We start from the raw sequence: 82,837 nt of genomic DNA, 5'->3' as shown, positions 1-82,837 counted from the left end.
GACCTCTTAGTCGTTCGGTGTGTGTGGTAACCACCAACCTAAGAGGTCTTCACCCTTTCACCGTGCAACCAACGTCCTGGCCGAGTACACCTAGCCTGCGTGGTCCTGGAGTTCGGGAACGCGGGTGCCCGCCTGAAGGAGAGGCGCGAAAAACGCACCGAGCTCAGCGGTCGCCGTCAGCGGCAGGACATTGGCCACGTACTGGTCAGGGCGCACCACCACCACCACGCCGCTGCGGTTGAGGCCGCGCAGTTCGAAGATGTCCGCGGCCGGATCGGTGGCGTAGACCTTCTCGTAATCGGTGAGCTGGAAGGGCCCCACCTGCGGCTTGAACGCGGGAGGCACCGCGCCGATGTCGACGCTTGTATGCTCCTGCTGGTAAATGACCTTTACGTCGAACCACGCGTCCCGGTCGGCACCTTCGGGGGTGGCAGCGAGGGGCGAGTCCGGCGCGTTCGCGATCCAGTCGGCGAACGCGGCAACGGGCGACGCACCCCCCCGCTCGGCCGCTTGAGGCGCAGCGGCGTCGGCGAAGACGTAGATGCGCCACCGGCCGTCCGCCGTTGCGTGGTGGCCCAGGTGCATCGGGTTGGTGTCGCAGACCCGCACCACGGATGCGGACTTGAAACGCTTGCCGATGGGGAAGCCGGCGGCGAGGTCTTGATGTACGGGCGCGGCGATGAGCATGGAGGGTGAGTACTGGGTCATGAAACCGGCGGGGAACTCTGCCGTGCTCACGTAAAAGTCCTCAAGCTCCGAGGGACTCTTGAACTCCTCCGGCTTTTTCGCCATGAGGGTGGACCACTCCTTGTCGAAGTCGATAAGGTTCTTCGCGATGACCTGGCGCTCCGCAGAGTAGGTGGAGAGCAGGCTTTCCGGGCTGCGGCCCTCCAGCACGTGCCCGAGTTTCCAGCCCAGATTGAAGCCATCCTGCATGGAGACGTTCATGCCCTGGCCTGCTTTGGCGCTATGCGTGTGGCACGCGTCGCCGGTAATGAACACCCGCGGCGTCCGGGTGCCGCGCTGGTCCGGAAGGACGTCGTCGAACCGGTCGGTGAGGCGGTGTCCCACCTCGTAGACGCTGTGCCAGGCCACGTTGCGCACGTCGAGGGTGTACGGGTGAAGGATCTCGTTCGCCTGGGCGATGATCTGCTCAATGGTGGTGCTGCGCACGGCTCCGTTGTCGTTGGGATCAACTTCCCCGAGGTCGACGTACATGCGGAACAGGTAGCCGCCCTCGCGCGGAATCAGGAGGATGCTGCCGCCGGTGCCGGACTGGATGGCGCACTTCGTCCGGATGTCCGGGAAATCCGTGACGGCGAGGACATCCATGACACCCCAGGCGTGGTTGGCCTGATCGCCTGCGAGGGTGCAACCGATCGCATCCCGCACCCGGCTCCTGGCACCGTCCGCACCGATAACGTATTTGGCCCGGACGGTGCGCTCCTGACCGAGTTCGGGGCCGGCCGTGTGGACGAGGGTGACGGTGACGGGGTACTCCCCCTCGTCGGCGACGGTCAGGCTCCGGAACTCATAGCCGTAGTCAGCGCTCATGCGGGTGGGAGCGTTCGCCATGAATTCGCTGAAGTAGTCGAGCACGCGGGCCTGGTTGACGATCAGGTGTGGGAACTCGCTGATGCCGGTCGTGTCATCCTTGGCCCGGGCGGACCGGACGATCCGGGACGGATCGGCGGGGTCCGGCTTCCAGAACGCCATTTCGGTGATGCGGTATGCCTCGGAAATGATCCGTTCGGCGAAGCCGAAGGCCTGGAAGGTCTCGACGCTGCGGGCCTGGATGCCGTCGGCCTGGCCGATGGGGAGCCGCCCGCCGCGGCGCTCGACAATCCGGGTGGTGATGCCCGGGAACTGCGACAGCTGAGCCGCTGCGACCGCCCCCGCAGGACCGGAACCGACGATGAGCACGTCGACCTCGTCCGGAAGTTGCGTGGGCCGATCGATCCCGACGCCGGCGGCCGGCTGGATACGCGGGTCACCGGATACGTAACCGTGATGGTGGAACTGCACGGGCTTTCCTCACTTCGTTGTGTGGCGGACCGACGCCGTCGCTTCGCTCGAACCTGGATCCACTGCGTGTTCGATAATGGAACGCAACGTTCAATTATAGAACTTCCTGTCCCAGCAGAACTGTACGCAGTTATGACTTGGGTTACAAGAGCGGCCATCAATGCAGCCTTCGCAGGGGTTGACGATCGCCCCTTCCCGGGTGATAGTTTTCGTATACGATTTCGTACTCGATGAGGAGTAATTCTTGGAACAGGTCACCGACCGCATCCTGGCCGCGGCCCGCAAAGTCATCGCGGTCCACATCAACTACCCCAGCCGGGCAGCCCAGCGAGGCCGCACCCCGGTGCAGCCGTCGTACTTCCTGAAGCCATCTTCCTCCCTGGCTTTGAGCGGTTCAACGGTGGAGCGTCCGCTGGGCTGTGAGCTCCTCGGTTTCGAGGGCGAGATCGCCTTGATCATCGGCAAACCGGCCCGCCGCGTCAGCGTGGAGGACGCCTGGAGCCACGTCGAGTGGGTCACGGCCAGCAACGATCTCGGTGTCTACGATCTCCGCTACGCCGACAAGGGCTCCAACCTCCGGTCCAAGGGCGGCGACGGCTTCACCCCGGTCGGCCCGGGACTGATCGCCGCGGACGCTGTGGAACCCAACAACCTGCGGATCCGCACCTGGCACAACGGCGCCCTGATCCAGGACGACACCACCGCGGACCTGCTATTCCCGTTCGCCCGGCTGGTCGCCGACCTTTCGCAGCTGTTGACCCTCGAAGAGGGCGACATCATCCTGACCGGAACCCCCGCCGGGGCAACGGTGGCCACGCCGGGCGACGAAGTCGAGGTGGAAGTCAGCACCCAGGGCGCCGACGGCCCGGCGGCGGGAAGCACAACAATTCCCGCGCTCTCCACGGGCCGTCTGATCACCCGGGTGGCGGAAGGCACGACGCCGTTCGCGGACTTTGGCGCGCAGCCTAAAACCGACGACCTCCAGCGGGAGGAAGCGTACGGCTCGCGGGAAGCCGCCGGGCTCCCCGCCACCGGCGCCGACGCGGAACCCGGCGTGTTGGCCGCCGCCGTCGGACCTGTCCTGAGCCCGGAGTTGAAGGCAAAACTGGAAAGCGTCTGCACCGCCACCCTGTCCTCCCAGCTGCGCAAGCGGGGCCTGAACAACGTCAGCATCGACGGCCTCACTTCCACCCGCCCGGAGAAGCGCATCGTGGGCCTGGCCCGGACCCTGCGCTACGTGCCCAACCGCGAAGACCTCTTCAAAACCCACGGCGGCGGCTTCAATGCCCAGAAAAAGGCAATCGACTCCGTCAATAAGGGCGAGATCCTCGTCATGGAAGCCCGCGGCGAAAAGGGCACCGGAACCATCGGCGACATCCTGGCGCTCCGCGCCCAGGTCCGCGGCGCCGCCGCCGTCATCACCGACGGCGGTGTCCGCGACTTTTCCGCGGTGGCTGCCCTGGACATGCCAACCTACTACGCCAACCCGCACCCGGCAGTCCTCGGCCGCCGGCATATTCCGTGGGACACCGACATCACCATTGCCTGCGGCGGAGCCACAGTGCAGCCCGGGGACATCATCGTGGCGGACGCAGACGGCATCCTGGTGATCCCGCCGGCACTGGCCGAAGAACTTGCCGACGATTCCCTCGCCCAGGAACGCGAGGAGACCTTCATCGCCGAAATGGTGCAGCAAGGCCACAGCGTGGACGGCCTCTACCCCCTGAACACCCAATGGCGGACCCGCTATGACAAGTGGGAAGCCGGCACAGCCCATGACTGACACACTCAGCGCCGCGGGCACATCCGCCGGGAGCAAGTCCGAGCAGGCCTACGCGGCGGTCAAGGCGCGGATCGTGGACGGCACCTACTCCCCGGGATACCGGCTGGTGCTCGCCAAGATCGCCGAGGACCTGGGCGTCAGCGTGGTGCCGGTCCGGGAAGCCATCCGGCGGCTTGAGGCCGAGGGCCTGGTGACCTTCGAGCGGAACGTCGGGGCCACCGTCTCCGGGATCGACCCCACCGAATACCTCTACACGATGCAGACCCTCAGCATCGTTGAAGGCGCCGCGACGGCGCTGTCCGCTCCGTTGATCGGGGAGGCCGACGCGGCCCGGGCCCGGGCCGTGAACACCGAGATGCGCGAGTGCCTCACGCATTTCGACCCCGTCAGGTTCACAAAGCTGAACCAGGACTTCCACAGCATCCTGTTCGAGCACTGCCCCAATCCGCACATCCTGGACCTGGTCCACCGGGGCTGGAACCGGCTGGCCTCTCTCCGGTCCTCCACGTTCCGCTTCGTTCCCCGCCGCGCCCATGAATCGGTGGACGAACACGAGGCGCTGCTGCAGCTCATCGAATCCGGTGCCAGCGCCGACCACATCGAAAAGGCCGCCCGCCTCCACCGCTCCGCCACCCTGGACGCCTACCTCGCCCAAAGCAATTCGTTGCAAGACCGATAAGGAAAAACAATGACGTTCACCGCCGAAGAAGCCACCGCCCATCATGTTCCGCAGGACCTGACCACCCATATCCAGCACTACATCAACGGCGCATTCGTTGACTCCGTCGGCGGCGAGACCTTCGATGTCCTGGATCCGGTGTCCAACACCACGTACGCCACGGCCGCCGCCGGGCAGAAGGAGGACATCGACCTCGCCGTCGCCGCTGCCCGGGAAGCGTTCGTCAACGGCCCGTGGCCGAAGATGAAGCCGCGCGAGCGGGCCCGCGTCCTGAACAGGATCGCCGATGCCGTCGAAGCCCAGGAGGCCCGGCTCGCCGAGCTGGAAACGTTCGACACCGGCCTGCCCATCACCCAGGCCAAGGGCCAGGCGCTGCGCGCCGCGGAGAACTTCCGTTTCTTCGCGGACCTGATCGTGGCGCAGTTCGACGACGCCATGAAGGTCCCCGGCGCCCAGATCAACTACGTCAACCGCAAGCCAATCGGCGTCGCCGGGCTCATCACCCCCTGGAACACGCCCTTCATGCTCGAGTCCTGGAAACTGGCGCCGGCGCTGGCCACCGGCAACACCGTGGTCCTGAAGCCGGCCGAATTCACGCCGCTGTCCGCCTCATTGTGGGCGCAGATCTTCAAGGACGCAGGGCTGCCCGACGGCGTGTTCAACCTGGTCAACGGCCTCGGCGAGGAAGCCGGCGACGCCCTGGTCAAGCACCCCGATGTCCCCTTGATCTCCTTCACCGGGGAAACCACCACCGGCCAGACCATCTTCCGCAACGCCGCGGAGAACCTCAAGGGCCTCTCCATGGAGCTCGGCGGCAAGTCCCCGTGCGTCGTGTTCGCGGACGCGGACCTGGACGCTGCAATTGATTCGGCCTTGTTCGGGGTCTTCTCGCTCAACGGCGAACGCTGCACGGCCGGCTCCCGGATCCTGGTGGAACGCGCGGTGTACGAGGAGTTCTGCGACAAATACGCGGCCCGAGCGAAGAACATCGTTGTCGGCGACCCGCACGACCCCAAAACCGAGGTCGGCGCCCTGGTCCACCCGGAGCATTATGCCAAGGTGGCCCGGTACGTGGAGATCGGCAAGTCCGAGGGCCGGCTGCTGGCCGGCGGCGGCCGCCCGGACCACCTCCCGGAAGGCAACTACATTGCGCCCACGGTGTTCGCCGACGTCGCCCCGGACGCACGGATCTTCCAGGAGGAGATCTTCGGCCCCGTCGTCGCCATCACCCCGTTCGATTCCGACGAGGAAGCCCTCGCCCTCGCGAACAACACCAGGTACGGTCTGGCGGCATACATCTGGACCCAGAACCTCACCCGGGCGCACAACTTCTCCCAGAACGTCGAAGCCGGAATGGTCTGGCTCAACAGCCACAACGTCCGCGACCTCCGCACGCCGTTCGGCGGGGTCAAAGCTTCCGGCCTCGGCCACGAGGGCGGCTACCGTTCCATCGACTTCTACACCGACCAGCAGACCGTCCACATCACCCTCGGTACCGTCCACACGCCCAAATTCGGCGCCTGACCCGCGCATCCGTCCTCAACGAAGAGAGCACACCATGACCAATCTTGTCCCCACCCCCACTGTCCCGGCCCCCGACATCGTCCGCTGCGCCTACATGGAGATCGTCGTCACCGACCTCGCGCAATCCCGCGCGTTCTACGTTGATCTCCTGGGCCTGCACGTCACCGAAGAGGATGAAAACAACATCTACCTGCGGTCCCTGGAAGAGTTCATCCACCACAACCTTGTGCTGCGCAAAGGCCCCATTGCCGCCGTTGCCGCCTTCGCCTACCGGGTGAAATCCCCCGCCGAAGTGGATGCCGCAGAGGCCTACTACAAGGAACTCGGCTGCCGCACCGAACGCCGCAAGGAGGGTTTCACCAAGGGCATCGGCGACTCTGTCCGGGTGGAGGATCCGCTGGGTTTCCCCTACGAATTTTTCTACGACGTGGAGCACGTCGAACGGCTCACCCAACGGTATGACCTCTACAGCGCCGGCGAACTGGTCCGGCTGGACCACTTCAACCAGGTCACCCCGGACGTGCCGCGCGGCCGCGCCTACCTGGAGGACCTCGGCTTCCGAGTCTCCGAGGACATCCAGGACTCCGACGGCGTCACCTACGCTGCCTGGATGCACCGCAAGCAGACCGTCCACGACACCGCCCTGACCGGCGGCAACGGCCCGCGCATGCACCACGTCGCCTTCGCAACGCACGAGAAGCACAACATCATCCAGATCTGCGACAAGATGGGCGCCCTGCGCATCAGCGACCGGATCGAACGCGGCCCCGGCCGGCACGGCGTGTCCAACGCCTTCTACCTCTACATCCTCGACCCGGACGGCCACCGCATCGAGATCTACACCCAGGACTACTACACCGGCGACCCGGACAACCCCACCATCACCTGGGACGTCCACGACAACCAGCGCCGCGACTGGTGGGGCAACGCTGTGGTGCCCAGCTGGTACACCGAGGCCTCCCTGGTCCTGGACCTGGACGGCAACCCGCAGCCGGTGATCGTCCGTGCGGAAAAGAGCGAGATGGCCGTAACGGTGGGCGCCGACGGCTTCTCCTACACCCGCAAGGACGAGGACGGCCATCGCGGGGAAAAGACCGGCTTCAAGCTCGGGGCGCAGCTGTAACCATGCTGGATACCAGGACAATTGAGGCGATCGCCGACGAGCTGCTGGAAGCCGGCCGCAGCCGCACCCCTATTCCCCGCCTGACCGCCCGCTACCCGGAGATGACGGTGGAGGACTCCTACGCCGTCCAGCAGCTGTGGCGCCGGCGCAACGAGGACGCCGGACGGACCCTGGTGGGCCGCAAGATCGGCCTGACCTCCCGGGCCATGCAGGCGGCCACCGGCATCACCGAACCGGATTACGGTGCCATCTTCGATGACATGGTGCTGGAAACGGGCTGCTCCGTGGAATGGGAAAAGTACACCCATCCCCGCGTGGAGGTGGAACTGGCGTTCGTGCTGAAGAAAGACCTCGCCGGGCCCGGCTGCACCATCTTCGATGTGCTGAACGCCACGGACTACGTCGTTCCGGCCTTGGAGATCCTGGATTCCCGGATCGAGATGGAAGGCCGGACCATCGTGGACACCATCTCGGACAATGCAGCCATGGGCGCGATGGTGATCGGCGGCAACCCCGTCCGTCCCGACGCCGTCGACCTGCGTTGGGTGTCAGCCATTCTGTACAAGAACCAGACGGTCGAGGAGACCGGGGTCGCGGCGGGGGTCCTGGACCATCCGGCGAATGGTGTGCACTGGCTGGCCAACAAGATCGCCCCCCATGGGGACAGTCTGAAGGCCGGAGACATCATCCTCGCCGGGTCCTTCACCCGCCCCCTCTGGGTCTACAAGGGCGACACCATCCATGCCGACTACGGACCGCTGGGAGTCGTCACATGCCGCTTCGACTAGACGCCACGTTCCGGGACGCCCTGCGCAACCAATCCGGCGCTGCCGGCCGCCCGCTGGCGGGCATGTGGGTGTGTTCCGGCAGCCCCCTGGTAGCCGAACTCTGCGCCGGCTCCGGCCTCGACTGGCTGCTGGTGGATGCCGAACACAGCCCCAACGGGCTGGAATCCATCCTGGCCCAACTGCAGGCCATCAACGGCTACCCGGTCCACACCCTGGTCCGCCCGCCCGTCAACGACACCGTGGTGATTAAGCAGTACCTCGATTTGGGCGTCCAGAACCTGCTGATCCCCATGGTGAATTCCGCCGCCGAGGCGGAGGCGGCCGTGGCAGCCACGCGGTACCCGCCCCACGGAGTGCGCGGTGTCGGGTCCGCACTGGCCCGGGCGGCCCGCTGGAACCGCGTTCCCGGCTATCTGGCCACGGCCAGTGAAACCATCAGCGTCACGGTGCAGATCGAATCGGGAACAGCCGTTGACTCGGTGGAGGACATCCTGCGGGTGGACGGCGTCGACGCGATCTTCCTGGGACCTTCCGACCTCGCCGCGTCCCTGGGTCTGCTGGGCCAGCAGGAACACCCCCGGGTGCGCGCCGCCGTCGAGCACTGCCTTGCTGCCGCCACGGCGGCCGGGAAACCGGCCGGGGTGAACGCGTTCGCCCCGGCCACTGCGCACGGCTACCTGGCCGCCGGCGCGTCGTTCGTGCTGGTCGGCGCGGACGTGGCGTTGCTGGCCCGCGGCTCGGAAGCTCTTGCCGCCGAATACATCCGGCCCGACGGCGGAGGCACGGCCAGCTACTGAGGAGCATGCACCGCCCTGAAACTCCTTGCGGGTTACCAGCAGCCTGCGCTACGGTCGGCGCATCGATTGCAGACTGCGTGCGGTTGAGGCCGGCCGTTCCGCGCGTCTCCTCCCGCGCCCGGCCACGAGCAAGGGAGCCCCATGTCACTCGTCCGCGTTCACAACTTCTCCGTCTCGGTCGACGGTTTCGGCACTGGTGAGGGACAGCAGCTGGACGCGCCCTTCGGGCACGCCGGGACTCGCCTGCTCGAATGGGCCCTGCCGACGCGCACCTTCGGGCAGTTAGGCTTCCATGGCGGGGAGGAGGGCTCCAACGGTATCGATGAAGTCTTTGCAAGCCGATGGGCCACCGGCATCGGCGTGGAGATCATGGGCCGCAACAAGTTCGGGCCTCAGCGCGGCCCATGGGCCGATGAGGAATGGCAGGGCTGGTGGGGCGACAACCCGCCCTTCCACACCCCCGTGGTCGTCCTGACCCACCACCCCCGCCCGGCGCTGACCATGAACGGCGGCACCACGTTCCACTTTGTGGACGCCGAACCCGCCGCGGCGCTTGAGCAGGCACGCGCCCTCGCCGGGGACCTCGACGTGCGAATCGGCGGCGGCGTCACCACTATCCGCCGGTTCCTCGAGGCCGACCTGATCGACGAGATGCACATTGTCCTTGTACCGCTCCTGCTCGGCCGGGGCGAACGGCTCTGGGACGGCCTCGAAGGACTCGAGCAACGCTTCGACATCGAGGCGGCGCCATCACCCAGCGGTGTCATCCACCTGACCTTCGCCCGGCGCGGCCCAACCGCCTAGGTCCTCAGGTGCGCGGCCGCCAGACGACCACGGCCTGGGAGCGGGCGCGGGGGCGCTTGCCGCGGACGAGGCTGACGACGTCTCCCGCCGTTCCGGCAGCGAAGATGCGGGAGTCCAGGGCGCGCGGGCGGCGTTCGATTTCCTCGCTCAGCTCGGCGACGCGCCGCTGAAGGGCCGCCACCTGGTTCTCCAACTGGAGGATCCGTTTGATGCCTTCAAGGGAGACGCCTTCCTGCGAGAGGCGCTGCACCTCGCGGAGCATATTGACGTCCCGCTGGGAATACCGGCGAGACTTGCCCGGGGCCCGGCTGGGCGAGACGATGCCCAGCCGGTCGTACTGCCGCAGCGTTTGGGGGTGCATGTCCGCCAGCTCCGCCGCGACGGAGATGACGAAGATCGGCTGCTCGTAGTCGATGGCCATGGCAGGCATCCGTCCCTAGAGCCGGGCCTTGGCTGCCAGCTCAGCGCGGACGTCCTCGCCGGTGGTCGCCGCGGCGAACGCCTTGACGGCCTCCTCGGCTTCCTTGTTCAGCTTCCGCGGGACGGCGACGTCGATGGTCACCAGGAGGTCCCCGGTGGCTTTGGCATGCTTCACGCCGCGGCCCTTGACCCGAAGGGTTCGGCCCGACGCCGTTCCGGCCGGAACGCGCACCCGGACTTTGTCACCGTCTATGGTCGGAACATCGATGTCCGAGCCCAGGGCTGCCTCCGGAAAGGTCACCGGAACGTGGATGCGCAGGTTGTCGCCGTCACGGACATAAAAGTCATGCGGCTTGACCGAGACGGTGACCATGAGGTCCCCGTACCCGGCCGGACCGTGCTGGCCCTTGCCGCGGACACGGACTTTCTGTCCGTCCTTGATGCCGGCCGGAACGCGGACGTCGATCACTTCGCCGTCCGGTTCACGCAGGCCGATGGTGGTGCCACGGATGGACCCGGCAAAGGAAATGGTGGTGGACGCGGTCCGGTCCGCACCTTTCTGGGGTGCGCGCTGGAAGGACTGGCCGCCGCCGAAGCCACCGCCGCCAAAGAGGTCGGCGAATTCGGGGGGAATACCGCCGGAGGTGTTGTATCCGCCGGGCTGGCGTCCCCCGCCGCCGCCGGTGAAGAGGCCGCCGAAGAGGTCCTCGAATCCGGCTCCGCCGGCAGTTCCACCGCCTCCGCCAGGGGCGAAGCGGGCGCCGCCGCCCATGGCCCGGATGGCGTCGTACTGCTGGCGCTCATCGGCATCGGACAGCACGGAGTAGGCCTCGGAGATGTCTTTGAACTTCTTCTCCGACGCGGCGTTCCCCGCGTTGGTGTCCGGATGGTGCTGCCGCGCGAGCTTCCGGTAAGCCTTCTTGATGTCGGCGTCGGAAGCGTCCTTGGCGATTCCAAGGATCTTGTAAAAGTCCTTGTCCACCCAGTCCTGGCTAGCCAATGGCGTTTCCTTTCAAATACAAAACAATTGAGGCGAGACTACCGGTGAGCGCCGACGCGGACGAAGGGGGTCCATTCACATGAGGCGAACAACGAGCCGGCGCGGAGGCCGGATAGGGGGCGGCGGTGTGCCTACCGCGCTGGGCCCACGGCTGCTCCCGACGCGAGCTTGCGAGCGTCGGGAGCAGCCGTGGACGGGCACCGCCCCCTATCCGGCGTCGCGCCGGAGGTAGCTACGCCGGGACAGCCACGATGACCTGGGCTGCCCGCAGAACCCGGTCCCCGCTCTTGTAGCCGGAACGCAGGACCTGGCTGACGGTGTCGATCTCGACGTCCGTGCCGGGCTGCTGGATGAGGGCCTCGTGGATTGTGGGGTCGAACTCCACGTTGGTCTCATCAATGCGCACCAGGCCGTACGTCTTCAGCGCGTTCTCCAGCTTGGCGGCGATCGCGGCGAACGGTCCGTCCGTGAGATCACCGTGCTGGCGGGCGGCGTCGACGTCGTCCAGTACCGGGAGCAGGGCGTTAAGGACGCCGATGACGGCCATTTCCCCTGCCACGGCACGGTCGCGTTCGACGCGCTTGCGGTAGTTGACGTACTCGGCCTGCAGGCGGCGCAGGTCATTCCTGAGCTCCTCCGCCTCCGCGCCGTCAGCGCCCTGGGCCACGGAATCCGCGGCCGGAACCTCCACGCTGTTGAGGATGTCCTCGGCCTGGGACAGCGCGTCCCCGGATTTAGACTCCCCCGCGGCGGGGTGCTCCTGGTCGGGGTGGCGGGCCTGGCCGGTCTCCGGGTCAACCTTGCGGTTGTCGTGGATGATCGGTTTCTGCGGCTCGTTCTCCCGCTGTTCAGCGTCGCGACGGCTCTCGGAAGAACCGTGCTCTTCTTCGTTACCGTGGTGCGGCATGATTACTTCTTCTCGTCTTCGTCAACGATCTCGGCGTCGACGATGTCCTCGTCAGCTCCCGCTGCGGACTCGCCGGCGGGGGCACCTGTGGAGCCGTCGGAGCCGGCGGCGCCGTCCGGGGAACCGGCCTGGGCGTAGATGGCCTCGCCGAGCTTGGTCTGGGAAGCCTGCAGCTTCTCAAACGCGGTCTTCACCGCGGCGTCGTCGGTGCCCTCAAGGGCTGCCTTCAGGGCGTCGACGTCGGCCTGGACCTCGGTCTTGACCTCGTCCGGCAGCTTGTCGGCGTTGTCGGCGATCAGCTTGTCCACGGAGTAGGCGAGCTGCTCGGCGGTGTTGCGGGTATCGGCTGCCTCGCGGCGGGCCTTGTCCTCCGCTGCGTGCTCCTCGGCATCCCTGACCATGCGGTCAATGTCTTCCTTGGAGAGGCTGGAACCGCCCGTGATGGTCATGGACTGTTCCTTGCCGGTGCCCTTGTCCTTGGCCGAAACGTGAACGATGCCGTTGGCATCGATGTCGAAGGTGACCTCGACCTGCGGGACGCCGCGCGGAGCCGGTGCGATCCCGGTCAGCTCGAACGTGCCCAGCGGCTTGTTGTCCCGGGTGAACTCGCGCTCACCCTGGAAGACCTGGATGGCCACGGACGGCTGGTTGTCATCAGCCGTGGTGAAGGTCTCGGAACGCTTGGTGGGGATGGCCGTGTTGCGCTCGATCAGGTGCGTCATGATGCCGCCCTTGGTCTCGATGCCGAGAGAAAGCGGAGTGACGTCGATCAGGAGAACGTCCTTACGCTCGCCCTTGAGGACACCAGCCTGGAGCGCGGCGCCGACAGCGACAACCTCATCGGGGTTGACGCCCTTGTTCGGTTCCTTGCCACCGGCGAGATCCTTGACCAGGTCGTAGACCGCGGGCATGCGGGTGGACCCGCCGACCAGAACGATGTGGTCGATCTGGGACAGCTGGATGCCGGCTTCCTTGATGACGTCGTGGAACGGCTTCTTGGTGCGCTCGAGCAGGTCCTTGGTGAGGTCCTGGAACTTGGCGCGGGTCAGCTGCTCGTCCAGGTGCACCGGACCGTCGGGGGTGACGGAGAGGTACTGGAGGGAGACGTTGGTGCTGGTGGAGGAGGACAGTTCCTTCTTGGCCTGCTCTGCTGCCTCACGGAGGCGCTGCAGGGCGATCTTGTCCTTGGACAGGTCGATGCCCTTGACCTTGAGCTGGTTCAGCAGGTAATCAACGACGCGCTGGTCCCAGTCGTCGCCGCCGAGGCGGTTGTCGCCTGCGGTGGAGCGGACCTGGATGGTGGAGAAGTTGTCTTCGTCCTTGCCGACCTCGAGGAGGGAGACGTCGAAGGTTCCGCCGCCGAGGTCGAAGACGAGGATGAGTTCGTCTTCCTTGCCCTTGTCCAGGCCGTAGGCCAGGGCGGCCGCGGTGGGCTCGTTGACGATGCGCAGGACCTTGAGGCCGGCGATTTCGCCGGCTTCCTTGGTGGCCTGGCGTTCGGCGTCGTTGAAGTACGCAGGAACGGTGATCACGGCGTCCGTAACCTTTTCACCCAGGTAGGACTCGGCGTCGTTCTTGAGCTTCATGAGAATACGGGCGGAGATTTCCTGCGCGGTGTACTTCTTGTCGTCAATGGCGACGCTCCAGTCGGTACCCATGTGGCGCTTGACGGAAGCGATGGTGCGGTCAATGTTGTTGACGGCCTGACGCTTGGCGATCTCGCCAACCAGAACTTCGCCGGACTTGGAGAATGCAACGACCGACGGCGTGGTGCGTCCACCCTCGGCGTTGGCAATGACGGTGGGCTCGCCACCTTCGAGAACGGAGACGACGGAGTTCGTTGTTCCGAGGTCAATACCTACTGCACGTGACATATGTTGCGTCCTTCTTTCCTTGGAAACTCGCCTGAGTGGCTGCGGACCGCAGGGGCCCGAGGGTTATTGAGCGATCTGCACTCAACTTTACTCGGACCCCGCGCTAAGTCAATTCAAAGTTGAGCGACCTACGCTCAACTTTGAATTGACGAGCCGATAGAACGATCCCTCAGGCGGCGGTCATCCCGGAATTCCGGGGTTAATTCTGGCCGCAACCGCACTGTTGCGCGGCATTTCGCTGTTGGCGAAGTCCGCCCGTCAACGGTCTCCGCGGTGAGCTTCGCGGTCTGACTCGTCCGCCGCCTCACGCCCCGCGGGTCCGCTGTCGGCAGCTCGGCCGGTCCGGGAGTCACCGGCTGCGCCGTAGTCCCCCTCGGGATAGTCGCCTTCTTCCGAACCGACGGCAGCGGCCGCGCTGTCGCCTGCCTTCCCGTAGTCGCCCTCGGGGTAGTCGCCCTCAGGCGCGCCGACGGCGGCCGGGCTGCTGACGCCCGCATCCCCGTAGTCACCGGTGGGGTACTCTCCTTCCTCGGCTCCGGCCGGGTTCTCCCCGGTGGCACCGGCCGCGCCGTAGTCGCCCGCGACGTACTGGCCCTCTGCTGCCTGCTCTTCTTCCGGTTCTGCTGCCGTGCGGTCAAACTCGGTGTTTTCAGACATGTTTGGATCCTTCCTGGAAGCCTCGGCGCGCCCAGGCAGGCGCAGTGGCAGTCTATCGAGCGCCGCGGGCAGACAACAGGGGCCGACGCCGAGGAGACCGCGCCAGGATCCCGAAGCACAGCGGGGCCGCCCCGGGCCCTGCCAAATGCTCCCGGCGAGGCGCAGAATGTCCTCGATGGTCCGGGTTCGGAATGATCGCGGGCAGTGGCGGCGCAGCCGTGTGATAACAACGAAAGTGAGACCGCCATGTCCCAGCCTGGATCCCCCGGGGCCCCTGCCTTGTTCATCGTCACCGGCGCCGGTCCCGTCGGCTGGACGGTGGCCGAACAGCTCGCTGCAGCGGGCCGCCGGGTCCGTGTGCTTACCCGGTCCGGCAGCGGGCCCGATGACCCGCTGATCGAAAAGAAAGCTGTGGATGTGTCCGACGCGGCGCAGCTCGCCGGGCTGTTCAGGGGCGCCCAAGCCGTCTTCCACTGCATCCACGGCTCGCAGTACCGCGCGAAAACGTGGGCGAAGGAACTTCCCGGTGCCGAGGTAACGGTACTTGCCGCGGCGGGCGAAGCCGGCGCCGTCGTCGTGTTTCCGGAAAGCTTGTACTCCTACAGCCAGCCACAACAACCGATGACCGAACAAGGCCCGCGGGAAGCTCGCGGCGGCAAGCGCGGAATCCGCACCGGACTGCTGAAAGCCCGCGCAGCGTCCACGACCGATTCTGCGACCGTCGTGGCGGGCGACTTCTTCGGTCCCAGGGTCCTCGGCGCGCATGCCGGCGAGCGCATGCTCAAGCCGGTGCTGGCGGGACAACCCCTGGTGGTGATTGGACGTGCCGATCAGCCGCATTCCTTTACGTACGTGCCGGACCTCGCGGCCGCCATGATCCGGGTTGCACAGGATTCCTCACTCTGGAACCGGGTGTGGCATGCTCCCACCGGACCGGGGCTGACCCAGAGCGAGATTGCGGGAGCATTCGCCAGGGCAGCCGGCGCCCGGACCCCGCGTGTCACTGCACTGCCCGGCTGGGCGCTCAACGCTCTGGGGTTGTTATCCGCGAACATGCGCGAACTCACCGAGACTCTCTACCAGTTTGATCGCCCGTTCGTTATGGATTCGGCCGCCAGCCAATCCGCCTTGGGGCTGGCACCGACCCCCCTCGATGAAGCGGCCGCCGCCACTGTGGCCTGGTGGAGGGACCAGAGACAATGACGGCGTCCGCTGGAGTGGCAGCGGTTACCGGATGCCTGCCTCCGCAGATTCCGGTTCCGTGGCGGCGTGGCGGCCCCGCGCGGGAGTGTTGGTCCCAACGCGGCCCAGCTTGCCCGGCCACCAGATCCGCGGGCCAATGTCATAAGCCAGGGCCGGGACCAGCAGAGAGCGGACCAGGACGGTATCCAGCAGCACCCCAAAGGCGACGATGAAAGCGAGCTGGACCAGGAACATGATGGGGATGACACCCAGTGCTGCGAAGGTGGCCGCGAGGACCACGCCGGCGGAGGTGATGACACCGCCGGTTACCACGAGTCCGCGCAGGATGCCCGCACGGGTGCCGTGCTTGAGTGATTCCTCCCGGACCCGGCTCATCAGGAAGATGTTGTAGTCCACGCCCAGGGCCACGAGGAAGACGAAACCGAAGAGTGGGACGGTGGCGTCGGCTCCCGGGAATCCAAAGATGTTATTGAAGACGAAGGCCGAGACGCCCATCGCCGCACCATAGGACAGGACCACCGAGGCGACCAGCAGGACCGGGGCCAGCACCGAACGCAGCAGCAGCATCAGGATGACCAGGATGACCGCGAGGACCACGGGGATGATCGTGACGAGGTCGCGCTGGGCTGTGGTGTTGGTGTCCAGTGCGGTTGCGGTCACACCACCGACGAGGGCGCCGCTGTCGATCTGCTTCAGGTCCTGCCGGAGGACCACCACCACGCCTTCGGCCTCATTGGAGTCGGCTGCGAAGTTCAGCGTCGCGTTGATCAGGACCCTGCCGTCCCGCACCGCGGGTTCCGTGGGCGGCGCCGGGGCGCCGGGAGCGGCCGGCGCACCGGTGATGGGCGCGCCGCCGTCGGCCATCAGGTAGGCGTCCCCGACGCCGGCGGTCGCCCTCGTCTTTTCCAGCACCTCCTGGGCCTTGGCCTGGTCCGCGACGATCACCGCGGGGCTGCCGGAGCCGGCGTCGAAGTGGCGGGCCAGGGATTCCTGGCCATCGACGGCATTGGAGGCTGTGAGGATGACGGCCGTCTGTGGAACGCCGTTGGCCTTGAGTTGCAGGACACCCGCGGAAGCCACCAGGAGCAGCAACACTGAGGTGACCCAGACGATCCGGGGGCGGCGGGAGACGAGGGAACCGGTGGCGTGCCAGAGGCCCTCCTGGCCTTCGAGCCCGGTCACGAGTTCGGGCTCGCGCTCGGTCTCGGGCAGCAGCTTGGGGCGGAAGGGCCAGAACGCGGCGCGGCCCAGCAGTGCCATCAACGCGGGCAGCAGGGTCAGCGCGGCGAAGAGCGAGCACAGGATGCCCGCCGCGGCCACGGGGCCAAGGGCTTTGTTCGAGTTGAGGTCGGAGAAGAGCAGGCACAGCAGGGCAATAATGACCGTGGCGCCGGACGCCAGAATCGGCTCCCAGGCCGCCTTCCACGCAGTGAGCGCAGCTGTTGTGCGGTTGGTGGTGTGGGTCAGCGCCTCGCGGAAGCGCGCCACATAGAGCAACGCGTAGTCCGTGGCGGCGCCGATTACCAGGATGGACAGGATGCCCTGGCTTTGCCCGTTGAGCTGGATCCAGCCGAGCTTGGCCATGCCAAAGACCAGCAGGATGGCCGCGCAAAGCGCAAAGACCGAGGTGAAGAGAACGGCGATGGGCAGCAGCAGCGAGCGGTAGACGATCAGCAGGATCACGAAGACGGCGCCGAGGGCCACAAGCAAGAGAATGCCGTCAATGCCGGCGAACGCGCTCACAAGGTCCGCCGTGAGCCCGGCCGGGCCGGTCACAAAGGTTCGCATTCCCGCCGGGGCGGAAGCCTGTACCTCGTCGCGGAGTTCCTTGACGACGTCCTTCACCTCGCTGGAGGAATCGATGGGAACCACAAACTGCACCGCTTTGGCATCCTCTGACGGGATGGGGCCGATGACAGTGCTGCCGGCCTGCAGGGCTTCAAATTTGCCCTTGAGGGCAGCGGCCTCGCCGAGTTGGGCAGGAGTGAACGCCGAGTCGCTCTCGATGACAATGACGGCGGGAATTTCGTTGGAGTCCCGGAACTTCGCCTGCCAGTCCTGGGCCGCCGTCGCCTCGGCTCCGGCAGGCAGGAAGGATGCCTGGTCATTCGAGGAGACCTCGCTGAGCCGGCCAAAGGTAGGTCCGCCGATCCCGGCAATGGCCAGCCAGGTAATGACAAGCAGGACCGGGATAAGCCAGCGCAACCAGAAGGGGACGCGGGCACTGCCGTGTGGTGTCGTTTTCATGGGTCCTTCTGGTGCATGCCGGGGAAGAGTAGAATTGAGTCCATAGTAGACTATCTCCACGATGGAGATAACCCGCCCGGTTGTATTCGTCTCAACATTTCGTTGGCAATGGCTGCCGCTGCTGCGCGTCCGCTGAAGTAAACTCCGGAGGGCGCCGTCGTCGGAGTACGGGCTGCCAGGCCGAAGCAGAAAGGAAGGTCCGTTGTGAGCGTTGATCTGCCGGAACGCCGCGGCCCTGCCGGCCCGCCGCCGCTGGTCATGCTGCTCCAGGAGTTCAGCCTCGAAGCCAACCGCTACGCTGATGCCGCCGGCAGCCGCAACGACATGCACCGGACAGACCTCAACGCGTTGTCCGTGATCATGCAGCACACCGCCCGGAACCAGATCGTCACCCCCGGCGTGCTCCGCAAGGAACTGCACCTGAGTTCCCCGGCCACCACAGCGCTGATCGACCGGCTGCACAACTCAGGCCACGTGGTCCGCGAACGGCAGGGCACGGACCGCCGCCAGGTCCAGCTCCGCATGACTCCCAAGGCTTACCGCGACGGCGGTGCCATGTTCCAGCCACTCGCACGCCATATGGCCGCCGCGCTGGCCGAATTCACGCCGGCGGAACTGGATCTCGCCACCCGGTTCATGACGTCTATGGTTGAGGCGACGGTCGAAGCCGGGCGCGAGGCGGCCGGGGAGCATGCGACGCCTTCGGCGGGCCCGCGTACATGACATGCCGGCCGGATCATGACGGGAAGCACATGGACTACCTCGCCACTGAATTCGGCCGCTTCAGCATGGCTGAAGAAGTGGCGGCCGGCGTCGATCTCTCCGGACGGTCAGCGGTCGTGACCGGAGGCGCGTCCGGAATCGGCGCTGAAACCGCGCGCGCGTTGGCCCAGACGGGGGCGGCTGTGACCCTTGCGGTGCGCAATATGGATGCCGGCCGCAAAGCCGCCGAACGTATTGCTTCAGTCACTGCCAACCCGCGGGTGCGGGCCGCCGAACTCGACCTTGCCGACATTGATTCCGTCGACGAGTTCGCCTCCCGCTGGAACGGGCCGCTGCATATCCTGGTCAATAACGCCGGGATCATGATGGCCCCGGAGTCCTATACGCCCCAGGGGTGGGAGTTGCAGTTCGCCACCAACCATCTGGGCCACTTTGCCCTCGCCTGCGGACTTCATCCTGCCCTGGCAGCGGACGAAGCCGCACGCATCGTCGTTGTCAGCTCCTCCGGACACGGCGACTCCCCCGTGATCTTCGACGATTTGTTCTTCAACCGCAGACCGTACGATGCCGGAGCCGCCTACGGGCAGTCCAAGACCGCCAACGTACTCTTTGCCGTCGAAGCCACCCGCCGGTGGGCGGCAGATGGCATTACCGCGAACGCGCTCATGCCCGGCGGCGTCTGGACGAATCTCCAACGCCACTGGGATCCCGCGGTCCTCGCTGCGACCAAAGCGCAGGTTCGGCAGGCGGGCTTGCCCGTCAAATCGGTGGAACAAGGCGCCGCCACCTCCGTACTCCTTGCCACTGCGGCCACGCTCGAAGGAATCGGCGGACGGTATTTCGAAGACTGCAATGAAGCCCAAACCGTCTCCCGGATAACCGACGGGCTCCACGGAGTCCTCGACTACGCCCTTGACCCGGAGACCGCTCACCGGCTGTGGGATGTCTCGGCGGAATTGCTGGAGGCAGCCCGGTCCCGAGGCTGAGCCACGCGATCCGGGCTTTGTCGGCGCTGAGCTTTGTCGGCGCTGAGCTTTGTCGGCGCTGAGCGGTAGCGTTTGCTTATGAGCGCCCAGCAGCCTGACGATGTTTATACCCACGGCCATCACGAGTCGGTGGTCCGCGCCCACGCCGCCCGCACGGCGGAGAACTCTGCGGCGTTCGTGGTCCCGCATCTGGTCCCCGGGGTCTCGGTGCTGGACGTCGGGTGTGGGCCGGGGAGCATCACTTGCGATTTCGCCGGGCTCGTCGCCCCCGGGCGAGTCACCGGGCTGGACCGCTCGCCCGAGGTGATCCGCCAGGCAGCCGCCCTGGCCGACGAGCGCGGCGTGACGAACGTGGAGTTCGTCGCCGGCAACATCTATGATCTCGACTTCGAGGATGAGACGTTCGACGTCGTGCACGCCCACCAGGTCCTGCAGCACCTCACGGACCCGGTTGCTGCCCTGCGGGAAATGCGCCGTGTCGCCAAACCCGGTGGCATCGTGGCGGTGCGTGACGCTGATTTCCACGGCATGAGCTGGTATCCGGCCCTGCCGGAACTGGAGGAGTGGATGGAGCTCTACCAGCGGATCGCGCGCCGCAACGGGGCCGAGCCCGACGCCGGCCGGCGACTGGTGTCATGGGCGCAGGCTGCCGGCTTCACCGACGTCGCACCGTCCAGCAGCAACTGGCTGTATGCAACCGGGCAGATGCGGCGCTGGCAGGCCAGGGTCTGGGGCGAGCGGGTGCTGCATTCGGCCTTCGCGGACCAGGCCCGTGAGTACGGCTTCGCCACGGCCGCCGACCTGGCCCGCCTGTCGGCAGGCTGGCACCGCTGGGGTTCCACCGACGACGGCTGGTTCCTGATCCCCAACGGCGAGGTAATCGCCCGGGCGTAAGCGACATCCTTTCCGGCACAGCATTCCCTCCCCGCCGCACAGCCGCTAGGGTGCACTGCAAACACCCTGCAACGAGGAGGACGCATGCGCAATGTGACGGCCGGTCTTTTCAGCTCCGTGGACGGCGTGGTGGAAGACCCGTTTCTATGGCAGTTCGACAGCTTTGACGAGGAGCTCGGGGCGGGGATGGGCGAGATGATGGGCCGGATCGACGCCGGACTGCTGGGCCGCGTGGGCTACCAACAGTGGGCGCAATACTGGCCGAACGCCGAAGCCGACGCCGACTTTGGCGGGTTCATCAACCCGCTGCCCAAATACGTTGCGTCCCGGACCCTGACGGGCGGCCTTCAGTGGCAGAACTCGCAGCTGATCGAGGGCCCGCTGGAGGGCTTCGTCGCCGACCTGAAGAACAGCGACGGCGGTGACATTGGAGTATTCAGCAGCATCTCCCTGGTCCGCCAGCTGCTCTTCGCCGGGCTGCTGGACAGTCTGATGCTGATCGTGCATCCTGTCGTGGCGGGCAGCGGCCGGCGGCTCTTCAACGATGGGGACCCTTTGACCCGGCTCGAGCTGCAGTCATCCCAGCAGACCAGCAAAGGCAATATGATTCTCAGCTACGGACGCCGCAAGGACTGACCAGTTGGCCGCGGCGGCCGCTGCGGAAACGTAAACTTGACAGGTGCAACCCTCCCTCTGGCTGGCCCTCGCCGGCGCCGGCGTCCTGATCAGCTTCACCCCCGGCGCAGGCGCCATCAACACCATGAGCAACTCCCTGAACTCCGGCTTCCGGCGCTCCATCTGGGGAATCCTCGGGCAGCAGGCGGCGCTGGTGGTACATATCCTCGTCGTGGCCCTGGGCGTGGGGGTACTGGTGGCGAGTTCACCGGTGGCCTTCAACGTCATCCGCTACGCGGGAGCCGCCTACCTCGTCTACCTGGGCATCCAGCAATTCCGGCATGAGCCCGACCTGGACCAAGAGAAGGCCGCGGCCCTGCGGAACGAGCCAGCCTTCTCCATGTTTCGCCGCGGCCTGTGGGTCAACCTGCTGAACCCCAAGGCGATCGTGTTCTTCCTGGCCTTCATGCCGCAGTTCATCCGCCCGGCGGATCCGTTGTTGCCGCAGTACCTTACGCTGACCGCCACTGTGGTGGTCATCGACATCCTGGTCATGTGGTTCTTCTTCGCCGCCGCGGCCAAGTCGTTCCAGCGCTTCACCCACGATGCCCGCGGGCAGCGGATCCTCAACCGGACCTTCGGCGTGCTGTTCATGGCCGTCGGCGTCCTGCTGGCCCTCATCCACTGACGGGGCGGGCGCCACACTCCCGTCCGCCGCGGCGCCGAGCCCGCTCGTGGCCATGACACCTCCGGAAACCGAATGTGACAAAAGCTGTAACATTGGCGGCCCGCCATCTAGCCAAGGAGACCGGCATGGCCCATGCTTGCCCTATGACCTCAACGCCGAGCCAGTTCCGGATCATCACGGTCTGCACGGGGAACATCTGCCGCTCGCCGATGGCTGAGCTGATGCTGACGGAAGCCCTCGCGGCCGCGGGACTGGCCGGCGCCGTCGTCGATTCAGCAGGAATCACGGGCTACGAGGTAGGCCGGCCCATCGACCCGCGCGCAGCCCGCAATCTCGCTGGCCACAACATCGCCTCGGACACTCACCTGGCACGCGAATGGCGGCCGGAGTGGTTCGCCTCCCGGGACCTCATTCTTGCCCTTGACGTGGACCATTTCGGCTGGCTGCAGGAGGCGGCGCCGGACCGTGCGGCGCTGGCGAGGATCCGGATGCTGCGCAGCTTCGATCCGGCTGTCGCGGGAAAGGACGGCCTGGACCAGGGCATTGAGGACCCCTGGTACGGCAGCCGCACGGACTTTGACCTCACCTGGGACCTGATCAACGCCTCGATTCCCGGAATCGTGGCCCACGTCGGGACCGAGCTGGCCCGGCGCCGGGGACCGGAAAGGCAACAGCCTGGCGCTGCCGGGCAGCAGGTACGCTCTATTCCATGAGTCCCGCACCCGTCATCATCGCCGTCGACGGACGATCCGGTGCGGGAAAGACCACTCTCACGATCGAACTGGCAGCGCGGCTGCGCGAACACCACAAAGTGTCCTTGTTCCATCTGGAGGACATCTACCCCGGCTGGAACGGGCTCGCGGCCGGTATCGAACGCTACGTCTCCACGGTCCTGGCCCCCCTGCACAGCGGCGAGACGGCCGAATGGGTCAGCTGGGACTGGACCGCGCATTATGACGGCGATGCCCGCACCACCCCGCCTGCCGAGATTGTGCTGGTGGAAGGCGTCGGGGCGGCAGCGGAATCCGCCCTCCCCTTTCTGGCCGCGGTGATCTGGGCTGATTGCCCCGACGAGGACCGGCGCAGCAGGGCCTTGGCCCGCGACGGCGGAAACTACGAACCCTTCTGGGATGAGTGGGCCGCCCAGGAGCAGGTGTGGCTGGCACAGGACGATGTTCCCGGCCGCGCCGACGTCCGGGTCCTCAACCGCGCCGACGGCGCCGCCCCGGCGGAGGTCCTGCAGGCCCTCCAGTACCTGCCGGCGCTCGCCCCGGTACTGGTCCCCGAAGCCGGCGCCCGCCGCGGCCTTCAGCTCCGTACCGAACGGATCGACGCCGTCCCGGACCCCTCCGTGTTGTTCGAGACCCTCTTCGGCCGCTCAGCCAACGCCGTCTGGCTCGATTCTTCGCTTCTGTCCGGTGCCTCCCCGGCGCCCGGTCCGGCGGCGGAACGCAGCCGGTTCAGCATTCTGGCGGACGACGGCGGGCCGTTCGGCCAGTCGGTCCGGCACAGTTCCGGAACCACCCGGGTAAAGGTGGGGAACACCAGCGTCACGGTCGCTGGCCCGTTTTTCCGCTGGCTTGACGCGGCCTGGGACTCCGGTGCCCTCCACGGCCCGGAGCACTATCCCTGCGAGTTCACCCTGGGCTGGCTCGGCTACCTCGGCTACGAACTCAAACGGGAGACCGGCGGCAGCGACGTCACCGCCGGAACCCCCGACGCCTGCCTGTTGTTTGCCGGCCGCGCCGTGGTGCTGGACCATGTGGAGCACACGGTCTGGCTGCTGGCGCTGGACACTGCGGCCGCCGGGGAATGGCTCGGAACGGCCCGCACCGCAACCGAAGCGGCGGTGCCCGGGCCGGCGTCGGGAGCCGGCGGCAGCAACGCCGTCGGACCCTCCTCCTCCGGCCACAGCGCGCCGGACTTCACGGCGCGGGACTCCGAGGCCGCGTATAAAACGAAGATTTCGCAGGCCCAGCACGAGATCGCCGAGGGCAACACCTACGAGGTGTGCCTGACCACCACGCTGACAGCCGAGCTTTCCTCCGCGGTCGATCCATGGCAGACCTACCTGGCCCTACGCCGGAAAAATCCGGCCCCGTTCGCAAGCTACCTGCGGTTCGGAGAGCTCGCCGTGGCGAGCACGTCCCCGGAACGGTTCCTCCGGATCGCTGCCGACGGTCACATGCGCGCCGAGCCGATCAAGGGAACCCGGCCCCGGGATGCCGACGCCGCCCGGGACTCAGCGCTGCGGCAGGACCTCCAGTCCTCACCGAAGGACCGCGCCGAGAACATCATGATCGTGGACCTGCTCCGCAACGATCTCAGCCATTTCGCCGTGCCCGGATCGGTGGCGGTCAGCCGGCTTTGCGCGATAGAAAGCTACGCCACGGTCCACCAGATGGTGAGTACCATCGACGCCCGGCTCCGGCCCGGCATGCCGCGGGCCGAGGCCGTCGCAGCATGCTTCCCCGCCGGGTCAATGACCGGCGCCCCCAAGGTCAGCACCATGGCCATCCTCGACCGGCTCGAGGGTGCACCCCGCGGCGTGTACTCAGGGGCAATCGGCTATTTCTCTCTCAACGGCGCCACCGACCTCGCCGTAGCGATCCGCACCCTTGTGGTAACCGGGCAGTCCGGGAACCGCACTGCGCTGAGCCTGGGCGTCGGCGGTGCGATCACCGCGGATTCCGACCCGCAGGAGGAATACGCGGAGATCAGGGCCAAAGCGTTCGGGGTCCTCTCCGCGCTCGGCGCGGAATTCCCGCCCGGCTAGGCTCCGCACCGGCCCGCCACCACGTCCGGGCAGCACGCCGCAGGCTATTGGAGCGTCGCCGTCAGCCGGGCGACGTTGTCCACGTATTTGACCCCCATGGGCCGCTTCATCCAGTCCTCAAGCACCAGCTCGCGGGAAACCCCGCGATAGGTGTCTTCCACGGCGCTGACCCGCCGGACGATGTCCTCACCCAGGAGCATCACGGAGACTTCCAGGTTCAGCGAGAAGGACCGCATATCCATGTTGCTTGAGCCCAGCACCGCGACCTCGTTATCGATCGTGAAGTGCTTGGCGTGCAGCACGAACGGGGCCTGGTACAGGTAAATCCGCACTCCGGCCTCCAGCAGCGCCTCGTAATAGGACTGCTGCGCGTGGTGGACCAGGAACTGGTCGCCCTTCTCTGAGACGAAAAGTTCGACGTCGACACCGCGCTGCGCCGCCGTCGTCACCGCGTACAGGAGCGAATCATCCGGCACAAAGTACGGGCTGCAGATCGAGATGTTGCGCTGCGCGGAGTAAATCAGGGTATTGAAGAGCCGCAGGTTGTTTTCGGTGATGAAGCCCGGCCCGCTGGGCACCACCTGGGCGGTGATGTTCCCGGCGTGCAGTTCCGGGCGGTGCGCCAGCTGCTGTTCGAGGTTTTCGTCCGTTTCGCTGAGCCAGTCGGTGGCGAAGACCACGTTGAGCGTGGTGACAATCGGTCCGCGCAGGCAGGCCATCAGCTCGACCCATTCGCGGCCCACCTTGCGGTGCCGGGGGTTGTTGTAAGAGGGCTCGATCAGGTTCTGCGACCCGGTGAACGCAACTTCGCCGTCAATGACCATGATTTTGCGGTGGTTGCGCAGGTCCGGGCGACGCCACTGCCCATGGACGGGCCGCAGCGGGAGCATGGGCCGCCAGCGGATCTTGCTGGCCTTGAGCCGGGCGATCAGCTTGCTGTAGCCCTTGACGCGCAGGGTCCCCAGGTGGTCGAACAAAAGGCGGACTTCCACACCGCGCTCGGCAGCTTCCTCCATCGCTGTCAGCAGGTCATCGGTGAAGTGGTCCGAACTCAGGATGTAGAACTCGGCGTTGACGAAGGACTCCGCTTCCCGGACGGCGGCCGCCATGGCCGTGAACGAATCCGGGTAGCCCGGGAGGAGGTCCACGTGGTTGCCGTCCACCATCGGCAGCGACCCCAGCGTCTTGTTCAGTTCCGCCGCGGACAGCACCCAGTCCGGGCCCTCATAGCCGCTCTCCAGCATCGCGAGCTCCGAGGCGCCGGCGCGGACCCGGGTGTTCACTGCGTCCTGCTGCGCCCGGCGTTTGCGGGAGAGCCGGAAGTTGCCGAAGAGCAGGAAGAGCACCAGGCCCACGGCCGGAACAAAGAAGATGATGAGGAGCCATGCCATGGCAGTGGTGGGCCGCCGGTTTCCGGGAATGATGCCAAGGGCCAGGACCCTGATGCCGAAATCAACCACGGCCAGAATCAGGATGACCCATGACGGAAGAGAATCCGCCAGCGAAAACGGCCACAGCACAGGCGAACCCCTCAAGCTCCAGGCCCGCGGAACAGTTCCGGAACGGGCAACCTTGAAATCCTATCCCGTCACCCGCCGCACTAAGCTGAAGGCATGACTTCTCCCGCAGCCGCTAAGGCTCCCACCCCGGTGCTGGTCTTCCTGGATCCCGCGTTCGACGGCGGCCGGCTGGCGGACGCCACCAAACCGCAGCTGATGGCGACCGACCAGGGAGCCACCCGAGGCGACGGCGTCTTTGAGTCGCTGCTGGTTGTGGGCGGACAGCCCCGCAAGCTCCAGGCGCATCTGAACCGGCTGGCCGGGTCCGCGCGGCTTTTGGAGCTGGGCATCCCGGCCGAGGGCGTGTGGCGCCGGGCCATTGCCACGGCGGTCAGCGAATACCGGCGCAGCCATCTGCCCGGCGGCGGTGCCACTGAGGACGACGAGCTGGTCGTGAAACTTCTGGTGACCCGCGGCGTCGAAGGCGCGGCGGGGCCCACGTGCTGGGTGCAGGCGTCGGTCCCCGGCGCCGCCGGACGGCGCCAGCGCGAAACCGGCATTGACGTCCTGCTGCTGGACCGCGGCTACGACAGCGAAGTCGGGGAACGCGCCCCCTGGCTGCTCATGGGCGCCAAGACCCTCTCCTACGCCGTTAACATGGCAGCGCTTCGCTACGCGCACGCGCACGGAGCCGATGACGTGATCTTCACCTCCGCGGACGGGCGGGTGCTGGAGGGTCCGACGTCCACCGTCCTGCTCGCACATCTGGACACGGACGGCGACGGCGCCGGCGGGGTGCGCACGGTCCGGCGGCTGATCACGCCGCAGCTCGACAGCGGAATCCTGCCCGGCACTTCGCAGGGGGCCTTGTTCACCGCGGCCAAGGCGGCCGGCTGGGAACTGGGCTACGGCCCGTTGGAGCCGCGTGACCTGTACGACGCCGACGCCGTCTGGCTGATCTCGAGCATCCGGCTGCTGGCTCCCGTCAACCGCATCGACGGCCGGGAAATCGGCACGCCGGAACTGCGCCAGCAGCTCACCGCGGAGCTCAACGCGCTGTACGCCACCATCGAATAAAGCTCCCGGGCCCGCCGGGGACGGTGCGGTTCAGCCCTTGGCGAGGGCTTCGTCGACGATCCGGGCCAGGTCCGCGGCTGCGTCCTCGGTGACTCCGGGGCCTGATGCCACCGCCGCGGCCGTCAGCGCACCGCTGAGACCCATGACGGTGACAGTGGTCTGGGTCTGCCCGGTCGGCAGGGTCTGGATGCCCATGGTCGAGAAGGACTTTTCCGCCGACGTCGCGATGTCCAGGACTTTCGTTTCGCTGGCGACTTTTTGGCCCTGGAGCTCCATGGTGAAGCTTGCGCATTTCTTGCTCCCAGCTACCGATTCGTCCAGCTTGGAGCGTTGCAGGTCCGGATCCTGGACAGCCACGACCGTGACGACGGTGACCACCTGGTCCGCGGCGGACTGGGACACGCCGCTGGCATAGCTGCTTCCCTCCGGGATCTGGCTGTTGCTGTCCACCACCGCCGCGCACTCGGGCGGGGTGATCGCGGCCGTGGCGATCAACTTCTTCGCCGTGGCGATGCCTTGCTCCAGCTGGTCGGCGGATACGGCGGTGAACCCGGCGCCGCGCTCGTCCGTGAGCCCGGCAATGATCTGCGCGAGATCCCCGGCCGCATAGGCCTTCACCGTCGCGGCCGGCGACGGCGCGGAGGACGGGCCCGCGGCCGGGGATGACGGGTCAGGTGTGGTCGGCGAAGCCGGGGCCGCGGCCGAGGACGGACCGCCCGGGGCTGAAGGCGCCGGAGTGCCGCCGCAGCCTGCGAGCGCCAAAGCGGTCGAGAGCAGCAACGCTGCCGGAGTGATGGTGCGCAGAATCATGGAGTTCCCCAATTTCACTGTAATGGTGTCATGCACCGCATCGGGCGCGGCAGTCGTGAGCTTACGATATCCGGTCCGTGAAAAACACGACCCCGCCTGCGGAGGTGTTGGAGGCCTCCTGAGAGCTTCACGTTAAGTCTGAGCCCTAACGATTGGCCCCAATAGCGGCTACCGCTCCGTTGCATTTCTTTTGTCGGTTCGTCACCTTTTCTCCGTTCCGGCCCGTTACTTAACATGACGGCGGCAACCGTGCGGGCCGGCGTCCCGGGTGTTAGGTTTCTGGTGAGTAATGAGAACCGGCGCCAAGCCCTGACTGGCCGGACGGCAACCCTCCCTTTCGCGGCGGGGTGCCTCAGGTGAGTACTCGGCATATCGACCAATCGAGCTGCAAGCGTGAAAGAAGGAGATCCGTCGTGCCTGACGCGTCCGCCCCCGCAGTACCCATACCGGCACCAGCCCCGACCCCGGCGATTGCCGGCACGAGCGGGAAGAAGCTGGCATACCGCCTGTTCACCGGCCCCGACGACCGTGCATTTTGCGAGCGCGTCTCGGCCGCCCTCGCCGCGGGCTACGTTTTGCACGGCAGCCCGGCCGCCACGTTCAACGGCAGCGACGTCGTCGTGGCCCAGGCTTTGGTGCTGCCGGCGGCGATCGCCAGCGCCGATGCCGCCGTCGCCAACGCCGTGGGCGGCCTTGGGTTCGCCGGAGAAATTGACGGAGACTTCGACGGAGAGGGCCACGCGTGAGCTACGCCGGAGACCTCAGCCCGCACGAGGCGTGGGCAAAGCTCGAAGACGGCGCCCTTCTCGTGGACGTCCGCACCGAGGGCGAATGGGCCCATACCGGCATCCCGGACACAACCGGGACACCGCACCCGCCGCTCTTCCTGCAGTGGAATCTGGCCGGCGGCATCCCCAACCCGCAATTCATCGCGCAACTGCAACAACTCGCTGCCGAGGCCGGCAACACCGAACTTCTCTTCCTGTGCCGCTCGGGCGTCCGGTCCATTGCCGCAGCGCACGCAGCCACCGACGCCGGGTTCACTTCCTACAACGTCCTCGAAGGCTTTGAGGGCGAACCCGACCGGCAGGGGGAACGGACCGTCAACGGCTGGCGGAACCGCGGCCTGCCCACGAGCGCGGAAAATCACTAAATGGCTTTCAATCCCGAGGCCGGGGGCTGGAGCGCCGGCACCCAGGCTGTCCGTGGCGGCCTGGACCGGACAGGTTTTCAGGAAACCGCCGAACCGATCTTCCTGAGCTCCGGATTCGTCTATGAATCCGCGGCCGCCGCCGAGCGCGCCTTCACCGGCGAGGACGAACGCTTCGTCTATTCCCGCTACGGCAACCCCACGGTGGCCACCTTCCAGGAACGGCTCCGGCTGCTCGAAGGCACCGAGGCCTGTTTTGCCACCGCCTCGGGCATGTCCGCGGTCTTCACCGCGCTTGGGGCCCTCCTGGCCGCCGGCGACCGGGTGGTAGCAGCCCGCTCGCTGTTCGGCTCGTGTTTCGTGATCCTCAGCGAGATCCTGCCCCGCTGGGGGGTGCAAACGGTCTTCGTCGACGGACCGGATCTGGAGCAGTGGCGCTCAGCGCTCTCAGAACCAACGACGGCGGTCTTCTTCGAGTCGCCGTCGAACCCGATGCAGGAAATCGTCGATATCGCCGCCGTGAGCGAGCTGGCGCATTCCGCCGGGGCGACGGTCGTCGTTGACAATGTCTTTGCCACTCCCCTGTTGCAGCGCTGCGGGGAACTCGGCGCGGATGTGATCGTCTATTCGGGAACCAAGCACATCGACGGCCAGGGCAGGGTGTTGGGCGGCGCGGTTCTGGGCACCAAGGAATTCATCGAGGGACCGGTCAAGCAGCTCATGCGCCACACCGGCCCGGCGCTCTCCGCCTTCAACGCGTGGGTGTTAACCAAGGGCCTGGAGACCATGGGCCTGCGGGTAACCCATTCCTCCGCTTCGGCCCTGCGGCTGGCCGAGTGGCTGGAGGAGCAACCCGGCGTCAGCTGGGTCCGGTACCCGTTGCTGCCTTCCCATCCGCAGCACGAATTAGCCGCCCGGCAGATGAAGGCCGGCGGCACCGTGCTGACTTTCGAGCTCTCCCCGTCCCCCGGCAGGTCAGCGAAGGAGGCCGCGTTCGCGCTGCTGGACGGGCTGCGGATCATCGATATCTCCAACAACCTGGGCGATTCGAAGTCCTTGATCACCCATCCCGCCACGACGACGCACCGCGCCATGGGGCCGGAGGGCCGGGCCGCGATCGGTCTGAGCGACGGCGTGGTGCGCCTCTCCGTGGGCCTTGAGGACCTCGAGGACCTGATCCGCGACCTCGGCCAGGGCCTCAAGCAGATCTAGTCGCGCCCGGCCGCCGCGAGCAGGCAGTTCGCGGCTATGTTTTCGGGCGGTACTGCCGCGAAATGCGGTCCCAGCGTCACGGGCTCAGGCGCGCCGGACGCTGCCCAGCGGGACGTCGTCCGGCGGCGTCCCGCTGTCCGTTCCCTGCGTGGTCACGTCGACGGCCCGGTCTACGACGGCGGGCAGCCCGCCGGTGGAGAACGGCTCCCGCTGCAGCTGGGATCCGGTGCCGTGCGCCAGGATTCGGCTGATACCGTGCCGCACCAGGTCCAGTTCGCCCTGCTCCTGAAGCACCGGGGCCACGAGGTCCACCAGCGCCCGGACCACTTCCCCCGCCGGAGCCGGGTTGAAGGTCCCGAAGTCCAGCAGGTGCCCGCGGAGTCCACAGTTGCTGGCCTGCCACGCAGCCATCCGCAGCAGCAGCGTCGGCACCGGGGCCGGATCCACTCCGTCATTCCATTCCCGCGACGCCGATTCGACCAGGGCACGCACCAGAACAGCGATCAGCGCTGCGTCCTCGGCCCGCAGGCACACATCGGCAACCCGGATCTCCAGCGTGGGGTGATGCCGGCACAGCCGCGAATCAAAATAGACCATCCCCTCGTCCATGAGGACGCCGGTTTCCACCAGCCGGGCCACAACCCGGCGGTAGGCCGGCAGACTGCCGAAGATCATGGTGGGACCCGATCCGGGCCAGCGGTTCCAGGCCTGGGTGCGGTAGCTTTCGAATCCTAACTCCACGCCGTTCCAGTACGGGGAGTTCGCGCTGAGGGCAATAAGCACGGCAAGCTTGTCCCGGATCCGGTCCATCACCGCCACGCCCTCCTCTGGGGAGTCCACCAGGACGTGGACATGCAGCCCGCACGTCAATTGGTTCCGGACAGTGAGCCCGAAGCGCTGCTGCATGGTCATATAGCGTTGCTTCGGCGTCAGGTGCGAGGCGGAACCGAGCGGAGAGGTCGCGAGGGCAGCGACGCGGCCCCCGTGCAACCGGGCAGCGCGGTCCGCGCGGGCCCGGCCGCACCGGAGCTGCCCAAGCAGTTCCAGGTAACCCAGGCACGGCCGCGTCTGGGTTTCGATCTGTTCGAGCTTGAGCTCGAAGCTGAAGTCGGGATCCGTGTGTTCCGCCTGCGGCAGCGGTCGGGCATCCTGCCCGGTACGGCCGGGGGCCGGCCCTGGCGGGAGCAGGCAGGGCAGCACCACGTCGGCGAGGGGCAGCGGCCTCCCGGTTCCGGGATCCACGATGAGCAGTTCTTCCTCCACGCCGAAGGTGCGCATGGTTCTATTGTGCGGCAGGATCCGCCGAAACCATCAGTCCTGGAAGTACTCGATCTTTGCTCCGATGGTGTTGAGCCGTTCGGCCAGGTCCTCGTAGCCGCGCTCGATCACGTAGATGTTGCGCAGTTCGGAGACTCCTCGGGCGGCGAGCATCGCCAGCAGCAGGCAGGCCGCGGGGCGGAGGGCAGGCGGGCAGCCGACCTCGGCCGCACGCCATTTGGTCGGCCCGTTGACGTAAATCCGGTGCGGGTCCAGCAGCTGCACCTGGGCGCCGAGCTTGTTCAGCTCGGTCAGGTAAATCGCCCGGTTGTCATAGACCCAGTCGTGGATCATCGTCTGGCCTTGGGCGTTTGCGGCGATTACAGCGAAGAAGGGCAGGTTGTCGATGTTCAGCCCGGGAAACGGCATGGGGTGGATCTTATCTTCCGGAGCGCGCAGTTCCGAGGGCCGGGTGGTGACGTCCACCAGCCTGGTGCGGCCGTTCCGGGCCACGTATTCCCCGGACACCTCCAGGTGCTGGCCCATTTGCGCCAGCGTGGCGAGCTCGATTTCCATGAATTCGATCGGCACGCGCCGGACCGTGACTTCCGAGTTCGTGACGATGCCGGCGGTGATGAGGCTCATCGCCTCGATCGGGTCCTCGGAAGGGAAGTATTCCACGTCCACGTCGACCGACGGACGGCCGGTGATCTTCAGCGTGGTGGTTCCCACTCCCTCGATCCCGATGCCCAGCATCTGCAGGTAGAAGCAGAGGTCCTGGACCATGTAGTTGGGGCTTGCGTTGCGGATGATCGTGGTGCCGCTGCGGTGGGCGGCGGCCATGATCGCGTTTTCGGTTACGGTATCACCGCGTTCGCTGAGCACGAAGGAACGGTCGTGCCCGTCCGACGGCGGAGCCTGCACGGCATAGAAGCCGGACTTCGCGTCGACGCTGAGCCCGAATTGGCGCAGGGCCTGCATGTGCGGCTGCACCGTGCGGGTGCCCAGGTCACAGCCGCCGGCGTACGGCAGCCGGTATTCCCCGGCTTCGTCCAGGAGCGGGCCCAGCAGCATGATGACGCTGCGGGTCCGGCGGGCCGCTTCGATGTCCATCGAGTCCAGATCCAGCGTGACGGGACGGCGGATCTGCAGGTCGTTGGCGTTCAGCCACGTGCAGTCGACGCCGATGCTCGTCAGGACCTCGACAATCCGGTTGACCTCCTCGATCCGCGCCAGGCGGCGCAGGATGGTGGTGCCGCGGTTGATCAGGCTGGCGCAGAGCAAGGCGACGCCGGCATTCTTGCTGCTGTTGACGTCCACGGAACCGGACAGGGTCCTGCCGCCCTCGACCCGGAGATGCGTCATCGCAGGCCGTCCCACCTTGACGATGCTCCGGCCGAAGATCGCTTCCAGCCGCTGGATCATCTTCAGGCTGAGGTTTTGCTTGCCCTGTTCCATGCGGGCGATGGCGCTCTGGCTGGTTCCCAGCTCGGACGCGAGCTGCCCCTGGGTCCACCCCTTTTGTCCGCGGGCTTCGCGGAGCAGGGCGCCAACATGTTCAGCAGTCTCTTGAGTCATTCCAAGAAAATATCATGCATGACGTATTGTCGCCGGGCATTCCCGCTGTTTTGCCGTGAATGTCACAGTGATACCCGCATTGTGCGATACCGACGTCAGTGCTGTGCGAGGAAGACCATGTTCCAGGTTCCTGCCGCCAGCGCAGTGGCGACGGCGGCACCAGCGATCAGCAGCCCGCCAAGAGCCACCCAGAGATCCAGGGCGCTGAAGGTGGACCGACGGGCCCAGGTGCGTTGCTCGCCGCCGAAGCCCCGGGCCTCCATGGTGACCGCGAGGCGGGAAGCCCGGCGGACGGCCTGGACCAGCAATCCGAAGCTCTGCCCGAGGGTGGCGCGGAGACGTTGCAGCGGATTCCCGTGGGAGCCCACGCCGCGGGCGCGGCGCGCCATCCCGATGGTCTGCCACTCCTCGGCCATCAGGCCGACGAGCCGCATCGCGGCCAGCGTCCCCAGGACGAAGCGGTGCGGCAGTCCCGCTCTCTGGGCGAGGGCGTCCGCCAGGTCCGTAGGATCTGTACAGCTCATCAGCAATATTGCCGGAAGCGCGATGGCCAGACCACGGATCAGAAAGCCGAGCCCGAGTTCGAGGGACCCTTCGCTGATCGACCAGATTCTGGCGTCGAGCAGGATGCTCCCGTGGTCCGGTGCCAGGATGGTGGTGCTCCAACCACCTAACGCCGCGGCCAGGATCAGCGGCCAGCCCCGCTGCCAGAGCCGGCCGGGTGTCAGCCCGGCCAGCGGAAGCAGCGCCAGCAGCAGGGCGAGCGCCACCGAGGCGGACACCCAGTCGATGGACAGCGCCAGCACGATCGTGATGAGCATGACCGCAGCGAATTTCGCCAGGGGGTTGGACCGGGTCAGCAGGGCGTGGTTTCCGCCCACCGTCAATTCCTGCCTCATGGCGTGGCAACCTTCCCGGGGGTCCCGTGTCCGGCGTCGCGCGGCTCAGGGCCGCCGGGTTCAGCCACCGGGAGCCGCAGTTCGGTGCCGCCAAGGACCTCGCTGAACTCGGCATCGTGCGTCACGGACACGACGGCGGTGCCGCCGTCGAGGAGTTCGGAGAGGAAGGAGGCCAGTTCGGCCCAGGTGTTGGCGTCCTGGCCGAAGGTGGGCTCGTCCAGGATCAGCACCCGGGGATGGGCTGCGAGGACGGTGGCGACGGACAGGCGCCGCTTCTCACCGCCGGAGAGCGTGTAGGGATTGGCGTCCACGAGCTCAGTCAGCCGGAGCCGCGCCAGCAGTTCGTCCACGCGGTCTTCGCCTCGGCCCAGGTGCCGGGGCCCGAACATCAGCTCATCGATCACCCGGCCGGTGACGAACTGGTGTTCGGGTTCCTGGAACACGGTGCCGATCCTCGCGATCAGTTGCTGCGCCTTCCACCGGTAGGGATCGATTCCGGCGCCTGCGCCTAGCTCCAGGGTGGCGGAGACCTTGCCCGCCACAGGCGCGAGCAGGCCGGCGAGGGTCAGGGCGAAGGTGGATTTCCCTGAACCGTTCGGTCCGGTGATGGTCAGCGCTTCTCCCGCGCGGACCTGGGCGGTGATCCCCTTTTGTACGGGCACCGGCGGAATCGGCCGGAAGCCGCCGCGGAATCCCGCTCGCCCTGGCCGTTCCCGGGAGACGGCCAGGTCCTCCGCTGCCAGCAGCAGATGGCCCGCGCCTTTGACGCCGGAACCCGGTTCAGCGGACAACGTCCGGCGCGCCCTGGCCGGCGGCACGTAACCGGGCACCCAGACGCCTGCGGCGGTGAGCAAATCCCGCGCCTGCGCCAGGACCCGGTCCGGTGGCCCGTCGATCAATACGGCGGACTCCGTGGCCGAACCGCGCTGCAGCACCACGATCCGGTCCACGAGGTCCTTCCAGACCGCGACGCGGTGTTCCACCACCACCAAAGTGGCGCCGGTCTTGTCCAGGCAGCGGCCGACGGCGTCGCGGACTTCCAGGACGCCGGCCGGGTCCAGGTTGGCGGTGGGTTCGTCCAGCAGGATCAGCCCGGGCCGCATAGCGAGGATCCCGGCGAGCGCCAGCCGCTGCTTCTGACCGCCGGACAGTGCCGACGTCGGGTGATTCAGCGGCAGCCCGCCCAGCCCGACGTCCTCGAGCGCTTCCGCCACGCGGGGCCAGATGTCCTCTGGCGCGACGGAGAGGTTTTCCGCGCCGAAGGCGACGTCATCGCCGAGCCGCGAGAGTACCACCTGGGTCTCCGGGTCCTGCTGCATTAAACCGGCCCGGCCGCGCGCTGCCCGGGGCGCGGCACCGTCGATCAGCAGGCTGCCTGACTCGTCCGCGTCGTTCCCGTCGTCCGCAGGATCGCTGCCGCGGCCGGCCTCCCCGGTGGAGCTGTCGCCGAGCACCCCGGCCAGGGCATGAAGCAACGTCGATTTGCCGGCACCTGAAGGGCCCAGCAACAGCACCCGCTCCCCCGGCTGGATGTCCAGGTCCAGGCCCCTGATGGCGGGCCGGGGCCTGCCGGCGTGCCGCCAGCCCCAGCCGCGGGCAGTGACCGCGGCTGGGCGGGCGGCGTGGTCTGCCGGCATCAGGAGAACACTGGTTCCGATGCCGCCTTCCGGGACGCGAAGGAAGCCAGCACCCCGGTCCTGGCCAGGCCGCGGGTGGCGAGCCAGGACAGTCCGCCGGCGATCACGGCCCCGGAAATGGCGCAGAAGATGATGTAGGCGAATTTGTCACCGGCTTCGTAGGCGACGTTCCAGCCCCACGGGAGGAAGGAGTCGTTCAAGCCGCAGAACAGGCCCGCACCCGCGCCGGCCAGCAGTGACACCGGCAGGTTGAACCTCTTGTAGAGGAACGCGGCGAAGATGAGTTCGGCGCCAAGGCCCTGCAGGAAGCCTGAGAACAGGACGGAGGCGCCGTACTGGGAGCCCATGATCAGCTCACCCGTGGCGGCCACGGTTTCACAGAACACCGCCGCGCCCGGCTTCCGGATAACCAGCATGCCCAGCACCGCCGGAATCATCCAGCCGCCGGAGTAGAGCCCGGTGAGCGGCGGGTAAAACGCATTGACGGGCGCGGAGATAAGATTTGCGCCCTGGGACCAAGCCCAGAAAATCACGCCGCCAGCCACGGCGATCAACGCCGCCAGCACAATGTCCACCACGCGCCAGGCGTGCGTCCGCCGGGCGGGGGTCGCGGCGGACCCGGGGGTGGTTGATTCCTGCTTGCCGAACTCGTGCTTTGCAGATGTGTCAGTCATTTCGTCCTCCTGAGGAACAGGAGGGGAGAGTGACCCGGTCCACGGCTTCCGCCGCCACCGGGAACACTCTGAGAACTCGACTCCCTTGCGCCGGTACTAACCGGATCAGGTTCGAGGGTCTGCGGCTGTCCGCACTCTCAGCGCCCACCTGTGGTGTCCCCGGATTTTTCCGGAAATGCCCGACGGCGGCGCTCCCCTGTCGTATCTAAATTGCCCTTGTGGGCGTGGCCCAGTTTACACCCGCGCGCCGTGGTTCATCCGGCGGCCCGCTCCGGGCGCCGGACCGCCGGCGGCGTCGACCGATCTCTGCCGCTTCATCCCGCCGCCGGCGTCGCCTCCGGTTAGGGTTATGGCATGACGTTGGGGAGCGGGGCGGCCGAGCCGCTGGTACACATTCAGGATTTTCGAATGGACTTCGGGGACACAACCGTCATCCGGGACCTCTCCTTCGATGTCCGGGCCGGGGAAACGTTCGGGTTCCTGGGCAGCAACGGCTCCGGGAAGACCACCACGCTGCGGGCTTTGCTGGGCATCTACCAGCCGACCGCCGGGACCCTGCACATCGGCGGCAAGCCCTTCGCCCCGCAGGACGGGGCGCGGCTCGGGTACCTGCCGGAGGAACGTGGCCTGTACAAGAAAGAGTCCGTGCTGGATGTGATGGTCTATTTCGGCCGGCTCAAAGGCCTGGACAAGACCCACGCGAAGTCCTGGTCCCGGGAGTACCTGGAACGGGTGGGCCTGCCGGACAAGGCGGGCATGCGGCTGGACAAGCTCTCCGGCGGGCAGCAGCAAAAAATCCAGCTCGGCGTGACCATCATGAACGATCCCGAACTGCTCATCCTGGACGAACCCACCAAAGGCTTCGACCCGGTCAACCGGCGCCTCCTGATGGACATTATTGAAGACCAAAAACGCGCCGGTGCCACCGTCATCATGGTCACCCACCAGATGGAAGAGGTCGAACGGCTCTGCGACCGGGTGATCCTGCTGAAAGACGGCACCTCCCGCGCCTACGGCACCGTTGCCGAAGTCCAGGAACAATTCGGTGGAACCGTCTACCGGCTCTCCTACGACGGCGTGCTGCCGGCCTCGGCCCTGTACGACATCGTCACCGCCGCCGGCGGTGACGCGGAGCTCTCCCCCCGCCCCGGCGGAGACCAGGCGACGGTCCTGCGGGAACTCATCAGCCAGGGCGTGGCCGTGCGGTCCTTCACCACCGCCAGGACCTCCCTGGACGAAGTCTTCATCAAGGTCTATGGCGACAACCATGAAATGGCGGAGGTCTGAAAACCGTGGCACACCAAACATCCACCCAGCGTCCGGCCCCGGTCCCGGCGCGGCCGACGCCGGTCCCGCCCAAGCGGCCCTTTGCCCGGCATAACCTTCGCACGGTGGTGGACTTCGAGTTCACCCGCACCATGAAAAAGCGCGCCTTCTGGATCGCCACCCTGTCGATCCCGGTGGTGATGGCTGTCGTGTTCGCGCTCATCTATTTGAGCAACTCCTCCACCGCGGCCAGCGCCGACGCCCAGAAGACCGCCGCCGTGGCCTTCACCTACACCGATAGTTCCGCCCTCGTCAGCGCGGACATCGCCGCGGCCATGGGTGGCAGACCGGCCGAGGACCCCGCCCGCGCCCTGGAGGACGTGAAAGCCGGGGTGACGGACGCGTACTTCGTCTACCCCGCCGAGCCCGCGGCGCAGCCGGTGAAGGTCTACGGAGCCGACAAAGGGATCTTCGAGAACGGCAAGTACGACGCCGTCGCCAAACAGCTGCTCGCCGCGTCGGCCCAGGCCCAGGTGGGCTCCCCGCAGTTGATTGCCGCGGCCAGCGGAAACGTCAAAACCGAAGCCGTCACCTTTAAGGACGGTCAGCCGACGGGCGGCTTCGGCTCAGCGATACCGCCGCTGATGTTCCTGCTGATCTTCTACGTCTCGATCATTCTGCTCTCCAACCAGATGCTCAACTCCACCCTGGAGGAAAAGGAGAACCGCGTCACCGAGATGATCCTGACCACTCTGAACCCCACCACCCTGATCATCGGCAAAGTCATTGCCCTCTTCATGGTCGGAGTCGTGCAGATCCTGGTCTTCCTGACGCCGATCGCCGTTGGGTTCCTTTACTTCCGGGACAAGCTGGCCATCCCCGATCTTGACCTGTCGAGCATCACTTTCGACCCGGGGACCATGATCGTCGGCGCGCTGCTGCTCATCGGAGGCTTCATGGTTTTCACCGGAGTCCTGGTCGCCATCGGTGCCATCATGCCGACCGCCAAAGACGGAGGCACCATCTTCGGGCCCCTGATGGCCCTGATCTTCGTGCCGTTCTATGCGATCAGCCTGATCATCTCCGATCCGCGCGCCCCCATCGTGCAGATCTTCACCTACTTCCCGCTTTCCGCCCCCGTCACGGGCCTGCTCCGGAACAGCTTCGGGACCCTCAGCCCGCTCGAGTCCACGATCATCATCGTCGAGCTGTTCCTGACCGGATTCCTCATCCTCCGCCTCGCCGTCCACCTCTTCCGGTACGGGTCCATCCAGTACTCGAGCAAACTCTCCATCGCCGGAACCTTCCGCAAACGCACCACCCCGGCCGGGAAATAGCCGCCGGAAGGGGCACCCCGGCGGGTTCCCGCACCGCGGACTGCCCTGTCTGGAGCGCGGGGCGGGGAACGCTAGGCTAGGGGAAGCCCTGTTTCCTCCCGCTAGGAGTTGCGAAGAATGAACATTTTTATCAAACTGCTCGGCACCGGCATCAGCCTGCTCGCCGGCTTTGTCGGCACCAAACTCGTTGACACGGTCTGGGAGAAGTCCACGGGCAACAAGCCGCCCAAGGGCCACGACGACGACGTTCCCACCACCCTGCGCTCCGCCCTGACCTTCGCCCTGATCTCCGCGTCTGTCAGCGCCATCATCCAGGTCCTCGCCAACCGCGGCACCCAGCGCGCGGTGACCCGCTTCGCCAAGACCCAGGAACTGGTTTAGGCGCCTGGTCCAGGGCGCATCATCCAGGGCGCCTGATCCAGGGCGCCTCATCCAGCCTTACCGCCCGGCGGCGGGCCCGCCGGCGTCGTCGGTGAAGCCGCGTTTGCCGGCCGCCTGCTGCACCACGGCCTCCAGTTCATCCGTGCTGAGCAGCTCAGGATGCAGGTGCTTTGTCCGGTAGCCGGCCCGGCCCACCATATGGGCCGATACCGGCACCGTGAGCAGCTGGAAGATCCAGGCCACCACCAGCACGGGCCACACCCACCAGGTGCGCATTTGCAGGCCCAGCGCGGACAGCAGCAGGAACAGTCCCAGCACCTGGGGCTTGGTGGCCGCGTGCATCCTGCTCATCAGGTCCGGAAAGCGGAGCAGGCCTACGGCCGCCGCGAGCGACATCAGGGCACCGACCAGCAGAAAGACTGCCGAAACGGCGTCTATGACGGTGTCACCGGAAAAAGGCTCAGGATTCACGCGTTTTCTCCCGCCGGTCGGCCACAAAGCGGGCAACTGTTACGGAGCCGACGAACCCGATGAGGGACACCGCCACCAGCAGCATGAGGTTGTTGAGGTGCCGGTTCACGGCCATGTCAATGCACAGGGCAGCGCCGACGATGGCCAGCAGCACGTCCGCGGCGAGCACCCGGTCCAGCAGCGACGGGCCCCGCGCGATCCGGATGATCGCTCCTCCGGCGGCCAGCGACAGCACCACCGCGGTCACGGCCAGGACGAGTTGCATCATGCGCCCACCTCCTGGTTCAGTGCCGACAGTTCTGCCTTGGTGCCCATGATTCTGATCAGCCCCGCTTCCGTGTCGCGGACGTCCTTGCGCAGCTGGGCGGCGTCGTCCGCGTTGCGCACGTTGATGCCGTGGATATAGAGCGTGGACGTGGACCGGTCCACCTCCACTACGAGCGAGCCGGGGATCAGCGCCGTGACGTGACCGGTGGCGGTGACCAGCAGGTCCGAGTGGCTGCGGAGGGGAACGGCGACGACGGCGCTGATGACTTTGGGTCCTTTGACCGCGGCCAGGTGGAGGACCTGGAAGCTCGCTGCCACCACTTTGAGCAGGAACATCAGGGCGAACGGAACAGCCCGGAGCACATTGAAGCGGCCTCCGAGTTCCACCGGCGGCAGGTAAAACAGCCGGGCCACAAGAACTGCTATCAGCGCACCGAAGAGCAGGTTACCAGGGCTGAAGTCCCGCCAGAGGGCGCCCCAGACCACCACAAGCCAGACGAGCAGGGGAAGTTCCTGCCGCAGGGATATCCGCTTCCGGTTCATCTCCCTCCCTCCCGCTGCTCGGGCTGGGAGATCGCCGGAACCGGCGCATCCCGACCGAGGACTGCATGGATGTACGGGGTCCGGTCCAGCATGTCGAAGGCCGACTGGTCTGCCACCTTGAACAAGGGACCCGCGAAGACTGTCAGTGCCACACCGAAGATCACCAGGCCCAGGGTGGACCCCACCATGGTCCGTGGCAGCAGGGTGACATTGGTTTTTCCTGCCCGGTCCCCGGTAGCGGAATCGGAGGCGGCGGCCAGCAGGACCGGATCGGGGTGTTCGGCGTCCTCGGGCTTGCGCCAGAACGCCCGGTTCCAGACCCTGGCGATGGCCAGCAGGGTCAGCAGGCTGGTGAGAACCCCGCCAATCACCAGGGCGTAGGCCAGCGGGGTTCCCAGCTGCACGCCGGCCTGCAGCAGCCCCAGCTTGCCCAGGAAGCCCGAGAACGGCGGGATCCCGGCCAGGTTCATGGCCGGGAGGAAGAAGAGTACGGCCAGCAGCGGGGACAGCTTGGCGAGCCCGGCGACCCGGTCCACCGAGGAGCTGCCGCCACGGCGTTCAATCAGGCCAGTCACCAGGAAGAGGCTGGTCTGGATGGTGATGTGGTGGGCGACGTAGAAGACCGCCGCACCCAGTCCGGCCACAGAGGACATCGCAAGGCCGAACACCATGTACCCGATATGGCTGACCAGGGTGAAGGACAACAATCGTTTGATATCACTTTGGGCCAGTGCTCCGAGGATTCCCACGATCATGGTCAACAAGGCGGCGACCATCAGCGGCCCGTTGAAAGTGTCGCCGGGAAAGAGCAAGGTTTCCGTGCGGACAATGGCGTAGACACCCACCTTGGTGAGCAGGCCGGCGAACACCGCAGTGACCGGGGCCGGTGCTGTCGGGTAGGAGTCCGGGAGCCAGAAGGACAGCGGGAACACGGCCGCCTTGATGCCGAAGGCGACCAGCAGCATCACGTGCAGCAGGTTCTGCGTGCCCTGGTCCAGGTCCGCGAGCTTAATGGCGAGATCGGCCATGTTGATGGTGCCGGTGGCTCCGTAGATCATCGCAATCGCCATCAGGAACAGCACCGAGGACACCACGGAAACCACGAGGTAGGTCACGCCGGCACGGACCCGCGGTCCCGTTCCGCCGAGGGTCATCAGCACGTAACTGGCTGTCAGGAGGATTTCGAACCCGACGTACAGGTTGAACAGGTCGCCGGAGAGGAAGGCGTTGGACACCCCGGCCACCAGGATCAGGTAGGTGGGGTGGAAGATCGAGACGGGCGCGTCCCGGTCGCCGTCTGCCATGCCCTGCCCGGTGGCGTAGATCAGCACCGCGAGGCTGACGGCGGAGGACACCACCAGCATCAGCGAGGAGAACTGGTCCACCACCATCACGATGCCCCAGGGCGGAAGCCAGCCGCCGAGGGTGACAGCCGCCGTTCCGCCGTCCCAGACGGCGGCCAGCAGCCAGCATTCAAGCAGCAGCGTCATGGACAGGAGTGCGATGCTTACGGTCCGTTGCGCCCGTGAGTGCCGGATCAACAGGAAGGTCAGGGCGGCACCGAGGATGGGAAGAAGGACGGCGAGCGGGGCGAAGCTGGCAATGTTCACTGTCCGCCTCCTTCCTTGTTTGGGGGTATGACGTTCAAGGATCCCGGCTGTTCCTCCGCGGCGGCCGCATGGGCGTCCAGTGTGCGGTCAGCGACCTCAACGATGGCCGACGCCCCGGCGGGAATATCGGAGACCGCCTGGCCGTCCGTACCGATCATGGTCAGCGGGAACTCGGAGGTCTCCACCGGGACCACGGAATCGTCCTCGATGTCGAAGCTGGGGGTCCGCGCCACACGGCGGTCCTCGGCATCGTCCTGGATCTCATCCTCGCGGGCCAGGACCCAGGTCCGGTAAATGATGCCCAGCATGAACGCTGTAACCGCGAAGGAGATGACAATCGAGGTGAGGATCAGGGCCTGCGGCAGGGGATCGTTGTACGCTGCGGCCGGGGTGTCCTTGCTGAACATGGGCGCGAGGCCGGCGTAGCCCCCGGTGGTCAAAATCAGCAGGTTGGTGGCGTTCGTCAGAAGCATCAGGCCCAGCAGCACCCGGGTGAGGCTGCGTTCGAGCAGGAGGTAGATGCCGCACGCGTACAGGGCCCCCATAACCATGAGCAGGGTCAGGTTGACGCTCATGCTTTCCCCTTGACGGTGATCTCGGCCGGAACTCCGGCGGGCTCGTGGTCGCCGGGGTGTTCCCCGGCCTCTTCCTCGAAGTGTTCGTCGATTTCGGCTCCGAGGCTGCGCAGCACATCCAGCACCAGGCCGACGACCACCGTGTACACCCCGATGTCGAAGATTGTGGAGGTGACAAACTTGACGTCACCGAAGACCGGAAGCCAGAACTCGATGATGGCGGTCTGGAACACCTGGCCACCCAGCAGCAGAGGCACCAGGCCGGACACCGCTGCGGTGGCCAGCCCGACGCCCAGCAGGGTGCCGGCGCTGATCGGCGAGGCTTCCCGCAACTCGAAACGCCCGCCCGCGAGGTATCGGACGGTGAGCGCCAGTCCGGCCGTCAGGCCCCCGGCGAAGCCGCCGCCGGGGAAGTTGTGCCCGGCGAGCAACAGGTAGATGGAGAAAACGATGATCGAGTGGAAGACCAGCCGTGTGACGACTTCAAAGATGATCGAGCGGCGCTCCGGCGCCAGGGTCCGTCCGGCCACCAGCCAGGCGTCACGGCCGGAGGCGGCGAAACGGCGGCTCATGGCCAGCGCGGCGTCGTCGCGGGTGTTTCCGCGTCCGGCGCCGGGGTTGCGGCGGCCCACGGAACCCTCGGCAACAGTGGAGGAGGCACGGATTCCTTCGCCGCGGCTCTTGACGAAGATCAGGCTGGCCACACCGGTGGCCGCGAGGGCCAACACCGCGATCTCCCCAAACGTGTCCCACGCGCGGATGTCCACCAGTGTCACGTTGACGATGTTCAGGCCGCCGCCGCCTTCGTACGCCAGCTTCGGGAACTCCAGCGATACCGGCGGGGCCACCCTCGCGCCAAGGGCGTAGATGGCGACGAACACCATGGTGACTCCGAAGGCGGCGCCAATGATCACTCGGACCACCCGGTATTTCCCGCCGGTCCGGTCGCGCAGTTCCGCCGGGAGGCTGCGCATGGCCAGGACGAAGGCCACCAGGATGATGGATTCCACGAGCATCTGGGTCAGGGCGAGGTCCGGAGCGCCCTGCAGGGCGAACATCAGGGCGATGCCGTAGCCGGTGACGGACACCATCAGGACGGCCAGGAACCGCTTGTTTGCGCGCACCGCGGCCAGCGCCCCGATGATGATTCCTGCGCCCACCACGATCTGCAGCGGGGAGTGGGGGTCGATGAAGTAGAGGTCCTCCGGCAGCGGCTTATTGGCCAGTACCAGCGCCGTGAGCGGAAGGACGAACGCCACGGTCAGGATGACGGACAGGTAGAAGTACAGCGAGCCGCGCTGGGTCCGGCCGGTAATCCAGACCGCGGCGTCATCCAGCGCGCCGATGGTCAACTGGTAGCCGCGGTCGCCGTCAATCCAGCCGGGAACCCGGGCCTGAAGGCGGCCGACGGCGTTACGGCCGTAGTACATGGCCAGGCCGAGGGCGAAGGTGATGGCGGTCAGGCCCAGCGCCGGGGTCACGCCGTGCCAGAGGGCCAGGTGGCCGGCGGCGGCGGCCGGGTCTTCGCCGTCGGGCACAAACAGTGCCGCGTACGGCTGGATCCAGCCGTCCACCGGAGCCGGCCACAGCCCGTACACGATCGTCAGCACGCTCAGAAGGGCCGGGGCTGCGAGGAACGCCGGCTTGATCGGTTTGAAGGGTGTCGTCCCGACGCCGGATTTAACGGCGAAGGCGCCCCACATGAACCGGGCGCTGTAAGCGAATGTCAGGATGGAGCCAAGGACCAGGCCGACGAGGACCACCATCCCCCACGGTCCGGCGCCGGAGCCGTGGTGGACGAAAGCTTCGAAGACCGATTCCTTGGCCACAAAGCCGGCCAGGGGCGGAATCCCGGCCATTGAGGCGGCGCCGATGGCGGCCACGATTGCGAGGGCACGGGAGGAACGGAACACACCCGAGAGCTTGCGGATGTCCCGGGTGCCGGCCTGGTGGTCGATGATGCCCACCACCAGGAAGAGGGTGGCTTTGAACAGCCCGTGGGCGAGCAGTAGCCCGAGGCCGGCGAGGGCGGCGTCGGGCTCGCCGAGTCCGACGACCATGGTCAGGAAGCCGAGCTGGCTGACCGTGCCGTAGGCCAGGATCAGCTTAATGTCGGTCTGCCGCAGCGCCCGGTATCCGCCCACGAGCATGGTGGCCAGGCCAAGGCCAAGCACCACCGGCAGCCAGAAGGCCGTTTCCGCAAATCCCGGCGCGAGCCTCGCCACCAGGTAGATTCCGGCCTTCACCATGGCCGCGGCGTGCAGGTAGGCGCTCACCGGGGTGGGCGCCGCCATGGCGCCCGGGAGCCAGAAGTGGAACGGGACGAGCGCGGATTTGGTGATCGCACCCACCAGAATGAGCACGACGGCGGCGGCTACTGCCCCCGCGGCGGGTCCGGTGACGAGGGTGGGCGCCAGCTCGAGAATGGCCGAGATCCGGTAGGTCCCTGCAGTGAAGCCGAGGATAATGAGGCCCACCAGCATGGCCAGTCCGCCGGCGGTGGTGACAATGAGGGCCTGCAGGGCGGACCGGCGCGCCGCGAGCCGGGTCCGGGCGTACCCGATCAGCAGATAGGACAGGACCGTGGTCAGCTCCCAGAAGATGAAGAGCAGGAGCAGGTCATCCGCCGTCACCAGGCCGAACATCACCCCAGCGAAGGCCAGCAGCTGCGCGCCGAACCCTCCGAGGAAGTCGTCCTTGTCCTTAAAGTACCGGGCGCAGTAGACCAGGACCAGCGCGCCGACGCCCAGGACCAGCAGGGACAGGACCCAGGCCAGGGCATCCATGCGGAAGGCGAGCTCGATCTTCAGTTCGGGGATCCAGGGCAGGACTTCGGCAATGCCGGCGCCTGAACCCCCGGCCCGGGAGCCGCCGGAGCCGGCTGCATAGACGGCGCTGTGCTGCAGGACCAGCCAAACGAACGAGCCGGCGGGCACCGCCGCGAGAACGTAAAATGCGTTTCGACCGAACCGATGGAAGAGGACTGGCGCCACAACAGCCACCGCAAAGTGCACGGCAAGGACTGTGATCACTGGTATCTCCGCAACGTCAGGGGTTCAATTGTCAATAAGTTGGAGCAGGCGGCGCATTCGTTAGGTTCAGTGCGAACAGTTTACCAAGCGTCGACAAATTCTTTTCCCCGGTGCGGCCGGTTCCCAGTGAACGGGGGCTAACATTTCCGCTATGAACTCCGCTGCCGCCCCTGAGGCCATGCGTCCCGCGTCGGAACTGGAATCCGGCCCCCAGGCCTCACAGAAAGGCCGCATTCTTGCGTGGGCCGCCTGGGACTGGGGCTCGGCCGCGTTCAACGCCGTCATGACCACATTTGTGTTCACGGTCTACCTGACCTCCAAAGCCTTCGGCGGCGAGGACCAGGCGTCTGCCGTTCTGGGCGGGGCGCTGGCCATCGCCGGCGCCGCCATCGCGCTGCTGGCACCTGTCACAGGGCAGCGTTCGGACACCGGGGGGCGCCGGAAGCTCTGGCTGGGAGTGAACACTGCCGCCGTCGCCCTCCTGACCGCCCTGTGCTTTTTCGTCTTCCCGCGCCCGGAGTTCCTGTTGCTCGGCGTCACGCTGATCGCGCTGGGCAACGTCTTCTTCGAATTTGCCGGGGTGAACTACAACGCCATGCTCGCCCAGATCTCCACTCCGCAGAATATCGGCAAGGTCAGCGGGTTCGGCTGGGGCATGGGATACCTCGGCGGCATCGTGGCGCTGCTGATCGTGCTTCAACTCTTTGTCCAGCCGAGCTTCGAGTGGTTTGGCGGCTCCACGGAGGACAGCCTGAACATCCGTCTGGTCGCGGTGTTTTCGGCGCTCTGGTTCTTCGTGTTCGCGCTGCCCGTGCTCTTCTCCGTCCCGGAACTTCCCCGCACACGGCAGGGGGCCGGCCTGGGGTTCTTCGCGTCCTATGGCCTGCTGGCGCGGCGGATCGCGGCGATTTACCGGACCAGCCCGCACACCATCTACTTCCTGCTCGCCAGTGCCGTGTTCCGCGACGGGCTGGCTGCGGTGTTCACGTTCGGCGGCATCATCGCCGCCGGCACGTTTGGTTTCGAGCTCAAGGAGGTCATCTTCTTCGCCATCTTTGGAAATGTGGTGGCCGCGGCGGGCGCCATTGCCGGCGGCTTCCTCGATGACCGGGTCGGGCCCAAAGGGGTCATTGCCGGGTCGCTGGTGGGCCTGCTGGCCGCGGGCACGATGATCCTGGTCCTCGGCAACGGGAACTATTCCCTCTTCGGCATGCACTGGGCCGGCACCACGACATTCTGGGTATTCGGCCTGTTCCTGTGCCTGTTTGTGGGGCCGGCGCAATCATCCTCGCGGGCCTACCTGGCCCGGCTCGCCCCGCACGGGGAGTCCGGCGAACTGTTCGGCCTCTACGCCACCACGGGCCGTGCCGTCAGCTTCCTCGCCCCGGCACTTTTCACGCTGTGCATCGCGGTGGCCGCCCCGCTCGTGGAACCGGGCGGCGCCCAGCGTTGGGGCATCCTCGGCATCATGGTGGTGCTCCTGGCGGGGCTGCTGTTGCTGCTCCCGGTCAAAGCACCGGGGAAGGCCGGCATCGCCGTCGTACCTGCAGCCTGACGCTGCCCGGATTCCCCGGCAGCGCACTAGGCTGGAGGAATGAACGTGGATGAGACAGACCTCCCGGGACTGGGCCGGCGCAAGGACTTCATGACCGCCTCCGGGCGCCGGATCGGCGTCGTGGAGTACCGCGAGGGTCAAACCGAATTGATCGTTTCGACCTGGGACGATCCGGACACCTGCCAGGCGTCCATTCCGCTGACGGCCGACGAAGCCGCCGCCCTGGGAAACCTGCTCGGCGGCCAGCGGCTGGCCATGCAACTCTCCGAGGCCCACCGCGAAGTTCCCGGCATCGTCACCCGCCAGTTCTCCATCGCCGCAGGCTCCCCGTTCTCCGACCAGCCGATGGGCAAAGCGGCCATCAGGACCCGCAGCGGCGCCTCCATCGTCGCCATCATGCGCGAAGGGGAGGTGCTCCCGTCGCCGGGACCGGACGTCGTCCTGCACCCCGGGGATCTCCTCGTAGCAGTGGGTACGCAAGAAGGCCTGGACACGGCGGCCGGCATCCTGCGCAACGGCTGACGGCATGGATCCGCTCGCACTGACCCTGATCGAACTCGGGGCCGTCGTGTTCTGCCTCGGTCTGCTGGCCAGGCTGGCCGGGCGGATCGGCATGTCCCCCATTCCGCTGTACCTCATCGGCGGATTGTTCTTCGGTGCGGGCGGCCTGGTCAAACTCGAAGGCATGCACGAGTTTGCGCATCTTTCCAGCGAAATCGGCGTCATTCTCCTCCTCCTGATGCTGGGATTGGAATACACGGCGGCCGAGCTGGTGACGGGGTTGCGGCGCTCCTGGCAGGCCGGCGTCCTGGACCTCGTGCTGAACTTCCTGCCCGGGGCCCTGCTCGCGGCCCTGCTGGGCTGGGGCGTTGTCGGGGCGATGGTGATGGGCGGTGTCACGTACATCTCCTCGTCCGGAATCGCGGCCAAGGTGATCACCGACCTGGGGCGGATCGGTAACCGCGAAACCCCGGTGGTGCTCTCGATCCTCGTGTTTGAGGATCTGGCCATGGCTATTTACCTGCCGATCCTGACGGCCACCCTGGCCGGCGTCAGTTTCGTCGCCGGGCTGCAGACCGTGGGGATTTCGCTCGCCGTCGTCACCGTCGTGTTGCTCGTGGCATTGCGGCACGGGCACCATGTGTCCAAGGCCGTGCACAGCGAAAACTCCGAGGTGTTCCTGCTCAATCTGCTCGGCGCCGCCCTGCTCGTAGCCGGGCTGGCGGCGGCCATGCAGGTTTCAGCGGCCGTGGGCGCCTTCATGCTCGGTATCGCCATCTCCGGTGCCACTGCGCACAGCGCAACCCGCATGCTGGAGCCGTTGCGGGACCTCTTCGCGGCCATCTTCTTTGTGGTCTTTGGCCTTAACACCGACCCCACCACCATCCCGCCGGTGCTCGGCTGGGCGCTGCTACTGGCCGTCGTCACAGCGGCCACGAAGATGGTCACGGGGATCTGGGCGGCCAAGCGCGCCGGGATCGGCCTGCCGGGGCGGTTCCGCGCCGGCGCCGCGCTGATAGCGCGCGGAGAATTCTCGATCGTCATTGCCGGCCTCGCCGTCGCCTCCGGCGTGGTGCCCAAGGAGCTCGCGGCCCTGGCCACCGCCTACGTGCTGATCATGGCCGTGACCGGTCCGCTCGCCGCCAGGTTCGTGGAACCGGTCGTGGCGATGCTTCGCCGGCCGGCGAAACCGCCCCGGGTACGGACGGCAGACGGAATCTAGCCCGGCGTCCCCGCAGGCGCCGGGGCGGCCGTCCTCCCGGGCGAAAACGGTCTAGATCTCCGTGCGGTGGAAGTTCAAGTGGCTGCGGCTCGCGGTCGGGCCGCGCTGGCCCTGGTAGCGGTTACCGTACTCGCCCGAGCCGTACGGGTGCTCGGCGGCCGAGGTGAGCCGGAAGAAGCACAACTGGCCGATCTTCATCCCCGGCCACAGCTTGATCGGCAGTGTTGCCATGTTGGACAACTCCAGTGTCACATGGCCGGAGAAGCCAGGATCGATGAATCCCGCCGTTGAGTGCGTGAGCAAGCCCAGCCGGCCCAGCGAGGACTTGCCCTCCAGCCGGGCCGCGATGTCGTCCGGGAGTGTCACGGTTTCGTAGGTCGAACCCAGCACGAACTCTCCCGGGTGGAGGATGAACGGCTCGCCGGAATCGACCTCCACCAGCCGGGTCAGCTCGGGTTGTTCCTCGGACGGGTCGATGTGGGCGTACTTGTGGTTATCGAAGAGCCGGAAGAATTTGTCGATCCGCACGTCAACCGATGAGGGCTGCACCATGGCAGGGTCGAAAGGTTCCAGAACGATCCGTTGGGAATTGATTTCGAGACGAATGTCGCGGTCAGAGATCAGCACAGTCTCAAATTACCGTACTCACCGTCCCCCGGCAGGCTCAGGACCAGTGTTACAGCCCTGCCGGCCTTCACAGCAGCGCCCTGGGCGCTGAGTGAAGAGCCACAGGGCAGCCAGGCCGTCCGGAGCGTTGTTCGGCAGAACGTCCACGGCTGGGGTAAGGTAAATCTCGTTGTTCGCCGGGGTCCGGCCAGCGGTTCCAGGCCACCCCCTTGCGGCTGTAGCTCAATGGTAGAGCGCTAGCTTCCCAAGCTTGATACGCGGGTTCGATTCCCGTCAGCCGCTCCAATCCCCCGCAGAAACCTGCGCAAAGCCCGTTTCCGGGACACCTGCCGGCTGTTAGGCCGCAACCTGTATCGTTCAAAGTCAGGAACTTTCCGGTTCCGGTACAGGAGCGATCATGGCTGACACATCCCCCCGTCAAACGGAGTCCCAGGAAAAAGTGAACGGCCCCTCGAGCCTTCTCACCCTTGGGGTCCTGGGCACCACGCGGAAGCCCAACGAGCGGCGCCTTCCGATCCACCCCCGCCACCTGGACCGGATCGCCCCGGCACTCCGCCAGCAGCTGATCGTTGAGGAGGGCTATGGCGAACGCTTCGGCGTTTCGGACGCCCATCTTGCGCCGCTGGTGGGACGCATCCTCCCCCGAGCCCAACTGCTGGCGGAGGCCGACGTCGTCCTGCTGCCCAAGCCGCAACCCGAAGACCTCGCCGAATTGCGGGACGGGCAGATCCTCTGGGGCTGGCCGCATTGCGTCCAGGACCATGCCATCACACAGCTGGCGATCGACAAGAAGCTCACCCTGATCGCGTTTGAGGCGATGAACCACTGGGCGAGCGACGGCGGCTTCGGCCTGCACGTGTTCCACAAGAACAACGAACTCGCCGGTTACTGTTCGGTGCTGCACGCCCTGTCGCTGACAGGTTCCACCGGGGACTACGGCCGCCGCCTCAGCGCCGTCGTCATCGGCTTCGGTGCTACGGCCCGTGGTGCCGTGACGGCCTTGAACGCCCATGGCGTCCACGACGTCCAGGTGCTGACCAACCGCGGGGTGGCCGCGGTGGGCTCCCCGATCCATTCCGTCCGGATCGCCCAGCTGGACCACGACAACGAGGCGCCCTTCCTCAGCGAGGTCATCACCGGGCGCGGCCGGGTGCCGCTTGCGCCGTTCCTGGCCGAGAGCGACATCGTGGTCAACTGCACCTTGCAGGACCCGAACGCGCCGCTGACCTATCTGCGCACGGAGGACCTTGGCGCGTTCAGTCCCGGCAGCCTGATCGTGGACGTGTCCTGCGACGAGGGAATGGGCTTTAGCTGGGCGAAGACCACCACTTTCACCGACCCCATGTTCACAGTCGGCGACCACATCAACTACTACGCGGTGGACCACAGCCCGTCCTATCTGTGGAACTCCGCCAGCTGGGAAATCAGCGAGGCCCTGCTGCCGTTCCTGGAGACCGTGGTTGCCGGACCCGAGGCCTGGGCCGGCAACGAGACCATCCGCCGCGCCATCGAAATCCGCGACGGCGTCGTCCTCAATCCGGACGTGCTGCAATTCCAGCAGCGCGGGATGGAGCACCCGCACACGCCGTTGGCAGGCTAGCGGCCGGCTTCCCGGCGGACAATCTTCACGATTCGTCGGCGGTCCTTGAGATCCACTTTCAGTTTCAGCTGGCCACGGCGGGCCAGCACGACGGCGACGGTCGCAGCGGCCAGCGCCGGGACCCCGCCGGACACCAGGATGGCCGTGGACGGATTCACGTGCTCGGCCAGCCAGCCGATCATCGGCCCGCCAATTGCCTGCCCGCCGATGAGCACCATGATGTAGAGACTCATAACGCGGCCGCGGATGGCCAGGTTGGAACTGATCTGGACCAGCTGGTTGGCCGCGGTCAGAAACATCAGGCACCAGAATCCTGCCAGCACCAGCGCCGCCCCGAACCACGCCATGGAGGGCGCCGCCCCGGCCAGGCAGAGCATAAGCCCGTACATTCCTGCTCCCAGCACCACCGAACGCAACCGCAGATGCCGCCGGCGGGCGGACGTGACGGCGCCGGCCAGGGCGCCGAGGGCCACCAGCGCGTTGAGCAGCCCATAGCCCGCGGCGCCGACGTCGTACACGTGATCCGCGAAAGCGGCCAGCAGCACCGGCAGGCTCATCGCGAACACCGCGATAAAGCCGGCCATCAGCCACGGCCAGTAAATCGTGGGTTTGCTCAGCGCGTAATCCAGGCCTTCCCGCAGCATGCCCTTGCGCTTGGAGGCGGGGGCACTGACGTGCAACTGGTCCTTGCGCAGCGTCAGCAGCATCGCGACCGTGGAGCAGCAGGCCACCGCGTTGGCGGCGAATGCCCAGCCTGCCCCCACCGCGGTGAGCAGCAGCCCGGCGAGCGCCGGACCAATCAGGCCGCCGAGCTGGAACGTCGTGGAATTGACGCTGATGGCGTTCCGGAGGTACGCCGGGCCTACGAGTTCGTTGACGAAGACCTGCCGCGCCGGCTGGTCCAGCACGGTGACCAGGCCCAGGGCCAGGGCAATCGCGTAGACGTGCCAGACCTCGATCCTTTGGCTTAGCGCCAGCAGCGCGAGGATGGCCGCCAGCACGGCGGCCGCGGACTGGCAGAGTATCAGGATCTTCCGCTTTGCGAAGCGGTCCGCCATCATGCCCGCCCACGGGCCCAGGAACAGCGACGGCAGGAACTGCAGCGCGACAGTGAATCCGACGGCGGTGACGGAACCGGAGAGCTCGAGCACCAGCCAGTCCTGGGCGATCCGCTGCATCCAGAGGGCGATCACAGCGATGAAGTGGCCGATCGCAAAGATGCGGAAGTTGCGGACTTTCAGTGAGATGAAGGTATGCCGCCACGGCAGCCGCTGGGTGACGACGGCGAGGGGCTCGGTGCTGGTGTCCGGCAGTGCGGCTGCGATGTTGGCCTCTAACGGCGGTGGGGGTGCCACGGAAAGTCCTCAAACGAGCGGGTGGGTGCGATGGGTTAACGCTAAGCTGGCCGCAACAGATTGTGGAAGCTTATTCTCTGCATAACTCGCATTACGGAACGCAATACGGGGGCGCCGTCGCCCGAGGAGGCCGCATGTTCGAACCCGCCCAGTTGCGGTCCTTCCTCGCCGTGGCCGAAACATTGAGTTTCACCAAGGCGGCAGACCGGTTGGGGCTGGCGCAGCCGACGGTCAGCCAGCATGTGCGCAAGCTCGAAACGGCGGCAAGACGGGTCCTTGTGGCCCGGGACACCCGCGATGTGCGTCTGACGGACAACGGTGACGCCATGGCCGGTTTCGCCCGCACTATTCTCGCCGCCCATGACGCCGCCTCGCGCTACTTCTCCGGATCCGCCATGCGCGGCCGGCTGCGTTTTGGCACCGCAGATGATCTCGCGATCACCGGGCTGCCGAGAATCCTGCGTGAATTCCGGCAGGTCTACCCCGAAATCAACCTGGAGCTGACCGTGGGGCAAAGCGAGCAGCTCTACAAACGTCTCAACGCAGGCCAGCTGGACCTTATCTTCGTCAAGTGGGTCGCCGGAGCCAAGGGCGGCACGGTGGTACAACAGGACTCGTTCGCCTGGGTGGGCCTGGAGCAGACCTCGCTCGACCCGGCCGAGCCGGTGCCTCTGATTGCCTATCCCGCGCCGAGCCTGAGCCGGAAGCTTGCCATCGACGCGCTGGAGTCGACGGGCCGGACCTGGCGGATCACCTGCACCACGCGGCAGATCTCCGGAGTGCTGGCCGCCGTCCGGGCTGGAATCGGGGTGGCGGTCATGCCGTCCTCCCTGGTGCCGGATGATCTGAAAACCATCACCCGGCGATTCGACCTTCCCCCGGTGGGCGACGTCGATTTCACGCTGATCCGCAACCCGCTGGCCAACGCCGAAGTGATCGAGGCCCTGACCCAGACCATCGCCGGCAGGACCCTGAAACGCGCTACTTAAGCGGCCCTACGCACCTGCAGTGTACCTACGCGGATAACGTACTTACGCGCCCCATTGATCCACTGGGATTACTGGCATATCATAGGCGTGTTGAAGGTCAAGCAGAGGCCTGGAACAACGATTCGAAAAACGAACGCTGTCCCTACGTCTGCCGCAGGGCGGTCCCGGGGGGCGTTCGGGATAGGCCGACAATGACGCCAGCCACTAACCGCCCACACCTCCCCGTCGGAGCCCGCGACTTAAGGTCCGTCGGCCCGCTCTCCCAGGCAGTTCACCGCGGCGCCGCCGCCCGCCATCCCGGCCGCGGACGCATGGATCCACATCTGACCACGCTCGTTGAGGCCGAATATGTCGGCAGTCCGTACTGCGAGCGCTGCGGAACCGACGAGTATGTCTACCTTGAAACCTTTGTGCCGGCCACGCACCACCGGGATGGATCCGTCAACAAGCTGGGCGAAGTCACGTACTTCTGCTCCGGGTGCGACGACTTCTCTGCCCACGCCGTGCCGGCTACCTGGGTTCCCCCCGGCTGGTACTTCGGCTGAGCCGCCGGGCGCAGCGCCCACCAACGCACAACGAGCCGGACGGCCACTATTGGAGGGTGGCCGTCCGGTTCGTTGTGTCTGCGTTGTTTCTGCCGGCGAGCGGACCCCTAGATCAGCCCGTCCGAGATGTGGTTCGGCGTTCCGAAGCGGTGCGCCGTGATGCTGATTGCCTGCTCGTGCAGGAACGTGAGCAGCTCGAGCCGGCCCGCTTCGGTGACCGGGTGGAAGTAAATTGCCAGGTCCGGGCGTCCGCCGGTCGCCTCGGCCAGTTCCCTGGCACTGCCGCCGATAAGCCGGACCCGCGGGACAGTGAGGCTGCCCGCAGCGGCCAGCCAATCGCCGTCGTGCTGGACGGTCACGTCGACGCCGAGGCCGGACAGGACAGTGCGCAGTTGGGCGGGAAGTTCGACGGCGGTGGAGACGGTCAGCACGGACCCAGCGAGGATGCCGGCAGCGACGGTCCGGACCAGGTGGGCGAGCGGTTCACCGTCCGAGAGCCGCACCGAGACCGGCAGCGGGCGGTAGCGGAAGATGTTCCGTTCGGCGCTGAGGCCGGAGACGTCTTTGGCGGTGCCGAATTCGTCGGCCCAGGCGAGGGCGTCGGAGGCCAGCGCACGTTGCAGTGACTCAAGTTCGCCGGCGGCCAGGACGCCGCGCGCTGCCTGCACGAGCCGGCCAATGCCGGGGTGCGCGGACTCAGCCGGGCTGCTCCCGGCCGCGGCGGCGGGCTTGCCCACCCAGTCACCGAGCCCCACGAGGTAGTTGGGGCCGCCGGCTTTGGTGCCGGCGCCGACGGCGGATTTCTTCCAGCCGCCAAAGGGCTGGCGCCGCACGATGGCGCCGGTGATGCCGCGGTTGACGTAGAGGTTGCCGGCCTCGACGGTGTCGAGCCAGAGCCCCACTTCGTCCGGATTCAGCGAATGCAGGCCGGAGGTGAGGCCGTATTCGATCTGGTTCTGGATGGCGATGGCATCTTCCAGGGTCTCGGCTGTCATGACGCCGAGGACGGGGCCGAAGAATTCCGTGAGGTGGAAGTAGGAGCTGCGGCGGACGCCGTAGCGGACGCCCGGGCTCCAGAGCTTGCCCGTTGCGTCCAGTTTCCGGGGCTCGACGGCCCAGTGTTCGCTTTCGCCCAGGGTGGTGAGGGCGTTCAAAAGCTTGCCGCTGGCGGGTTCGATGATCGGCCCCATCTGGCTGGCCGGGTCCTCCGGGTAGCCGACCTTGAGGGAGGTAACGGCGTCGATCAGCTGGTTGTGGAAGCGCCGCGATGTGGCCACGGACCCCACGAGGATCACCAGGGAGGCGGCGGAGCACTTCTGCCCGGCGTGGCCGAAGGCGGAGTACGCTACGTCCTTTGCCGCGAGGTCCAGGTCAGCGCTGGGGGTCACGATAATGGCGTTTTTGCCGCTGGTCTCAGCCAGCAGCGGCAGGTCCTTGCGGAAGGAACGGAACAGCTCGGCCGTCTCGTAGCCACCGGTGAGGATGACCCGGTCCACGGCGGGGTGGGAAATCAGCTGACGACCAAGCTCACGCTCGCCCAGCTGCACCATCGTCAGGACGTCACGCGGAACACCGGCTTCCCAGAGCGCCTCGATCATGACGGCACCGCTGCGGCGGGCCTGCTTGGCGGGCTTGATCACTACGGCGGAGCCGGCGGCGAGGGCGGCGAGGGTGGAGCCGGCCGGGATCGCGACCGGGAAGTTCCACGGCGGGGTGACGACGGTGAGCTTGGCCGGAACGAACGTGGCGCCGTCGACGTCGACGAGCTTACGGGCCGATTCGGCGTAGTAGTGCGCGAAGTCGACAGCCTCGCTGACTTCCGGGTCGCCCTGGTCGATGGTTTTGCCGGTTTCGCTGGCCATGACTTCCAGGAGGTCGGCGCGGCGTGCCTCGAGGACCTCGCCGGCGCGGTGCAGGATCTCGGCCCGCTCGTTCCCGCTGAGGGCGCCCCAGGCCCTGCCCCGTTCCACGGCGGTCTCAATTACGGCGTTGAGGGTCTGTTCATCGTGGATGGTGGCGGCGTCCACGGCGGCGTTGCCCAGGGTGGAGAACGGCACCCGTTGCAGGATCGCACGGCCCCAGTCGCGGTTGGCCGGCAGCGAGGGATCGGTATCTGCGGTGTTTTCGAAGGACGCGTGGGGCATCGGCTCGGCCGGGAGGCTGCGGTTCTGCCGGCGGTTGGGCGGCGGCACCCCGTCGTCGAGCTGGGCGAGGGAGGCGAGGAAACGCTGCTTCTCGCGCTCGAACAGCGTTTCGTTCTCGCTGAGTTCGAAGACGGCAGACATGAAGTTGTCCTGGCTGGCGCCTTCCTCCAGCCGGCGGATGAGGTAGGCAATGGCGACGTCGAACTCGGCCGGGTGGACCACCGGGGTGTACAGCAGGAGCGAGCCGACGTCCTTTTTAACGGCTTCAGCCTGGCCCTGGGCCATGCCGAGCAGCATCTCAAACTCGATGCCGGACTGCACGCCGCGCTGCTTGGCCAACAGCCAGGCGAAGGCGATGTCGAAGAGGTTGTGGCCCGCGACGCCGATCCGGATGTTGCGGATCCGGTCGGGGTGCAGCGCGTAGTTGATGACGCGCTTGTAGTTGGTGTCGGACTCCTGCTTGGAGCCCCAGGTGGCGAGCGGCCAGTCGTGCAGTGAGGCTTCGACCTGTTCCATCGGCAAATTGGCGCCCTTAACGACGCGTACCTTGATCGCGGCGCCGCCGCCGGCGCGTCGGGCAGCGGCCCAGTCCTGCAGGCGGATCATGGCGGCAAGGGAGTCCGGGAGGTAGGCCTGGAGCACAATCCCCGCTTCGAGGTCCTTGAACTCCGGCCGGTCCAGGATTCTGGTGAAGACCGCAATGGTCATGTCCAGGTCCTTGTATTCCTCCATGTCCAGGTTGATGAACTTGGCGTTTTGTCCGCCGGCTGCAAAGGAGGCCGCCCGGGTAAAGAGCGGGGTGAGTTTCTCCACGACGTGTTCGACGGCCTCGTCAAAGGCCCAGGCCGAATGCGGGGCCACGGTGGAGGAGACCTTGATGGAGACATAGTCGACGTCGGGCCGGGCCAGGAGTTTGTGGGTGCCTGCAAGTCGGCGCGAGGCCTCATGCTCGCCAAGGACCGCTTCACCGAGGAGGTTGACGTTGAGCTTGATCCCGTCTTTGCGGATCTTGGCAATGGCGGGGCCCAGTTTGGCGTCGGTAGCGTCGACGATGAGGTGGCCGACCATTTCGCGCAGCACGCGGCGGGCGATCGGGATGACCACCTGGGGCAGGGCCGGAGCCATGGTGCCGCCGAGACGGACGGCGCCGCGCATGTACCAGGGCAGGAAGGCCGGGACCTTGGGGGCCAGGGCGGCGAGGTTGCGGGCGGCGACCTGAAGGTCCTCGGGGCGGACAACTCCGTCGACGAACCCGACGGTGAAGTCCAGGCCGTTGGGGTCCTTCAGGACACCGGCGAGCTGCTCGGCGGAGGCGTCGACCGGCACCTTGGCCGCCTCGGTGAGCCAGTGGCGCACCAGCCCGATGGTCTCCTCGGCGAGGGCTGCTGCCGCGGGAACCGGCGAGCCTTCCGGGACGGGTGCGTGCGAGGCCGCGCTGCCTGTGGTCACTCCGGACTCCGTTGAAACGTGGGTCATGGCTGGTACTCGTTCTTTCTCAAAATGTGGACCGTTCTGACTTCAGTATGCGACCGGATTTTCATAAGATAAAGCGATGTTTTCTGAGCAATACTGATCGGAAAATCAGAACCTTCTGCCGCCCCACCGACCCTCCCGCAGATCATGCCGGAGATGCGGCGAAACCCTTCCCCAAGCCAGGAAAGGGTTTCGCCGATGCCATGCCAGATGTGCGGGAGCGTCCGGGAAACCACCGCAGCAGCTACGGGAGCATCCCTTGGGGGTTAGCCGACGTGCCGGTGCATCTCCACGGCCTCTTCATGCCGCGGGCTGTCCGGGTTCATCAGCGAGTGCTTGCGGCCGTAGCCGAAGTAGATGACCAGGCCGATCACGAGCCAGACGCCGAAGCGCAGCCAGGTCTCCCAGTGCAGCTGAAGCATGAGGAACCCGGAGGCCAGGACGCCGAAGGCCGGAACGAGCGGCATGAGCGGCAGGCGGAAGGTGCGCGGCGCGTCGGGCTTCTTGTAGCGGAAGACGATCACCGAGAAACAGACGACGACGAACGCGGCCAGGATGCCGATATTGGTCAGGTCGGCGACGGCCTTGATGGGAAATACGCCCGCGAGCAGTGCGGACGCGATCCCGGCGATCCAGGTGACGCGCTGCGGCGTCCCGTGGCGGTCCGTCTTGGCGAACCATCCGGGGAGCAGCCCGTCGCGGCTCATCGAGAACCACACACGGGTGACACCGAGCAGGAAGGTGAGCATCACGGTCAGGATGGACAGCACGGCAAAGACCGAGATGATCGTGGCAATGACCGGCAGGCCCACGCCGTTGAATGCGGACGCGAAACCGGCCTTGGGGTCGATGTCCTTGTAGTTCTGCATGCCGGTGAGCACCAGGGTTGCGGCAACGTAGAGGAGCATCGCGATGATGAGGGACATGATGATGGCTTTCGGCATGTGCTTCTTGCCGTCCGTCGCCTCTTCCGCGGCGGTGCTCATGGCGTCGTAGCCGAAGACGGCGAAGAAGACCGTTGCCGCGCCGGCCACCACCGGGCCGAACCCGCTGGGCATGAACGGGTTGTAGTTGCCTGTGTCGATGTAGAAGATGCCGAGGCCGATGATGAACAGGATCAGAACCACCTTGATCCCGACGGCCACGAGTTCGAAGCGGCCAAAGGTCTTGGTGCCGCGGGACAGGATCCAGGTCACCAGCAGGCAGACCACGATCGCGGGAACGTTGATGATGCCGCCCGTGCCCTCATCCGGCGTCGCTGTCATCCAGGCAGGCATGTGAACGCCGATCCCGGCCAGGAACGCGTCGAAGTAGCCGGAAATACCGATGGCCACAACGGCGACAATGGCGATGTATTCCAGCAGCAGGTCCCAGCCGATGAACCAGCCGATGATTTCTCCGAGCGCCACGTAGCCGTAGGTGTAGGCGGAGCCTGCCCGCGGGATCATGCCGGCGAATTCGGCGTAGGACAACGCGGCAGCCGCAGAGGCGAGGCCCGCAATCAGGAAGGAGAACAGCACCGCCGGGCCCACGCCGGGTTCAGACTCGCTGCCGTGGGCCACGAGCCCCGCGAGGGAGAAGATACCGACGCCGATGATGCCACCGACGCCGATGGCCGTCAGCTGCCACAGCCCGAGGCTCTTCCGGAGCCCGCTGTGCAGGTTTTCCTCTTCGATGTCGTCAATGGGCTTGCGCCTCAAGAGTGACTTGGACATGTCTTTTGTGTTCATTTCAGGGTCTCCCGCTTAGGTGTGGCACCCATCAATCCACCCTGTGATGGGGGTTACTCAACGACACAAGTATGCAAGCCGGATTCCGTTAGATAAAGTGAATTCTCCTAATCAATAACCATTAGCATTCACAAAGGAATAGCGATGCTGGACGTCCGGCGATTGCGGTTGTTGCGCGAGCTGAAGATCCGGGGCACCCTGGCCGAGGTTGCGGAGGCGCTCCAGTACAGTCCGTCGTCGGTCTCCCAGCAACTGGCCCTCTTGGAAAAGGAGGCCGGTGTCGAGCTGTTGCGCAAGACCGGACGCCGCGTCCAGCTCACTCCGCAGGCTGAGGTCCTGGTGGCCCATACGGCCCAGCTGCTGGAAACCCTGGAACAGGCCGAGGCGGATCTGGCGGCCTCACTGACCACCGTGACGGGCACTGTCCGCATTGCCGTCTTCCAGTCCGCGGCGCTTGCCCTGATGCCGGATGCCCTCACCCGGATGTCCTCGCGCTACCCCGAGGTCCGGATTGAAATGATCCAGCGGGAACCCGAAACGGCACTGCACGAGACCTGGGCCCGGGACTTCGATCTGGTGATTGCCGAGCAGTACCCCGGGCATGCGGCACCCCGGTACGCCGAACTGGACCGGGTCCGGCTCACCAGCGACGCCATCCGCCTGGCCGTTCCGCCGCCCGCCGCCGCGCGCCCGGCGGTCTCATCCCTAGCCGACACCGCCGCGCTGGCGTGGGTCATGGAACCCCGGGGCGCAGCGTCACGGCACTGGGCGGAACAAGCCTGCCGGAGCGCCGGATTCGAACCGGACGTTCGGTATGAGACCGCCGATCTGCAGGCCCAGATCCGGCTGATCGAATCCGGGAACGCGGTGGCGCTCATGCCGGATCTCGTCTGGACGGGGAGGGGAACGACGTCGCAGTTGATCACCCTGCCGGGGGATCCGCATCGGACCATTTTCACCTCCGTGCGACGCTCCAGTGCCAAGCGTCCGGCCATCCTCGCCGCCCGGGAGGTGTTGAGCGAGACGGCCGCGTCCATCCCGCCCGCCGGCCCCTGACCGACCGGCACCGGCGCACGGACTCCGCCGCCCCAGAAGCCTCGCGGCCGCTGTCGGCCGGCTCACAGCACAGTCCCGTGCCCGGCGCTAGACTGATTCCGTTATGAATCGCACAATGTTCAAGTCCAAAATCCACCGCGCCACGGTTACGCACGCGGACCTCCACTACGTCGGTTCGGTCACCGTGGACCTGGACCTGCTCGAAGCGGCCGACATCCTCCCCGGCGAACTCGTGTCCATCGTTGACGTCACCAACGGTGCCCGGCTGGAGACGTACACGATCGCCGGTGAGCGCGGTTCGGGTGTCATCGGCATCAACGGCGCGGCCGCGCATCTGATGCATGAGAATGACATCATCATCCTCATTACCTATGCCCAGATGACCACAAACGAGGCCAAGGCTTACATTCCCAGAGTGGTCCATGTGGATGAGGACAACAAAATCGTCCAGATCGGCAACGATCCTGCGGAGGGCCATACGCCCGGAGTCCTGCGGCCCCCGTACGCGCTGAACAACGCCGCCCTCAACTGAAGTCCGGGTCTTCGCAGGCCTCTTTCCGCCGTAATACGCGCCCGGTGTAAATAAAGCTGATTACTCTGGGAGGGTGATTGCCGCCCTTTCCACGCCTGAAGTCCTCCGGACCGCCGCGTGTTAGGTGTTCTCGCCGGATTCTCTGTGGTCTGGTGCATCATCCTGGTGGGCATGTTCGTCGGCCGGCGCGGCATCCTGGGCGAGAACGCCCGCTCCGTGCTCAGCGCGCTGACCTTCTTTGTTGCCAGTCCCGCGCTATTGTTCGAAACGCTCAGCAAAGCCAAGCTCAACGACGTCTTCGCCGCGCCGTTGCTGGTCACCGCAGCCGGGGCCATCGTCACGGCGTCGCTCTTCTTCGTCATTGTCCGCTTCCTGCTCGGACGGCCGCTGCCGGAGTCCCTGGTGTCCTCCATGGGCGCTTCGCTGGCCAACTCCGCCAACCTGGGCATCCCCATCGCGGTGTTCGTCCTCGGCGACGCCGGCTACGTGGCTCCGCTGCTGATCTTCCAGTTGGCGTTCTTCACCCCGCTGTTTCTGATGGCCCTCGATGCCACCACGAGCACCCACCGGACCACTCCCCTGGGGTTCGGACTGATGATCCTGCGGAACCCCATGATCGTGGGCTCCGGCCTCGGTCTTCTCGTGGCGGGTACGGGCTGGCAGGTCCCGGAGCTTGTGATGCAGCCGATCCACCTGATCGGCGGCGCCGCGATTCCCGCCATGCTGATCGCCTTCGGCATGAGCCTCAACGGCTCCCGGCCGCTGCAGGCCACCGCCGGCCGCCGGCTCGACACGCTGCTTGCCAGTGGTTTCAAGCTAATCGTCCACCCGGCGCTTGCCTTCCTCTTCGCCCGGTTCGGCCTGGGGATGGCGGACCAGGCCCTCTTTGCCGTGGTGGTCACCTCGGCACTGCCCACGGCACAAAATGTCTTTGTCGTCGCCAGCCGCTACCAGACCGGCCTGACCGTCGCCAAGGACACCGTGCTGATCACCACCATCGTCGCCGTTCCGGCCATGATCTGCGTGGCCCTGCTTCTCACCTGAGAACTGCCACCGCCGGTTCTCGTCGGCGCCGGCGCCAACACCATCCGGAGGCAAACCATGAAACCCAGCCTGGATACCGTGGTCATCGGCGGCGGAGCCATGGGCTCCGCCGCCACCTGGGCGCTGGCCAGCCGCGGCAGGGCCGTGACCCTGCTGGAGCAGTTCAGTCCCGGCCACCGCAACGGAGCCTCGCACGGCACCACCCGGAACTTCAACCCCGGCTACGCGGACCCGGACTACGCGGCCATGCTGGCTGAGGCGGCCCGATGGTGGGATGAACTGGAAGCGGATGGCGGCGAGCGGCTCCTGACGCGCACCGGCGTCGTAAACCACGGGACCGATCCGCGGCTGGACCGGGTGCAGGGCGCTTTGCACGCGGCCGGGCTGCGGGCGGACTTCCTGACTGCGGCGGAAGCTGCCGAGCGCTGGCGCGGCATCCGGTTCGACCAGCGGGCACTCCATATGCCCGACGGCGGCCAGCTCAATCCCGACGCGGCCCTGCCGGTACTGCAGCGGCTTGCCGCCGGCCGCGGGGCGGAGATCCGCCACCGGACCAAGGTGCTGGACGTCGCCGTGGCGGACGACGGCGTCCGCCTCACCATCGACAGCGGCGGGCGCACCGAAGTGCTGACTGCACGGCAAGCAGTGGTCACTGCAGGCGCATGGACCGCCAAACTGCTCGGGGCGGTGGCGCTCCCGCGGCTGACCGTCACACAGGAACAGCCGGGGCACTTCGCCATTGCCGACCGCGGCGCGGCGTGGCCCGGCTTTAACCATGTCCCCGGCGACGGCCCGGAGTTCGCGGACTGGTATTCACCGGTCTACGGCATGCAGACCCCCGGCGAGGGGGTCAAGGCTGGCTGGCACGGCGTGGGCCCGGTGACGGACCCGGACCGGCGGTCGTTCACCCCCGAGCCCACGCAAAGGGCTGCGCTGCAACGCTACGCGCGGCGGTGGCTGCCCGGGGTGGACGCGGACTCCCTCACCGATATCAGCTGCACCTGCACCACCACCGTGGACGAAAACTTCATCCTCGACCGCATCGGTCCCCTGGTGGTGGGTGCCGGATTCTCCGGTCACGGCTTCAAGTTCACCCCGGTGATCGGACGCGTCCTCGCCGACCTCGCAACCGGGGAGGGCCCTGCACCGGGAATCTTCTCGGCCTCACGCCCGGGGGTCCGCTGACCGCCAAGCAACCCGGGTAGGCTGGGACCGGTCTCAAGCCGGCCGGCAACTACCGGCGCTCAGCACGAAGTGGGGAACAATTGCACAGCGTCACACAACGCCGGACCGCGGTATCCGGCGCCGTCGACTGGGTCGCGGCGGGCCTCACGGCACTGCTGCTGGTCTCCGCCACTGCCTGCGCCGGAACGGCCCCGGCTGCGGGTGCCACGTCCCCCGCCGCCGTCGGCAGCCCGGCGCCCGCCACCCCGGCCGCCGACAGTCCCTCACCCACCGCCGGGCCCACCCTGCCGGACCCCGGCACGGCCACCGGCTCCCTGGCCGGCGGGGCCCTGGACGTCCTGGACTCGCTCCCGGTCAAGGGCCGGGCGCCGAAAACGGGATACTCGCGCGAGCAATTCGGCCAGGCCTGGGCCGACGTCGACCGCAACGGCTGCGACACCCGCAATGACGTGCTGCGCCGCGACCTGACCGCGTTGGCCCTTAAACCCGGCACCGGGGACTGCGTGGTCCTGTCCGGCATCCTGAATGACCCCTACACGGCAACATTGATCAACTTCCTCCGCGGCAACAGCACCAGTTCCGCGGTGCAGATCGACCATGTGGTGGCCCTCAGCGACGCCTGGCAGAAAGGCGCGCAGCAGCTCACCGAAGCCCAACGGCTCGCTCTCGCCAACGATCCGCTGAACCTGCTCGCGGTGGACGGTCCCAGTAACCAGCAAAAGAGCGACGGCGACGCCGCCACCTGGCTGCCGCCAAACACGTCATACCGCTGCGACTACGTCGCCCGTCAGATCTCGGTCAAATCCAGTTATGGGCTGTGGGTCACCCAGGCCGAGCACGATGCGATGGCGCGCATCCTGGGCGGCTGCCCGGACACAGCGCTCCCCGCCGGCCAGGGAACACCGCACCCCGCCGAACCCGCCCCGCTTCCCGCTTCGGCCGAACCGGTGCCGGCAGCACCAGCGGCACCGGCCCCGGCGGCACCGGCAGCACCGGCGGAGGCCTTCTATGCGAACTGCTCCGCGGCCCGGGCGGCAGGAGCCGCCCCGCTGCTGGTCGGCCAGCCGGGCTACCGCGAGCAGATGGACGGCGACCGCGACGGCGTCGCCTGCGAATAGGGACAGGGACGTGCGGACCTAGTTCTTCGGCAGCGCGTCCAGCAGCCGCGCGCATCGGATGAAGCCCAGGTGCGAGTAGGCCTGCGGATGGTTTCCCAGGTGGGTTTCGGTGCCGGGGTCGTATTCTTCCGGCAGCAGCCCGGTGGGCCCGAACAGATTGACCAGCTGATCGAACAGGTCCCACGCCTCCTCGATCCGCCCCACCGCGACGTAGGCCTCGATCAGCCAGGTGGTGCAGATGTGAAAGCCGCCCTCCAAACCCGGCAAGCCGTCGTCGTACCGGTAGCGGAACACGGTGGGACCCACTCTCAGTTCCCGTTCCACCGCCGTGACGGTGTCCAGGAAGCGCTGGTCTGCAACGTCCAGGAGGCCCGACAAACCGATGTGCAGCACCGCGGCGTCAAGATCCGGGCTGTCGTAGGCCACGGTGTAGGACCCGGCGCTTTCATCCCAGCCCTCCCGCAGGACTTGCTCCCGGATGACCGCCGCGGCCGGCTCCCACTCCGGACGCGGCGTCCGTCCGTGACGGTCAGCGGTCCGCAGCGCCCGGTCCAGCGCCACCCAGCACATGACTTTGGTGTAAATGTGGTGCCGGGGCGCCCGCCGGGCCTCCCAGATCCCATGGTCCGGCTCGTGCCAGCGGGCCAAAACGGCCGAGGCCATCTGCACCATCACCTCCCAATGGGCATCGGCCAACTCCCCCTGCCGGGCGCTCAACGCATCGATGAGCTCAGCGATCGGCCCGAAAACGTCCAGTTGCACCTGGTGGTCCGCGGCATTGCCGATCCGCACCGGCCGGGAACCCGCGTACCCGGGAAGGCAATCGACAATGGCCTCGGTGGACAGCGGTGCCCCAGTGACCGAGTACAGCGGATGCAGCCATTCAGGACCCGGCGTGTGGGCCAGGATCCGGCCCAGCCAGGCCAGGAAACCCTCCGCCTCCGCGGTGGAACCGAGGTCCACGAGGGCGTTCACGGTCATGGAACCGTCCCGCAGCCAGCAGTACCGGTAGTCCCAGTTCCGGGTGCCGCCGATTCCCTCAGGCAGTGACGTGGTGGGCGCCGCGAGCACGGCTCCGGTGGGCTCGTGAACCAGGGCGCGGAGCACCAGCGCTGACCGCCGCACGAGGGACGGTTTCACCGCGGGCAACCGCAGCGCCTGCACCCAGCGCCGGGAATGATGCGCGACGGCGGCACGGCGCGAATGTTCCTCCGGCGGCTCGGCGCGTTGAAGTTCCGTGTCGCCGCAGCGCAGGTTCAACACCACCGGCCCGTGCCGCAGCTCGACGTCGGCCGTGGCGGTCGCGTGGCGCCCGTCCGAGGTGAGCGTGAAATCCACACCGGCGGCCAGCAGAATGATCGGGTCCGCGGTGCCCACGACATGCAGTTCTGACCCGCGGGCCTCCATACTAAACGGTGCGTTCGCGTAATCCGGGCGGGGTGCAAAGACAATCCGCGCCACCCCGGTGCCAGTGAGCACCCGGACCAGGCTGGTCACACCCTCCGGCGCGGGCTCCAGATAGTCCGTGACGGTGACATCAGCCCAGCGTGTTTCAACAATCATGGTGCTGTCCACGTAGCGTTGGCCCAGGACCTGCGAGGCTTTCACCGGTTCCACCGAGAAATGACCAGCTGCGTCGCCGCCCAGCAAATGCGCGAAGATGGACCCGGAGTCCGGCAGCGGGTGGCTCATCCAGCAAATCTTGGCATCCGGGGTCAGCAGTGCCGTGGAGGACCCGTTGCCGATCATGGAATGCCGTTCCAGCCCGACGGCGTCCTCTCCAAACAACCAGGCCCTCCGCAGTTCAAAGAGAATGGCCAGCACCCGGGCGAAGGCCTCCGGGTCCCGCAGCCGGTGCGCGGCGAGCGTGGCGCCCTCCCCCACCCGCAGCGCCAGATCCGGGCCACGCAGGGTGGCCATCGCCAGTTCATCGCTGGCAGCGTCACCGGCGTAAAGGGCTGCGCTGACGCCGAGCATGGAGCGCAGGTGTTCCAGGGCGCCGCCCTTGGCCGGCTCCACCACGGACAAGTCCAGGACCGAACCGTCCACAATAAAGGACAATCCGTGCTCCCGGGCGATGTCCGCTGCCTGCTGCCTAGCCAGCGCGACGACGTCCGGTGCCGCCGGACGGGTGTGCACGGACACGGCGACGGGCTTCCGCTCGATGGTGACGCCCCGGTAGGCGCCCACCGTTTCGGCGAGCGCCTGGGCTGCCTGCTGAAGCACGGATTCGGTGGCCAGGGACAGCCCGTGGGCGTAGCCCATGTCGAACTCGGCGCCGTGCGAGCCGACCAGGTGCACCTCGGCGGGAAGCCGGGAGACCGCGGCCAGGTCACGCAGGGAACGCCCGGAGATGACGGCCGCGTGGGTATTGGGGAGGGCCGCCAGCGCCCGGAGCGCGATTGAGGCGCTGCCCAGCGGCAGGGTCTCGGTGGAAATGCCTTCCGCTGCGCACAGCGTCCCTCCGTAGTTGCAGGCCACCAGCAACCCCGGGGTGCGGGCCAGGATCTTCAGCTCCGCCAGCAACTGCGGCGTCAGCCCGTCGTCCACCGCGTTGGTCTGCACAAAGGCACGGAGCAGTCCCAGCGGCAGGGACTTCGTCAGAAGGGCAGAGTCGGCCAGGGACTGGTTGAGCGGAGTGGGCATGCGCGGAGTCCTTCGATAAGTCCCCAAATGCCTGCATGAGAGCGCCCCGAAGGACGTACTTCCAGTCTCCCCACGGCCGATTTCGTGCGGGTATCCCGGCTGTTGCGGGTAGGTAACATCCGCCACCCCGGGTCGTTCTGCATCCGCGGACATTTAAATGTTCTTTTTTGCCCCTTGACGTTCCTTATTGTGCGTTTATGATAGATAATTATGTGAGTCGCCTCACACCCGGATGTTTCAAAGGAGAAATCATGACCATGCACGAAGACGCGCTGCGCCGGGCTTCCAGCCAGGGCGCGTGGGACCGGCGGACCTTGCTCAAGACGCTGGGTGTGGGAGCCGTCGCGCTGGCGGGGGTGCCCGCGCTGGCTGCGTGCACCGGAGGCAGCGCCCCGGCCGCGAGCGGCGGCGCCAAGACCGTCAGTTTCGGTTCCGGATCCTCGGATGAAGTGCCCAAAAATGCGTACAAAGCCGTCACGGACGCGTTTGAGAAAAAGTCCGGCATCAAAGTCGCCACGAACGTGGTCCCGCACAACGACTTTCAAAACAAGATCAACACCTACCTGCAAGGCAGCCCCGATGACAGCTTCACCTGGTTCGCCGGCTACCGGATGCAGTACTACGCGGACAAAGGATTGCTCGCACCGATCGATGACGTCTGGGAGAAGATCGGGGGCAATTACTCCGACGCCCTCAAGAAGGCATCCACCGGCGCGGACGGAAAGATGTACCTGGTCCCGAACTACAACTACCCCTGGGGCTTCTTTTACCGGAAGAGCCTGTGGGCTGAGAAGGGTTACGAGGTGCCCACGACCTTTGATGAGCTGACGGCCCTGGCCAAGAAGATGCAGGGCGACGGCCTGATCCCGATTGAATTCGCGGACAAGGACGGCTGGCCCGCCATGGGCACGTTCGATTATCTGAACATGCGCCTGAACGGATACCAGTTCCACATGGACCTCACCGCCCACAAGGAAAGCTGGGACCAGAAGAAGGTCAGCGACGTCTTCGACACCTGGAAGGAGCTGCTGCCCTACCAGAACCCCAACGCCCTGGGCATGACCTGGCAGGATTCCGCCAAAAATCTGGGCGACAGGAAGTCCGGCATGTACCTGCTCGGCTCCTTCCTCACCCAGCAGTACACCGACAAAACAGTGGCGGACGACATCGATTTCTTTCCGTTCCCGGAGCTCGCAATGGAGGGCCAGGACGCAATCGAGGCCCCCATCGACGGGCTGCTGCTCTCCAAGAGGGGCGGCCAGAACCAGTCCGCCAAGGACTTCCTCGCCTACCTCGGGACCCCCGAGGGACAGGACGTCTACGCCTCCGTCGACTCCGCCAATATTGCCACCGCCAAGGGTGCAGACACCTCGAAGTTCACGCCGCTGAACAAGAAGATGGCGGACGCCATCAGCAATGCCAAGAGCATCAGCCAGTTCTTCGACCGCGATGCCCTCCCGGCCATGGCCAACAACGTGATGATCCCGGCCCTGCAGTCCTTCATCAAGGACGGCAACGTCGACGTCAAGAACCTGGAAGCCCAGGCCAAATCGCTCTACGCCGCCCAGTAACGGCACTCGATATCGAGCAAGGACTTTCAGTGAGCACAGCAAGCGACACAACAACGGCCGGGGCACGAGGCGCCAGAGGTGCCCCGGCACGGCGGGTCCGGCGTTTGTCCGGCCGGGACAAGTGGGTCCTCGGATTCATGGTGGGGGTCCCCACCCTCATCCAGCTCGTCCTGGTCTGGATCCCGACGCTGCTTTCCGCTGCCCTGTCCTTTACCCGATGGAACGGGTTGAGCCTGAGCGACATCAAGGGCGCCGGCGTGGCAAATTACCAGTTCATCGCCAACGACTACCCGCCGTTCTGGCCCGCTGTCCAGCACAACGTGCTGTGGCTGGTCTTTCTGGCTCTCGTCGCCACTCCGCTCGGCTTGCTGCTCGCCATCCTTCTCGATCAGAACATCCGCGGCTCCAAGATCTACCAGAGCATCTTTTTCACACCCGTCATGCTCTCGCTGGCCCTGATCGGGGTCATCTGGCAGCTGTTCTACAACCGGGACAGCGGACTGTTGAACTTCCTGCTGGGAACGGCCGGCACCCCGCAGGCGGTCGACTGGTTCGGTGATTCCAGCGTCAACATTTGGGCCGCTCTCCTTGCCGCCACATGGCGCCACGCCGGCTACGTCATGATCCTCTACCTTGCCGGGCTCAAGGGCGTGGATCCCACCTTGCGGGAGGCGGCCCAGATCGACGGCGCCAATGCAGTCCAGACGTTCTTCCGGGTCATTTTCCCGGCCATGCGGCCGGTCAATGTGATCATCATCGTCATCACGGTGATCGAATCGCTGCGCGCCTTCGACATTGTCTATGTCATTAACCGCGGCACGAACGGACTTGAACTCATCAGCGCCCTGGTCATCCAGAACCTCGTCGGTGAAGGACAGGTGATCGGCGTCGGCTCCGCTCTTGCCGTCATCCTCCTGGTCATTTCGCTGGTTCCCATCACCTTCTACCTGTCCCGGGCCTTCGGAAAGGACAAAGAAGCATGAGCATCATCAAGCCGGCCCCTGCCGCGGCGAGAAGCGACCACCCTGCCGCAGTGCAGCACCCGGGCGGCAAGGGCCGGGGACCGGCCAAAAAGCACTTCGGCATCCATCTCTTCCTGATCGTGATGGCAGCCATGTGGCTGGTGCCGCTGGCCTGGACCATCTTCACGTCCCTGCGGCCCAAGGCCGATACCGACAAGTACGGGTACTTCAGCCTCGGCGGGTCCTTCAATTTCGACAACTTCGCCGAAGCATGGACCCGGGGCGGGTTCGCGCAGTACGCCTGGAATTCCGCGCTGATCACCATTCCGTCGGTCATCCTGATCTTGTTCTTCGCCTCGATGATGGCTTTCGCTGTCAGCCGGGTGGCCTGGAAATTCAACGTCACGCTGCTGATCATGTTCACCGCCGGCAACCTCCTGCCGCCCCAGGTGCTCGCGGCTCCCCTGTTCCAGATGTTCAAGCAGCTCGAACTCCCCTACAGCGTCAGCGATTCCGGCAACCTCCTCAACACCTACATCAGCGTCATCGCCGTCGACACGGCATTCCAGATCGGCTTCGTCACCTTCGTGCTCTCCAACTACATGAAGGCACTGTCCCCCGAACTGACCGAGGCTGCCCTGGTGGACGGCGCCGGCATCTGGCGGCAGTACTGGGAAATCATCCTCCCCCTGTGCCGGCCCGCCCTTGCCGCGATGGGCACGCTGCAGGTCATCTTCATCTACAACGACTTCTTCTGGCCGCTGCTGTTCATTCAAAGCGGTGACCGGCTCCCGCTCACCACCGCCGTGAACAACCTTCAGGGCCAGTTCCTCTCGGACTACAACCTGATCGCCGCCGGCGCCATGATCACAGCCATTCCTGCCCTCATCATCTACCTGCTCCTGCAGCGACACTTCGTGGCCGGACTGACGCTCGGCTCCAGCAAAGGATAAACGTGGACTTCAATAACAACACCGCCCCCATGGACTACATCACCGCGCGCCTGGGCTCGGAAGGCGCACCCATGCTCGCGTTCGGCGGCGATTACAACCCGGAGCAGTGGCCCGAGGAGACCTGGGACGAGGACGTCCGGCTCATGCGCGAGGCAGGCATCAACCTGGTCAGCGTGGGCATCTTCAGCTGGTCGTTGCTGGAACCGTCCGAGGGTATCTACGAATTCGGCTGGCTGGACCGGGTGCTGGACCTGCTGCACGCCAACGGCATCCGGGTGGACCTGGCCAACGCCACCGCCTCGCCACCGCCCTGGTTCAGCCACAAGTATCCTGGGTCCCTTCCCGTCACAGCCGACGGAGTGCGCCACAGTTACGGGTCGCGGCAGGCCTTCGCCGCATCCAGCCCGGACTACCGCCGTGCCGCGGCGGCCCTGACGGAGCAGATCGCCATGAGGTACAAGGACCACCCCGCGGTGGTCATGTGGCATGTGCACAACGAGTACGGCTGCCACAACCAGCCGGACTTTTCTGACGGCGCCGCCGCCGGCTTCCGCAACTGGCTGGAAGCCCGCTACGGGAGCCTCGACGGACTGAACGATGCCTGGGGTACCGCCTTCTGGTCCCAGCGCTACTCCGCCTGGGAGGAAATCCTGCCGCCGCGGACCTCCGGGACCTGGGTCAATCCCACCCAGCAGCTGGACTTCGCCCGGTATTCCTCGGACGAACTTCTTGAGTGCTACAAAGCGGAGGCCGCGATCATCCGGTCGCATTCCCCGCATCCGGTGACTACCAACTTCATGGGCTTCAACATGGGCCTGCACCAGCCGGTGGACTACTGGCGTTGGGCCGAACACATGGACGTGGTGTCCAACGACCACTACCTCATCGCTGAGGACCTGCGGAACTTCCAGGAGCTTGCCGCGGCGGCGGACCTGAGCCGCGGCTGGGCGCAGGGCCGGCCCTGGCTGCTGATGGAGCACTCCACGTCCGCGGTTAACTGGCAGCCCCGCAATATCGCCAAGGCGCCCGGCGAAATGCTGCGCAACTCGCTGCAGCACATCGGCCGCGGCGCCGACGGTGCCCTCTTCTTCCAGTGGCGGGCTTCCCGGGCCGGCGCGGAAAAATTTCATTCCGGGATGCTGCCGCACGGGGGAACCGACACCAAGGTGTGGCGGGAAGTCGTCCAGCTGGGCCAGGCGCTGCGCAGCCTCGCCGAAGTCGCCGGCTCGACGGTGACCGGCGCGTCCGGCCGCGTTGATGTCGCGATCATCCATGACACCGATGCCCGCTGGGCCTCGGAACTCGACTCGCACCCGAGCACGGATGCCTCGAACATCGCAGAAACGCGCCGCTGGCACGATGCCTTCTACCGTGCCGGGGTCCCCACCGACTTCCGTCAAAGCACCGATGATCTCTCCGGCTACCGGCTCGTGGTGGCCCCGATGCAATACCTCGTGACCGACGCCGGAGCGGCCAACCTGGACCGCTACGCAAGGGACGGCGGCCACCTCGTCATCACGTACTACTCGGGCATTGTGAACGAGCACGACCACATCCGGCTCGGCAGCTATCCGGGCGCGTTCAGTGAGCTGTTGGGCGTACGGATGGAGGAATTTTATCCGTTGCGCTCCGGCGAATCGCTTCCGCTCAGCGCCTTCGGTGCGGGTTCGTGCTGGAGCGAACTCGGCCGGGCCAGCACCGCCGAGGTGCTCGCCGCGGTAACCGAGGGGCCTGTGGCCGGTTCGCCGGCGGTTACCCGCAACCAGGCGGGAACGGGCCTGGCCTACTACGTCGCCACCACGTTGTCGGCCGCGGGCCTCAGCGACTTCGTGGCGCTCAGCTGCGCCGACGCGTCGGTCCAGCCGCTGGTACCGGATCTTCCGCCCGATGTGGAGGTCATCCGGCGGAGCAAGGACGGCACGGACTGGACGTTCTGCATCAACCACGGAACGCAGGACGTCCGGTTGCCCCTGGCGGGAGTCGACCTCATCGCCGGTCAGGAACTCGACGGCGGCCTTGCCCTGGGCGCCGGCGCTGCCGCTGTCGTCCGTTCCCGGACCGCTGCCGAAGCGGTCCGGTAAGGACACCAGATGCTCGCCGCAGCCCGCCACTCAGCCATCATCGCGGAAGTCCAGCGTGAACGAATCGTCCGCGTCGCGGACCTTGCGAAACTGCTGGGCGTCTCCCTGATGACCGTCCGGCGGGACATCGAAGCGCTGGACGCTGCCGGCGCCGTCGAAAAGATCCACGGCGGGGCCAAACTGCCCGGCGGGGCCAGCACCCACGAACCGGGCTTCGAGCTGAAATTAACCCAACTCCCGGAGGAGAAGATGGCGATTGCCCACGAGGCCGCCGCGCAGGTTCGTGAAGGGATGGCGGTGGGGCTCAGCGCGGGCACCACCACCTGGGCGCTGGCGCAGCTGCTGTCCGCCGGGCCACGGATCACGGTGGTGACCAACTCGGTGCGTATTGCCGGCGTCTTCCATCAGGGATCGTCCCCGTCCACGGTGATCCTGACCGGCGGCGAACGAACCCCCTCCGACGCTCTCGTTGGGCCGCTGGCCACGTCCGCCCTGAAACAGCTCCACCTCGACGTGCTCTTCCTCGGCGTCCACGGCGTCGACGCCGACGCCGGCTTCACCACCCCCAACGTGCTGGAGGCGGAAACCGACCGTGCCTTCGTGGCGGCCGCCCGCAGGGTGGTTGTGCTCGCGGACCACACCAAATGGGGAACCTTGGGCATCAGCACGATCGCCGCCCTTGAGGACGCTGACGAGCTCATTTCAGACGACCATCTGGGCGGCGAAGCCCGGCGCATCCTTGGGGAACGGGTGGGCAGGCTCCGGCTGGCACCTCTCGTTCCCGCCGGGTCGCCTGCGGGCTGACCGGGAGCGCCCTTCCACCCCTACCGCCCTTCCACCCCTACCGCCCTTCCCGCCCCTGACGACCACAAGCCTGGAGCTGCCGTGAACCACCCGAACCCCGCCACCGTTGCCCAGGAATCGCCGGCCCTGCACCCGCTGCCCCGGTTACTGTACTTGCGGCGCTCCGGCACGGCGCTGCTCATTGACTGCAGCACCGGCGAACCTGCTGTGCTGCACTTCGGCGCGGACCTGGGCCCCTACCTGCCGGACTTGTCGCTGCTCGGCGACCCCGTGGCGCCCTCTTCCCTGGACATTCCCGTGGCGCAAGGCCTGATTCCGCAAGCCTCGTCCGGCTGGCGCGGCCGGCCCGGACTCCGCGGCCACCGCAATGGCCGCTCGTTCTCCGCCCGGCTCCGCCTCGTGTCGGTGACGGAGGATGCTGACTGTTCCGCCGTCATCACCCAATCCGACCCCGCCGCCGGCGTCACCCTCCGCACCGAGATCAAAATCAACGATGGCGGCCTGCTGCAGCTCCGGCACAGCCTCCACAACGACGGTCCGGGCAGCTATTCGGTGGAGGAACTCGCCGCGGTGCTTCCCGTGGGGCGTGCCGCCGGTGAAATCCTGGACCTGACAGGGCGCTGGTGCCGGGAGAACCACCCCCAGCGGCTCCCCATGCGACAGGGCACGTGGGTACGCTCCGGCCGGCACGGACGCACCGGCCATGATTCCTCGCTGCTGCTGGCGGCCGGAACCCCGGGCTTCGGCAACCGGCACGGGCAGGTCTGGGCCGTCCACCTGGGCTGGAGCGGCAACCACGAAAGCTTCGTGGAAACCATCGCCGACGGGCGCGCAGTCATCGGCGCCGCGGAATTGCTGGGCTCCGCCGAGGTCACACTCGCCGCGGGAACCAGCTACGAGACACCCTGGCTCTTTGCCGCGTATTCGGACTCCGGGCTCGACGGCATCAGCGACTCGTTCTACGCCTGGTTCCGGGCGCGGGCGCACCATCCCGGGGTCCGGTCCGGGAAGCCGCGCCCCGTGGTGCTCAATGTGTGGGAGGCGGTGTACTTCGACCACCGCCTCGGCACGCTGCTGGAGCTGGCCGGCACCGCGGCCGGGCTCGGCGTCGAGCGCTATGTCCTCGACGACGGCTGGTTCCGGGGCCGCCGCGACGACTCCGCCGGCCTGGGCGACTGGTATGTGGATGAACAGGTGTGGCCGGACGGGCTCACGCCCCTGATCGACGCTGTCACCGCCCACGGCATGGAATTCGGGCTGTGGGTCGAGCCGGAAATGATCAACGAGGACTCGGACCTCGCCCGCGCACACCCGGACTGGATCGCCGGTCCCGGCCCGATTCCGCAGGAATCGGGGGTTCTGACGACCGGCGCGCCGGGCCGGTTGCCGGAGCGCTGGCGGAACCAGCAGGTGCTGGATCTCGTCAACCCGGAGGCCTGGCAGTATGTCTTCGACCGGCTCGATGCTCTCCTCACCGAGCACCGCATCAGCTATCTGAAGTGGGACCAGAACCGGGATCTCGCCGAAATGGGGCACGAGGGCGGCCCCTCGGTCCACGCCCAGACGCTGGCCGTGTACCGGCTGCTGGATGAGTTGCGGAAAGCCCATCCCGACGTCGAGATTGAAAGCTGCTCATCAGGGGGCGCCCGGGTGGATCTGGGGATTCTGGAACGCACCGACCGGGTCTGGGCCTCCGACTGCAACGACGCTTTGGAACGCCAGACCATTCAGCGGTGGACCGGAACGGTGGTCCCGCCGGAACTCGTCGGCGCGCATATCGGGCCGACTACCTCGCACACCACGGCCCGCACCCACGACCTGTCATTCCGCGCCATCACCGCCATGTTCGGCCACTTCGGCCTGGAATGGGACGTCCGCCACCTCCAGGGCGCAGAGCGGGACGAGCTCGCCGCCGTCATCGCGCTGTACAAGGAACACCGCACACTATTGCACAGCGGGCGCATGGTGCGCGCCGACGAGCCGGACCCCGCACTGATGCTGCACGGCGTCGTCGCACACGACGGCTCCGCCACACTGTTCGCGCTGGTGGCGGTCGCGACGTCGTTCGCCGAGGTTCCCGGCCGCGTGGCGCTGCCCGGGCTGTTGCCCGGCCGGAATTACCGGGTAGAGCTCGCCTACCCTGCGCTGGACAGCGGACACACCTTTACCCAGACGCGTTCTCCCGCGTGGCTGGCCACCGGAATTGAGGCGAGCGGCCGTTTCCTTGCCGGGTCAGGTCTGCCGATGCCTGTTCTGAACCCGGAACACGGCCTGCTGCTGAGCGTGCGGGCCGTTACGGATGACGCCGGGAAGGCCACCTGACATGGCCGGAATCACAAAGCGCGCATTCCAGCTGGCTGACGGGCGCGACATCATCTACTTCGACGACGCCGATACCACGCTCTCCCCGGAACGGTCCCCGGATCTGCGTGTTCCGGCACCGCGGCCACGAACGGCCACCATGCGGCAGGACGTTCTGACCGGCGAATGGATTTCGGTGGCGTCGGCCCGGCAGAACCGGATCGTGCTTCCGCCCACGCACCTCGATCCACTGGCACCCGCCTCGGCGCAGAATCCCTCGGAGATCCCAAGCCTTTACGACGTGGCGGTCTTCGAAAACAAATCGCCGTCCTTCGGCCCGGACCTGGCCGGTCCGCAGGCGCCGGAGGGGCTGGATGACCTGTCCCGGATCGGGCTGGGCCGCAGCCGCCAGTCCGTGGGCCGGTGCGAGGTGGTCTGCTTCTCACCCGAACACACCGGGTCGCTCGCCGGCGTTTCGACGTCACGGATGCGGACCGTGGTGGAGGCCTGGGCGGACCGGACGGCAGCGCTGTCCGCGATGCCCGGCGTCCAGCAAGTCTTTCCCTTCGAGAACCGGGGGGAAGAAATTGGGGTGACACTGCACCACCCACACGGGCAGATCTACGCCTACCCCTTCATCACGCCGCGCACCCAGCAACTGATCCGCTCCGTGGAGCGCTACGGCAGTTCGCTTTTTGAGGACGTCCTCGACTTCGAACGTACATCCGAGCGGGTGGTGCTCCACGGCGAACACTGGACGGCGTTCGTGCCTTTCGCGGCGCGCTGGCCCCTGGAACTCCATGTTTTGCCGCACCGCCAGATTCCCGACCTCGCCGCTACCCGCCGGGAGGAACGTGACGAGTTCGCCCTGCTGTACGGCCGGCTGCTGCGCGGTGTCGACGCCCTGTATTCGACGCCGACTCCCTACATCTCGGCATGGCATCAGGCCCCCGTCCGGGCGCACCGGGACGATATCCGTCTGATGCTCCAGCTGACCTCGCCCCGGCGGGAAGAAAACAAGCTCAAGTACCTTGCCGGTTCGGAGGCCGCGATGGGGGCGTTCATTGCCGACATCGCGCCGGAAACCGCGGCCGCCCGCCTCCGGGAGGCCGTCGGGCCGGGCTAGGCGCGCACAAGTTCGGCGACGTCGGCCAGCAGCTCCACGGACCGGAGCCGCGCTTCAGTGCCGGTGCTCTGGTGCGCGACGATGAGCTCGTCGGCGTCGGCGTGGGCGGTGAACCCGTCCAAGTATTCCAGCACCGCGTCCGGGGTGCCCACGGCGGAGTACTTCATCATCTGGGCCACGTGCTGGCCCTTCGGTGAGTCCAGGATCATGTCCGCCTCATCATCACTGAACTCGCGGCCGTTGCCGAAGAACAGCGAGACCCGGGCGCGTTTGGTGGCCTGGAACATTTCTTGCGCCTCGGCCGCGGAATCCGCCGCGATGACATTGACCGCGGCGATCACGTGCGGGGCGTCGAGCTGGGCGGAGGGCTGGAAGTCGCGGCGGTAGATGGCCACGGCGTCCCGGAGCGCATTTGGAGCGAAGTGCGAGGCGAAGGCATAGGGCAGGCCCAACTGCGCCGCGAGCTTGGCGCCGAACAGCGAGGATCCCAGGATGTACAGGGGTACATTGGTTCCCTTTCCCGGGGTGGCCTCGACGCCCTGGATCCGGGTGGGGCCGGTCAGGTAACCCTGGAGCTCCAGCACGTCCTGCGGGAAGCTGTCCGCGGACATCGGGTCGCGGCGCAGGGCCCGCAGGGTGTTCTGGTCGCTGCCGGGTGCGCGGCCCAGGCCAAGGTCGATCCGCCCCGGGTGCAAGGTTTCCAGGGTGCCGAACTGCTCGGCGATGGTCAACGGGGAGTGGTTGGGCAACATCACACCGCCGGCGCCGAGACGGATGCGCTCAGTCTGCGCGGCAACGTGGGCGATCAGCACGCTGGTCGCCGAGGACGCAATGGCTGACATGTTGTGGTGCTCGGCGTACCAGACCCGGCGGTACCCGCGCTGCTCGGCGAGCTGCGCCATGGCAACGCTGCCCGCGAAGCTTTCCGCCGCCGTCTGGCCCTTGCCGATGGTTGCGAGGTCAAGGATGGAAAGCGGAACAGTCACGGAAAAGCCGGCCTTTCGTAGCGGGGTTTGGTCAGGTGCCGCGCCGGATTCCGGGACGGACACACTGTGGACAACGACGCGGGGCCCCGGGATATTTCGGCCTCAGGTGTGGCGCACCCCATGCCGGTTCCAGGCCGCGGCTCACGGGCATGAATAGTTATCGCCCCGCCACATGAGCCGGCAGACGGAATACTCAGCTGGCTGAGGGAGTTGCCGCCGCTATGAGCCATGACACCGCACAGCAACCGCAAACGTCCGCCACGATCGATCTCAGGGACCTGGGCACTGTCCGCCGCCTCGGGTTCGGCGCCATGCGCATTGTCGGGGACGGGGTCTGGGGCGAGCCTGCCGACCGCAAGGCCGCCATCGCCGTCGTCCGCCGCGCGGTGGAACTCGGCGTCGATTTTATTGACACCGCCGATTCTTACGGGCCGAACATCAGCGAGGAGATCCTGGCTGAGGCCCTGCACCCTTACCGGGAGGGACTGCTGATTGCCACCAAGGTCGGGTTCACCCGCACCGGTCCCGACGTGTGGGTGCCGCTGGGCCGGGCAGAATATCTTCGGCAGCAGACGGAGTTGAGCCTGCGCAAGCTCAAGGTTGACGAGCTGGACCTGCTCCAGTTGCACCGGATCGACCCCAAAGTGGATCCGGAAGAGCAGTTTTCCGTGCTCCGTGACCTGCAAAAGGAGGGCAAGGTTAAGGCGCTGGGCCTGTCCCAGGTAAGTGTTGCCGAACTCGAAGAGGCGGGGAAGTACTTCACCGTTTCCACCGTGCAGAACCGCTACAACCTGACTGACCGCAGCTCCGAGGACGTCCTTGACTACGCGGAAAAGAACGGGATCGGTTTTATCCCCTGGGCCCCCATTTCAGCCGGCGAACTGGCGCAGCCGGGAGGTCCGGTGGACGAAGCCGCCAGGCGGCTCGGCGCCACCACCTCCCAGGTGGCCCTGGCCTGGCTGTTGCGCCGCTCCCCCGTTATGATGCCGATCCCTGGCACCGGTTCGGTCCAGCACCTCGAAGAGAACCTGGCCGCAGCCGGCGTCGTCCTGGACGACGCCACCTTCGCCGAACTCGAAGCCGCGCGCTGACCCCTTTTGCTTTTTTATGCCTGCTTTTTACTTTCTACCGCCGGCCCCGTGGCCGGCAGAACAGGAGCCAGACATGGCTAACATCCTGATGGTTGTCTCCGCCGCCGATTCGCTCACCATGCGCGACGGCAGCGAACACCCCACCGGCTACTGGGCCGAGGAGCTGGTGGTTTCGCACCAGACCCTGCTCGACGCCGGACACACCGTCCACCTCGCCACCCCCGGCGGCGCGAAGCCCACTGTGGACGAAGTGAGCCTCGCCGCCGAAGCCGCCGGCGGCGAAGACCGCGCCGACGGTTTCCGCAGCTATCTCGCCGGGATCGACGCCGAGCTGTCCGCGCCGCTGGTGCTGGCCGACGTCGGGCTCTCCGGCTATGACGCAATTGTGATGCCCGGCGGTCACGGGCCCATGAGCGATCTTTACCAGGACGCCGACCTCGGGACGCTTCTGGTCGCGGCGAACACGGCCGGCAAGGTCATCGCGCCGTTCTGCCACGGCCCGGCCGGCCTGTTGAGTGCCACGAACGACGCCGGCGAGTTCGAATTCGCGGGCCGCCGCCTCACTGTCTTCACCAACGAGGAGGAGCTCAACGGCGGCACGGGCCCCAACACCCCGTGGTTCGTGGAGGATGAGTTGAAGGCCAAAGGCGCCGTGATTGAAAACGCCGCCCCCTGGAGCTCCCACGTGGTCCGCGACGGCAACCTGATCAGCGGCCAGAACCCGCAGTCCAGCGAGGACGTGGCGAAGGAAGTCCTCAAGGCCCTCGCCGAATAGCAACCGCCGAAACGCACAGCACCCGCCGGGTCCGGACAGCCGGGCCCGGCTAAGCTGGCGGCATGGCCATCAAATCCACTGCCGAGAAAATCGCCACCATCCAAAAGGGGTACACCCTGGACGGGCCCACCATTGAGTTGGGCGCCGTAATCATCGACGGCGAGGTTCGCAAGGAAGCCCCCGTCCGGCTGCCGCTGTCCATGATGAACCGCCACGGGCTGGTGGCCGGGGCCACCGGCACAGGCAAGACTGTCACCTTGCACATGATGGCTGAACAGCTTTCCGCCGCCGGGGTCCCGGTCTTTCTGGCGGATATCAAGGGAGACCTCTCCGGGCTTGCCACTGCCGCTACCAGCAGTGAGAAGCTGATGGCCCGCACGGCAGGGATCGGCCAGACGTGGTCCGGCAAGACGTTCCCCGTGGAGTTCCTGGCCCTCGGCGGTGACGGCCACGGCATTCCGGTCCGTGCCACCGTCACTTCCTTCGGCCCCATCCTGCTGTCCCGGATCATGGAGCTCAACGACACCCAGGAATCCAGCCTGCAGCTGGTCTTCCACTTCGCGGACAAAAACAACCTCGAACTGATCGACTTGAAGGACCTGCGGGCTGTCATCCAGTTCCTGACTTCCGCTGACGGCAAGGACGAGCTCGAGGACCTCGGCGGGCTGTCGAAGTCGACCGCCGGTGTGATCCTCCGCGAACTCATCACCCTCGAAGCGCAAGGCCTGGAAAAGTTCTTCGGCGAGCCCGAATTCGACACCGCCGAATTGATGCGCACCGCCCCGGACGGCCGCGGCGTTATCACCTGCCTGGAGCTGCCCACCCTGCAGAGCAAGCCGATGCTGTTCTCCACCTTCTTGATGTGGCTGTTGGCTGACTTGTTCGAAGACCTGCCCGAAGCCGGCGACCTGGACAAACCCAAACTGGTGTTTTTCCTCGACGAGGCCCACCTGCTGTTCAATGGCGCCTCGAAGGCGTTCCTGGATGCGATCACCACCACTGTACGGCTGATCCGGTCCAAGGGCGTCGGCATCTTCTTTGTCACCCAGACCCCGAAGGATGTCCCCGCCGAGGTCCTCGGGCAGCTCGCCAACCGCGTGCAGCATGCCCTCCGGGCCTACACTCCGGAGGATGCCAAGGCGCTCAAAGCCACCGTCTCCACCTTTCCAATGAGCGACTACGACCTCGCCGAAACCCTCACGTCCGCCGGGATCGGGGAGGCGGTCATCACCGTTATGAATGAAAAGGGCGCCCCGACGCCGGTGGCCCTCACCCGCCTGCGCGCACCGGAATCCCTCATGGGCCCCAGCGCCGACGCCCTGCTCGCCAGCACCGTGGCCGCCTCATCACTGCTGCCCAAGTACGGTACCGCCGTCGACAACGCCTCCGCTTATGAGAAGCTCTCCGGGAAAGCCCCGGGCACGCCCGCCGCGGACTCCGCTCCGGCCCCCGGTGGAGGCTCCGACGTCGACGCCGAAGCCCGGCGGATCGAGGAGGACATCCTGGGCCGCCCCAGCAGCCGACCTGCCCCGGCTCCTCCCCGGGAACCCCGCCGGGAGGCCCGGCAGGAACGCCAGCCCGCCGAAGACGGCGGCATGGGTGGGGATCTCGCCGGGGCCCTGGGCGGCGCCCTCGGCGGCGGACTCAAGAGCATGGCGCGCTCGCTCGGCACCCAGCTCGGCCGCGAACTGCTGCGCGGAGTCTTCGGCACTGCCCCCAAGCGCCGCCGGCGTTAGGAGCGGCCCGGCGGGCTGACGAAGCCTTCCGGGCAGCGTGCGACACGGGGATTCCTGTGGGGTGCAGGTAACGTAAGGTGCGTGCAAATGTCTCAGGCGTTCGTCAGGATCGCAGCCGGGTGGCTGCTTGCCCTGATGCTGGCCGTGGCTGGCGGCGTCGTCGCGATCAATGTCGTGAACAATTCCGTGGCGAGCCCGCAGCAGCCTGTCCGTGAGTATATCGATGCCCTGCAGAAGGGCGAGGGCGGAAAGGCCCTCGGTCTGTTGCACGCGTCCGTGCCGCCAAGCAACGCCGCCATGCTGGACGGAACCGCGCTGCAGACGGCCGCTGCCCGGATCAGCGGAGTGGAGTACGGCCCGGCCGAGGACCGTGGCGGGAACCAGGTGATGGTGCCGATTGAGTACACCATTGACGGCAGCCAGCTGCGGACCGAGTTCCTGCTGGAAAGATCCGGGACGGACTGGCTGTTCTTCCACCAATGGACCATCGTTCCCGCCGCCCTTCCCGTCCTGAACGTCACCGTGGTCAACGCGAGCGAGGCCAGATTGAACGGTGTGCCGGTGAACATGCCCAACGGCCGTAACTCCTTCGCCGTCTTTTACCCGGGAGAGTACGAGGCCTCGCTGTCCGGTGAATACTTCGCAGCGGCGCCCACCAGGGCCACTCTGTCGGGCCGGGACATCCCGGTGGCGCCACTGAATCTGCTGACCGAGGCCACCGACGGGCTGAAGAACGCCGTGGGCGGCAAGGTCAAGGAATTCCTCGACACCTGCGCCGACACGGCCGACAAGGAGCAAAAGCTCCAGCCGGACTGCCCGTTCTACCACACCACCGACAACCGCGTGATGGACGGCACCATTGACTGGAGCATCACCGAATACCCCGCCGTCAAGATCGAGCCCTTCGGTGGACGCTGGGTAGTCGCGCCCTTGGACGGCAAAGCCCGGATCACGGCCCGGCAGATCGACCTTTTCACCGGGGCCATAACGGACTTGAACACGGTGCACGATTTCAGTTTCACCACCCGCCTGGACATTGACGGCGACACCGTCAACATCACCCCGCTGCTGAACTACTGACCCTGAGCCCGGGCTGCCCACCCCGCCGCGACCCACCGGAACGTTTCGCCGCAAAAAGCGCCGCGGGCCGGCCGCGCGCATTCCGCCGCCGCGGGTTCTCCGCCGGGCCAAGAGCCCGCTGTCCGTGACACCGCAGCCACGGACGGCCCTCCAGCGGGGGCTTAGTGGCTCTTCGAGGTTCCCGGGGAATGGTCTGCTGAGATGATTGCTCATGCTGCCATCCGGGCTGCACTTCTCAAGAGGATACGCGATTTGTAGTTG

The 82,837-nt window shown here is 66.7% G+C and carries 70 protein-coding genes, 1 tRNA gene and 2 riboswitches; of the genes, 45 read left to right on the top strand and 26 right to left on the bottom strand.

Annotated features, from left to right (window positions below; all coding sequences use genetic code 11):
- Positions 1 to 90: 90 nt before the first annotated feature.
- The gene (locus RCH15_RS12715; RefSeq protein WP_326961029.1) at positions 91 to 2,025 is read right to left on the bottom strand and encodes an FAD-binding monooxygenase; all 1,935 of its coding nucleotides are present in this window, start codon (positions 2,023 to 2,025) and stop codon (positions 91 to 93) included.
- A gap of 244 nt (positions 2,026 to 2,269) precedes the next feature.
- Between RCH15_RS12715 and RCH15_RS12710 the strand changes: the two genes are divergently transcribed.
- From RCH15_RS12710 to RCH15_RS12680, 7 genes are all read left to right on the top strand, one after another.
- Positions 2,270 to 3,808 (top strand): fumarylacetoacetate hydrolase family protein, encoded by a 1,539-nt coding sequence (locus RCH15_RS12710; RefSeq protein ID WP_326961028.1) that lies wholly within the window; start codon positions 2,270 to 2,272, stop codon positions 3,806 to 3,808.
- Positions 3,801 to 4,487: a GntR family transcriptional regulator gene (locus RCH15_RS12705; RefSeq protein WP_326961027.1), complete on the top strand. Its 687-nt coding sequence runs from the start codon at positions 3,801 to 3,803 to the stop codon at positions 4,485 to 4,487. Before RCH15_RS12710 ends, RCH15_RS12705 begins: the two co-directional genes overlap by 8 nt.
- A 9-nt stretch (positions 4,488 to 4,496) precedes the next feature.
- Positions 4,497 to 6,011, top strand: coding sequence for a 5-carboxymethyl-2-hydroxymuconate semialdehyde dehydrogenase (gene hpaE / locus RCH15_RS12700; protein ID WP_326961026.1), 1,515 nt, complete (start codon positions 4,497 to 4,499; stop codon positions 6,009 to 6,011).
- Between the two features lie 34 nt (positions 6,012 to 6,045).
- Complete coding sequence (gene hpaD / locus RCH15_RS12695) at positions 6,046 to 7,134, top strand: 3,4-dihydroxyphenylacetate 2,3-dioxygenase (protein WP_326961025.1); 1,089 nt, start codon at positions 6,046 to 6,048, stop codon at positions 7,132 to 7,134.
- 2 nt (positions 7,135 to 7,136) lie between these two features.
- Positions 7,137 to 7,922, top strand: coding sequence for a 2-oxo-hept-4-ene-1,7-dioate hydratase (gene hpaH, locus RCH15_RS12690; RefSeq protein WP_326961024.1), 786 nt, complete (start codon positions 7,137 to 7,139; stop codon positions 7,920 to 7,922).
- A complete protein-coding gene (locus RCH15_RS12685) occupies positions 7,907 to 8,719 on the top strand; it encodes an HpcH/HpaI aldolase family protein (protein ID WP_326961023.1) in 813 nt (270 codons plus the stop codon). The genes hpaH and RCH15_RS12685 overlap by 16 nt, the downstream gene beginning before the upstream one ends.
- Positions 8,720 to 8,860: 141 nt before the next feature.
- The gene (locus tag RCH15_RS12680; RefSeq protein WP_326961022.1) at positions 8,861 to 9,523 is read left to right on the top strand and encodes a dihydrofolate reductase family protein; all 663 of its coding nucleotides are present in this window, start codon (positions 8,861 to 8,863) and stop codon (positions 9,521 to 9,523) included.
- A gap of 4 nt (positions 9,524 to 9,527) precedes the next feature.
- Here the strand turns inward: RCH15_RS12680 and RCH15_RS12675 are convergent, their stop codons facing one another.
- From RCH15_RS12675 to RCH15_RS12655, 5 genes are all read right to left on the bottom strand, one after another.
- Positions 9,528 to 9,944: a heat shock protein transcriptional repressor HspR gene (locus RCH15_RS12675; RefSeq protein ID WP_326961021.1), complete on the bottom strand. Its 417-nt coding sequence runs from the start codon at positions 9,942 to 9,944 to the stop codon at positions 9,528 to 9,530.
- A gap of 15 nt (positions 9,945 to 9,959) precedes the next feature.
- Positions 9,960 to 10,943: a DnaJ C-terminal domain-containing protein gene (locus tag RCH15_RS12670; protein WP_326961020.1), complete on the bottom strand. Its 984-nt coding sequence runs from the start codon at positions 10,941 to 10,943 to the stop codon at positions 9,960 to 9,962.
- 232 nt (positions 10,944 to 11,175) lie between these two features.
- Positions 11,176 to 11,850, bottom strand: a complete 675-nt coding sequence (locus RCH15_RS12665) for a nucleotide exchange factor GrpE (protein WP_326961019.1) — start codon at positions 11,848 to 11,850, stop codon at positions 11,176 to 11,178.
- A 2-nt stretch (positions 11,851 to 11,852) separates the two neighbouring features.
- Positions 11,853 to 13,724, bottom strand: coding sequence for a molecular chaperone DnaK (gene dnaK, locus RCH15_RS12660; RefSeq protein WP_326961018.1), 1,872 nt, complete (start codon positions 13,722 to 13,724; stop codon positions 11,853 to 11,855).
- Between the two features lie 258 nt (positions 13,725 to 13,982).
- The gene (locus RCH15_RS12655) at positions 13,983 to 14,381 is read right to left on the bottom strand and encodes a hypothetical protein (protein ID WP_326961017.1); all 399 of its coding nucleotides are present in this window, start codon (positions 14,379 to 14,381) and stop codon (positions 13,983 to 13,985) included.
- 246 nt (positions 14,382 to 14,627) lie between these two features.
- Here RCH15_RS12655 and RCH15_RS12650 point away from each other — a divergent pair, with 246 nt between their 5' ends.
- On the top strand, positions 14,628 to 15,584 hold the full coding sequence (locus tag RCH15_RS12650) for an NAD-dependent epimerase/dehydratase family protein (RefSeq protein WP_326961016.1): 957 nt from the start codon (positions 14,628 to 14,630) through the stop codon (positions 15,582 to 15,584).
- Positions 15,585 to 15,608: 24 nt separating this feature from the next.
- Here the strand turns inward: RCH15_RS12650 and RCH15_RS12645 are convergent, their stop codons facing one another.
- Positions 15,609 to 17,831, bottom strand: coding sequence for an MMPL family transporter (locus tag RCH15_RS12645; RefSeq protein WP_326961015.1), 2,223 nt, complete (start codon positions 17,829 to 17,831; stop codon positions 15,609 to 15,611).
- Positions 17,832 to 18,089: 258 nt separating this feature from the next.
- On the opposite strand from RCH15_RS12645, the gene RCH15_RS12640 reads away from it, so the two are divergent.
- The 7 genes from RCH15_RS12640 to pabB all read left to right on the top strand — a co-directional run bounded on the left by RCH15_RS12640 (position 18,090) and on the right by pabB (position 24,513).
- A complete protein-coding gene (locus RCH15_RS12640) occupies positions 18,090 to 18,554 on the top strand; it encodes a MarR family winged helix-turn-helix transcriptional regulator (RefSeq protein WP_326961033.1) in 465 nt (154 codons plus the stop codon).
- Positions 18,555 to 18,583: 29 nt separating this feature from the next.
- Positions 18,584 to 19,540 (top strand): SDR family NAD(P)-dependent oxidoreductase, encoded by a 957-nt coding sequence (locus RCH15_RS12635; RefSeq protein WP_326961014.1) that lies wholly within the window; start codon positions 18,584 to 18,586, stop codon positions 19,538 to 19,540.
- A gap of 78 nt (positions 19,541 to 19,618) precedes the next feature.
- Positions 19,619 to 20,434 (top strand): class I SAM-dependent methyltransferase, encoded by an 816-nt coding sequence (locus tag RCH15_RS12630; protein ID WP_326961013.1) that lies wholly within the window; start codon positions 19,619 to 19,621, stop codon positions 20,432 to 20,434.
- 84 nt (positions 20,435 to 20,518) lie between these two features.
- Positions 20,519 to 21,070 carry a dihydrofolate reductase family protein gene (locus tag RCH15_RS12625; protein WP_326961012.1) on the top strand — a complete coding sequence of 184 codons (552 nt, stop codon included), beginning with the start codon at positions 20,519 to 20,521 and terminating at the stop codon, positions 21,068 to 21,070.
- Between the two features lie 43 nt (positions 21,071 to 21,113).
- Positions 21,114 to 21,737: a LysE family transporter gene (locus RCH15_RS12620; protein ID WP_326961011.1), complete on the top strand. Its 624-nt coding sequence runs from the start codon at positions 21,114 to 21,116 to the stop codon at positions 21,735 to 21,737.
- A gap of 143 nt (positions 21,738 to 21,880) precedes the next feature.
- Positions 21,881 to 22,450 (top strand): low molecular weight protein-tyrosine-phosphatase, encoded by a 570-nt coding sequence (locus RCH15_RS12615; protein WP_326961010.1) that lies wholly within the window; start codon positions 21,881 to 21,883, stop codon positions 22,448 to 22,450.
- Positions 22,447 to 24,513, top strand: coding sequence for an aminodeoxychorismate synthase component I (gene pabB, locus RCH15_RS12610; RefSeq protein WP_326961009.1), 2,067 nt, complete (start codon positions 22,447 to 22,449; stop codon positions 24,511 to 24,513). The genes RCH15_RS12615 and pabB overlap by 4 nt, the downstream gene beginning before the upstream one ends.
- A 44-nt stretch (positions 24,514 to 24,557) precedes the next feature.
- On the opposite strand, the gene cls is transcribed toward pabB, so the two are convergent.
- Positions 24,558 to 26,033 (bottom strand): cardiolipin synthase, encoded by a 1,476-nt coding sequence (gene cls / locus RCH15_RS12605; RefSeq protein WP_326961008.1) that lies wholly within the window; start codon positions 26,031 to 26,033, stop codon positions 24,558 to 24,560.
- Positions 26,034 to 26,126: 93 nt separating this feature from the next.
- Here cls and RCH15_RS12600 point away from each other — a divergent pair, with 93 nt between their 5' ends.
- Complete coding sequence (locus tag RCH15_RS12600; RefSeq protein ID WP_326961007.1) at positions 26,127 to 27,089, top strand: aminodeoxychorismate lyase; 963 nt, start codon at positions 26,127 to 26,129, stop codon at positions 27,087 to 27,089.
- Between the two features lie 30 nt (positions 27,090 to 27,119).
- On the opposite strand, the gene RCH15_RS12595 is transcribed toward RCH15_RS12600, so the two are convergent.
- Positions 27,120 to 27,899, bottom strand: a complete 780-nt coding sequence (locus RCH15_RS12595) for a hypothetical protein (RefSeq protein ID WP_326961006.1) — start codon at positions 27,897 to 27,899, stop codon at positions 27,120 to 27,122.
- A 285-nt stretch (positions 27,900 to 28,184) separates the two neighbouring features.
- A riboswitch (SAM riboswitch) is annotated at positions 28,185 to 28,299 on the top strand.
- 70 nt (positions 28,300 to 28,369) lie between these two features.
- Between RCH15_RS12595 and RCH15_RS12590 the strand changes: the two genes are divergently transcribed.
- The 3 genes from RCH15_RS12590 to RCH15_RS12580 are packed head-to-tail and all read left to right on the top strand — an operon-like array spanning position 28,370 to position 30,261.
- Complete coding sequence (locus tag RCH15_RS12590; protein ID WP_326961032.1) at positions 28,370 to 28,645, top strand: DUF1737 domain-containing protein; 276 nt, start codon at positions 28,370 to 28,372, stop codon at positions 28,643 to 28,645.
- Positions 28,642 to 29,052, top strand: coding sequence for a rhodanese-like domain-containing protein (locus tag RCH15_RS12585; RefSeq protein ID WP_326961005.1), 411 nt, complete (start codon positions 28,642 to 28,644; stop codon positions 29,050 to 29,052). Before RCH15_RS12590 ends, RCH15_RS12585 begins: the two co-directional genes overlap by 4 nt.
- Positions 29,053 to 30,261, top strand: a complete 1,209-nt coding sequence (locus RCH15_RS12580) for an O-succinylhomoserine sulfhydrylase (RefSeq protein WP_326961004.1) — start codon at positions 29,053 to 29,055, stop codon at positions 30,259 to 30,261.
- An 84-nt stretch (positions 30,262 to 30,345) separates the two neighbouring features.
- Here RCH15_RS12580 and RCH15_RS12575 read toward each other — a convergent pair whose 3' ends face one another.
- From RCH15_RS12575 to RCH15_RS12555, 5 genes are all read right to left on the bottom strand, one after another.
- Positions 30,346 to 31,539, bottom strand: coding sequence for a glutamate--cysteine ligase (locus RCH15_RS12575; protein WP_326961003.1), 1,194 nt, complete (start codon positions 31,537 to 31,539; stop codon positions 30,346 to 30,348).
- A 33-nt stretch (positions 31,540 to 31,572) separates the two neighbouring features.
- Positions 31,573 to 33,096 carry a UDP-N-acetylglucosamine 1-carboxyvinyltransferase gene (locus tag RCH15_RS12570; RefSeq protein WP_326961002.1) on the bottom strand — a complete coding sequence of 508 codons (1,524 nt, stop codon included), beginning with the start codon at positions 33,094 to 33,096 and terminating at the stop codon, positions 31,573 to 31,575.
- Between the two features lie 95 nt (positions 33,097 to 33,191).
- Entirely contained in the window at positions 33,192 to 33,995 is an 804-nt protein-coding gene (locus RCH15_RS12565; RefSeq protein WP_326961001.1) for an energy-coupling factor transporter transmembrane component T family protein, read from the bottom strand.
- The gene (locus RCH15_RS12560) at positions 33,992 to 35,632 is read right to left on the bottom strand and encodes an ABC transporter ATP-binding protein (protein WP_326961000.1); all 1,641 of its coding nucleotides are present in this window, start codon (positions 35,630 to 35,632) and stop codon (positions 33,992 to 33,994) included. Before RCH15_RS12560 ends, RCH15_RS12565 begins: the two co-directional genes overlap by 4 nt.
- The gene (locus RCH15_RS12555; RefSeq protein WP_326960999.1) at positions 35,632 to 36,306 is read right to left on the bottom strand and encodes an ECF transporter S component; all 675 of its coding nucleotides are present in this window, start codon (positions 36,304 to 36,306) and stop codon (positions 35,632 to 35,634) included. Before RCH15_RS12555 ends, RCH15_RS12560 begins: the two co-directional genes overlap by 1 nt.
- Positions 36,307 to 36,370: 64 nt before the next feature.
- A riboswitch (TPP riboswitch) is annotated at positions 36,371 to 36,514 on the bottom strand.
- Between the two features lie 146 nt (positions 36,515 to 36,660).
- On the opposite strand from RCH15_RS12555, the gene RCH15_RS12550 reads away from it, so the two are divergent.
- The 3 genes from RCH15_RS12550 to RCH15_RS12540 all read left to right on the top strand — a co-directional run bounded on the left by RCH15_RS12550 (position 36,661) and on the right by RCH15_RS12540 (position 39,290).
- Positions 36,661 to 37,593 (top strand): ABC transporter ATP-binding protein, encoded by a 933-nt coding sequence (locus RCH15_RS12550; protein ID WP_326960998.1) that lies wholly within the window; start codon positions 36,661 to 36,663, stop codon positions 37,591 to 37,593.
- 5 nt (positions 37,594 to 37,598) lie between these two features.
- Positions 37,599 to 38,909 carry an ABC transporter permease gene (locus RCH15_RS12545; protein ID WP_326960997.1) on the top strand — a complete coding sequence of 437 codons (1,311 nt, stop codon included), beginning with the start codon at positions 37,599 to 37,601 and terminating at the stop codon, positions 38,907 to 38,909.
- 117 nt (positions 38,910 to 39,026) lie between these two features.
- Positions 39,027 to 39,290 (top strand): DUF4235 domain-containing protein, encoded by a 264-nt coding sequence (locus RCH15_RS12540; protein ID WP_326960996.1) that lies wholly within the window; start codon positions 39,027 to 39,029, stop codon positions 39,288 to 39,290.
- 57 nt (positions 39,291 to 39,347) lie between these two features.
- Here RCH15_RS12540 and mnhG read toward each other — a convergent pair whose 3' ends face one another.
- Genes mnhG through RCH15_RS12510 form a run of 6 tightly spaced genes read right to left on the bottom strand, consistent with a single transcriptional unit; the run spans position 39,348 to position 45,788 of the window.
- Positions 39,348 to 39,761 carry a monovalent cation/H(+) antiporter subunit G gene (gene mnhG / locus RCH15_RS12535; RefSeq protein WP_326960995.1) on the bottom strand — a complete coding sequence of 138 codons (414 nt, stop codon included), beginning with the start codon at positions 39,759 to 39,761 and terminating at the stop codon, positions 39,348 to 39,350.
- The gene (locus RCH15_RS12530; protein WP_326960994.1) at positions 39,751 to 40,029 is read right to left on the bottom strand and encodes a monovalent cation/H+ antiporter complex subunit F; all 279 of its coding nucleotides are present in this window, start codon (positions 40,027 to 40,029) and stop codon (positions 39,751 to 39,753) included. Before RCH15_RS12530 ends, mnhG begins: the two co-directional genes overlap by 11 nt.
- Positions 40,026 to 40,571: a Na+/H+ antiporter subunit E gene (locus tag RCH15_RS12525; protein ID WP_326960993.1), complete on the bottom strand. Its 546-nt coding sequence runs from the start codon at positions 40,569 to 40,571 to the stop codon at positions 40,026 to 40,028. The genes RCH15_RS12530 and RCH15_RS12525 overlap by 4 nt, the downstream gene beginning before the upstream one ends.
- Positions 40,568 to 42,181 (bottom strand): Na+/H+ antiporter subunit D, encoded by a 1,614-nt coding sequence (locus RCH15_RS12520; protein ID WP_326960992.1) that lies wholly within the window; start codon positions 42,179 to 42,181, stop codon positions 40,568 to 40,570. The genes RCH15_RS12525 and RCH15_RS12520 overlap by 4 nt, the downstream gene beginning before the upstream one ends.
- Complete coding sequence (locus tag RCH15_RS12515; RefSeq protein ID WP_326960991.1) at positions 42,178 to 42,756, bottom strand: Na(+)/H(+) antiporter subunit C; 579 nt, start codon at positions 42,754 to 42,756, stop codon at positions 42,178 to 42,180. Before RCH15_RS12515 ends, RCH15_RS12520 begins: the two co-directional genes overlap by 4 nt.
- A complete protein-coding gene (locus RCH15_RS12510; RefSeq protein ID WP_326960990.1) occupies positions 42,753 to 45,788 on the bottom strand; it encodes a Na+/H+ antiporter subunit A in 3,036 nt (1,011 codons plus the stop codon). The genes RCH15_RS12515 and RCH15_RS12510 overlap by 4 nt, the downstream gene beginning before the upstream one ends.
- A 151-nt stretch (positions 45,789 to 45,939) precedes the next feature.
- Between RCH15_RS12510 and RCH15_RS12505 the strand changes: the two genes are divergently transcribed.
- From RCH15_RS12505 to RCH15_RS12495, 3 genes are read left to right on the top strand one after another with little or no spacing between them, the layout of a single operon-like run.
- The gene (locus tag RCH15_RS12505) at positions 45,940 to 47,343 is read left to right on the top strand and encodes an MFS transporter (RefSeq protein ID WP_326960989.1); all 1,404 of its coding nucleotides are present in this window, start codon (positions 45,940 to 45,942) and stop codon (positions 47,341 to 47,343) included.
- Positions 47,344 to 47,382: 39 nt separating this feature from the next.
- Positions 47,383 to 47,865 (top strand): cation:proton antiporter regulatory subunit, encoded by a 483-nt coding sequence (locus RCH15_RS12500; protein WP_326960988.1) that lies wholly within the window; start codon positions 47,383 to 47,385, stop codon positions 47,863 to 47,865.
- Positions 47,866 to 47,869: 4 nt separating this feature from the next.
- Positions 47,870 to 49,066 (top strand): cation:proton antiporter, encoded by a 1,197-nt coding sequence (locus RCH15_RS12495; protein ID WP_326960987.1) that lies wholly within the window; start codon positions 47,870 to 47,872, stop codon positions 49,064 to 49,066.
- A 51-nt stretch (positions 49,067 to 49,117) separates the two neighbouring features.
- Here the strand turns inward: RCH15_RS12495 and dcd are convergent, their stop codons facing one another.
- Complete coding sequence (dcd, locus tag RCH15_RS12490; protein ID WP_326960986.1) at positions 49,118 to 49,693, bottom strand: dCTP deaminase; 576 nt, start codon at positions 49,691 to 49,693, stop codon at positions 49,118 to 49,120.
- Positions 49,694 to 49,904: 211 nt separating this feature from the next.
- Between dcd and RCH15_RS12485 the strand changes: the two genes are divergently transcribed.
- Together RCH15_RS12485 and RCH15_RS12480 are read left to right on the top strand one after the other, a co-directional pair.
- Positions 49,905 to 49,978: transfer RNA gene (locus RCH15_RS12485), tRNA-Gly, on the top strand.
- A gap of 112 nt (positions 49,979 to 50,090) precedes the next feature.
- The gene (locus RCH15_RS12480) at positions 50,091 to 51,293 is read left to right on the top strand and encodes a N(5)-(carboxyethyl)ornithine synthase (RefSeq protein ID WP_409017421.1); all 1,203 of its coding nucleotides are present in this window, start codon (positions 50,091 to 50,093) and stop codon (positions 51,291 to 51,293) included.
- Here the strand turns inward: RCH15_RS12480 and RCH15_RS12475 are convergent.
- Entirely contained in the window at positions 51,290 to 52,648 is a 1,359-nt protein-coding gene (locus RCH15_RS12475; RefSeq protein ID WP_326960985.1) for an MFS transporter, read from the bottom strand. The genes RCH15_RS12480 and RCH15_RS12475 overlap by 4 nt on opposite strands.
- Positions 52,649 to 52,782: 134 nt before the next feature.
- Here RCH15_RS12475 and RCH15_RS12470 point away from each other — a divergent pair, with 134 nt between their 5' ends.
- Together RCH15_RS12470 and RCH15_RS12465 are read left to right on the top strand one after the other, a co-directional pair.
- On the top strand, positions 52,783 to 53,637 hold the full coding sequence (locus tag RCH15_RS12470; RefSeq protein ID WP_326960984.1) for a LysR substrate-binding domain-containing protein: 855 nt from the start codon (positions 52,783 to 52,785) through the stop codon (positions 53,635 to 53,637).
- Between the two features lie 311 nt (positions 53,638 to 53,948).
- Positions 53,949 to 54,182, top strand: a complete 234-nt coding sequence (locus RCH15_RS12465) for a hypothetical protein (protein WP_326960983.1) — start codon at positions 53,949 to 53,951, stop codon at positions 54,180 to 54,182.
- 107 nt (positions 54,183 to 54,289) lie between these two features.
- On the opposite strand, the gene RCH15_RS12460 is transcribed toward RCH15_RS12465, so the two are convergent.
- Both RCH15_RS12460 and RCH15_RS12455 read right to left on the bottom strand, forming a co-directional pair.
- Complete coding sequence (locus tag RCH15_RS12460) at positions 54,290 to 57,802, bottom strand: proline dehydrogenase family protein (protein WP_326960982.1); 3,513 nt, start codon at positions 57,800 to 57,802, stop codon at positions 54,290 to 54,292.
- Between the two features lie 263 nt (positions 57,803 to 58,065).
- Positions 58,066 to 59,529 (bottom strand): amino acid permease, encoded by a 1,464-nt coding sequence (locus tag RCH15_RS12455; RefSeq protein WP_326960981.1) that lies wholly within the window; start codon positions 59,527 to 59,529, stop codon positions 58,066 to 58,068.
- A 144-nt stretch (positions 59,530 to 59,673) separates the two neighbouring features.
- On the opposite strand from RCH15_RS12455, the gene RCH15_RS12450 reads away from it, so the two are divergent.
- From RCH15_RS12450 to RCH15_RS12430, 5 genes are all read left to right on the top strand, one after another.
- On the top strand, positions 59,674 to 60,585 hold the full coding sequence (locus RCH15_RS12450; RefSeq protein WP_326960980.1) for a LysR substrate-binding domain-containing protein: 912 nt from the start codon (positions 59,674 to 59,676) through the stop codon (positions 60,583 to 60,585).
- A 103-nt stretch (positions 60,586 to 60,688) separates the two neighbouring features.
- Positions 60,689 to 61,117, top strand: coding sequence for an aspartate 1-decarboxylase (gene panD, locus RCH15_RS12445; protein WP_326960979.1), 429 nt, complete (start codon positions 60,689 to 60,691; stop codon positions 61,115 to 61,117).
- A gap of 117 nt (positions 61,118 to 61,234) precedes the next feature.
- Positions 61,235 to 62,161, top strand: coding sequence for an AEC family transporter (locus RCH15_RS12440; protein WP_326960978.1), 927 nt, complete (start codon positions 61,235 to 61,237; stop codon positions 62,159 to 62,161).
- A gap of 57 nt (positions 62,162 to 62,218) precedes the next feature.
- Positions 62,219 to 63,346: an FAD-dependent oxidoreductase gene (locus RCH15_RS12435; RefSeq protein ID WP_326960977.1), complete on the top strand. Its 1,128-nt coding sequence runs from the start codon at positions 62,219 to 62,221 to the stop codon at positions 63,344 to 63,346.
- A gap of 80 nt (positions 63,347 to 63,426) precedes the next feature.
- Positions 63,427 to 64,464, top strand: a complete 1,038-nt coding sequence (locus RCH15_RS12430; RefSeq protein WP_326960976.1) for a GmrSD restriction endonuclease domain-containing protein — start codon at positions 63,427 to 63,429, stop codon at positions 64,462 to 64,464.
- Between the two features lie 18 nt (positions 64,465 to 64,482).
- Here RCH15_RS12430 and RCH15_RS12425 read toward each other — a convergent pair whose 3' ends face one another.
- Positions 64,483 to 67,110, bottom strand: a complete 2,628-nt coding sequence (locus tag RCH15_RS12425) for a trehalase-like domain-containing protein (protein ID WP_326960975.1) — start codon at positions 67,108 to 67,110, stop codon at positions 64,483 to 64,485.
- A gap of 251 nt (positions 67,111 to 67,361) precedes the next feature.
- Here RCH15_RS12425 and RCH15_RS12420 point away from each other — a divergent pair, with 251 nt between their 5' ends.
- From RCH15_RS12420 to galT, 7 genes are all read left to right on the top strand, one after another.
- A complete protein-coding gene (locus tag RCH15_RS12420) occupies positions 67,362 to 68,681 on the top strand; it encodes an ABC transporter substrate-binding protein (protein ID WP_326960974.1) in 1,320 nt (439 codons plus the stop codon).
- A 29-nt stretch (positions 68,682 to 68,710) separates the two neighbouring features.
- The gene (locus RCH15_RS12415) at positions 68,711 to 69,664 is read left to right on the top strand and encodes a carbohydrate ABC transporter permease (RefSeq protein WP_326960973.1); all 954 of its coding nucleotides are present in this window, start codon (positions 68,711 to 68,713) and stop codon (positions 69,662 to 69,664) included.
- Entirely contained in the window at positions 69,661 to 70,596 is a 936-nt protein-coding gene (locus RCH15_RS12410; RefSeq protein ID WP_326960972.1) for a carbohydrate ABC transporter permease, read from the top strand. Before RCH15_RS12415 ends, RCH15_RS12410 begins: the two co-directional genes overlap by 4 nt.
- A 2-nt stretch (positions 70,597 to 70,598) precedes the next feature.
- Complete coding sequence (locus RCH15_RS12405) at positions 70,599 to 72,677, top strand: beta-galactosidase (RefSeq protein ID WP_326960971.1); 2,079 nt, start codon at positions 70,599 to 70,601, stop codon at positions 72,675 to 72,677.
- Between the two features lie 9 nt (positions 72,678 to 72,686).
- Positions 72,687 to 73,481: a DeoR/GlpR family DNA-binding transcription regulator gene (locus RCH15_RS12400; RefSeq protein WP_326960970.1), complete on the top strand. Its 795-nt coding sequence runs from the start codon at positions 72,687 to 72,689 to the stop codon at positions 73,479 to 73,481.
- Between the two features lie 126 nt (positions 73,482 to 73,607).
- A complete protein-coding gene (locus RCH15_RS12395) occupies positions 73,608 to 75,803 on the top strand; it encodes an alpha-galactosidase (protein ID WP_409017425.1) in 2,196 nt (731 codons plus the stop codon).
- Position 75,804: 1 nt separating this feature from the next.
- Positions 75,805 to 76,908 (top strand): galactose-1-phosphate uridylyltransferase, encoded by a 1,104-nt coding sequence (galT, locus tag RCH15_RS12390; RefSeq protein ID WP_326960969.1) that lies wholly within the window; start codon positions 75,805 to 75,807, stop codon positions 76,906 to 76,908.
- Here the strand turns inward: galT and RCH15_RS12385 are convergent.
- Positions 76,905 to 77,894 carry an LLM class flavin-dependent oxidoreductase gene (locus tag RCH15_RS12385; RefSeq protein WP_326960968.1) on the bottom strand — a complete coding sequence of 330 codons (990 nt, stop codon included), beginning with the start codon at positions 77,892 to 77,894 and terminating at the stop codon, positions 76,905 to 76,907. The two genes, galT and RCH15_RS12385, sit on opposite strands and share 4 nt — an antisense overlap.
- Before the next feature lie 221 nt (positions 77,895 to 78,115).
- Between RCH15_RS12385 and RCH15_RS12380 the strand changes: the two genes are divergently transcribed.
- The 4 genes from RCH15_RS12380 to RCH15_RS12365 all read left to right on the top strand — a co-directional run bounded on the left by RCH15_RS12380 (position 78,116) and on the right by RCH15_RS12365 (position 82,576).
- Positions 78,116 to 78,985 (top strand): aldo/keto reductase, encoded by an 870-nt coding sequence (locus RCH15_RS12380; protein ID WP_326960967.1) that lies wholly within the window; start codon positions 78,116 to 78,118, stop codon positions 78,983 to 78,985.
- Positions 78,986 to 79,058: 73 nt separating this feature from the next.
- Complete coding sequence (locus tag RCH15_RS12375) at positions 79,059 to 79,760, top strand: type 1 glutamine amidotransferase domain-containing protein (protein ID WP_326960966.1); 702 nt, start codon at positions 79,059 to 79,061, stop codon at positions 79,758 to 79,760.
- Positions 79,761 to 79,822: 62 nt separating this feature from the next.
- The gene (locus tag RCH15_RS12370) at positions 79,823 to 81,496 is read left to right on the top strand and encodes a helicase HerA-like domain-containing protein (protein ID WP_326960965.1); all 1,674 of its coding nucleotides are present in this window, start codon (positions 79,823 to 79,825) and stop codon (positions 81,494 to 81,496) included.
- 87 nt (positions 81,497 to 81,583) lie between these two features.
- On the top strand, positions 81,584 to 82,576 hold the full coding sequence (locus tag RCH15_RS12365) for a hypothetical protein (RefSeq protein WP_326960964.1): 993 nt from the start codon (positions 81,584 to 81,586) through the stop codon (positions 82,574 to 82,576).
- Positions 82,577 to 82,837 lie beyond the last annotated feature (261 nt).

The sequence above is a fragment of the Arthrobacter sp. MP_M4 genome (assembly GCF_035984855.1).
In the GTDB taxonomy this organism is placed as follows: domain Bacteria; phylum Actinomycetota; class Actinomycetes; order Actinomycetales; family Micrococcaceae; genus Arthrobacter.
This window is presented reverse-complemented; position numbering and strand designations above follow the sequence as displayed.

Excerpts from the sequence above, each read along its gene's own strand:
- hpaE (WP_326961026.1), top strand. The coding sequence starts at position 4,497 with ATGACGTTCACCGCCGAAGAAGCCACCGCCCATCATGTTCCGCAGGAC.
- RCH15_RS12675 (WP_326961021.1), bottom strand. The coding sequence starts at position 9,944 with ATGGCCATCGACTACGAGCAGCCGATCTTCGTCATCTCCGTCGCGGCG.
- RCH15_RS12400 (WP_326960970.1), top strand. The coding sequence starts at position 72,687 with ATGCTCGCCGCAGCCCGCCACTCAGCCATCATCGCGGAAGTCCAGCGT.
- RCH15_RS12495 (WP_326960987.1), top strand. The coding sequence starts at position 47,870 with ATGGATCCGCTCGCACTGACCCTGATCGAACTCGGGGCCGTCGTGTTC.
- pabB (WP_326961009.1), top strand. The coding sequence starts at position 22,447 with ATGAGTCCCGCACCCGTCATCATCGCCGTCGACGGACGATCCGGTGCG.
- RCH15_RS12470 (WP_326960984.1), top strand. The coding sequence starts at position 52,783 with ATGTTCGAACCCGCCCAGTTGCGGTCCTTCCTCGCCGTGGCCGAAACA.
- RCH15_RS12425 (WP_326960975.1), bottom strand. The coding sequence starts at position 67,110 with ATGCCCACTCCGCTCAACCAGTCCCTGGCCGACTCTGCCCTTCTGACG.
- RCH15_RS12625 (WP_326961012.1), top strand. The coding sequence starts at position 20,519 with ATGCGCAATGTGACGGCCGGTCTTTTCAGCTCCGTGGACGGCGTGGTG.
- RCH15_RS12435 (WP_326960977.1), top strand. The coding sequence starts at position 62,219 with ATGAAACCCAGCCTGGATACCGTGGTCATCGGCGGCGGAGCCATGGGC.
- RCH15_RS12455 (WP_326960981.1), bottom strand. The coding sequence starts at position 59,529 with ATGAACACAAAAGACATGTCCAAGTCACTCTTGAGGCGCAAGCCCATT.
- RCH15_RS12380 (WP_326960967.1), top strand. The coding sequence starts at position 78,116 with ATGAGCCATGACACCGCACAGCAACCGCAAACGTCCGCCACGATCGAT.
- RCH15_RS12480 (WP_409017421.1), top strand. The coding sequence starts at position 50,091 with ATGGCTGACACATCCCCCCGTCAAACGGAGTCCCAGGAAAAAGTGAAC.
- RCH15_RS12550 (WP_326960998.1), top strand. The coding sequence starts at position 36,661 with ATGACGTTGGGGAGCGGGGCGGCCGAGCCGCTGGTACACATTCAGGAT.
- RCH15_RS12640 (WP_326961033.1), top strand. The coding sequence starts at position 18,090 with ATGCTGCTCCAGGAGTTCAGCCTCGAAGCCAACCGCTACGCTGATGCC.
- RCH15_RS12450 (WP_326960980.1), top strand. The coding sequence starts at position 59,674 with ATGCTGGACGTCCGGCGATTGCGGTTGTTGCGCGAGCTGAAGATCCGG.
- RCH15_RS12410 (WP_326960972.1), top strand. The coding sequence starts at position 69,661 with ATGAGCATCATCAAGCCGGCCCCTGCCGCGGCGAGAAGCGACCACCCT.
- RCH15_RS12460 (WP_326960982.1), bottom strand. The coding sequence starts at position 57,802 with ATGACCCACGTTTCAACGGAGTCCGGAGTGACCACAGGCAGCGCGGCC.
- RCH15_RS12635 (WP_326961014.1), top strand. The coding sequence starts at position 18,584 with ATGGACTACCTCGCCACTGAATTCGGCCGCTTCAGCATGGCTGAAGAA.
- RCH15_RS12565 (WP_326961001.1), bottom strand. The coding sequence starts at position 33,995 with ATGAGGCAGGAATTGACGGTGGGCGGAAACCACGCCCTGCTGACCCGG.
- galT (WP_326960969.1), top strand. The coding sequence starts at position 75,805 with ATGGCCGGAATCACAAAGCGCGCATTCCAGCTGGCTGACGGGCGCGAC.
- RCH15_RS12705 (WP_326961027.1), top strand. The coding sequence starts at position 3,801 with ATGACTGACACACTCAGCGCCGCGGGCACATCCGCCGGGAGCAAGTCC.
- RCH15_RS12555 (WP_326960999.1), bottom strand. The coding sequence starts at position 36,306 with ATGACTGACACATCTGCAAAGCACGAGTTCGGCAAGCAGGAATCAACC.
- RCH15_RS12525 (WP_326960993.1), bottom strand. The coding sequence starts at position 40,571 with ATGAACCGGAAGCGGATATCCCTGCGGCAGGAACTTCCCCTGCTCGTC.
- dnaK (WP_326961018.1), bottom strand. The coding sequence starts at position 13,724 with ATGTCACGTGCAGTAGGTATTGACCTCGGAACAACGAACTCCGTCGTC.
- RCH15_RS12530 (WP_326960994.1), bottom strand. The coding sequence starts at position 40,029 with ATGATGCAACTCGTCCTGGCCGTGACCGCGGTGGTGCTGTCGCTGGCC.
- RCH15_RS12560 (WP_326961000.1), bottom strand. The coding sequence starts at position 35,632 with ATGCCGGCAGACCACGCCGCCCGCCCAGCCGCGGTCACTGCCCGCGGC.
- RCH15_RS12580 (WP_326961004.1), top strand. The coding sequence starts at position 29,053 with ATGGCTTTCAATCCCGAGGCCGGGGGCTGGAGCGCCGGCACCCAGGCT.
- RCH15_RS12370 (WP_326960965.1), top strand. The coding sequence starts at position 79,823 with ATGGCCATCAAATCCACTGCCGAGAAAATCGCCACCATCCAAAAGGGG.
- RCH15_RS12420 (WP_326960974.1), top strand. The coding sequence starts at position 67,362 with ATGACCATGCACGAAGACGCGCTGCGCCGGGCTTCCAGCCAGGGCGCG.
- RCH15_RS12540 (WP_326960996.1), top strand. The coding sequence starts at position 39,027 with ATGAACATTTTTATCAAACTGCTCGGCACCGGCATCAGCCTGCTCGCC.
- RCH15_RS12685 (WP_326961023.1), top strand. The coding sequence starts at position 7,907 with ATGCCGCTTCGACTAGACGCCACGTTCCGGGACGCCCTGCGCAACCAA.
- RCH15_RS12655 (WP_326961017.1), bottom strand. The coding sequence starts at position 14,381 with ATGTCTGAAAACACCGAGTTTGACCGCACGGCAGCAGAACCGGAAGAA.
- RCH15_RS12665 (WP_326961019.1), bottom strand. The coding sequence starts at position 11,850 with ATGCCGCACCACGGTAACGAAGAAGAGCACGGTTCTTCCGAGAGCCGT.
- RCH15_RS12575 (WP_326961003.1), bottom strand. The coding sequence starts at position 31,539 with ATGCGCACCTTCGGCGTGGAGGAAGAACTGCTCATCGTGGATCCCGGA.
- RCH15_RS12600 (WP_326961007.1), top strand. The coding sequence starts at position 26,127 with ATGACTTCTCCCGCAGCCGCTAAGGCTCCCACCCCGGTGCTGGTCTTC.
- RCH15_RS12570 (WP_326961002.1), bottom strand. The coding sequence starts at position 33,096 with ATGACTCAAGAGACTGCTGAACATGTTGGCGCCCTGCTCCGCGAAGCC.
- hpaD (WP_326961025.1), top strand. The coding sequence starts at position 6,046 with ATGACCAATCTTGTCCCCACCCCCACTGTCCCGGCCCCCGACATCGTC.
- RCH15_RS12365 (WP_326960964.1), top strand. The coding sequence starts at position 81,584 with ATGTCTCAGGCGTTCGTCAGGATCGCAGCCGGGTGGCTGCTTGCCCTG.
- RCH15_RS12465 (WP_326960983.1), top strand. The coding sequence starts at position 53,949 with ATGGATCCACATCTGACCACGCTCGTTGAGGCCGAATATGTCGGCAGT.
- RCH15_RS12505 (WP_326960989.1), top strand. The coding sequence starts at position 45,940 with ATGAACTCCGCTGCCGCCCCTGAGGCCATGCGTCCCGCGTCGGAACTG.
- RCH15_RS12595 (WP_326961006.1), bottom strand. The coding sequence starts at position 27,899 with ATGATTCTGCGCACCATCACTCCGGCAGCGTTGCTGCTCTCGACCGCT.
- RCH15_RS12515 (WP_326960991.1), bottom strand. The coding sequence starts at position 42,756 with ATGAGCGTCAACCTGACCCTGCTCATGGTTATGGGGGCCCTGTACGCG.
- RCH15_RS12375 (WP_326960966.1), top strand. The coding sequence starts at position 79,059 with ATGGCTAACATCCTGATGGTTGTCTCCGCCGCCGATTCGCTCACCATG.
- RCH15_RS12645 (WP_326961015.1), bottom strand. The coding sequence starts at position 17,831 with ATGAAAACGACACCACACGGCAGTGCCCGCGTCCCCTTCTGGTTGCGC.
- RCH15_RS12615 (WP_326961010.1), top strand. The coding sequence starts at position 21,881 with ATGACCTCAACGCCGAGCCAGTTCCGGATCATCACGGTCTGCACGGGG.
- RCH15_RS12630 (WP_326961013.1), top strand. The coding sequence starts at position 19,619 with ATGAGCGCCCAGCAGCCTGACGATGTTTATACCCACGGCCATCACGAG.
- RCH15_RS12680 (WP_326961022.1), top strand. The coding sequence starts at position 8,861 with ATGTCACTCGTCCGCGTTCACAACTTCTCCGTCTCGGTCGACGGTTTC.
- RCH15_RS12500 (WP_326960988.1), top strand. The coding sequence starts at position 47,383 with ATGAACGTGGATGAGACAGACCTCCCGGGACTGGGCCGGCGCAAGGAC.
- hpaH (WP_326961024.1), top strand. The coding sequence starts at position 7,137 with ATGCTGGATACCAGGACAATTGAGGCGATCGCCGACGAGCTGCTGGAA.
- panD (WP_326960979.1), top strand. The coding sequence starts at position 60,689 with ATGAATCGCACAATGTTCAAGTCCAAAATCCACCGCGCCACGGTTACG.
- RCH15_RS12650 (WP_326961016.1), top strand. The coding sequence starts at position 14,628 with ATGTCCCAGCCTGGATCCCCCGGGGCCCCTGCCTTGTTCATCGTCACC.